This is a genomic window from Streptomyces sp. NPDC012935 (assembly GCF_042900345.1).
In the GTDB taxonomy this organism is placed as follows: Bacteria; Actinomycetota; Actinomycetes; order Streptomycetales; family Streptomycetaceae; genus Streptomyces.
Window position 1 is genome coordinate 1 of record NZ_JBIBBC010000026.1, and the last position, 107,355, is coordinate 107,355.

At 71.7% G+C, this 107,355-nt stretch carries 77 protein-coding genes and 2 pseudogenes; 40 read left to right on the forward strand and 39 right to left on the reverse strand.

The features are described 5' to 3' along the window. Nucleotides 1–687, reverse strand: a 687-nt coding sequence (locus ACFY5C_RS37995; protein WP_389453862.1) for a maltotransferase domain-containing protein, incomplete at its 3' end; no start/stop codon positions are given. Nucleotides 688–737: 50 nt separating this feature from the next. Beyond that, nucleotides 738–1,064 carry a DUF5133 domain-containing protein gene (locus ACFY5C_RS38000; RefSeq protein WP_389453865.1) on the reverse strand — a complete coding sequence of 109 codons (327 nt, stop codon included), beginning with the start codon at nt 1,062–1,064 and terminating at the stop codon, nt 738–740. A 297-nt stretch (nt 1,065–1,361) separates the two neighbouring features. Here ACFY5C_RS38000 and ACFY5C_RS38005 point away from each other — a divergent pair, with 297 nt between their 5' ends. After that, on the forward strand, nt 1,362–1,874 hold the full coding sequence (locus ACFY5C_RS38005) for a pep a2 (RefSeq protein ID WP_389453868.1): 513 nt from the start codon (nt 1,362–1,364) through the stop codon (nt 1,872–1,874). Continuing rightward, on the forward strand, nt 1,871–4,015 hold the full coding sequence (glgX, locus tag ACFY5C_RS38010; protein ID WP_389453871.1) for a glycogen debranching protein GlgX: 2,145 nt from the start codon (nt 1,871–1,873) through the stop codon (nt 4,013–4,015). The genes ACFY5C_RS38005 and glgX overlap by 4 nt, the downstream gene beginning before the upstream one ends. Nucleotides 4,016–4,128: 113 nt before the next feature. Here the strand turns inward: glgX and ACFY5C_RS38015 are convergent, their stop codons facing one another. Then, nucleotides 4,129–4,932 (reverse strand): VOC family protein, encoded by an 804-nt coding sequence (locus ACFY5C_RS38015; RefSeq protein ID WP_389453874.1) that lies wholly within the window; start codon nt 4,930–4,932, stop codon nt 4,129–4,131. A 172-nt stretch (nt 4,933–5,104) separates the two neighbouring features. On the opposite strand from ACFY5C_RS38015, the gene ACFY5C_RS38020 reads away from it, so the two are divergent. Continuing rightward, complete coding sequence (locus ACFY5C_RS38020) at nt 5,105–5,437, forward strand: ANTAR domain-containing protein (RefSeq protein WP_389453877.1); 333 nt, start codon at nt 5,105–5,107, stop codon at nt 5,435–5,437. Between the two features lie 14 nt (nt 5,438–5,451). Here ACFY5C_RS38020 and ACFY5C_RS38025 read toward each other — a convergent pair whose 3' ends face one another. Beyond that, the gene (locus tag ACFY5C_RS38025; RefSeq protein ID WP_389453880.1) at nt 5,452–6,243 is read right to left on the reverse strand and encodes an RNA polymerase sigma factor SigF; all 792 of its coding nucleotides are present in this window, start codon (nt 6,241–6,243) and stop codon (nt 5,452–5,454) included. A gap of 288 nt (nt 6,244–6,531) precedes the next feature. Between ACFY5C_RS38025 and ACFY5C_RS38030 the strand changes: the two genes are divergently transcribed. The 4 genes from ACFY5C_RS38030 (at nt 6,532) to ACFY5C_RS38045 (ending at nt 9,398) form a co-directional block, all read left to right on the forward strand. Beyond that, complete coding sequence (locus ACFY5C_RS38030) at nt 6,532–7,023, forward strand: MarR family winged helix-turn-helix transcriptional regulator (protein ID WP_389453883.1); 492 nt, start codon at nt 6,532–6,534, stop codon at nt 7,021–7,023. Next, nucleotides 7,020–7,871, forward strand: a complete 852-nt coding sequence (locus tag ACFY5C_RS38035; RefSeq protein ID WP_389453886.1) for an ABC transporter ATP-binding protein — start codon at nt 7,020–7,022, stop codon at nt 7,869–7,871. Before ACFY5C_RS38030 ends, ACFY5C_RS38035 begins: the two co-directional genes overlap by 4 nt. Further along, nucleotides 7,831–8,691, forward strand: a complete 861-nt coding sequence (locus ACFY5C_RS38040; RefSeq protein WP_389453889.1) for an ABC transporter permease — start codon at nt 7,831–7,833, stop codon at nt 8,689–8,691. Before ACFY5C_RS38035 ends, ACFY5C_RS38040 begins: the two co-directional genes overlap by 41 nt. A gap of 188 nt (nt 8,692–8,879) precedes the next feature. Beyond that, the gene (locus ACFY5C_RS38045; protein ID WP_389453892.1) at nt 8,880–9,398 is read left to right on the forward strand and encodes a hypothetical protein; all 519 of its coding nucleotides are present in this window, start codon (nt 8,880–8,882) and stop codon (nt 9,396–9,398) included. 56 nt (nt 9,399–9,454) lie between these two features. Here the strand turns inward: ACFY5C_RS38045 and hemC are convergent, their stop codons facing one another. Both hemC and ACFY5C_RS38055 read right to left on the reverse strand, forming a co-directional pair. Beyond that, the gene (gene hemC, locus ACFY5C_RS38050; RefSeq protein WP_389453895.1) at nt 9,455–10,390 is read right to left on the reverse strand and encodes a hydroxymethylbilane synthase; all 936 of its coding nucleotides are present in this window, start codon (nt 10,388–10,390) and stop codon (nt 9,455–9,457) included. Between the two features lie 17 nt (nt 10,391–10,407). Next, nucleotides 10,408–11,673 carry an MFS transporter gene (locus ACFY5C_RS38055; protein ID WP_389453898.1) on the reverse strand — a complete coding sequence of 422 codons (1,266 nt, stop codon included), beginning with the start codon at nt 11,671–11,673 and terminating at the stop codon, nt 10,408–10,410. A gap of 106 nt (nt 11,674–11,779) precedes the next feature. On the opposite strand from ACFY5C_RS38055, the gene ACFY5C_RS38060 reads away from it, so the two are divergent. Continuing rightward, complete coding sequence (locus ACFY5C_RS38060) at nt 11,780–12,787, forward strand: DUF5937 family protein (RefSeq protein WP_389453901.1); 1,008 nt, start codon at nt 11,780–11,782, stop codon at nt 12,785–12,787. Here ACFY5C_RS38060 and ACFY5C_RS38065 read toward each other — a convergent pair. The 5 genes from ACFY5C_RS38065 to ACFY5C_RS38085 form a co-directional block, all read right to left on the reverse strand. Next, nucleotides 12,768–13,784 (reverse strand): questin oxidase family protein, encoded by a 1,017-nt coding sequence (locus ACFY5C_RS38065; protein ID WP_389453904.1) that lies wholly within the window; start codon nt 13,782–13,784, stop codon nt 12,768–12,770. The genes ACFY5C_RS38060 and ACFY5C_RS38065 overlap by 20 nt on opposite strands. A gap of 120 nt (nt 13,785–13,904) precedes the next feature. Next, nucleotides 13,905–14,681, reverse strand: a complete 777-nt coding sequence (locus tag ACFY5C_RS38070; RefSeq protein WP_389453907.1) for an NPP1 family protein — start codon at nt 14,679–14,681, stop codon at nt 13,905–13,907. A 195-nt stretch (nt 14,682–14,876) separates the two neighbouring features. Then, the gene (gene ligD / locus ACFY5C_RS38075) at nt 14,877–15,854 is read right to left on the reverse strand and encodes a non-homologous end-joining DNA ligase (RefSeq protein WP_389453910.1); all 978 of its coding nucleotides are present in this window, start codon (nt 15,852–15,854) and stop codon (nt 14,877–14,879) included. 91 nt (nt 15,855–15,945) lie between these two features. Next, nucleotides 15,946–16,632: a response regulator gene (locus ACFY5C_RS38080; RefSeq protein ID WP_389453913.1), complete on the reverse strand. Its 687-nt coding sequence runs from the start codon at nt 16,630–16,632 to the stop codon at nt 15,946–15,948. 175 nt (nt 16,633–16,807) lie between these two features. After that, entirely contained in the window at nt 16,808–17,962 is a 1,155-nt protein-coding gene (locus ACFY5C_RS38085) for a histidine kinase (protein WP_389453916.1), read from the reverse strand. Nucleotides 17,963–18,164: 202 nt separating this feature from the next. On the opposite strand from ACFY5C_RS38085, the gene ACFY5C_RS38090 reads away from it, so the two are divergent. The 6 genes from ACFY5C_RS38090 to ACFY5C_RS38115 all read left to right on the forward strand — a co-directional run bounded on the left by ACFY5C_RS38090 (nt 18,165) and on the right by ACFY5C_RS38115 (nt 23,424). Further along, nucleotides 18,165–18,815: a TetR/AcrR family transcriptional regulator gene (locus ACFY5C_RS38090; RefSeq protein ID WP_389453919.1), complete on the forward strand. Its 651-nt coding sequence runs from the start codon at nt 18,165–18,167 to the stop codon at nt 18,813–18,815. A 537-nt stretch (nt 18,816–19,352) separates the two neighbouring features. Further along, a complete protein-coding gene (locus ACFY5C_RS38095) occupies nt 19,353–20,024 on the forward strand; it encodes a response regulator transcription factor (RefSeq protein WP_389454067.1) in 672 nt (223 codons plus the stop codon). Nucleotides 20,025–20,178: 154 nt separating this feature from the next. Next, on the forward strand, nt 20,179–21,411 hold the full coding sequence (locus tag ACFY5C_RS38100; RefSeq protein WP_389453922.1) for a cytochrome P450: 1,233 nt from the start codon (nt 20,179–20,181) through the stop codon (nt 21,409–21,411). Nucleotides 21,412–21,478: 67 nt separating this feature from the next. After that, a complete protein-coding gene (locus tag ACFY5C_RS38105) occupies nt 21,479–21,673 on the forward strand; it encodes a ferredoxin (RefSeq protein WP_389453925.1) in 195 nt (64 codons plus the stop codon). Beyond that, nucleotides 21,670–22,869, forward strand: a complete 1,200-nt coding sequence (locus ACFY5C_RS38110; protein WP_389453928.1) for an NAD(P)/FAD-dependent oxidoreductase — start codon at nt 21,670–21,672, stop codon at nt 22,867–22,869. The genes ACFY5C_RS38105 and ACFY5C_RS38110 overlap by 4 nt, the downstream gene beginning before the upstream one ends. 33 nt (nt 22,870–22,902) lie before the next feature. Continuing rightward, entirely contained in the window at nt 22,903–23,424 is a 522-nt protein-coding gene (locus ACFY5C_RS38115) for a MarR family winged helix-turn-helix transcriptional regulator (protein WP_389453931.1), read from the forward strand. Between the two features lie 19 nt (nt 23,425–23,443). Here ACFY5C_RS38115 and ACFY5C_RS38120 read toward each other — a convergent pair whose 3' ends face one another. Continuing rightward, nucleotides 23,444–24,622 (reverse strand): MFS transporter, encoded by a 1,179-nt coding sequence (locus ACFY5C_RS38120; RefSeq protein ID WP_389454070.1) that lies wholly within the window; start codon nt 24,620–24,622, stop codon nt 23,444–23,446. Between the two features lie 87 nt (nt 24,623–24,709). On the opposite strand from ACFY5C_RS38120, the gene ACFY5C_RS38125 reads away from it, so the two are divergent. From ACFY5C_RS38125 to ACFY5C_RS38140, 4 genes are all read left to right on the forward strand, one after another. Continuing rightward, nucleotides 24,710–25,504 (forward strand): AraC family transcriptional regulator, encoded by a 795-nt coding sequence (locus tag ACFY5C_RS38125; RefSeq protein WP_389453934.1) that lies wholly within the window; start codon nt 24,710–24,712, stop codon nt 25,502–25,504. Between the two features lie 77 nt (nt 25,505–25,581). Further along, complete coding sequence (locus tag ACFY5C_RS38130) at nt 25,582–25,962, forward strand: DoxX family protein (RefSeq protein WP_389453937.1); 381 nt, start codon at nt 25,582–25,584, stop codon at nt 25,960–25,962. Further along, the gene (locus ACFY5C_RS38135; RefSeq protein ID WP_389453940.1) at nt 25,959–26,417 is read left to right on the forward strand and encodes a peroxiredoxin; all 459 of its coding nucleotides are present in this window, start codon (nt 25,959–25,961) and stop codon (nt 26,415–26,417) included. The genes ACFY5C_RS38130 and ACFY5C_RS38135 overlap by 4 nt, the downstream gene beginning before the upstream one ends. A 109-nt stretch (nt 26,418–26,526) precedes the next feature. Continuing rightward, a complete protein-coding gene (locus tag ACFY5C_RS38140; protein WP_389453942.1) occupies nt 26,527–28,863 on the forward strand; it encodes a SpoIIE family protein phosphatase in 2,337 nt (778 codons plus the stop codon). A 65-nt stretch (nt 28,864–28,928) separates the two neighbouring features. On the opposite strand, the pseudogene ACFY5C_RS38145 reads toward ACFY5C_RS38140, so the two are convergent. The 3 genes and pseudogenes from ACFY5C_RS38145 to ACFY5C_RS38155 form a co-directional block, all read right to left on the reverse strand. Then, nucleotides 28,929–29,129: pseudogene (locus tag ACFY5C_RS38145) on the reverse strand (ATP-dependent DNA ligase); the annotation flags it as partial. Between the two features lie 18 nt (nt 29,130–29,147). After that, entirely contained in the window at nt 29,148–29,759 is a 612-nt protein-coding gene (locus tag ACFY5C_RS38150) for a DNA polymerase ligase N-terminal domain-containing protein (protein ID WP_389453945.1), read from the reverse strand. A gap of 82 nt (nt 29,760–29,841) precedes the next feature. Then, nucleotides 29,842–30,672, reverse strand: coding sequence for an aldo/keto reductase (locus ACFY5C_RS38155; RefSeq protein ID WP_389453947.1), 831 nt, complete (start codon nt 30,670–30,672; stop codon nt 29,842–29,844). Between the two features lie 96 nt (nt 30,673–30,768). Here ACFY5C_RS38155 and ACFY5C_RS38160 point away from each other — a divergent pair, with 96 nt between their 5' ends. Next, nucleotides 30,769–31,833: a LacI family DNA-binding transcriptional regulator gene (locus ACFY5C_RS38160; protein WP_389453950.1), complete on the forward strand. Its 1,065-nt coding sequence runs from the start codon at nt 30,769–30,771 to the stop codon at nt 31,831–31,833. On the opposite strand, the gene ACFY5C_RS38165 is transcribed toward ACFY5C_RS38160, so the two are convergent. From ACFY5C_RS38165 to ACFY5C_RS38180, 4 genes are read right to left on the reverse strand one after another with little or no spacing between them, the layout of a single operon-like run. After that, nucleotides 31,796–33,196, reverse strand: a complete 1,401-nt coding sequence (locus tag ACFY5C_RS38165) for a glycoside hydrolase family 32 protein (protein WP_389453952.1) — start codon at nt 33,194–33,196, stop codon at nt 31,796–31,798. The genes ACFY5C_RS38160 and ACFY5C_RS38165 overlap by 38 nt on opposite strands. After that, on the reverse strand, nt 33,193–34,047 hold the full coding sequence (locus ACFY5C_RS38170; RefSeq protein ID WP_389453955.1) for a carbohydrate ABC transporter permease: 855 nt from the start codon (nt 34,045–34,047) through the stop codon (nt 33,193–33,195). The genes ACFY5C_RS38165 and ACFY5C_RS38170 overlap by 4 nt, the downstream gene beginning before the upstream one ends. Before the next feature lie 13 nt (nt 34,048–34,060). Continuing rightward, nucleotides 34,061–35,017 (reverse strand): carbohydrate ABC transporter permease, encoded by a 957-nt coding sequence (locus ACFY5C_RS38175; RefSeq protein WP_389453959.1) that lies wholly within the window; start codon nt 35,015–35,017, stop codon nt 34,061–34,063. Further along, on the reverse strand, nt 35,014–36,423 hold the full coding sequence (locus ACFY5C_RS38180; protein ID WP_389453962.1) for an extracellular solute-binding protein: 1,410 nt from the start codon (nt 36,421–36,423) through the stop codon (nt 35,014–35,016). The genes ACFY5C_RS38175 and ACFY5C_RS38180 overlap by 4 nt, the downstream gene beginning before the upstream one ends. 168 nt (nt 36,424–36,591) lie before the next feature. Between ACFY5C_RS38180 and ACFY5C_RS38185 the strand changes: the two genes are divergently transcribed. Beyond that, nucleotides 36,592–38,157, forward strand: a complete 1,566-nt coding sequence (locus ACFY5C_RS38185) for a glycoside hydrolase family 32 protein (RefSeq protein WP_389454073.1) — start codon at nt 36,592–36,594, stop codon at nt 38,155–38,157. A gap of 104 nt (nt 38,158–38,261) precedes the next feature. Then, the gene (locus ACFY5C_RS38190; protein WP_389453965.1) at nt 38,262–39,236 is read left to right on the forward strand and encodes a TauD/TfdA dioxygenase family protein; all 975 of its coding nucleotides are present in this window, start codon (nt 38,262–38,264) and stop codon (nt 39,234–39,236) included. A 26-nt stretch (nt 39,237–39,262) separates the two neighbouring features. Here the strand turns inward: ACFY5C_RS38190 and ACFY5C_RS38195 are convergent, their stop codons facing one another. Then, complete coding sequence (locus ACFY5C_RS38195) at nt 39,263–40,141, reverse strand: alpha/beta fold hydrolase (protein ID WP_389453968.1); 879 nt, start codon at nt 40,139–40,141, stop codon at nt 39,263–39,265. Nucleotides 40,142–40,275: 134 nt separating this feature from the next. On the opposite strand from ACFY5C_RS38195, the gene ACFY5C_RS38200 reads away from it, so the two are divergent. Next, on the forward strand, nt 40,276–42,282 hold the full coding sequence (locus ACFY5C_RS38200) for a BTAD domain-containing putative transcriptional regulator (RefSeq protein ID WP_389453971.1): 2,007 nt from the start codon (nt 40,276–40,278) through the stop codon (nt 42,280–42,282). Nucleotides 42,283–42,396: 114 nt separating this feature from the next. Further along, nucleotides 42,397–54,558 carry an amino acid adenylation domain-containing protein gene (locus ACFY5C_RS38205; RefSeq protein ID WP_389453974.1) on the forward strand — a complete coding sequence of 4,054 codons (12,162 nt, stop codon included), beginning with the start codon at nt 42,397–42,399 and terminating at the stop codon, nt 54,556–54,558. On the opposite strand, the gene ACFY5C_RS38210 is transcribed toward ACFY5C_RS38205, so the two are convergent. The 3 genes from ACFY5C_RS38210 to ACFY5C_RS38220 form a co-directional block, all read right to left on the reverse strand. Further along, nucleotides 54,503–55,540, reverse strand: coding sequence for an LLM class flavin-dependent oxidoreductase (locus ACFY5C_RS38210; protein WP_389453976.1), 1,038 nt, complete (start codon nt 55,538–55,540; stop codon nt 54,503–54,505). The two genes, ACFY5C_RS38205 and ACFY5C_RS38210, sit on opposite strands and share 56 nt — an antisense overlap. A gap of 114 nt (nt 55,541–55,654) precedes the next feature. Further along, nucleotides 55,655–57,148, reverse strand: coding sequence for a metallophosphoesterase family protein (locus tag ACFY5C_RS38215; protein WP_389453979.1), 1,494 nt, complete (start codon nt 57,146–57,148; stop codon nt 55,655–55,657). Further along, a complete protein-coding gene (locus ACFY5C_RS38220) occupies nt 57,141–58,103 on the reverse strand; it encodes an MHYT domain-containing protein (protein ID WP_389453982.1) in 963 nt (320 codons plus the stop codon). Before ACFY5C_RS38220 ends, ACFY5C_RS38215 begins: the two co-directional genes overlap by 8 nt. Nucleotides 58,104–58,404: 301 nt before the next feature. Here ACFY5C_RS38220 and ACFY5C_RS38225 point away from each other — a divergent pair, with 301 nt between their 5' ends. After that, the gene (locus ACFY5C_RS38225; RefSeq protein ID WP_389453984.1) at nt 58,405–59,304 is read left to right on the forward strand and encodes an arginase family protein; all 900 of its coding nucleotides are present in this window, start codon (nt 58,405–58,407) and stop codon (nt 59,302–59,304) included. A gap of 184 nt (nt 59,305–59,488) precedes the next feature. Then, the gene (locus tag ACFY5C_RS38230; protein WP_389453987.1) at nt 59,489–60,487 is read left to right on the forward strand and encodes an alpha/beta fold hydrolase; all 999 of its coding nucleotides are present in this window, start codon (nt 59,489–59,491) and stop codon (nt 60,485–60,487) included. 48 nt (nt 60,488–60,535) lie between these two features. Here ACFY5C_RS38230 and ACFY5C_RS38235 read toward each other — a convergent pair whose 3' ends face one another. Next, entirely contained in the window at nt 60,536–61,726 is a 1,191-nt protein-coding gene (locus ACFY5C_RS38235; RefSeq protein WP_389453990.1) for an MFS transporter, read from the reverse strand. Nucleotides 61,727–61,797: 71 nt separating this feature from the next. Beyond that, nucleotides 61,798–62,598 (reverse strand): DUF899 domain-containing protein, encoded by an 801-nt coding sequence (locus ACFY5C_RS38240; protein ID WP_389453994.1) that lies wholly within the window; start codon nt 62,596–62,598, stop codon nt 61,798–61,800. A gap of 227 nt (nt 62,599–62,825) precedes the next feature. On the opposite strand from ACFY5C_RS38240, the gene ACFY5C_RS38245 reads away from it, so the two are divergent. Both ACFY5C_RS38245 and ACFY5C_RS38250 read left to right on the forward strand, forming a co-directional pair. Beyond that, nucleotides 62,826–63,212, forward strand: a complete 387-nt coding sequence (locus ACFY5C_RS38245) for a metalloregulator ArsR/SmtB family transcription factor (protein WP_389453996.1) — start codon at nt 62,826–62,828, stop codon at nt 63,210–63,212. Further along, nucleotides 63,209–63,700 (forward strand): SRPBCC family protein, encoded by a 492-nt coding sequence (locus tag ACFY5C_RS38250; protein WP_389453999.1) that lies wholly within the window; start codon nt 63,209–63,211, stop codon nt 63,698–63,700. Before ACFY5C_RS38245 ends, ACFY5C_RS38250 begins: the two co-directional genes overlap by 4 nt. Before the next feature lie 698 nt (nt 63,701–64,398). Here ACFY5C_RS38250 and ACFY5C_RS38255 read toward each other — a convergent pair. Continuing rightward, nucleotides 64,399–64,748 (reverse strand): annotated as a pseudogene (locus ACFY5C_RS38255) (aquaporin); the annotation flags it as partial. Next, complete coding sequence (locus ACFY5C_RS38260) at nt 64,745–65,122, reverse strand: ArsR/SmtB family transcription factor (protein ID WP_389454002.1); 378 nt, start codon at nt 65,120–65,122, stop codon at nt 64,745–64,747. The gene ACFY5C_RS38260 and the pseudogene ACFY5C_RS38255, both read right to left, overlap by 4 nt. A gap of 105 nt (nt 65,123–65,227) precedes the next feature. Between ACFY5C_RS38260 and arsM the strand changes: the two genes are divergently transcribed. Next, entirely contained in the window at nt 65,228–65,986 is a 759-nt protein-coding gene (arsM, locus tag ACFY5C_RS38265; protein ID WP_389454005.1) for an arsenite methyltransferase, read from the forward strand. On the opposite strand, the gene ACFY5C_RS38270 is transcribed toward arsM, so the two are convergent. The 3 genes from ACFY5C_RS38270 to ACFY5C_RS38280 form a co-directional block, all read right to left on the reverse strand. Next, nucleotides 65,910–67,247 carry an MFS transporter gene (locus tag ACFY5C_RS38270; protein ID WP_389454076.1) on the reverse strand — a complete coding sequence of 446 codons (1,338 nt, stop codon included), beginning with the start codon at nt 67,245–67,247 and terminating at the stop codon, nt 65,910–65,912. The two genes, arsM and ACFY5C_RS38270, sit on opposite strands and share 77 nt — an antisense overlap. A 344-nt stretch (nt 67,248–67,591) precedes the next feature. Next, nucleotides 67,592–68,347: a dienelactone hydrolase family protein gene (locus ACFY5C_RS38275; protein ID WP_389454008.1), complete on the reverse strand. Its 756-nt coding sequence runs from the start codon at nt 68,345–68,347 to the stop codon at nt 67,592–67,594. A gap of 123 nt (nt 68,348–68,470) precedes the next feature. After that, complete coding sequence (locus ACFY5C_RS38280) at nt 68,471–69,091, reverse strand: L-threonylcarbamoyladenylate synthase (protein ID WP_389454011.1); 621 nt, start codon at nt 69,089–69,091, stop codon at nt 68,471–68,473. Between the two features lie 173 nt (nt 69,092–69,264). Here ACFY5C_RS38280 and ACFY5C_RS38285 point away from each other — a divergent pair, with 173 nt between their 5' ends. Continuing rightward, nucleotides 69,265–70,797 (forward strand): helix-turn-helix domain-containing protein, encoded by a 1,533-nt coding sequence (locus ACFY5C_RS38285; protein ID WP_389454079.1) that lies wholly within the window; start codon nt 69,265–69,267, stop codon nt 70,795–70,797. A gap of 125 nt (nt 70,798–70,922) precedes the next feature. Here ACFY5C_RS38285 and ACFY5C_RS38290 read toward each other — a convergent pair whose 3' ends face one another. Genes ACFY5C_RS38290 through ACFY5C_RS38315 form a run of 6 tightly spaced genes read right to left on the reverse strand, consistent with a single transcriptional unit; the run spans nt 70,923 to nt 76,340 of the window. Continuing rightward, nucleotides 70,923–72,173 carry a cytochrome P450 gene (locus ACFY5C_RS38290; protein WP_389454014.1) on the reverse strand — a complete coding sequence of 417 codons (1,251 nt, stop codon included), beginning with the start codon at nt 72,171–72,173 and terminating at the stop codon, nt 70,923–70,925. Next, the gene (locus ACFY5C_RS38295) at nt 72,170–73,408 is read right to left on the reverse strand and encodes a cytochrome P450 (RefSeq protein WP_389454017.1); all 1,239 of its coding nucleotides are present in this window, start codon (nt 73,406–73,408) and stop codon (nt 72,170–72,172) included. The genes ACFY5C_RS38290 and ACFY5C_RS38295 overlap by 4 nt, the downstream gene beginning before the upstream one ends. Beyond that, entirely contained in the window at nt 73,405–74,049 is a 645-nt protein-coding gene (locus ACFY5C_RS38300; protein WP_389454019.1) for an ATP/GTP-binding protein, read from the reverse strand. The genes ACFY5C_RS38295 and ACFY5C_RS38300 overlap by 4 nt, the downstream gene beginning before the upstream one ends. Next, on the reverse strand, nt 74,018–74,383 hold the full coding sequence (locus tag ACFY5C_RS38305) for a DUF742 domain-containing protein (protein WP_369268978.1): 366 nt from the start codon (nt 74,381–74,383) through the stop codon (nt 74,018–74,020). Before ACFY5C_RS38305 ends, ACFY5C_RS38300 begins: the two co-directional genes overlap by 32 nt. After that, on the reverse strand, nt 74,380–74,802 hold the full coding sequence (locus ACFY5C_RS38310; RefSeq protein ID WP_389454022.1) for a roadblock/LC7 domain-containing protein: 423 nt from the start codon (nt 74,800–74,802) through the stop codon (nt 74,380–74,382). Before ACFY5C_RS38310 ends, ACFY5C_RS38305 begins: the two co-directional genes overlap by 4 nt. Next, entirely contained in the window at nt 74,799–76,340 is a 1,542-nt protein-coding gene (locus tag ACFY5C_RS38315; protein ID WP_389454026.1) for an ATP-binding protein, read from the reverse strand. Before ACFY5C_RS38315 ends, ACFY5C_RS38310 begins: the two co-directional genes overlap by 4 nt. Nucleotides 76,341–76,634: 294 nt before the next feature. Here ACFY5C_RS38315 and ACFY5C_RS38320 point away from each other — a divergent pair, with 294 nt between their 5' ends. From ACFY5C_RS38320 to ACFY5C_RS38360, 9 genes are all read left to right on the forward strand, one after another. Continuing rightward, nucleotides 76,635–76,871 carry a hypothetical protein gene (locus tag ACFY5C_RS38320; protein ID WP_389454029.1) on the forward strand — a complete coding sequence of 79 codons (237 nt, stop codon included), beginning with the start codon at nt 76,635–76,637 and terminating at the stop codon, nt 76,869–76,871. Between the two features lie 396 nt (nt 76,872–77,267). Beyond that, the gene (locus tag ACFY5C_RS38325) at nt 77,268–79,046 is read left to right on the forward strand and encodes a fatty acyl-AMP ligase (RefSeq protein WP_389454032.1); all 1,779 of its coding nucleotides are present in this window, start codon (nt 77,268–77,270) and stop codon (nt 79,044–79,046) included. A gap of 64 nt (nt 79,047–79,110) precedes the next feature. After that, nucleotides 79,111–93,015, forward strand: a complete 13,905-nt coding sequence (locus tag ACFY5C_RS38330) for an SDR family NAD(P)-dependent oxidoreductase (RefSeq protein WP_389454035.1) — start codon at nt 79,111–79,113, stop codon at nt 93,013–93,015. 61 nt (nt 93,016–93,076) lie between these two features. Beyond that, complete coding sequence (locus ACFY5C_RS38335) at nt 93,077–95,692, forward strand: thioester reductase domain-containing protein (protein WP_389454037.1); 2,616 nt, start codon at nt 93,077–93,079, stop codon at nt 95,690–95,692. Further along, the gene (locus ACFY5C_RS38340; protein ID WP_389454040.1) at nt 95,689–96,828 is read left to right on the forward strand and encodes an alpha/beta hydrolase; all 1,140 of its coding nucleotides are present in this window, start codon (nt 95,689–95,691) and stop codon (nt 96,826–96,828) included. Before ACFY5C_RS38335 ends, ACFY5C_RS38340 begins: the two co-directional genes overlap by 4 nt. Before the next feature lie 91 nt (nt 96,829–96,919). After that, on the forward strand, nt 96,920–97,699 hold the full coding sequence (locus tag ACFY5C_RS38345; protein WP_389454043.1) for an alpha/beta fold hydrolase: 780 nt from the start codon (nt 96,920–96,922) through the stop codon (nt 97,697–97,699). Between the two features lie 107 nt (nt 97,700–97,806). Further along, the gene (locus ACFY5C_RS38350; RefSeq protein ID WP_389454045.1) at nt 97,807–98,160 is read left to right on the forward strand and encodes an ArsR/SmtB family transcription factor; all 354 of its coding nucleotides are present in this window, start codon (nt 97,807–97,809) and stop codon (nt 98,158–98,160) included. Further along, entirely contained in the window at nt 98,153–98,791 is a 639-nt protein-coding gene (locus ACFY5C_RS38355; RefSeq protein ID WP_389454048.1) for an SRPBCC family protein, read from the forward strand. The genes ACFY5C_RS38350 and ACFY5C_RS38355 overlap by 8 nt, the downstream gene beginning before the upstream one ends. A 168-nt stretch (nt 98,792–98,959) precedes the next feature. Continuing rightward, nucleotides 98,960–99,202, forward strand: coding sequence for a hypothetical protein (locus tag ACFY5C_RS38360; protein WP_389454050.1), 243 nt, complete (start codon nt 98,960–98,962; stop codon nt 99,200–99,202). On the opposite strand, the gene ACFY5C_RS38365 is transcribed toward ACFY5C_RS38360, so the two are convergent. Beyond that, nucleotides 99,143–100,612: a non-reducing end alpha-L-arabinofuranosidase family hydrolase gene (locus ACFY5C_RS38365; protein WP_389454053.1), complete on the reverse strand. Its 1,470-nt coding sequence runs from the start codon at nt 100,610–100,612 to the stop codon at nt 99,143–99,145. The two genes, ACFY5C_RS38360 and ACFY5C_RS38365, sit on opposite strands and share 60 nt — an antisense overlap. Before the next feature lie 921 nt (nt 100,613–101,533). Between ACFY5C_RS38365 and ACFY5C_RS38370 the strand changes: the two genes are divergently transcribed. Further along, on the forward strand, nt 101,534–102,964 hold the full coding sequence (locus ACFY5C_RS38370; RefSeq protein ID WP_389454055.1) for an endo-1,4-beta-xylanase: 1,431 nt from the start codon (nt 101,534–101,536) through the stop codon (nt 102,962–102,964). Between the two features lie 31 nt (nt 102,965–102,995). Further along, nucleotides 102,996–104,366 (forward strand): RICIN domain-containing protein, encoded by a 1,371-nt coding sequence (locus ACFY5C_RS38375; protein WP_389454058.1) that lies wholly within the window; start codon nt 102,996–102,998, stop codon nt 104,364–104,366. A 288-nt stretch (nt 104,367–104,654) separates the two neighbouring features. Here ACFY5C_RS38375 and ACFY5C_RS38380 read toward each other — a convergent pair whose 3' ends face one another. Then, nucleotides 104,655–105,377 (reverse strand): transposase, encoded by a 723-nt coding sequence (locus tag ACFY5C_RS38380; RefSeq protein WP_389454061.1) that lies wholly within the window; start codon nt 105,375–105,377, stop codon nt 104,655–104,657. 140 nt (nt 105,378–105,517) lie between these two features. Then, on the reverse strand, nt 105,518–106,702 hold the full coding sequence (locus tag ACFY5C_RS38385; RefSeq protein WP_389454064.1) for a serine hydrolase domain-containing protein: 1,185 nt from the start codon (nt 106,700–106,702) through the stop codon (nt 105,518–105,520). Nucleotides 106,703–107,355 lie beyond the last annotated feature (653 nt).

Consider the following 107,355-nt stretch of genomic DNA (forward strand, 5'->3'; position numbering starts at 1 on the left):
GAAGGTGCCGTGGGGCTGCTCGGGGGTGCCCTCGGAGCGGGGGAAGAACTCGTACCAGGAGCCGAACAGGGCCCGCTCCCGCTCCACCAGCAGGGGCAGCGGGTCCGAGGCGGTGACCAGGTCCCGCAGCGGATACCGCCCCAACACCGCGTCGACGTTCGCCGCGAACGCCGCCGCAAGCCGCGACTCGGGCGGCAGCGAGTCGTCCCGCAGTGCGTCCGCGGCGGCCTGCACCGTCGCCTGCTCCGTCTTGTCGGGCACCCCGGCCGCCGCGCGTTCGTACAGCTCGCCGCCCGTCTCCAGAACCAGTCCGACGTCGATCCCGGCGGGGACCTTGATCCGGGCGTGGTGGCGCCAGGTGGCCACCGGATCGCTCCACGCCTCCACGTGGAACGTCCAGCGGCCCATGGTCGACGGAGTCACCTTGGCGCCCCAGCGGTCGCTGCCCGGGGCCAGTTCGTGCATCGGCGTCCACGGGCCGGGCCGGCCGTCCTGGTCGGTGAGTACGACGTTGGCGGCGACGGCGTCATGGCCCTCGCGGAACACGGTGGCGGTGACCTCGAAGGTCTCTCCCACGACGGCCTTGGCCGGGTGCCTGCCGCACTCCACGGCCGGCCGTACGTCCCGTACCGGGATGCGGCCGATGGTCCCGGTACCGGCACCGGTCCTGCTCTTGGTCCTGCCCATGGTTCACCTCCACCGTGCTCGAGGCCGGGCACCAGGCCCGGCCGGGGGATTCAAGCTGCGCCGGAAGGACGTCTGCCTTCCCGCTGGAAACTCCACCGCCGCGTTCCCGGCGGGCCCCGCCGCGCCGAGACGCTCGCCGTGCGCGGCCGTTCGTCCAGCTCGCTGAGATAGGCGGCCGGAGTGCTGCGCAGATACCGTTCGGCCGCGTCGGCGGCCTCGCGCGCGCAGCGCTTTCCCATCAGCACGCAGAGGGTGTAGCCGGTGTCCTCGAAGGTGGCACGGACCGTGAGGTCGGCCGGGGCCGCGAGCATGGCGCGTTCCCAGGCCCGATATCGCCGCAGTTGCCGGGCGACTTCGGCTTTGGCCGGTAGCAGCATGGCGCCGTTCACCTTCCGGACTCGATGACGCGTCTCCCGACCGTCGGGCCGAAACCCGTGCGCGCACACGCACGGGTTCCGTTACGGGTATCGAGGTCTTCACACATGGTGCATGGTCGGCGACTCAGCGTCCTGTTGGAGCTTCAACTACCTCAGTGGCGTGCTCCTGTTGCACGAATGGCCTACCGCCCCCACCCTGGAGTCACTCAGAAGCGATCAGCGCTCACGCTCCGTACTCGGGGCCCGTCCCGCAGGGGCGAGGAGAGCGGGAGCTTTCGCGGTGAGGAGGTAACGACGGTGAAAACCGCAGTGCCCTGCTACTACCACCTCGACGTGGAAGTCAGCCCCGAACGGGTGGGTCAGGTCAGCCGAATTCTGGCCGCTCACCTCCGGTACTGGGACCTGGAGACGCTTGCCGAGCCCGTCCGTCACAGCACGGAGATGCTGCTGCGGGCCATCGACGAGCACGCGAGGGACAAGAACACCTCGATCGAGATGTGGTGGAACGGTCAGCACCTCATCACCGCCATCGGCGACAACGACCGTGCCCTGCGCCCGGACCACGAGCTGCGCGCCTGCCTGCAGCACCTCGCCGCGATGAGCGACGGCTGGGGGTGCTGCGCCACCGAGACCGGAGCCAAGGTCATCTGGTTCTCGCAGCGCGCCCGCGCCGGCGAACGAGCCCCGCTCGTGCCCGCCGCGCCCGCACCCGACCTGCGGGAGGCGCTTCAGGTGCCACGAGAGGTGCCGGTCACGGCCATCGCCGACGCCGCCGGCATCCGGGACGGCATCCTGGAGGAGGCCCGGTGACCGGGCGAAAGCGCAGCAAAGGGGTGCCCGCCTGGAGCGGGCACCCCTATCCGCTGGGAGCCGCCTTCGACGGACAGGGCACCAACTTCGCCCTGTTCAGCGAGGTCGCCGACCGCGTCGAGCTCGTGCTCGTCGACGACAAGGAACGGCACACCCCGATTCCGCTCACCGAGGTCGACGGCTTCGTCTGGCACGGCTATCTGCCCGGCGTCGGCCCGGGACAGCGCTACGGCTACCGGGTGCACGGCCCCTGGGACCCCGGCCTCGGCCACCGGTGCAATCCGGCGAAGCTGCTGCTCGACCCGTACAGCCGGGCCGTCGACGGCCAGGTGGACAACCACGCCTCGCTGTTCGAGCGCACCCCCGGCGCCCCGTCCCCGGGCGACAGCGCCGAGCACACCATGCTCGGTGTCGTGACCGAGCCGTACTTCGACTGGGGCGACGACCGCCCGCCCAGACGGCCGTACGCCGACACCGTCATCTACGAGACCCACGTACGGGGCATGACCGCCACCCACCCCGACGTCCCGCCGGAACTGCGCGGCACCTATGCCGGGCTCGCACACCCCGCGGCCGTCGAGCATCTGACGTCCCTCGGAGTGACCGCCGTCGAGCTGATGCCGGTGCACCAGTTCGTCCAGGACGGCGTGCTGCTGGACCGGGGGCTGTCCAACTACTGGGGCTACAACACGATCGGCTTCTTCGCGCCGCACAACGCCTACGCCGCCCACGGCACCCGCGGGGAGCAGGTCAACGAGTTCAAGTCGATGGTGAAGGCCCTGCACGAGGCCGGCCTCGAAGTGATCCTCGACGTCGTCTACAACCACACCGCCGAGGGCAACGAGCGGGGCCCCACCCTCTCCTTCCGCGGCATCGACAACGCCTCCTACTACCGCCTGGTGGACGGCGACTGGGCGCACTACTACGACACCACCGGCACCGGCAACAGTCTGCTGATGCGTCACCCGTACGTGCTCCAGCTGATCATGGACTCGCTGCGCTACTGGGTCACGGAGATGCACGTCGACGGCTTCCGTTTCGACCTCGCGGCCACGCTGGCGCGGCAGTTCCACGAGGTGGACCGGCTCTCGGCGTTCTTCGACCTGATCCAGCAGGACCCGGTGATCAGCAGGGTGAAGCTGATCGCCGAGCCGTGGGACGTGGGCGAGGGCGGCTACCAGGTGGGCAACTTCCCGCCGCTGTGGTCGGAGTGGAACGGAAAGTACCGCGACGCCGTACGGGACTTCTGGCGCGGCGAGCCCGACTCGCTCGGCGAGTTCGCCTCCCGGCTGACCGGCTCCTCCGACCTGTACGCGCACAGCAGGCGCCGCCCGCGCGCCAGCGTCAACTTCGTGACCGCGCACGACGGGTTCACCCTGCGCGACCTCGTCTCGTACAACGACAAGCACAACGAGGCCAACGGCGAGGGCAACCGGGACGGCGAGAGCCACAACCGGTCCTGGAACTGCGGAGCGGAAGGCGACACCGACGACCCGGCCGTGCGCCGGCTGCGCGCCCGCCAGCAGCGCAACTTCATCGCCACGCTGATGCTCTCGCAGGGCATCCCCATGCTCGGCCACGGCGACGAACTCGGCCGCACCCAGCGCGGCAACAACAACGCCTACTGCCAGGACAACGACGTCTCCTGGATCGACTGGGGACTCACCGACGAGCAGCGCGCACTCGCCGACTTCACCCGTTACGTCATCGGGTTGCGCGCTGCTCACCCCGTCCTGCGCCGCCGCCGCTTCTTCAAGGGCGAGACGGCCACCCACCCCGAACAGCCGCTCCCCGACCTCGTGTGGCTGCTGCCGGACGGGCGCGAGATGACGGACGAGGACTGGCAGGACCCCGACGCCCACTCGGTGGCCGTCTTCCTCAACGGCGACGCCATCGCCGAACCCGACTGGTGCGGCCGCCCGGTGGTGGACGACTCCTTCCTGCTCCTGCTCAACAGCTACTGGGAGCCGGTGGAGTTCCAGCTCCCGGACGCGACGTTCGGCGACCGATGGACCCCACTGATCGACACCGCCGAACCGCAGGGCGCCCCTGACGAGTCGGAGTACAAGGCCGACATGGCCGTCCTGGTGGAGCGCCGCAGCCTGCTGCTCCTCTCGACACCCTCACGGCAACGCCCCTGAGGGGGCGGGGCTGTGTCAATCTGCGGCTCTGCCGCGTGGGCGCGACCGGTCACAACGAGCCCGTAGACGACCACCAACCCAGCGCGGCACCCCAGTAGCCGCACTCCAGAGCGCTACCGAGAACGCCGCGACGTCACCGTGAACTGCGCCCCGTCAGGATCCCGCAGCACGGCTTCGTCACTGCCCTTCGACAACACACTGCCCCCGTGCCGCTCAGCATCCCGCGCACACGCCCCCACGTCCGCGACAGCGAAGTGCACCTGCCAGTGCGGCCGGATCGTCGGATCAGGCGCGGCCTCCAGGGCCCCCGACTCGATCCGCGCCACGACGTCGCCCCGGCTGCGCAGCACGACCTCGCCGCCCTCGTAACGGACCTCGCAGCAACCGGCCCGCTCCGACGCCCAGTCGAGGACCTCGCCGTAGAACATGGCGGCGTCGAACGCGTCGCGGGTGTGCAGACGGATGAAGGTGGGCGCGGCGCGCCGCCAGGTCTCCCAGTTGGAGGGCAACTTGCCCTCCCAGACCCCGAAGGTCGCACCGTCGCGGTCGGCCAGCAGCGCCGCGCGCCCCGGCGGCAGGGAGAGCGGGCCGACGGCCGAGGTGCCGCCGCGCTCCTGCACCCGCGCCACGGCCTCGTCGGCGCTGGGCACGGCGAAGTAGGGGGTCCAGGCCACCGCCATCTGCCACATCGTGGCGACCGCCGCGACCCCGGCCACCGGGACGCTGTCCGCCAGCGCGACCCAGAAACGGTCGCCCAGCTTGGCGGGCCGCCAGCGCCACCCCAGCACGGCGCTGTAGAACCCGTGGGTGACCTCGAGATCACGGCTGGTCAGGCTCACCCAGCAGGGTGCACCGAACACGGAGTGTGTGGACACGACCTCGGCCGTGCTGTTGCAGCTTCTCGCATCGTGGTTCATGGCAGTCGCGTCCTGGTTCTCGCCCGGACCGGCGGCCACCGGTCTTCCATCAGTGTCCAGCCGGATCCGCTCCGGGGCCTGCCGAGTACCCCCGGCGTGGCGCCGAAACAGCCCGGGAGAGCGACCCTCCGCTTCGCTGGCACGCGGCAGGCAAAGCGGCGACCATGGTGGCGTGGCAGCGACACCGCACGAGCCCGCCGACGGGACCGACCGGATCATCGAGCTGGAAGAGGAAGTCGAACAGCTCAAGGAGGCGCTGGTCTCGCACGCCGTCGTGGACCAGGCGATCGGCATGGTCGTGGCCCTCGGACGCGTGGCACCGGACGAGGGGTGGGCGGTTCTGAAGGACGTCTCCCAGCACACGAACATCAAGCTCCGCCATGTCGCGGAGCTGATTCTCGTCTGGGGCCGCGACGGGGAGATGCCGCCGGAGATCCGCGTCGAACTCGAAGAGGCCCTGGAGCGTTACGGCCCGACGCAGATTCCGGGATCGGCACAGGACTGATTCACCCTGCGGCGTCAGTGGGCTTCGGCGAGGATCTCCTCGCGCAGCTGGGCGAAGCATCCGCTCAGCAGCCTGGAGACGTGCATCTGCGAGATGCCGAGCTGCTGTGCGATGCGGCTCTGGGTCATCCCCCCGAAGAAGCGGAGGTAGAGGATGGTCCGCTCACGCTCGGGAAGCCGCTGCAGACACGGCTTGACGGTCACGCGGTCGATGACCACGTCGTACGCCGGATCGGGGCCGCCGATGGCGTCCCCCAGCGCGTAGCCGTCCGTGCCGGGCATCTCCGCCTCCAGCGACAGGGCGGAGAAGCACTCCAGGGCTTCCATCCCGGCGCGCACCTCGCTCTCGCTCAGCTGCGCGTGCTCGGCGATCTCGGCGACGGTGGGCGCGCGCCCCGAGGTGCTCTGCGACAGCTCCTTCATCGAGCTACGCACCCGGTTGCGCAGGTCCTGAACCCGGCGCGGCACGTGCAGGGTCCACATGTGGTCGCGGAAGTGCCGCTTGATCTCGCCGGTGATGGTGGGAACCGCGTACGCCTCGAAGGCGTGGCCGCGTGCCGGGTCGTAGTGCTCGACGGCCTTCACCAACCCCAGGGCCGCCACCTGGTAGAGATCCTCGAGGGACTCGCCGCGGCCCTTGAAGCGTACGGCGATCCGCTCGGCCATGGGCAGCCAGGCCTGGACCAGTTCGTCCCTGAGCACCTTGCGCTCGGGCCCTTCGGGCAGTCCGAGAAGGTGGTCGAAGGCCGCCGCGGTGTCGGGGGCGTCGTCGTGGGGATGCTGCTTCGTTCTGGTGGTGGCACTCATCGGGTGCGCACCTCCCTCGGGCGGTGCCGACTGGACAAGACACCGTAGGAGAGGCACGCACTCGGACCTCAGGAGATCACCCAGGGTCCCGGCGGGCCGGCTCCCACGGACGTGCCTCCTGTCCGAAGCACATATGCCACTATTCCACATGATGGGGCATCTGAAACAAAATTCGTGAATACGAGTACTGTTCTTACGTCTGTTCCTTACGTCTGTTCGTGCGTCGTTCGTGCGTCCCTGACCGTCCCGACAGGCCGTTACCTCTGTTACAGAGGTAACCTCGAAGGCGTGCATGATGATCTGGCTGACGACGTGAAAGAGGCCGCGGAGCAGTCGGCCTTCCCCGGGGAACTCGCCGACGCGCTCGTCGGAGTCCAGCGACTGATCCGGCGCCGGCTGCGGCGCGACATGACCGCCCCCCAGCTGCGCGGAGCCGAGGTGGAGCTGTTGCGGTTGGTCGTGGAGCGGCCCGGCATCCGGATCTCGGACGCCGCCAACGAGCTGTACCTGGCCGCCAATTCGGTGTCCACGCTGGTCAACCAGCTGGCCCGGCAGGGCTATCTGCGCCGCGAGACCGACCCCACCGACCGGCGGGCCGCCCGCCTGCTGCCCACCCCCGCGGCCGAGGCCCGGCTGAGTGAGTGGCGCAGACGGCGCGCCGATCTCGTACGCCGTGAGGTGTCCCGCCTCGACGAGCCGGACCAGGAGACGCTGCTCGCGGCGCTCCCTGCGCTGCGCAGACTGGCTGACGCACTGCGTGAGGGGACCGAGCGACCATGACACACGACGCTGTCGCCGAGGCCTTGGCCTGTACCGGGCTCGCCTACGCCTTCGGTGAGACCAACGCCGTGGACGGACTCGACCTGACCGTCGCGCAGGGCGAGGTCTTCGGCCTGCTCGGCCCCAACGGCGCCGGAAAGACCACGGCGATCCGCTGCATCACCACCCTCCTGCCGGTGCCCAAAGGGATGGTCAGCGTCTTCGGGCACGACGCGGCAGGTGCCCGTATGGCCGTACGGCGCCTGCTCGGCTACGTCCCGCAGCAGCTGTCCGCCGACTCGGGCCTGACCGGCCGCGAGAACGTCCTCCTCTTCGCCCGCGTCTTCGACGTGCCCCGTCGGGAACGCGCCGAACGGGTCGGCCAGGCCCTGGCCGCGGTCGGCCTCACCGACGCCGCCGACCGCCTCGCGGGCACCTACTCGGGCGGCATGGTCCGCCGCCTCGAACTCGCCCAGGCCCTGGTCAGCGCACCCCGGCTGCTGATCCTCGACGAGCCCACCATCGGCCTCGACCCGATCGCCCGTACCGGAGTGTGGGAGCACATCAACGCCGTCCGCTCCGCCACCGGCATGACGGTCCTGGTCACCACCCACTACATGGACGAGGCCGACCAGTACTGCGACCGGGTCGGCCTGATGCACCACGGCCGCATCCGGGCCCTCGGCACGCCGGACGAGCTCAGGCAGGGGCTGGGCGCGCGCCGGCGTGCCGCGGGGGCCGCCGGCACCGAACCGCTGCCCACGCTGGAGGACGTCTTCCGGGACATCGCCGGCAGCGGGCTCGACGACAGTTCAGGAGACTTCCGCGATGTCCGAAGCACCCGCCGCACCGCACGCCGTGTCGGCTGACCGGGACCGAGCCGACGGTATCGACCTGCTCCTACGGCCGCCCGAGCCCCGCGCCGGCTGGCGGGTGCTGCCCGCCCGGGTCCTGGCCATGTGCGCCGTCGAGCTGCAGAAGCTGCGTCACGACCGCACCGAGCTCTACACCCGCGCGGTCCAGCCCGCCCTCTGGCTGCTGATCTTCGGCCAGACCTTCACCCGGATCAAGGCGATCCCCACCGACGGCATCCCCTACGTCGACTATCTGGCCCCCGGCATCATCGCCCAGTCCGCGATGTTCATCGCCATCTTCTACGGCATCCAGATCATCTGGGAGCGCGACGCCGGCATCCTCAACAAGCTGCTCGTCACCCCGACCCCGCGCTCGGCCCTGATCACCGGCAAGGCGTTCGCGGCCGGGGTGAAGTCCCTGGTGCAGGCGGTCGTCGTGATCGTCATCGCGGCGGTGCTCGGTGTGGCGCTGACCTGGAATCCGCTGAAGCTGCTCGGCGTCGCAGCGATCGTCGTCCTCGGCTCGGCCTTCTTCTCCTGTCTGTCGATGACCATCGCCGGCATCGTCCTCAGCCGCGACCGGCTGATGGGCTTCGGGCAGGCCATCACCATGCCGCTGTTCTTCGCCTCCAACGCCCTCTACCCGCTGTCCGTGATGCCGGGCTGGCTCCAGGCGATCAGCAAGGCGAACCCGCTCAGCTACCAGGTCGACGCCCTGCGCGGCCTCCTCCTCGGCACCCCCTCCCACCTCGCGCTCGACTTCGCCGTCCTGCTCGTGGCCGCAGCGCTCGGCATCGCCGCCGCCTCCTCGCTGCTGGGCAGGCTGGCCCGCTGATCTTGGTGCGGAACGTGATGTGCGGCACGTGGGTGAACAGGCCCGCCGGGCCGGCGAGCGGATTCTTCCTGTCCACGGCTTGATCGGTGATCAAGGGGGCGAATGGGCTGGCCACAGCGCATTCTGCTCATTTGACAGTGCACTGAGCGCAAAGATAGGAAGCAGCTCTCTGGGTCGAGAGGTGGATTGTGTACGAGCCGAACGTGGTCGGGGACTGGCACGAGTACGACGAGCATGCCGGTCTGCGTGTCCGCGTCCACCAACTGGAAGCCGCCGAGCCGCCGCGCGGACGCGACGAGGCCGCCGAGGGGCTCGCCTACTTCAGGGTCCGCGTCACCATCGAGAACCGCGGCGAGCGGCACCTCGGCATCCACCTCGAGGACGGCCAGATCGACGTGCGGATCGGCCGCGACGGTGAGGCGGCGTTCATCGACTGGCGCAACTCGCAGTTCATCGAGGGCTTCGACGTCTACCCGCTGCGCCGCGCCACCGCCGTGCTGTATGCCGCCGGCCCGGAAGTGAGCCTGAGCCAGGTTGACGTCCAGATCCAGCTGCGCGTCGAGGAGGAGTGGGCCGACCGCCGGCTGTGGACCGGTGGCCTCGGCCTCCAGGAGGGCTCCGCCGCCCACGCCGCCACCCTGCGGGACGGCCTCGCGCTGCAGGTGAGCAACTTCCTGCGGGAGCAGGCCGAAGAGGGCACCGCCTGACGGGCACCCCGGTGAGGGGCGCCCCTGTTACGGGCCCGGACGGGCCGCTCGACGACCTAGTGCGGGATGCCGTCGATGATCTCGCGGGCCCCCTGACGCAGCAGCGCGACGGCGACCGACGTGCCGAGGGTGGCGGGGTCCAGCCGGCCGGCCCATTCGTGCGCGTTCAGCCGCGTCTTGCCGTCCGGGGTGAACACGCACGCCCGCAGGGACAGTTCGCCGCCCCGGTCCACGCGCGCGTACCCGGCGATCGGGCTGTTGCAGTGCCCCTGCAGGACATGCAGGAACATCCGCTCGGCGGTCGCCTCCCGGTACGTGTCCGGGTCACCGAGGCCGCTGACCGCGTCGATGAGCTCGCTGTCGCCCTCCCGGCACTGCAGCGCGAGGATGCCCGCTCCGATCGGCGGCATCATCACCTCGGGGGAGAGGGCCTCGCTGATCACATCGGTGCGGTCGATGCGCTCCAGGCCGGCCACCGCGAGGAGCAGCGCGTCCGCCTCGCCGGCCGCCAGCTTCTCCAGCCGCCGGTTGGCGTTGCCGCGGAACGGCACGCACTCGAGGTGCGGGTGAGTCGCGGCCAGCTGGGCGACCCGGCGCACCGAGGAGGTGCCGATCCGGGTTCCGGGCGGGAGCTCGTCCAGGGTGAGACCGCCGGGGTGGATGAGGGCGTCCCGGATGTCGTCCCGCTTCAGGAACGCCGCGAAGGTCGTCCCCGCGGGCAGCGGCCGGTCGGCGGGGATGTCCTTGACGCAGTGCACCGCGAGATCGGCCTCACCCGCCAGCAGCGCCGCGTCCACCTCCTTGGTGAACGCCCCCTTGCCCTCGACCTGGGACAGATCCCCCATCCACTTGTCACCGGTCGTCTTCACCGGCACGACCTCGGTGCGCACGCCGGGGTGCAGGACCGCCAACTCGGCGCGGACACGCTCCACTTGGGCGAGGGCCATCGGCGAGTCGCGGGAGACGATACGGATCAGTTCAGGCACGGACATGCGGACACGATAGACCGTCACAACCCTGAGTCCGCACCGTACTGCCCCATTCGCGCCCGGCCTTTGCCCTCTCCCGCAAGGCCTTTGCCGCTCGTCCGCCCCTCGCCGTCGGCCCGGTCCTGGACGTCCCCGCGCACCGGCCACGTCAGCACCGCCAGCGCCCCCAGCGTGAGCAGCCCGCCGACCAGGACCGTCCCGCGCAATCCGACCGCCGGCAGCAGCACGCCCCCGAACAGCGCACCGGCGGCGATACCCGCGTTGTAGGCGGCCGAGTTGGCGGCGAGGGCGGTCTCGGTGCGGCCCGGGGCCACCTGGAGCACCTGGCTCTGCGTCGCCATGAAGACGGTCGCGACCGAGGCACCCAGCAGCATGACCAGTACGACGGCGGCCGCCCGGACATGGCCCGTCACGTGGAGGCAGAGCAGCGCCGCCGCCTGGGCCGCCACCGGTACGGTCAGCGTGGCACGTGGGAACCGGTCGAGGAGCGGTCCGGCGATCGTGACCCCGGCCAGCGCCGCCCCGCCGAACGCCAGCAGCACGGCACTCACCGCGTCCTCGCGGAACCCGCTGACCTCGTCGAGGAAGGCGACGATGTAGGTGAACCCGGCGAAGGCACCGGTCACCGACAGGACGGTGACGGTCAGCACGACGAGGAACCTGCGCCGGTCGGGGGCGCCGCCGTACGCCGAGTGGCCGTCCTGTGGCCGGGACAACGGCAGCAGGGCGCCGATGACCACGAGCGAGACGAGAGCGAGCACGCCGAGCAGAGCGAAGGGCGTCCGCCAGCCGGTGTGCCCACCGAGCCAGGTCCCCGCCGGCACCCCGGCAACCGTGGCGAGGGAACCACCGACGGACAGCAGCCCGATGATCCGCCCCCGGCGCTCGGGCGGGAAGAGGCCGACCGCGACCGGCCCCATGACCGACCAGAACACCGCTTGCGCCAACGCCGTCGCCACCCGCGCCGCCAGCAGCACCCCGTACGACACGCCGCCCAGCGCCGACACCCAACTGCCCACGGCGAGCAGCCCCAGCAGCCCGGCGAGCAGATACCGGCGCGGCACGGACCGGGTGACATGAGCGAGAGGCAGGGACACGGCGGCCACGGTCAGGCCGTACCCGGTGACGAGGGCGCCCACGGCCGTGAGTGACACGCGCAAGTCGTCCGCCATGAGCGAGAGCAGGCCGACCGGCAGGTTCTCGGTGGTGTTGAAGGTGAACGCCGCCAGCATCAGCGCCGCGACGACGGCGGCACGCCGCCAGGGTGCCGGACGTTCGTTGCCCATCGATCCGCCTTTCCGGCCGGGGAGTCGGGCCAAGCGTGCGGGGCCCGCGGCGCGCCCCTCTACTCTTTCGGTCCAGGACGAATCGCTGCTCACGACGGGGGTCGCCATGCCGCTCGCCCTGCACCTCGGCACCGCCGACCTCACGCGCTGCCGGTTCGCGATCTCGCCGCTGTGCCAGACCCACGAGGCGCTGCGCATGCTTCGTCGGCCTGCCCGGCACGGCTATCACCGCGGCTGGCTGCGCCGTATGCGCCGATTTGTCGCCGGTCTCGACCTGGCGGATCTGTGGCTGTTCATCCCGCCCGTCGGCGGGTACACCCCGGACTTCCTCGGCCCGCCGCCGCAGGAGCCCTACCCCAGCGTCGAGGAGGAGCTGGCGAGAATGCGCGCCACCGATCCCGCCCTGGCCCACGCGGAGATGGCCCGCTCGCTGGCCTGCACTCCCGGACTCGCCGAGTCGCCCCGAGGGCGCGCCGCGCTCGACGACCCCGCCGCCACCGTCCGGCGCCTGGCCGACCTCACCGAGCAGGCCTGGCACGCCCTGCTCGCCCCGGACTGGCCGCGCCACCGTGCCGTTCTGGAGGCGGACATCGCGCACCGCTCGCGCCGGGCCGCGGACGGCGGCCTCGACGCGCTGCTCACCGGCCTGCACCCGGCCGTGGACTGGGCCGGCCACACGCTCACGCTGCGCAGGTACGTCGACGTGGCGGAGGCCCAACGGCCCGACGGCAGGGGCGTGTTGCTCATGCCGAGCGTGTTCGTGTGGCCGGACGTGGTGAGCGGTTTCGCCCGCCCCTGGCAGCCGACGGTCATCTACCCCGCCCGGGGCATGGGCCGCCTGCACACCACCCCGGCGCCACGTCCGCCGGAGGCACTCGCCCGCCTCCTCGGCCACCAGCGTGCGGCCGTCCTCACCGGCCTCACGGCGCCCGCCTCGACGACGGACCTCGCGCGCCGCCATGGCCTGGCCGCGTCGACCGTGTCGGCCCATCTGACGGTGCTGCGGGAGTCGGGCCTGCTGGAGTCGCGGCGTCAGGGCCACTACGTGCTGTACGGGCGAACGGCACTGGGAGACGCGCTGTCGGACGGGCGGTTCACACCAGGGGCGGGCTGATCTCGACGGCACGCTGGGCCGCCGCGAGGGCGGCTTCGTCGCCGATGTCCAGCGCGGTGTCGGTGAGCTTGATGACGTGCTCGTCGCCGTGGGCGAGGGCCCGCTCCATCACCTCCTCGCGCGTCAGCCGGGCAGCGGGGGTGTAGGCGACGGCCTCGGCGGGGGCGTACATCGCGGTGACCGCCGCGGACGCCGTCCATGCCGCCCGCAGGCTCGGCACCCACTGGTCGCGGGGCAGCGAATCCAGTGTGCGCAGGACGGCGTTGGGCGCCGTGGCCGCGTGTACGAGCATGGTCGGCTCGCCGTGGCCGTGGGTGGCGTAGCGGTGGGTCGCGGCGTGCACGAGTTCGGTGAGCCGCTCGCGTGCCGTCTCCGGGTCGGTCACGTCGTCCGCCCAGGCGGGCAGCCGGCGTACGGCGGACAGCCGGTCGCGGAATCCCAAGTGCCCCGCCTCGATGGCGGGTACGGCGTCCAGCGCGGCCGTGGCCGTCGGCGCGCCGGGCAGCGGGACGACGCCGGTCACCGGCTGATGCCGTGCCGCCCAGTAGCCCAGCGCGTGCCCGAGTTCGGTGAGCCGGGGAGCGTTCTCGCCCGATTCGAGGGCGCGCACGGCATGACCGACACGGATGACCGTGTGGGTGGCGCCGCCGTACAGGCCGGGCAGCAGGCGCGGCCACCACTCGGCGAGGACGCTGCGCCACCCACGCTCGGCGAGCACGCGGGAGTAGTGGTCGGTCCAGTCCGTGATCCGCCGCGGATCCCCCAGCGCCGCACGCCAGTTGTCGTCCGTGACGGGGGCGACGCGGTCGGGGAAGTCCTCCAGCTTGTCCCGGTAGAGGTCCACCCAGCGGTGGACGGCGCCCGCGTGTCCGTGGGCGGCGAGGGCTTCGACGACCATGGGAGCGTGGTTGGACAGCCAGCCCTCTCGTTCCGGACCGGATGCGTGGAGGCGTTCAAGGGCTTCTTCGAAGTGTCCGCTCGTGGCGATCGTGTCCATGAACCGGACGCTATGCCGCACACGGGTGGCAAGGGATCGGGCGCGGGACGGAAGCCCGGGTGCCGGGGGGCTTAGGTCCCGCGCCCGATGTGACTCGGGCTCAGGTGGCGGTCGAAGCGATCAGGCGTTGGGGTCGAACGCGATCCCCGACGGCTTCGCCGAGGCCAGGTGACTGGCGAAGCTGCCGTCCTTCAGACCGAAGTTGGCGCTGCCGAAGTTGTACGCGACCAGCTTGTCGCGCACGCCCGCCGGGTAGCCGTTCCAGCCGACCAGCGGCGGGTACTGCCAAGTGCCCTTGTGGTTCTCCGGCGGCTCGTCGCCCGAGTTCGCGAGCCGGAAGCAGTGCGTGCTGATGCCGTCCTTGTGGTACACGATCTTCGCGTGCGTGCCGTCGAAGCGCACCGACGACGCGGGGCTGATCGTGAACGAGCCGTGGTTGGACGTCGAGACGTACTGCACCGCGTTGTTCTGCACCCACACCACGACGTGCTCCCAGTCGTGCCGGTGCCCGCCGATGCTGCTGCCCGCCACCGCCTGGTCCTTCTCGAAGTACAGGCCGTACATGTAGGCGCACCAGCCGTTGTTGCACTTGTAGCGGGAGTAGCCGTTGGTGTTGTCGAGGTCCGAGGCGTCCCGGCAGTTGCCGTTGAGCGCACCGGTCGGGTTGAGGCCGCCGTTGACGGTTCCGTCGGGGCCGATGGCCGGGGTGGAGTAGCAGCCGTCGGTGTCGTAGTCGAACGCCGGCTGGTACGTCTTCTCGGCCGATTCGGCGTTGGCGGGCAGTGCCCCCGGAGGGGCGGCGAAGGCGACGCTGGGGAAGGCGACGACCAGCGCGGCGGCACCGACCAGACCGGTGAGCCATCTCTTGCCATGCGTACGGAACGTCTGTGACGACACTGCGTCTCCTCGGGGTCCAGGCGCAGCCCAACGGCTGTGGGGGGAAAGGCAGTTCAGGATCCCGGGTTTTCACTTACGCGCCAAGGGCCACGGGCGTACCGGCGAGTGAAGGGCAGCGCAATAGTTGCCACCCAACCTGTGGGCCGGAGGTCCGTGTCAGCCGTCCGTGTCAGGCGCGGGTGCGAGGCGTGCGCGTCAGATGTCGTCGGGGAGGTCGGCCGACGCGTCCTGCGGCGTGAGGTCCGGCCGCAGTCGCAGCCAGGACGGCTGGCGCAGCATCCCGGACCGGGTGCGGACGCTGTAGCGGACCTCGCCGACCAGCCGGGGCAGCACCCAGTGCGCGCCAGGCACGCGCGGGGCGGGGTCGAAGGGGCAGGTGTCCGTCTCGGACGCCCGCAACAGCTCGGCCAGGTGCGCCCGTTCGGCCTCGCTCCAGCCGGTGCCCACCCCGCCCACGTAGCGCAGCCGGCGGGCCGCGTACTGGCCGACCAGCAGTGCGCCCGGCAGCCCGGTGAGCCGTCCCTTGCCGGGCAGCCAGCCGCCGACGATCACGTCCTCGCTGCGCATGTTGCGGATCTTGATCCAGGCGCGGGAGCGCACCCCGGGCTCGTACACCGAGTCCAGCCGCTTGCACACCAGCCCTTCCAGCCCGTGCTCGCGGGTGGCCGCCAGCGCCTGCGCGCCGTGTCCCACCAGCGCGCCCGGCGTCGACCAGAACGGCCCGTCCAGGCCGAGCCCCTCCAGCCGCCCGCGCCGCCGGGAGTAGGGGACCTTGAGCAGGGAGCCGCCCGCCAGATGCAGTACGTCGAAGAGCACCAGGTGGACCGGGGTCCGCGCGGCCATGCGGGCGGCACGCGCGGGGGCGTGTGCCAGGCCCATGCGGGACTGCAGCAACTGGAAGTCGGCGCGGCCCTCTTCGTCCAGCGCCAGGATCTCCCCGTCGAGTACGGCGGGTGTGGTGCCGAGAGCGCTGCCCAGCGGCCGCAGTTCGGGATAGGCGGCCGTGATGTCCTCGCCGGAGCGGGCGCGCAGCAGGAGGCTGCCGTCCCCTTCCAGATAGATCACCGCCCGCTGGCCGTCCTGCTTGGTCTCGTACGCCCAGCGTGCGTCCTGCGCCGTGGGCGGCAGGGTGCCGGGCGTGGCGAGCATCGGATGGATCAGCGGCAGGCTCACGGGTCAGTTGTCGACGGCCTGGCCCGCCGCCACGCACCCTGGCGGCCGTTTTCGCCTGAACGGCGGCTTTACCTGAACGGCGGCCGGGACCTCAGTGGTCGCCGCCCGGCGGTACGGCCCGCACCAGGCCCGACTGATAGGCCATCACGACGAGTTGGGCCCGGTCGCGGGCGCCCAGCTTCGTCATGGCGCGGTGGACGTGGGTGCGCACGGTCAGCGGGCTGACGAAGAGCTTCTCGGCGATCTCCTCGTTCGAGTGGCCCTCGGCCGCCCACGCCATGACCTCCCGCTCGCGGGCGGTGAGAGCGGCGAGGTGCTCGGGCGCGGCCGACTGCGAGCTCTCGGCGGGGGAGGCAAGGAACCGCGTGATCAGCGTGCGGGTCGCGGTGGGGGAGAGCAGGGACTCGCCGGCGGCCACCGTCCGGATGCCTTCGAGCAGCACGTCCGCGGTGACGTCCTTGCCGAGGAAGCCGCTCGCCCCGGCGCGCAACGCCTGCGCGACGTACTCGTCGATCTCGAACGTCGTGAGGATCAGCACCCGCACCGCCGTGAGGTCCGGGTCGGCGCAGATCGCGGACGTGGCGGCAAGGCCGTCCGTGCCGGGCATGCGGATGTCCATGACGACCAGGTCGGGACGGTGCGTTCGGGCGAGGTCGACGGCCTCTGCGCCGTCGGTGGCCTCCCCGACCACCTCCATGTCGGCGCAGGAGTCGATGAGGATCCGGAACGTGGCCCGCAGCAGGGCCTGGTCGTCGGCGAGCAGGACGCGGATGGTCATGGGCGGGGAGTCTTCCGGTTCCGGATCGTTGGACAGGCCTCAGTCTTCCCGGATCGGTGCGCGATGTCGTCGTGCGGCTGCCGACATTCCCGCCTACTCGGAACGCAGTACCTGCCGTGCGTCAGGTCATCCCCGAGCAGGACAGCCCGGGCCGGGCCCCCGCGCTGTCGCGGGCTCACCACACGCACGGCAGCTCCACCTCGATCACCGTCGGCCCACCGGCGGGGCTCGACATCAGCACCGACCCGTCGAGGGCCGCCACCCGGCGCCGCATCCCCAGCAGTCCCGAACCGCTCGCCTCACGGGCCCCGCCGTGACCCTGGTCGGCCACCTCGACCCGGAGCCCGCGCCGCATACGGGCGATCCGCACCGACGCCGTGGGCGAGCCACTGTGCCTGGCGGCGTTCGTCAGGGCCTCGGCGACCACGAAGTAGGCGGCCGCCTCCACGGCCGCCGGGGCCCTCGGGCCGTCCTCCTCAAGCCCCGCTACATCCACGGTCACCCGCAGCCCGGCGCCGGCGGCCAGCGCGCGCACCGCACCGACCAGGCCGCGGTCGGTCAGGATCGGCGGATGGATGCCGCGGACCACGTGCCGCAGCTCGGTCAGCGCCTGCTCGGCCTGCTCCTGGGCATCGTCCAGGAACCTGCGTGCGGCGCCCGGATCATGGTCGTAGGCACGCTTGGCGAGGCCGATCCGCATGGACAGCGCCACCAGCCGGGCCTGCGTGCCGTCGTGCAGGTCCCGCTCGATGCGGCGCAGCTCGGCGCCGTGCGCGGCGATCGCGTCGGCCCGGGTCGCGGTCAGCCGCTCGACCCGGGCGGCGAGCAGCGCCTTGGGCGACGGCCGGAGCAGCGACGTCGACCAGTCGGCCTCCCGGTCCGCAAGACGCGAGATCCACGGCAGGACGACGGCCCGTCTGCCCAGCAGCCCGCAGCCCACGCCGTCCACGACCAGCCCGACGGGCCACAGCGGGAGGGCGAGGAGGAGCAGCGCGCCGTAGACGTAGTAGGCGGCCATCCAACGCAGGTCGGTGAGCGTGCCGGGATCGCGTACGGCCGTCCGCAGCCGTTCGGTCAGCGGGCCGTCGATGATCTGGTAGGCCTCGGGGATCTCCCGCCCCGTCCAGGCGGTCGTCAGGCGCCGCTTCGCCCCGGCGATCCGCCGCACGAGCAGAACCGTCTCGGGCAGCAGCCAGGCACCGATCACCGCGACCGTCCCTATGGCGGTGATCAGCAGCACGGTGATGAAGAGGTACGTCCCGAAGGCCACCGCGGCGGCCACCGTCAGATGGACCGTCGCACGTCCGGCCTGCCGCAGCGTCGCCCGCATGCCTGTGACGCCAGGTGACCCGGTCCCTGCACGCCGGGGCGCGGGCACCCGAGGTGCTGGTGCGGCCCGCTCCACCATGTCCATCGCCCATGCCAACCGTCGTCGTTCAATCAAGTGACTTAGATTGTAGGTCTGTGAAACCGCGAGCGGCTCGAGGGACTGGCGTCGCGGTGCTCTGCGAAGTCCCGGTGCGGTGGTGAACATGGCAGGCAGGACGCTGCGGGAGGAACAGGTCAACGCAACCAGGGAGCTGCTTCTGACCGCGGCCGAGCGGCTCTTCGCCGAGCACGGTGTGTACGCGGTGTCCAACCGTCAGGTCAGCGAGGCCGCGGGGCAGGGCAACAACACCGCGGTCGGCTACCACTTCGGGACCAAGGCCGACCTGGTCCGCGCCATCGTCCGTAAGCACGCCGCGCGCATCGAGGAGATCCGCGCCCGGCTGCTCGCCGACCTGGCGGACCCCGACGACGTGCGCGGCTGGGTGGACTGCCTGGTACGCCCGGCGCTCGAACACCTCGCCGCACTCGGCAGCCCCACCTGGTACGCGCGGTTCTGCGCCCAGGTCGTCTCCGACCCCGCGCTGCATCGGATCATGGTCGAGGAGGCCCTCACCTCCCCGTCCCTCCAGACGATCATCGAGGGCCTCGAGCGGTGCCTGCCCGAACTCCCGGCCGAGGTGAGCGCCGAGCGCGGTGAAATGGTCCGCCACCTGATCGTCCACGTGGCCGCCGACCGCGAACGCGCGCTCGCCGAGCACACCCCCACCCCACGCTCCAGCTGGGACGACGCCGCCACGGGCCTCGCCGACGCGGTCGTCGGCATGTGGCTGGCACCCGTCACACCGGCCCGCTGACACCATCGCGCACCGAGCACCACGAAGGAGTACGACGGTGAAACCGACTCCCGTCCAAACCCGTCACCGCGTCGCCGGGCAAGGCGGGTTATGAACCCGACGCAGACGACCCCGCCCGAGGACGGCCCCCCTCAGGGACCACCCGCCTGTGCGGGGTGCGCGGGTGATGAGCCATTCGCCTCTGCGCGCGGCGCGGCCCTGGGGGCGCCCGTCGCTGCGCGGGGTGTCGCCGACGGGGCAGTGGGCCCGGTGCGGGGCGCTGTTCAGGAGGGTCCCGCTGTCGTGCGCGAGGCCGACTGGGAGGGGTGGGCGATGGTGCCTGGCGCCCGCCCGGAGACAGGCGCGATTGCGCGGGGCGCCGGTGATGAGGTACCAGTCCTCGCGAGCGAGCCCGCTCCGCAGTCGCCCGCAGTCGGCCGCGCGGCCCCCGATGAGCCCACAGCCCTACCGTCGCGCAGGCCCGCCCCGGAGCTGCCACCCCCCGCCGCCGCAGCCCTTGACAGCCGACTTGCCCTGGCCCGCGGTGCAGGTCAGCGCATCCTGGTCGTGGCCGGGGAAGCCGATCTCGCCGAACTGCTCTCGACCACCCTCGAGTTGGCCGGTTACCGGATCAGTCTGGCCGGCACCGGCGTCGACGCGCTGGCGTGGATGGCGAAGCGGCGGTTCCAGCTGGTCGTCTTCGACACCGATGTGCCGGACATGGGGCGGTTCAGTCGGGAGCGCCGGCCGCGGCTTCCGTATCGCCCGCCCGTCCTGCTGCTCAGCGGGACCGACTCCCTGCACCGGCTCGTACCCGAACTCGGGCCGGGGGAGCGGGACTACGTCACCAAGCCCTTCCGGGTGGCCGAGGTCCTCGCCAGGATCCAGGTGTTGTTGCGGGGCGCCCGGCCCGGCCCGTCAAGGGGGCATCCGCTGCAGTACGAGGACCTCGTGATGGACGACTCGCTGTGCGGGGCGAGGCGCGGGACCCGGGACCTCGAACTCACGCCCGCGGAGTACCGGTTGCTGCGCCATCTCCTGGTCAACGCGCACCGGGTGCTGTCCAAGGAGCAGATCTGCCGCCACGTCTGGGGAGACCACCGCGGCGACAACGCGATCGAGCAGCTCGTCTCCCGGCTGCGCCGCAAGGTGGACCGGGATGCCTCCGCGCTGATCCATACGCGCCGGGGCTTCGGCTACTGGCTGGGCCGGGCCGAGAACCGACCCTGAGCCCGGCGCCCCTGTGATCTGGGCCACGTCAGCCTCCTGTCAGGAAACTGACCGGGTCGCGTCAGACCCCTCTGTTTGCATGTGCTCATCGAGGCCTCGACCCCTTCGCCCCGGCGCTCCACCCCACCCGGAGCCCCCACATCCGAGGAGAACCATGGCCGACATCCTGACCGACCCCGTGCCCGAAGCGCTGGACGCCGTCCCCGAGTTCCCGATGCCCAGGGACTCCCGCTGCCCCTTCGACCCGCCGCCCGCGCTCAAGGACCTGCAGGCACAGGGCCCGCTGACCAAGGTGCGGCTGTGGGACGGCAGTGAGCCCTGGCTCGTCACCCGGTACGCCGAGCAGCGGGCCCTGCTGGGCGACGCGCGCGTCAGCGCCGACACCGACAGTGCCGGCTATCCCACCAAGGCCAGCCCCGAGGCCGGCGAGGGCAAGCTCAGCTTCATCATGATGGACGACCCCGAACACGCCCGGCTGCGCAGGATGGTGACGGCGCCGTTCGCGGTCAAGAAGGTCGAGGCGCTGCGGCCCGCCGTACAGCGCATCGTGGACGGCCTGATCGACGACATGCTGGCCGGCCCGTCCCCGGTGGACCTGGTGGACGTGTTCGCGCTGCCGATCCCGTCGCTGGTCATCTGCGAGCTGCTGGGCGTGCCCTACGAGGAGCACGACTTCTTCCAGGAGCACACCAGGACCATGGTCCGCACGACTGCCACGCCCGAGGAGCGCGGCACGGCGAGCCGTGATGTCGCGGGCTACCTCGCCGGACTCCTGGGCATGCGGCTCGCCGAGCCGAAGGACGACCTGCTGTCGAGCATCGCCGGTCGCATCACCGCCGGTGAACTCACCCACCAGCAGGCGACCGAGATGGCCCTGCTCCTGCTGATCGCGGGCCACGAGACCACCGCGAACATGATCGCGCTCGGCACCCTGGCACTGCTCCAGAACCCCGGCCAGCTGGCCCTGCTGCGCGAGACCGACGACCCCGGGTTCGTCGCCGGGGCCGTCGAGGAGCTCCTGCGCTACCTGCACATCACCCACCTGGGCCGGCGCCGTGCCGTGACCGAGGACATCGAGATCGGCGGCCAGGTGATCAAGGCCGGCGAGGGCGTCATCATGGTCAACGAGATCGGCAACCGCGACCCCGAGGTCTTCGCCGACCCCGACCGCCTCGACCTCACCCGCGACGCCCGCCGCCACGTCGCCTTCGGTTTCGGCGTCCACCAGTGCCTGGGCCAGCCGCTGGCCCGGATGGAACTCCAGGTCGTCTACAGCACGCTCTACAAGCGCATCCCGACGCTGAAACTGGCGGCCCCGATCGAGGACGTCCGCTTCAAGACCGACGCGTTCATCTACGGCGTCCACGAGCTGCCCGTCTCCTGGTGACGGCTCCCCTCACCCGCACACGAACAGAACCCCGAACAGAACCCCGATCGAAGAAGGGAATCCGGTCATGAAGGTGGAGCTGGAAGCGGACAAGTGCGTCGCGTCCGGACAGTGCGTGCTCGCCGCGACGGACGTGTTCGACCAGGACGACGACGGCATCGCGATCCTGCTCGACGCGCAGCCCGCCGCCGAGCACCTCGACGGCGTACGCGAGGCCGTCGCGATCTGCCCGGCCGCCGCGATACGGCTGGTGGACCAGTGAGGCGCATCGTCGTCGTGGGTGCCTCGGCCGCCGGACTCGCGGCCGTCGAGACGCTCCGCCGCGAGGGCTACGTCGGCACGCTCACCCTCGTGGGCGACGAACCGCTCGCCCCGTACGACCGCCCCCCGCTGTCCAAGCAGGTGCTGGCCGGCGAGTGGGAGCCCGAGCGGCTGGCGCTGCGCGCTCCTGACGACCTGGCCGGCCTCGGCCTCGACCTGCGCCTCGGCGTGGCCGCCACGGGCCTGCGACTCGCCGACGGCGCAGTGGAGTTGGCCGACGGGTCCCTGGTGCCGTACGACGGACTGATCCTGGCCACCGGCGTACGCCCGCGTCGGCTGGCGGGGCAGGGTGGGCATGTGCTGCGCACCCTCGACGACGCCCTGCGGCTGCGGGACCGGCTGACCCCGGGAAGGCGACTGGTCGTGGTCGGTGCCGGGTTCCTCGGGGCCGAGGCCGCCGCGGTCGCCTGGCGGCTGGGCTGCGACGTCACGCTCCTCGAACCCGCCCCGGTGCCGCTGGCGCACGCCGTCGGCACGCAGGTCGGCGAGATGCTGACGCGAGCCCACCTGGAACGGGGCGTGGACCTCCGTTGCGGCGTCACCGTCACCGAGGTCACCGAGGGCGGCGTAAGGCTCGCCGACGGTGAACTGGTCCACGCCGACGAGGTGTTGATCGCGGTCGGGTCGCTGCCCAACACCGACTGGCTGGACGGCAGCGGGCTCACCGTCGGCGACGGCGTGATGTGCGACGAGTACTGCGAGGCCGCGCGCAACGTCTACGCCGCCGGCGACGTCGCCCGCTGGCACAACCCGCTGTTCGGGCAGTCGATGCGGATCGAGCACCGCACCAACGCCGCCGAGCAGGCGATGGCAGCCGCCCGGAACCTGATCAACCCTGACGCGCGCAAGCCGTTCGCGCCGGTGCCGTACTTCTGGTCCGACCAGTACGACCTGAAGATCCAGGCGTACGGCTGCCTGCGCGGCCACGACGAAGTCGCGATCGTCGACGGAGATCTGACGGAACGCCGGTTCGTCGCCGCCTACCGCACCGGCGACCGCGTCACCGGCGCGCTCGCTGTGGGCATGCCGCCCCGAGCGATCAGACAGTGGCGACAGGCGATCGCGTCCGGCTCGAACTGGCTGGAGGCGGTGCATGCCAGGGCAGCAGATCTCCGTGTCGGCGGCGCCGTAAATTAATTGAGTTACGCAATGAGATGGTAAAGTGGCCCCATGTCCACACCACCGCTCCCCGAACTACCCGACACGCCCGCGTCCCCGGAAGTGATCGAGATCGAGCGCGCGCTCACCCGCATCACCTATCTCAGCACGCGGGCCCGGCAGCACGACCGGCTCATGGCCCTGGCCGGCGTGCCGCTGGACCGGGCCGCCGTGGCGCTGCTGCGCCAGATCGCCGACTCGGAGTCGCTGCGTCCCGGGGAGCTGGCCAACCGGCTCGGTGTGGAGGCCTCGCACGTGACGCGCACGGTGCAGCAGCTGCAGAAGAGCGGCTACGTCATCCGGGTTCCGGACCCGCAGGACCGCCGCGCCCAGCGCATCGAGCTCACCGAGCCCGGTCGGCAGGCCATCGCCCGGGTCCGCGAGGCGGGCGCCCGAGGCATGCAGCTCGCCCTGTCCGACTGGACCCCCGAAGAGCTGCGGCAGCTGGCCACCCTCTTCCACCGCATGGTCGACGACTTCCTCGCCCACGCCGTCGACGAGGACACCGAACAGCAGCCCGCCGGCACCGTCTGACCGGCCCGCCGCTGCCCTCTCACGCCGACGCGGTGCGAGGGCGGTGGCCGGGGGCGTCGGACGCCGGCGCGGCGTCGGGCTGCGCCTGTCCGGGCGAGGCAGGCTCCCGCAGCCCGCGCAGCAGCAGCCGTCCCAGCACGGGAAGAGCGATCAGCGGGACGAGCGCCGTGCGCAGCGAGGTGGCGTCGGCCAGCGCGCCGATCACCGGGGCGGCGAGACCGCCCACGCTCACGGCGAGCCCCAGCGTGACACCGCTCGCAGTGCCCACCCGGCGGGGCAGGTAGTCCTGGCCGAGCGTGACGTGCAGCGAGAACGGGACATACAGGCCGGCCGACGTGAGGGCGACGAACAGATACACCGCCGGTCCGGGAACGAGCACCACCCCGGCCACCGCGAGCACGGACAGCGCATACGCGCGCCGTACGACCGTGATGCGCCCGTACCGCTCGGCGAGCCGGCCCCCGGCCACGGTGCCCACCGCTCCGCCCGCGTAGAGCACGCACAGTGCGGCCGTGCCGGCCACGTCCCCGCCGCCGGTGCGCTGACGGACGTACAACGAGACGAACGCGCTCAGGCCGACGAACACGATCGACCGGCACACGATGGCGCCGGACAGCCGCAGGAACGACGGCCAGTCGTCGGTGCCGGCCCCTTCGGCCCTGGGCCCGGTCGCGCCACGGTCCGCCGCCCTGCGCACCGCCGCGGCGCACAGCGCCGCCCCCGCGACGGCCGGTACGACCAGCAGGGGAGAAGCGCGCAGTCCGCCGGTGGCGATCACCGCCGCCACCAGCAGCGGTGCGAGCGCGAATCCGACGTTGCCGCCGAGAGAGAACCAGCCCATCGCCGTATGACTGCCTCGCGAGGCGGCGCGGGCCGCGCGTGCCGCCTCCGGGTGGTACGCGGCGACCCCGATCCCCGACACGGCCACCACCGCCAACGTGAGCGCGTAGGAACCCATGACCCCGCTCAGCGCGACCCCCGCGCCGCCCAACAGCGCGCTCAGCGGCAGCAGCCAGGGCACCGCCCACCGGTCGGTGAGCGCCCCGAACAGCGGCTGCACCACCGACGACAGCAGCGACGCCGCCAGCACGACGCCCGAGGCGGCGGCGTAGCTGTAGGCGCGCTCGGCGACGAAGAAGGGGACGAGGGCCGCGACGGCGCCCTGGTACACGTCGACACAGGCATGGCCCAGGGACATCAGGGTGATCGCTCGATCGCGTTTCTCGGTCACCCCGCGATCGTCGCCGCGCCCGGTCGTGGCCCGCTTCCGAAAATCTGCCGAAGTATGCCGGACATCCGCCACATGCCGACCGCGCCGACCCGCACCAAGGTCCTGGCCGCCGGGGAACGCATCGACGCGCACCGGCACGACGATCACCAGATCGTCTACGCGGGCTCCGGCGTCCTCGCCGTCACCACCGACTCCGGCACCTGGTTCGCCCCCGGCAACCGCGCCATCTGGGTCCCCGCCGGCACCGTGCACGCGCATCGCGCCCACGGCCACCTCGACCTGTACCTGGTCGGCCTGCCCGCCGAAGACAACCCTCCCCCGGACTCCGTCCGGGGGTACCCCCATCTCGCTTCGCTCGGCCTCGACGCCCCCACCGTGCTCGCCGTCAGCCCGCTCCTGCGCGAGCTGATCCTCGCCTACACCCGCGACCCGGCAGACGACAGCCCCGAGCGCCGCCGCCTGCTCGCCGTCCTGCGCGACCAGCTGCGCGCCTCGCCCCAGCAGCCCCTGCGCCTGCCCACACCCGCGGATCCACGCCTGGCCGCGGTCTGCGCCCTGGTCCACGCCGACCCGGCCGACTCGCGCACCCTCGCCGCGCTCGGCGCCGCGACCGGGGCCGGCGAACGCACCCTCAGCCGGCTCTTCAGGGCCGAGTTCGGCATGACCTTCCCGCAGTGGCGCACCCAGTCGCGCCTGTACCACGCGCTGCGGCTGCTGGCCGAGGGCATCCCCGTCACCGTCGTCGCCCACCGCTGCGGCTGGTCCTCCGCCAGCGCCTTCATCGACGTCTTCCGCCGCTCCTTCGGACACACGCCGGGAACCCACAACCGCCGCACGGAGCAGGGCTGATGCCCGGCCAGGGGCGGGTGGCGGACCGTGACCTACCCTCCGGTAGCATCCGGCGGCAGGCCATCCAAGGAGGATCCGTGCCCCGGTCCGAACGCTCACCCCTGCTGCTCGCCGGCCTGCTGGCCACCGCGGGGGTCGCCCACTTCGCCGTCCCGCGCCAGTTCGACGCGGTCGTGCCGCGCGCCCTGCCGGGAAAGCCCCGGACCTGGACGTACGCCAGTGGCGTCGCCGAGCTCGCGCTCGCGGCCGGGGTGGCACTGCCGCGCACGCGCAAGGTCGCCGCGCTGGCAGCCGCCGGTTTCTTCGTCGGCGTGTTCCCCGCGAACGTGAAGATGGCCGTCGACTGGCGGCACCGCCCCACCCAGCAGAAGGCCGTGGCCATCGGCCGGCTGCCGTTGCAGATCCCCCTCGTGCTGTGGGCCCGGGGCGTCGCGAAGAACTCGGAGGGCCGGGCATGAGCGCACAGCTGAAGGTCGGCGACAAGGTCGAGGACTTCACACTGCCGGACGAGACCGGCACCACCCGCAGCCTCACCGAACTGCTCACCGAGGGACCGGTGGTGCTCTTCTTCTACCCCGCCGCCCTCACCCCCGGCTGCACCGCCGAGGCCTGCCACTTCCGCGATCTCGCAGCCGAGTTCGCCGCCGCCGGGGCACGTCCCGTGGGCATCAGCGGCGACGGGGTCGAACGCCAGCAGGAGTTCGCCGACCGGCACACGCTCGGCATGACCCTGCTGTCCGACGCCGACGGGAAGGTCCGGGACCGGTTCGGTGTGACCCGCGGTTTCTCGCTGGCCCCCACCAAACGGGTCACCTTCGTCATCGGGCAGGACCACACGGTCCTGGAGGTCGTCCGCAGCGAACTGCGGATGAACACCCACGCCGACCGGGCCCTCGCCGCGCTGCGCAAGTGACCGGTCGGCCGCCCGGGGCCGCGGCGGCAGCGGGCGCCATGGCGTGACGGGCGGCAACGGCTGGGCGTCGCGGTTGATGCGGCGCCGCCGAGGACTCATGCTTGACGGCATGGAGCGCGTCTCCGCTGCGGTGATCCTCGATGCCCAGGGTGTGGTCAAGGGGTGGAGCGAAGGTGCACTGCGGCTGACCGGCCGCACGGCCGGGGAAGTCGTCGGACGGCCCGCCCGGGAACTGCTCGCCGAGGAACCCTCGCCCACGGCCGTCGCAGCGCTGGCCGGCACCGTAGTGCTGCGCCACCGGGACGGCTCGCACGTACATCTGGCGCTGCGGGCGCACAGCGTGCTGGGGGAGGACGGCGCACCCGACGGCTACATGGTCGTCGGTGAACCCTCCGCAGGGCAGGAGCCCACCCTCGCCGAGCGGGCCTTCCAGCAGGCCTCGATGTCGATGTCGGTCTTCGACACCCGGCAGCGCTACCTGCGGCTCAACGGTGTCGCCTGCCAGGTGATGGGCGTACCGGAAGAGGTTCTGATCGGCCGGCCCTTCCCCGAGACCGTGGAGGAAGCGGAGCACAGCCGCGGCTTCCACTGGCATCTGCGCCAAGTCGCCGAGACGGGCAGGCCCGTGCGCTACGAGAGCTTCACGGGAGCCCCGGCCCTGAACCGGGAGCACGCCTGGAGCATCGAGATGTGGCCGGTACGGGACGCCTCCGGCGACGTCGTGGGCACGGCCCTGGCAGCGCTCGACAGCTCCGAGCAGTACTGGGCGCGGGAGCGGCTGGCCCTGCTGAACGAGGCCGCGGCCGCCATCGGAACGACGCTCGACGTGGTGCGCACCGCCGAGGAACTGATCGGGATCATGGTGCCCCGGTTCGCCGACTTCGCCAGCGTCGACCTGTTCGACTGGGTCCTGGGATCGGAGGAGCCCCCGGCCCTGGCCGGCACCGACATCGCCCTGCGCCGCGTCGCCCACGGCTCCGGCACCGAAGGCACCCCGGAGGCGGCCGTGCGCCTGGGCGAGGTGGACCACTACCCGCCCTTCTCGCCACCGGCGCGGGCCATCCTCGACGGCAACGTGATCCAGAGTCAGGCGGGCGAGCCGGCGTTCATGCGGTGGATCGCGGAACGAGACGCCCGCGCTCCGTCCGGCCGGCGCCACCGCGTGGGAGCCCACTCGATGATGGCCGTTCCGCTGCGGGCGCGCGGCACCACACTCGGCGTCGCGGTCGCCGTGCGCATCCGGCAGTCGGACGACTACGGAGCGGACGACGCCGTGTTCGCCGAGGAACTCGCCAGCCGCGCCGCCGTCTGCGTCGACAACGCCCGCCGCTTCGCCCGGGAGCGCACCACGGCGCTCGCCCTGCAGCACAACCTGCTGCCCCGGGGACTGCCCGGACAGGCGGCCGTCGAAGTGGCGCACCGCTACCGGCCGTCCGGATCGCAGGCCGGCATCGGCGGCGACTGGTTCGACGTGATCCCGCTGTCCGGCGGCCGCGTCGCCCTCGTCGTCGGTGACGTCGTCGGACACGGCATCCCCTCGTCGGCCACCATGGGCCGTCTGTGCACGGCCGTACGCACCCTCGCCGACGTGGACCTGCCGCCCGACGAACTCCTCACCCACCTCGACGACCTGGTCACCCACCTCGCAGGCGACGACACCGACGAGGTCGCCGAACTGGGCGCCACCTGCCTCTACTCCGTCTACGACCCCGTCAGCCGCTGCCTCAGCCTCGCCGCCGCGGGCCACCCGCCACCGGCGCTCGTGCTGCCCGACGGCACCACGCAGATCGTCGAGATGAACGCGGGACCCCCGCTCGGAGTCGGCGGGCTGCCCTTCGAGGCCGCGGAGGTGGAACTGCCCGAGGGATGCCTGGTCGCCCTGTACACGGACGGTCTCATCGAGGACCGCGACCGCGACATCGACCACGCCACCTCCGAGCTGTGCCGCGCGCTCACCGCGCCCGCCGAGACTCTGGACGCCCTGTGCGACACGGTCCTCAAGGCCGTCCTGCCAGAGGACCCCAGCGATGACGTGGCCCTGCTGCTGGCCCGCACCCGAGCCCTGGGCGCGGACCGCATCGCCACCTGGGACGTGCCGGCGGACCCCGAGCACGTGGCGAGGACCCGGCAGGCCGCCACCGACCAGCTGACCGCGTGGGGCCTCGACGAGGCGGCCTTCGTCACCGAACTCGTCGTCAGCGAACTCGTCACCAACGCCATCCGCTACGGCGCACCGCCCATCCAGCTGCGCCTGATCCGCGACCGCACCCTCATCTGCGAGGTCTCCGACGGCAGTTCCACCTCCCCGCACCTGCGCCGGGCCCACGCCTACGACGAGGGCGGACGTGGCCTGCTCCTCGTCGCTCAGCTCACCCAGCGCTGGGGAAGCCGCCAGACCGGCAGCGGCAAGACGATCTGGGCGGAACAGCCCCTGCCGCCGGTGTGAAGCCTCGAACCGATGTGATCACTCGAAGGGCAGGCGGTCAGGGCTCACCGGCACATCCGCCGGACTCAGCCTGCGGCCCGCCCCGCCGGCCGCTCCCGAACGACCTCCTCGGCCGCCTTGTCGTCCCGCAGCCCCAAGTACCGTGGATGGCGCAGCATGCCGTCGCGGGTCCACTCGGTGAAGTCGATCTGCGCGACCAGTTCAGGCCTCGCCCACCGCGCCCCCGCCTCCCGCACCCGGCCGTCGAACGGCGAGGCGGCGACACGGAGATCGGTCGCCACCGCTCACCCCTCGTCGCCCTCGGCGGCGACCTGGCCGAGCGTGCGGCCGGTCCGCACCGAACGCGCCCGGTACGGGTCGGGCGTGCCGTGTCCGCGCGTCCCTCCCTTACCGGCCTTCACCAGCAGCCACGCCTCCCGGTCACCGTCCTCCCCGTCGCGGAACCGGGTGAGGGCGTACTCGCCGTGCAGCTTCGAGCCGCTCAGCCTGAACGTGGCATGGCCGCGCTCGAGAGACTCGCCGAAGTCGACCGGCCGCCCTTTGCGGTCATGGCTGAGAGGTTCGTACGTCCCGTTGTCCCAGACGATCACCGTTCCGCCGCCGTACTCGCCCTTCGCGATCACGCCCTCGAATTCCTCGTACTCCAGCGGATGATCCTCGGTGGGCATGGCGAGCCGCTTGTCGTGGGGATCGTCGGAGGGCCCCTTGGGCACCGACCAGGACTTCAGCACGTCATCCACCTGAAGCCGGAAGTCGAAGTGCAGGGTGCTGGCGTCATGGATCTGCACCACGAACCGCGGCTGGTCACCGGAGGCAGCCGAGCGGCCCTCCGGCTCACGGGTCCGCCCGAAGTCACGCTTGCCGCGGTAGTCCCGCAGCCGGTCCTTCTCACCCACGGTCGCCTCCTTCCCGAGCGCGCCCCGAGTACCCCGCGCCGCGTTAGCGACGCCCGTCGGGAACCCGGTCGGCCACGCCCGCTCAGAACTCCTCGTGCACCTCGGGGTCGCCGCCGAGGCGCCGCTGGGCGCGGTCGGTGAGGGCGGCCATTTGGGTGTCGTCCAGGGTGAAGCCGAAGATGTCGAGGTTCTCGCGCTGCCGCTGCGGGCTCGCTGACTTCGGGATGGGCAGGGCGCCGAGCTGGGTGTGCCAGCGCAGTACGACCTGGCCGGCGGTCACCCCCAGGCCGTCTGCGATGCCCTGCACGGCCGGGTCCTCCAGGAGGCTGGTGCCGCGGCCCAGGGGGCTCCAGCTCTCGGTGAGGATGCCCTTGGCGGAGTGGAAGGCACGCAGGCCGTCCTGCGAGAACAGCGGGTGCAGCTCGATCTGATTGACGGAGGGCAGGACCCCGGTCTCCTTCTCCAGGCGGTCGATGTGCGCGGGCGTGAAGTTGGAGACGCCGATCGACCGGACGAGGCCGTCCTCGCGCAGCTTGATCATGGCCTTCCAGGAGTCGACGTACTTGTCGACGCGGGGGAGCGGCCAGTGGATGAGGTAGAGGTCCACGTAGTCCAGGCCGAGACGGGCGCGGGACTCCTCGAAGGAGGCGAGGGTCTCCTCGTAGCCGTGGTGCCGGCCGGGAAGCTTGGTCGTCACGACGATCTCCTCGCGGGGCACGCCGCTGTCCGCGACGCCACGGCCGACGCCGGTCTCGTTGCGGTAGTTCGTCGCCGTGTCCACCAGGCGGTACCCCAGTTCCAGGGCGCCGCGAACCGCCTGGGCGGCCTGTGCGTCGTCCATCGGCCAGGTGCCGAGGCCGAGGGCGGGGAGAGTCGTACCGTCGTTGAGCGTGTGGGTCGGGATGCTGATCACTGCCGGACCTTCCCTTGACTGTGTCGTGCGTCCAGCGTCACGGATAGGGTGAGCGGTGATCAACCGGAACGGCGGGGGACGAGGGCAGCGGACGGCATGGGCGGCACCGAGGAGAAGCAGCCGACGGGATCGGCGCGACCGACGTCACGGGACGTCGCCCGGCTTGCCGGGGTGTCGCACACGGCGGTCTCCTTCGTCTTCAACGGCCGCGCCGAAGGCAACCTCTCGCCCGCCACGCAGGAGCGCATCCGCCGCGCCGCCACCGAGCTCGGCTACCGCCCCGACCCCGTCGCCCGAGGCCTGCGCCGCCGCCGTACGGCCGTGATCGGCCTGGTCACCGACGAGATCGCCTCCTCGCCCTTCGCCGGCCGGCTGCTGCGCGGTGCCATGGAGACGGCCTGGGGCAGCGAGCACCTCGTGCTGACCATCGACTCCGGCGGCGACCCCGCCAAGGAGGACGCCGCCGTCGCCGAACTCCTCGACCGACGCGTCGACGGCATCATCTACGCGGCCATGTCCCTGCGTCGCGTGCGCGTCCCCGAAGGCCTGCACCGCACCCACTCCGTCCTCGCCAACTGCCTGCCCGAGGACGACTCCCTGCCCGCCGTCATCCCCGCCGAGCGCGCAGGCGGCCGTACGGCGGCGCGGCTGCTGCTGGACGAGGGGCACCGCAGGGTCGCCATGGTGGGCGGCCAGGACGACATCGCCTCCGTCGACCGGCTGCGCGGCTTCCGGGACGCGTTGCGCGCCGAGGGGGTCACCGTCCCCAAGGAGTGGGTCGTGCGCACCGGCGGCGAGATCGCCGGCGGGTACGAGGGCGCGCTGCGCGTCCTCGACGGCGCACCCGCCGACCTGCGTCCCACCGGAATCTTCTGCTACAACGACCGGGTCGCGGCGGGCGCCCTGCACGCCGCGACCCGGCTCGGCATCGCCGTCCCGGGCGAGTTGTCGGTGGTCGGCTACGACGACCAGGAACACATGGCCGAGTTCCTCACCCCGCCCCTCACCACGGTCGCGCTGCCCCACCGGGCGATGGGCGACGCGGCCGCACGGCTGGTTCTCGACGCCATCGACACCGGCAGGACGCCGCCCGCGACGGTGCGGCGCCTGGCCTGCCCGGTGATCAGCCGCGCGTCGGTGGGACCAGCTCCCAGCCGGTGACCGTGGCCGCCGATCCCGTGACGACGAGCTCGGGGATGTCGTCCGGCCGCCGGTAGACCCGCTCGGTGACCATCGCCCGATCGCCGACGAACAGCTCCAGCAGCGAGCCGTCGACGAGGACCCGCACCTCGCCGGCCTGGGCCCGCACCACGATCGGTCCCGATTGCTCGGGTCCTGTCCGGGGCCAGTCGGCGCGGTCGAGCGTCACGGTGCCGGCGTCCGGGTCCAGAACCACCGTCAGCTCGGCGCCGGAGACGGACCGGAGCAGGCTGACGGTCGTGCGGGCGGACGCGGTGACGGTCAGGTCGTACGCCTCCGGCAGCGCGGCAGGACCGCCCGCCGACGTGACGAACGGCGCGCCCGCACGCAGGAGTTCGAGTTCTGGTGCCGGTACGACCCCCAGGGTCCCGTCCGGATGCGTGTCCACGACCCGCGGCGCGGTCAGGACCCCGGCCCAGCCCGCGCGATCGACCTCGGCCTGCTCACGGGCCTCCCACGACCAGCCCCACATCAGCGCCCGGTCCGGCTCCTGCAGCACGGCGGGGGCATAGAAGTCCCGCCCATGGTCGAGCCGTCCGCCCCTGCGGGCCTCGAAGCGCAGATCGGCCCCGTCGTACGGCTGGAGACGGCCCGTCAGGTAGCCGGTGGTGCAGGGGCTTCCGTCCCACAGGGACAGCACCAGCACCCAGTCGCCGCCCCCCGTCGAGAACAGCTGCGGGCACTCCCAGCCCACCGCCCCGTCCCCGAAGGCATCAGCCGCGACCGGGTCGTTGCCGTCCAGGAAGACCCCCGCGAACCGCCAGTCGGTCAGGTCGTCACAGTCGTACAGCAGCACCGACGGCGTCCCGTCCGCGTGCCCCGCGCCGACCAGTGCCCAGCGGCGTCCGTCGCTCCTGAACACGAACGGGTCGCGGAACATGACCACGTCCAGGTCGGCGGGCGGACCGCTCACGACCGGTGTCGGCAGCGGCTTCCAGTCGGTGAGCGTCTCGTCCTCCGGGACCACCGCCCGCGCCAGGCAGATCGAGCCGAGGCCGGTGTGGTGGCGGTCGACGCCCGTGTACACCGCGGTCGGTGTGCCGTCGTCGTCGACCACGCACCCGGACCAGCAGCCCGCCTCGTCCGGGCCGCCGGGCGTCGGCGTGAGCGCAATCGGATGGTGCTCCCACCGGACGAGGTCGGCACTGGAGACATGCCCCCAGTGGACGTTCGTGTGCACGGGCGCGGCGGGATTGTGCTGGTAGAAGAGGTGATGGCGGCCCCGCCAACGGAAGGGCCCGTTGGGGTCGTTGATCCAGTTGGCGGGGGGACGGACCCGGAAACGCGGGGCGCCGGGATCCGGGGACTGAGCGGTGAGGCTCAACGGTTGACTCCTGCGGACGTGATGCCCTCACGCAGAGGGCGCTGACCGACGACGAACACGGCGACGGCGGGGATCATGGAGAGGACGACACCGGCGAGGACCACGGAGATGGAGCCGGTGCCGAGGTTGCCCTGGAGGGAGACAAGGCCGAGCGGCAGCGTGTAGTTCTGGCCGGAGGTCTCCAGGATCAGCGGGCGGAAGAATTCGTTCCAGTGGTAGTTGAAGGCCAGCACGCCGACGATCGCGAGCCCCGGCGCGGCCAGCGGCGCGTACACGGACCGGAAGATCCGCCACGGCCCGCAGCCGTCCAGCATCGCCGCCTCGCCCAGGTCCTTGGGCATGCCCAGGAAGTACTGGCGCATCAGGAAGGTTCCGAACGCGGTCGGGAACGCCGGGATGATCAGACCGAGCAGGGTGTCGGTCAGGCCCATCGACTTCAGCACCAGGAACACCGGCACGATGGTGACCTGCAACGGCACCATCATGGTCGCGAGGACGAGCCCGAACAGCGGTTTCTTGAACCGGAATTCGAGGCGCGCGAAGGCGTATCCGGCCAGTCCCGCCGTGATCATCTGACCCACCGCGATCAGCGCCGTCACCAGCGTCGAGTTGAGGGCGAGCAGCCATACGTCGATCTGGTCGAAGACCCCGCGGTAGGCCTCGGCGGACGGGTCCGTCGGGATGATCCTCGGCGGCAGGTCGAACGCCTCGGCGGGAGTGCGCAGTGAGGTGGAGACGGTCCACAGGACCGGCCCCAGGGTCAGCAGCGCGCACACGGCCAGGGCGACGATCCGCGCCCAGGGTGCGAGCGAGTGCCGGGTGCGGCTCAGGGAGAGGGTTGCTTGGCTCATGGAAGTCACCGGCTCACTGGTAATGGACGAAACGCCGGCTGAGCCGGAACTGGAGGGCGGTGACCGCCATGATCAGCACGAACAGCAGCACGCCCACCGCCGAGGCCTCGCCGAACCGCAGCTGCTCGAAGGCGCTCTCGTAGATCACCATCACCGCGGTGCGGGTGGCGTCACCGGGCCCGCCGTTCGTGAGGACGTACGGCTGCTCGAAGACCTGGAGCGCGTTGATGATGCCCACCACCGACGCGACCAGCAGCGTGGGCGAGAGCAAGGGGAGCGTGATGCCGAGGTGCTTGCGCAGACCGGTCGCACCGTCGAGGGAGGCCGCCTCGTGGATCTCCTTGGGGATGTTGTTCAGGCCTCCGACGAACAGCAGGAACGAGAAGCCGAACTGCTGCCAGACGTAGACCAGGATCACCGTGGCCATGGCCGCGTTCTCGGACGTCAGCCAGGGCACCGGAGCCACTCCGACCAGCCCGAGCAGCCAGTTCACCACCCCGAAGTCCTGGTTGAACAGGTACTTCATCACCACCGAGATCGACGCGGCGGACAGCACCAGCGGGAAGAAGAACGCCGACCGGAACACCGACCGCAGCCACACCGGCATCCGCCCGTTCACCGCCAGGGCCAGCACCAGCGCGATCAGCAGTTGCAGCGCCACGGCGAACACCATGAAGACGAGCGTGTTGCGGAAGGAGACCAGCACGGTCGAGTCGGTGAAGACCTCACGGTAGTTGGCGGCCCCGGCGAAGCTCGGGGAGTCGATGACGTTCCAGTGGAAGAGGCTCAGCACCACCGATCCGACGATCGGCACGACCGTGAAGACGACGATACCGACGATCGTGGGTGCCAGGAACAGGGTGGCCAGGCGCCGTGCGCCACGGTCGCGGGCGGAGGGCCGGGCCGTCGGAGCCGGTGGAGCGGCCGGTGGCTTCGGCCGTACGGCGGCCGGTGTCCGGGTGTTCGTCATACGTCACGCTCCATGGCCTTCTCCAGGTCGCCCTGCATCCGGCGCAGGGCGGGGGCCACCGCGCGCCGGGAGGACAGGGCCGTACCGGTGTGCTTGAGCAGCACCTGCTCGACCTCGGCGACCTGCGGCGGTGCCGGGATCGGCCCGGTGTCGGGGAACTTGTCGAGGGTGTCGTAGAAGACCTGCCAGCGGTTCGGGCCGGTCTCGCGATAGCGGTCGGCGGTCAGCATCGAGCGGCGCGCCGGGGTGGTCTGGTTGGTCGTGAACAGCCGCGTCAGGGTGTCGTGACGGGCGGCGTACTTGATGAACTCCCAGGCCTCCTCCTGCCGCTTCGACGTGCGCAGCAGCGCGTAGCCGGCGGCGCCGTACTGCATGCGCTGGGTGCGCCAGCGCGGGAAGTACTGCACGTCGAAGCCGTCGGCCGGCATGCCCGCCAGATGCAGGCCGCCGGCCCAGAAGCCGCCTGCGGGCGTGACCCCGACCCGGCCGGTGGAGAACACACCGATCAGGTTCTGGCCGTTGCCGCCCTCGGGGCGCGTGCACAGCCCCTCCTGGATGAGGGAGGCGAGATAGTCGTACGCCTCCTCCACGCGCGCGTCGGTGGCCTGCGGCGTCGTCCACCGGAAGCCGCCCCCGCGTCCCTGCCGCTGGGCGGCCGGGTAGAAGGAGTCCCACAGCCAGGCCCCACCGGGTGCCTTGGACTCGGCGAGGAGGTTGGTGTCGTTGGCGAACAGCCACGGCACCACTCCGCCCCACAGACGGTTGGTCCAGAAGTACGGCGTGAACTGGGAGCCGCTGGAGCTCTTCATGTCCCGCAGCAGGGCGGTGAAGTCGTCGCGGGTCCAGTCGGCCGCCGGGAAGTCCGCTCCCGCCCGCTTCAGCACCTGGTGGTTGAGGTACATGTCGGCGGCGTTGAACTCGACGGGCAGCTGGTAGAGGCTGCCCTCGTACATCATCGACTCCACGAGCGAGGGATGGACGTCGGCGAAGTACTCACGCAGTTCCCCGGCGTCCCGCCGCACCCAGTCGTCGAGCGGGACCCCGAGACGCTGCGCGAAGAGCTGTACGCCCTCGGTGGCGACGTAGACGAGATCGGGCGCGGTGCCCGCCGCGATCTGGGTGAGGATCTTCGCGAAGAAGTCCGACCAGTCGACGGCCTGTACGGCGTTGATCCGCAGCTTGATGTCGGGGTGGACCTTGCCGAAGCCCTCGGTGAGCGTGCGGACGGCTTCCGGTCCGTAGGCGGGGCCGAGCGTGGCGACGACGAGGGAACCGTCGTCGCGGCCGGGGATGTCGGCTCCGGTGAGCCGGTCCCAGCTCGCGGCGGTGCCCGCCAGCGCGGCGGCTCCCGCGCCGTAGGCGCCGTACCGCAGCAGGCTGCGGCGGGTGAGGTGCGAGTCGGTCATCTAACGGGCCTAACTCGTGTTAGTCGAGTAGTGATGCCCCAGATGATGGGAAGCGGGCCACGGCCCTGTCAATAGATGTGAACCACTTGACCTTTAACGAGTTAGGTCCCAAAGTCCTGATCCCACGAGCCACCGTTCTGACACCTCTGACGAGAGGAACGATGCGTGATGCGAGGGATGTCCAGGAGAGCACTGCTCGCCGGTTCGGCGGCGGGAGCCTCGGCCGCACTGCTGGCGACCGCACCGACGGCCGCCGCGAAGCCCAGGGCCGCGGAGCTCAAGAAGGCGGCAGCCACCTGCGCCAGTTACCGCGCCCAGTACCACTTCACGGTCCCCGACCAGTGGAAGAACGACCCTCAGCGCCCGATCTGGATCGACGGCGAGTATCACTACTACTACCTGTACAACCCGGACTATCTCGCCGGGGGAACCACCACCGGCACCGCCTGGCGCCTGGCCACCAGCACCGACCTTGTCTCCTTCACCGACCGCGGGATCGCCGTGCCGAAGGACACCACCCCCAACGGCGACGTGTGGTCCGGCTCGGCGGTGATCGACACCGACAACACCGCGGGCTTCGGCGCGGGCGCGGTGATCGTCCTCGCCACCATGGCGCCGGACGAGGTCACGCAGGCGCAGTACCTGTACTACTCGACCGACCGCGGCCGCACGTTCACGCCCCACGGCACCGCCCCGGTCCTGCCCAACCCCGGCGTCCGGGACTTCCGTGACCCCAAGGTGATCCGCGACGAGGAGCGCGGGCGCTGGGTGATGACGCTTGCCGAGAACGACAAGGTGGGCTTCTACCACTCCACCGACCTGAAGTCGTGGACGTACGTCAGCGGCTTCGTCAGAGGCGGGATCGGCGTCCTGGAGTGCCCGGACCTGTTCCGCATCACCGCCGCCGACGGCACCGCGAAGTGGGTGCTCGGCGTGAGCGCCAACGGCAAGGGCTCGGGGCGGCCGAACACGTACGCCTACTGGACGGGCTCCTTCGACGGCACCGCCTTCACCGCCGACGGCGCCGACCCGCAGTGGCTCGACCACGGCTGGGACTGGTACGGGGCCGTCACCTTCGACAAGCACCGGAGCGACGGCTCGGTGGACCCGTCCGTGCGCTACGCGATCGGCTGGCTCAACAACTGGGACTACGCCAACATCACGCCCACCATCGACTGCGACGGCTTCAACGGCACCGACTCGATCGTCCGCGAGACCACCCTGAAGCGGGGATCCGACGGCACGTACCACCTCGCCTCACAACCGGTCGCCGCCCTGCACGACCACGTCTCCCGCACGGTGAACCTCGGCGACCTGGAGGTCACCGGCACCCGCGTGCTCGACTACAGGGGCACGGCCTACGAGGTGACCTGCGAGATCACCTGGGATCAACTCACGGGCGCCGGACTCCAGTTGCGCCGTTCACCCGACGGTTCCCGCCATGTCGATGCCGGGATCTACGGTGACTACGCCTTCCTCAACCGCCGCCCCACCGTGAACCCCGACGCCACCGGCAGATGGCAGGAGAGCCACAGCCCCTTCGACCCGTCCGCCCGCACCGTGCAGCTGCGGATCCTGGTCGACCGTACGTCCGTCGAGATGTTCGTCGGCGACGGACGGTATGTGCACTCGTCGGAGGTCTTCCCGTATCTGATCGACACAGGGCTCGCGCTCTTCGCGATCGACGGCACGGCGGTCTTCCGGAACACGGTGATCCGGGAGTTCGCGGTCTGACGCTCTGTCTCGGCCCTGTCGCCAGGCCCGCCGAACACTGTCACGATCTTCCTGGGGCCGGCTCGGACCGGGGCCGGTGCGGACGGACGACCGACGGAGCAGGCATGACGACGGACAGGGCTACAGCGGACGGGACGGAGCAGCTCACGGGGATCGAGGTGAAACCGGTCGCCGGGCACATCGGGGCGGAGATCACGGGCGTCGACCTGGCCGCGGAGCCGGCCGACGCCGTGGTCGCCGCGATCCGGGCGGCCGTACTGCGCTGGAAGGTGGTGTTCTTCCGCGGGCAGCGGCTGGACCACGCCGGGCATGTGGCGTTCGCGCGCCGGTTCGGCGAACCGGTCGTCCTGCGCAAGCGGGGGAGCGCCTCCCCGGCGGACTTCCCCGAGATCGAGACGACCGCGGACCGGCTGGAGCTGGGCGGGAAGTTCGGCATGGAGCACGACGAGTGGCTGCGGCGCCGCCGGCACACCCTGCTGCGCGGCTGGCACTGCGACCACGGCGCCCGTGTCGACCCGCCCGCGGCGACGATCCTGCGCGCCGAGACGGTGCCCCCGTACGGTGGCGACACGACCTGGTCGAACCTTGCCGCCGCGTATGCCGGCCTGTCCGGCCCGGTGCGGGAGTTCGTGGACGGGCTGCGGGCCGAGCACCGCCTCGGCGTCGGCTACCAGCCCCGGCCCGGCGACGACGCCTACGTCCGTCACCTGCTCGACCATCAGGTCGCGACCCTGCATCCGCTGGTCAGGGTCCACCCCGAGACGGGGGAGCGGATCCTGTACGTCAACGGCTACTACGTCGAGCAGATCGCCGACCTCTCCCGGGCGGAGAGCGCCGCCGTCCTGGAGATGCTGCTGGCCCAGGCGACCCGCCCCGAGTACACGGTCCGCTTCCGCTGGGAGCCCGGCAGCGTGGCCTTCTGGGACAACCGGGCCACGATCCACCTCGCCCCCGGCGACAACGCCCACCTCGACTTCCCCCGGACCATGCACCGGGTGATGCTCGCGGGTGACGTGCCGGTGGGGGTGGACGGCAAACCGTCGGAGCCGATCACCGGGACCGAGCGGGGGCGCTGGTAGCCACCGCTCCCGCTCGGCCACCGCGCTCAGCGGGCGACCAGCTCGCGCAGCGCCTTCACGACCTCGTCCGGCGCCTCCTCAGCCATGAAGTGACCGCACGTGACCGTGGTGTGCCGCAGATCGGGCGCCCAGGCACGCCACAGCGCGGCGGCGTCGAAGCCCAGGGCGGCGCCCCAGTCCTGCTGGAGCACGCCGACCGGCATCCGGAGCGTGGTTCCGGCCGCCCGGTCGGCCCGGTCGTGCTCGATGTCGACGCCGGCCGAGGCCCGGAAGTCCGCGACGATGGAGGGCACGGCCTCGCGGCAGGCCGCCAGGTAGGCGGCGCGGACCTCGTCCGGCACGGCCCGCCGGTCGGACGTCCAGATGTCGAGGAAGTGGCCGAAGAACTCGTCCGGCGCCGCGCCGATCATGCGCTCGGGCAGGCCGGGCGGCTGGGCCATCAGATAGAGGTGGAAGCCGACGGCGGCCGTGACGCCGTGCATCACCTCCCACATGTCGAGTGTCGGCAGCACGTCGAGGCAGGCCAGGTGGGTGACCGTGGCGGGGTGGTCGAGCGCGGCACGGAAGGCCACCAGGGCGCCGCGGTCGTGCCCGGCCAGCGCGAAGCGCTCGTGCCCGAGTTCACGGGCCAGGGCCACGATGTCCGCGGCCATGGTCCGCTTGGCGTAGACGGTGCCGTCGGTCTCGGCCGGCTTGTCGCTGGCGCCGTAACCGCGCAGGTCCGGGCAGATCACGGTGTGGTCGGCGGCGAGGTCGGCGGCCACGTCGCGCCACATCAGGTGGGTCTGCGGGAAGCCGTGGAGCAGGACGACGGGCGGGCCGGAGCCGCCGACGGCCGTGTGCAGGGACACGCCGTCGGCGACGGGAACGCGGTGGTGATCGAAGCCGGCGATGACGTTTGGCATGGCTCCGCTCCTTTCGATGCGATGGGGGAGGATTTCCTTGGGGAAGATCGGGTCCCTCGATCCTCGCGGCGGCCGATGAGCGGGTGATGAGCAGAGCAGCGGCGTGGCGGCGGCGCCCGGGGAGGAGGACGGCGGTGGACGACGTAGGGACTTCCTTCGGTGTGCTCGGACCGGTGACGGCCTGGGGCGCGGACGGGAACGCGATCGACCTGAAGGGCCCGAGACACCGCTCGGTCCTCGCCCGGCTGCTCGTCGCCAAAGGACATGTCGTGCCTGTCTCCCGCCTCGTCGACGACCTCTGGAGGGACGACCCGCCCGCCCAGGCCGTGGGCGCCGTACGCACCTTCGTCGCGGCACTGCGCCGCGCCCTCGAACCCGGCCGACCGCCCCGCACCCCGGCTCGGCTGCTGGTCACCGACGGCCCGGGCTACGCCCTGCGCGCCGAGAAGGACGCGGTGGACGCATGGCGGTTCGAGGACTCGGTCACCGCTGCTGGTGCGCTGCCGGCCAAGGAGGCGGCCGTACGGCTGGACGAAGCGCTCGGCTCTTGGCGCGGCCCCGCCTACGCGGAGTTCGCGGAGCAGGAGTGGGCCCGGACCGAGAGCCGTCGCCTGACCGAGCTGCGCCTGCACGCCGTGGAGCTGCGTGCCGAGGCGCTGCTGGCCCTCGGCCTGGCCGACCGGGCCGCCGCGGACCTGCGGGCGCACACGGCCGAGCACCCCTGGCGGGAGAACGCCTGGCGCCTGCTGGCCCTGGCGCTGTACCGCACGGGCCGGCAGGCCGACGCGCTGGACGTGCTGCGTCGGGCGCGTGCCCTGCTGGCCGAGGAACTGGGCATCGACCCGGGGCCCGGTCTGCGTTCCCTGGAGGCGGACATCCTCCACCAGGCCGACCACCTCGGCGAGGCGCGCGACAACCCCGCCGGCCGGGTCTGGGAGCAGGTGGCTGCCGCCTACGACCGTGCCGTCGCCCCTGACGCCCGCGCCCGCCTTGAATCCACGACCGGCCTGCTCCGCAGCCTCGCCGTGACCGGAGGCAGCGGACTGCCGGCCGCCCGTGAGCACCGGGTCGCGGCCATCGTGGCCGCCGAGGAACTGGGTGACGCCGAGCTGACCGCCCGGGTCATCGGTGCCTACGACGTCCCGGCGATCTGGACCCGCCTCGACGACCCGGAACAGGCCGCTCACGTGGTAGCGGCAGCCGAACGCACCCTCATCGCCCTGCCCGCCGAAGGCCACGAGGCGTCCAAGGCCCGGTTGCTCGCCACGATCGCCCTGGAGTCGCGCGGCACCCCGCATGCCCGTGGCGCGCAAGCGGCCCGCCAGGCCGAGGAGATGGCCCGTCGGCTGGACGATCCGGCGCTGCTGGCGTTCGCCCTCAACGCGGCGTTCATGCAGTGCTTCGACAGCAGCGGGCTGGCGCCGCGCCGCGACGGGATCGGTGCGGAACTGATCGCGCTCGCCACCCGCCACGGCCTCACCACGTTCGAGATCCTCGGCCATTTGATCCGGCTCCAGGCCCGCAGCGCCCTCGGCGACTTCACCGCGGCAGACCGGCACGCGGCCGCCGCCGACGCACTGGCCGAACGCCACGAGGCACCGCTGGTGCGTGTGTTCACCGGCTGGTACGCCGCACTGCGGCTGGATGCCACCGGCCGGGCACCGGTGACGCGGGTGGAGGCGGGCTACCGGGAGGCGGCCACCCTGCTGCAGGGAGCGGGCATGCCGGGCCTCGCCCACGGCCTGTTGCCGCTCGCGCTGCTGTGCCTGCGCGTGCGGCACGACCTGCCCCTGCGCTTCGACGACCACACGGACTGGGGCCCCTACGCCCCCTGGGCGCGCCCCCTGCTTCTCCTCGACCGAGGCCACCGCTCCGAGGCCGCCGAAGCTCTCCACGCGACACCCGAACCACCCCGCGACCTCCTCCAGGAGGCTCTGTGGTGCCTGACCGCCCGTGCGGCCCTGACCCTCGGCGACCGGCCGGCCCTCGCACGCGCCCACGCCGCCCTCACCCCGGCGGCGAACGAACTGGCCGGAGCCGGCAGCGGGTTGTTCACCCTGGGCCCGGTCGCGGCATTCCTGCAGGACATCACCGCTGTCCTTGGCAGGACTGCGTCACCAATTGATCATTTCGACCGGTGAACCGTTCGACGAAACTCGTCGTCGTACAGGTGAATGATCGACAACGCTCTGCGCGGGTACCGGTCCCGGCGGGCACGTCCGCGGGCCAGCCCCGTGCGATGAGGAAGGAAGCGCATGCCGACCCCCGGGCGCCGTACCGCCGACACGCTCCTCGACGTATTGCTGAACGCCGCCGAGGAGGCCCCAGGGCAGGTCGTCGTCCACGTCCGCGGAGACGGCAGCGAACGCACAGTCACGTTCGCCGAACTCCGCGACGACGCGCTGCGCGTGGCAGGTGGTCTGCGTGCGGCGGGACTGGGGCCCGGCACGCCCGTGCCGCTCCTCGCGGGTCACGGCGAGGACTTCCAGCCGAGCTTCTGGGGAGCGCTGGCGGCGGGGCTCGTGCCGGTGCCGCTGGCTCCCGAGGCGCGTCGGGTGGGGCCGGTGTGGGAGTTCCTCGGCAGGCCCGCCGTCGTCGTGGACGAGACCACCGAAGCGCTGCTCGCCGAGATTCCTGGACCGGTGCGCGCACTGCGGCTGGGTGAGCTGCGCGAGGCCGACCCGTTGCGCTCACTGCCCCGGCGCGACCCACGGGACCTCGCATTCCTCCAGTTCTCCTCCGGCAGCACCGGCGACCCGAAGGGTGTCGAACTCACCCACGAGGCCGTGCTCGCGAACCTCCGGCAGATCCGTACCGCGATGGCGATCGCGCCGGACGACGTGGTGGCGAGCTGGATGCCGTACTTCCACGACATGGGCCTGATCGGCACCCACCTCGTCCCCATGGCGGCGCGCCTGAAGCAGGTACGACTGGAACCGCTGACCTTCGCCAAGCGCCCGGCACTCTGGCTGGAGGCGGCGGTCAGGCACCGGGCGACCCTGCTGTCGGCGGCGAACTTCGCGCTGGGGCTGGCGGTACGGCGGGTGCCGGACAGCACCTGGGCGGGACTGGACCTGAGCTCCGTACGCCTGATGCTCGTGGGGGCGGAGCCGATCGCCCCGCGTGTGTGGCGGGAGTTCACCGCGAAGGCGGGGACGGCAGGACTGGACGCCGAGGCCATGCTCCCGGTGTACGGGCTGGCCGAGGCCACGCTCGCGGTGACCGTGCCCCCGCTCGGCGAGACCGCCGTGCCCCTGCGACTGGACCGGGCGGCACTCAGCCGTGGCCGGGCCGTTCCCGCGCAACCCGGCCCGGACGCCGTCGAACTGATGGACGTGGGCCGTCCCGTCCCGGACTGCGAGGTGCGTGTCACCGACGAGTCCGGCGAGCCGCTCGGCGACCGGCATATCGGTCACATCGAGGTGCGAGGGCCCCAGCTGGCTCGCGGCTATCACCGGGCGCCCGAGGCGAGCGCGGGCGCGTTCGACGGCGACTGGCTGCGGACGGGCGACCTCGGCTTCCTGAACGAGGGCCGGCTGTGTGTCACCGGCCGGCACAAGGACGTCGTCTTCGTCGGCGGCCGTACTTTCCATGCCCCGGACCTGGAGGAGACGGCCGCCGCCACCCCGGGACTGCCCGGCGGGACGGCGGCGGCGATCGGGTCCACCGATCCGGACACCGGCGCCGACCGGGTCGTGGTGTTCGTGCAGTGGGCACGGCCCGCCCTGGCCGCGGCCCTTGGCGTGCTCGACGCGGCGGCGGTCCGGGTCCGGGAGGCGCTGGGCCACGACGACGTACGGGTGTTGCCGCTGCCGCCGGGGGCGTTTCCCCGGACCACGAGCGGCAAGCTGCGGCGGGCGGTGATGCGCGAGCGGTTCGAGGCGGGGGCCTACGCGCCGGTCGAGGCGCGGCTGTCGGCGGCGCGAGGCGTCGCCGGTCGGGTCGGCCGGGTCCCGGTGGGCGACGCCGGGCAGGCCCCGATGGCCGAGCGCCGGGACCAGGAGCGCGGTCCGCACGATGGTGCTGCGCCGCGCTCGCGACGCGACGTCGAGGAAGTGATCCGGGGGATCTGGGCACGGACACTGGACCTCTCGCCGGCGGAGATCGGCCGGGACGACCGCTTCTTCGCTCTCGGAGGCTCCTCCCTCAAGGCGATGGCCGTGCTCGCCGGGATCGAGGACGCCTTCTGCGTCACGGTGGAGCCTCGCGTGCTGCGCGACCACGACACCGTGGCCGCACTGGCTGGGCATGTGCTGACGCTGCCGACAGGGCATGACGGATCATCAGATCCCGGGGCGGGGGCGAGCACAGACGGCGGGCGGGCGTTGCGGCCGGCCGCCGAGAGGCCGAGCAGTCGGCCGGAGGGGCCCCGCGCAGGAAACCGGCCGGTGGCGGTGCTCGGCATGGCCTGCCGGTTCCCCGGCGCGCACACGCCCGAGGCCTTCTGGGAGCTGCTCACGTCCGGTCGTGACACGGTTACAGCCGTGCCCGAGGACCGCTGGGAGGGCGAGGGCCGAGGACACGACGAGGACCGCGCGCGTGGCAGGAACGGCGAGGGGGCGGAGAAGCCCCCTGGCGCTCCCCGCTTCTCCGGCTCGTTCCTCCCCGACCCCGCCGCCTTCGACGCCGCCTGCTTCGGCATGGACGACGAGGAGGCCCGTGCCACCGATCCACAAGCACGGGTCTTCCTGGAACTGGCCCACGAAGCCCTGGAGCGCGCGGGCTGTGCCGGGCCGCGGCGGACCGGTCGCAAGGTGGGCGTGTTCGCCGCGGTCGGTGACAGCGGCTACCGCGAGATCCTGGCCGCCGCCACGGACGGGGACCTGGCCGGTCACCCCGGTGCACTCACCGGCAACCTGCCCAACCTGATCGCCGCCCGCCTCTCGCAGGCGCTCGACCTCGACGGCCCTGCTCTGGCGGTGGACACCGCCTGCTCCTCGGCGCTCGTGGCACTCCACCTGGCCCGGCGCAGCCTCCAGAGCGGCGAGTGCGACATCGCCGTCGTCGGGGGCGTCCAACTCGCCCTCACCCCGACCGGCCACCGACTGCTCGAACGCGCCGGTGCGCTCTCCCCTACGGGCCGTAGCCGCCCCTTCGGCGCCACCGCAGACGGAATCGTGCCCGGAGAAGGCGGAGCGGCCCTCGTCCTCGCCCGCCTGGACGACGCGCAGCGGGCGGGAGATCCGGTCCTCGCCCTCGTGCGTGGCACGGCGGTCAACAACGACGGCCGGTCGCTGAGCCTGCTCGCCCCCAACCCGCGCACCCAGCGCGAGGTCATCACGCAGGCATACGACGAGTGCGGCATCGACCCCGAAGCGGTGTCGTACGTCGAGGCGCACGGAACCGGCACTCCGGTCGGCGATCCCGTCGAGGCGCAGTCGCTCGGGCACGCGTTCCCGCCCCGCGCGGACGGGCTGCCCCGCCTGCTCGGCTCGGTCAAGGCGAACATCGGGCACCTGCTGAACGCCGCCGGCATGCCGGGCCTGGTCAAGACGGTCCTGGCGCTCCAGCACCGTGAGGTCCCGCCCTCGCCGAACACCACTCCGCACGCGCCGTACCTGCAACGCGCCGCACCCGGCTTTGAACTCGCCACCGAGCAGCGGGAATTGCGCGCTCCAGGGCCCCTGATCGCGGGCGTCAACGCCTTCGGCTTCGGCGGCACCAACGCGCACGCCGTTCTGGAGGAGGCCCCCGGGCGGACCAACGCCACGGGTACCTGCGCCGACGGCCCGAACCTGCTCACGCTGTCGGCCCGCGGCGCCGACGCCCTGCGCGCGGCCGCCACCGATCTGGCCGCCTACGTGCGCGCGAATCCGGACCGGCACGAGGCGGACATCTGCGCCGCCGTGAACACCGCGCGCGACGACGGTCCCCACCGTCTCGCCGTGGTCGCGGACGGCGACCTCGCGGAACGCCTCGACGCGGCACGCACAGCGGACTTCACGCTCGCCCGGTCCCGCCCTCGGACGGTGTTCCTCCTGCCGGGCCAGGGGGCACAGCGACCCGGCCAAGGACGGGCCCTGTACCGAACGTCTGCGGTGTTCCGGGACGTCTTGGACGAGGCCTCCTCGCTGACGGGGCCCGTGCTTGGGCGCTCGCTCGCCGAATGGTGCCTCGACCCCGGAATGAATCCCGAGGAGTTGGCCAGGACGGAGGTGGCCCAGCCACTGCTCGTCGCGTTCGGGGTCGGCCTGGCCCGGCAGTTGGCGCAGTGGGGCCTGTCGCCCGACGCGGTGGCCGGGCACAGTGTCGGCGAGATCGCGGCGGCTTGCGTCGCCGGTTCGCTGACCCTGGACGAGGCAGTGGGGTTCGCCGCGGAGCGCGGGCGGCTGCTGGGTGAACGGTCCCTCCCCGGGGCCATGGCCGCGGTCCGGGGCGGCGAGGACACCGTCGCCGAGCTCATCGCCGCATCCGGCGGCTCGCTGTGCGTCGGCGCCGTCAACGGGCCCGATCAGGTGGTGATCTCGGGCGCCGAGGAAGCCGTCGACCGTGCCCTCGCGGAACTGCACCGCCGGGGCGTGGCCGCACGCCGGCTCCGTGTCTCCCACGCCTTCCACTCACCGCTGCTGGGGCCGGTCCTCGATCCACTGGGGGACACCGCGAAGACACTGACGGTCAAGCCGGCGGCCGTACCGATGCTGAGCACGGTCACCGGCGACTGGCGGCCCGACCTCACGCCCGCCTACTGGCAGGCGCACGCCGTCCGGCCGGTGCGCTTCGGTGCGGCCGTGGCGAGGCTTCTGGAGGAGGGGTACGACACCTTCGTGGAGCTCGGCCCGGGGAACACCCTGGTCGGGGCCGTCCGCGCCGTCGCGAGGGCGCAGGGTGCCTCGGACGTCTCGGCGTCGGCCACAGGCCTTCCCTCCGTCGCGGACCGCGACGTCCCGGACCGCGACGCGGACCCCTCCGGTGCGCGGGCGCTGCTGGAGACGGCGGGCCGGCTGTGGACGCGCGGGGCTGCCCTGGATCGTGCGGCTCTGGACCGGACGACCCGGACCGGCAACCGTCCTCGGGTACCGGTGCCGACGTACCCCTTCCAACGCACCCGCCACTGGCCGCGCAAGCCCGAGGAATCTGCTGTGGTGCAGCGCCTCGACTGGCAGGACGCACCGCTCACGCCTGCGGCGGGCCCTCGCGTTGTGCGGCTGATCGGCGGCGACCAGGTGCTCGGCCGGGCCCTCGCCGACCGGCTCATCGAGCGTGGAGTGACGGCACTGGGGGCGCACGAGGAGACCGAGACCTCGGCGGACACCCTGGTGTTGCTGGGAGAAGGGTCGGGCACCGGCGACGGACGCCCGCCGACCCCGGGCCCCGCCATCTCCTCCTTGCGCCACGCACTCGACATGCTTTCCCCCGACTGCTCCCGCCTCCTGGTGGCCACCGAGGACGCGTACGTCACCGGCATGCCGCACGAGTCGGCGCGCCCGACGCAGTCACTCCTGCATGGCTTCGCCCTCGCACTCCCGGACGAACACCCGGGGCTCGCCGCCCGCAGCGTCGACCTGTCCTCCGGCGACCCGCTCGACGTGCGGGTCGACGCCCTGGAACGTGAGCTGTACTCGGCCCACGGGCCCGGCGCCGAGGGTGCCGTCGCCTGGCGTCGCGGGCGCAGGCTCAGCCGCAGGCCGACCCACGTGGCGAACGCCTCCACGGCGCGTGAGGACCTGCCGCCGGACGGTACGTACCTGATCACGGGAGGAGCCGGAGGGCTCGGTTCCGCCTTCGCGCGCGACCTCGCAGGGCGCGGCGCATGCGAACTGATCCTGACCGGCCGCTCCCGGACCGTTCCCGAGGAACTGCTCGCCGATCTCCGTGCCCAGGGTGCCCGTGCCCGGTACCACGCGGCGGACGTCGCCCACGCAGCCGACGTCGACGCGCTGTTCGCCACGCTGCCCCCACTGGACGGGGTGTTCCACGCCGCCGGAACGGTTCGCCCCGGCACCCTCCGCTCCAAGACCGATGCGGAGATCGAGCAGATGCTCGCCGCGAAGGTGACCGGCACGTCGCTGCTCGCCGAGGCGCTGCGCCGGCACGGCCAGGAACCGGCCGTGTGCGTCGCCTTCTCCTCCGTCTCCTCGGTGCTGCCCGGCCTGGCAGGGGCGCTCGGCGACTACGCGGCGGCCAACGCCTTCCTCGACGCCTTCGCCGCCGCCGAGCGCGCGACAGGCAGGCCCTGGCTGGCGGTTGGGTTCGGGCCGGTGGCGGACGCGGGACTGGCGGCCGGGTCCCCGGCCGAGTCGCGGCTGCGAGCCCGCGGACTGAGTCCCATGACCACGCGAGCCGCGATCGCGGGCCTGCGGACGGCCCTCACGACCGGTGCCGCGCACTTGCTGGTGAGCCTCACGCAGACGCCCGTGACCGCGGCTCCGGACCGCTCGGCGACCACCACGCGTCCGTCACCGGCCGGCAGCTCGCCTGCCGCCGCCCGCGCGTCGAAGGCCGGCCACCCCGCCCTGCCCGACCCGGCCCGCACCACCGACCTGATACGCAACCTGCTGGCCGAGGCCTTGCACCGCGCACCGCAGGACATCGGCGACGCCGAGCCGTTCCTGAGCCTCGGACTGGACTCGCTGACCGCTGTCGACCTCGCCCGCCGCCTGGAGACGGAACTCGGGCTCCCGCTGCCCGCAACCCTGCTCTTCGAGTACCGCACGGTCGGCGAACTGACCGCCTACCTCAGCGCACAGAGCCCGCAGGCCTCAAACGCGCCCGTGACTGCGAACAGCGGCCGCGACGACACCCCGTACCCCCTCACCCCCCTCCAGCGCGCCTTCCTAACCACCGAGGAGTTGTACGAAGGCATCACCTCCTACGGCTACATACGCCAGACCGTCCGTGGCCCTCTCGACCCCGCTCTCCTCGGCCGAGCCCTCGGCCGACTCGCCGCCCGCCACCCCATGCTGCGTCTGCGGATCACGGGAGACGGGACACCGCCGCGTCAGTACACCGCACCCGCCGGGCCCACCGACCGGGCACCCCGCTGGTACGAGGTGCACGAGCCGGGCGAGACCGAGCCGTCCCTGTCCGGCATCGAACAGCGGCTGTACAACCGCCCGTTCGACCTGACCGCCGAGGATCCGGCGCGTGCCGTCCTGGTCCGGGACCGCCGGGACGAGCACCTCGCCCACCTTCTGCTGGTCGTGCACCACAGCGCCGCGGACGGCTTCAGCCTCAAGGTCCTGTGCGAGGAACTGTGGTCGCTCTACACCGCCCTCGCCCACGGCCGTTCCCCTGAACTCACCGCACCGCGTGCCGAGTTCGCTGACTATGCAGCCCTGGTCACCGCCGACCGTCAGTCCCCGGCCTTCACCCGGGACCAGGAGTACTGGCGTGACCGCATCGCCGAGCACGGCGCGATGGCCGCGTCCGTCGCGCTGCCGTACGAAGGCGACCCGGAAGCACTCCCGGCGCCGCCGCTCACCCACCACCAGACGACCGTCGGCGCCTCCCTCACAGCGGCCCTGCGCGAGGTGGCCGCCCGCAACGAAGTCACCCTCTTCCATCTGCTCCTCGCCGTGTACGGCCGCTGCCTCGCCCGCTGGAGCGGACAGCGGGCCGTCGCCGTGAACGTGGCGCGTGCCCGCCGCGAGGCGGCCCTGCCCGGGATCGACCGGCTCGTGGGCCCGCTCGCCGACACCCTGCCGGTGTTCGCCGCCGTCGATCCCGCCGAACCCGTGAGCGCACTTGCCCGGCGGTTGCAGCGGATCTGGCGCGAGGCGGAGTCCCACGCGACGCTCGCCAGCCCCGACATCGCCGCCCTGCTGCCCACCACGGGCCCCGCCCCGCGCACGGTCGCCCCGGCCGGGTTCAGCTTCGCCCGCTTCCCGGTGAGCCACGGCCAGGACTGGCCGGTCACGGTGACCCCGACCGCGGCGGCCACCGCCTCCGCCGCGACCAGGCTCGGTCTGCTGTGCTGGGAATCGGACGCGACCCTGCGCCTCTCCTGGAACCACCCCGCGCAGCTCTTCCGGCGGGAGACCGTCGAACGCCTCGCGGGGGAGTATCTGGAGGAACTGCGCTCCGCGGCGGTTGAGTTGATCCCCGCGCCGAGGTCCGCCGCCGACGCCGGGATCGTCGGCCGACTGCGCGCACAGTTCCGGGCGACACCGGGGGCCATCGCGGTGGACACCGGCCGTACCACGCTCACGTACGCCGAACTCGACGCCGCCACCGCCGCCCTCGCGGACCGGCTGCGAGCCAGTGGCGTGCGGCCCGGCGACCTGGTCGGCCTGCTCACCGAGCCGGGTCCGGACACGGTCGTCGGCGTCGTCGGCATCCTGCTGGCGGGCGCCGGTTGGGTACCCATGGACGCCACCCATCCCGTGGCCCGACTGCGGGACCAGGTGAAACGCACCGGGGTCGGCGCAGTGGTCTGCCACAGCTCGACGCGGGAAGCCGTCGCCGCTCTGGACGGCATCACACCGGTGGCCGCGGACGCAACGCCCCCGGCCGCGCCGGCGCCGAACGAGCTGCCGCCCGCCGACCCGGACGCCATCGCCTACGTGATCTTCACGTCGGGTTCCACGGGCCGCCCCAAGGCCGTTCCGATCACGCACCGGTCCATGCTCAACTACCTCGACTGGTCACTGGCCACCTTCGGCTATCGACCCGGAGACCGCCTCGTGCAGACGGCGTCCGTCTGCTTCGACGCCTCCGTACGCCAGTTGCTGGCCCCGTTGCTGGTCGGCGCCACCGTCCACACCCTCACCCGCGACCTTCTGCGCGACCCCGAGGCGCTCCTGGACCGGATCGTCAACGACCGGACCACGGTGTGGAGTTCGGTGCCGACACTGTGGGAGCGGCTGCTGACCGCCGCCGAGACCCGGGCGAGGCAGAACGGGACGCCCCCGGACCTGTCGGCACTGCGCTGGGTCCATGTCGGCGGCGAGGCACTGCCCGCGGCACACGTACGCCGCTGGTTCGACCTGCTCGACGGCTTCGGGGGTTCGGAGCACAGGATCTCCAACCTGTACGGGCCCACGGAGTCGACCATCAACGCCACCTGCCACGTCATCGACGCCCGGCCGGCCGACGACGTACGGCAGCTGCCCATCGGCCGGCCGGTCGCCGGGACCGAACTGGCCGTCGTCACGCAGGACGGGCGGCCGTGCGCCGCCGGCGAGGCCGGTGAACTGCTCATCGCCGGAACGGGTCTGACAGCCGGATACCTCGGCGAGCCGCAGCTCACCGCGCGGGCCTTCGTCGAGCGCGAGGGTCGCCGCTGGTACCGCAGCGGCGACCGGGTCCGCCGGACCGCGGACGGGGTGCTGGAGTTCCTCGGCCGCCTCGACGACCAGGTCAAGGTCCGCGGCCACCGTGTGGAACTCGGCGAGGTCGAGGCCGCGCTGCTCGCCCACCCGGACATCGCCCGCGCCGCCGTGCTGCTGCTCGACGGACGCCTGGTGGCGTACCTCGAACCCCGGTCCGGCACGGCCGAGCCGGACGCGCGCGAGGTGCGTGCCTTCCTGTCCCGCGTCCTGCCGCCGTACATGCTGCCCGGACGCATCCGCACGCTTCCCGTGATGCCTCTGACCGGCACCGGCAAGGTCGACCGCAACCGGCTGCCACGCGAGGGCGGCGAGGGGACGACGAGCGCGGATGCTTCTCGCCCGGCCGACGATCACAGTGCGGAGCCCGGAACCCCGCCCGCCACTCCTACCGAGCACACCGTCGCGCGCATCTGGTCGGCTCTGCTGGACGTACCGGACGTGACCCGCGAGGACGACTTCTTCCAGCTCGGCGGTGACTCCATCATGGTGCTGGAACTCTTCGCCCGCCTGCGCGAGCAACTCCCCGCGGTCCCGAGGCCGACGACGGTCTACACCCACCGCACGCTGAGCGCACTGGCGGCGGCCCTCGATACCGCAGCCAACACTCCCGTCCCCGATCCCTCGCCCGATTCGACGCCGCACTCAGCGCCCCCGCAGCTCGCCGGTCCCTATCCCCTCACGCCCTCCCAGCGCGGATTCCTGCTCGCCGAGACCATCGACCCGGGGGCGGGCTCCGGCTGGCTCGCCCGGTTCCGGGTGCGCGGGCCGCTGCGGCATGACGTCCTGCAGCAGGCCGTCGACGTCCTGGTCGCACGGCATCCGATGCTGCGGACCGTCTTCCCCGCGGGCGCCCGTCCGCCGGTGCAGCAGGAGCTGCCGGACTCGTTGCGCCTGCCGGTGGAGACGACGACCCTCGCGCACCCCGACCTGCTGGAGCAGCGGATCGCCGAGGAGGCCGGGCGCCGACTGGAGCCCTGGGCCTGGCCGTTGCTGCGGCTGCGGCTGTTCACTGTGGCACCCGCCGAGCACGTGCTCGTCGTCCACGCACACCACCTCATCGGCGACGGCTTCAGCGCCGCGCTCCTCGCAAGGGAACTGCGCACCGTCTACGACCGCCTCGACCGCGGTCTGCCGCACGGCCTGCCGCCGCTCGAGAGCACCTTCCGCGACCACGTCGCCCTGTCCGCCGCCCGCCCGCGACCGGACGGCCCCGACGCCGAGGAGTACCGCACCCGCCTTGGCGCGCCCTACACGCCGCCCGTGCTGCGGCGACCGACCACCCAGGAGGCCCCCGACACCCAACCGGCCTTCCACACCACGGGTTTCACCTTGGACGCCGCCACGACCGGGGAGCTGCGCCGAGTTGCCCGGACAGCACGCCGCACCCTGTACGCACCGCTGCTCACCGCGTACTACCGCGCCCTCGCCGGACTCACCGGACAGCGCGACCTGATGCTCGGCTTGGCCGTCACCGGACGCGAGGAGTCCACGCCGGACGCGCACCGGCTGTTCGGCCCGTTCGCGGAAGCCGTGGCACTGCGTCCGGTCCTGCGCGAAGGCACCGGAGTCGACCAGCCGGCCTTCGCCGAAGACCTGCGGCGACTCGCCGCGGAGGCGGACCTGGCCAGGGCCAACGGTCCGAGCGACGTGCGCACGGCGACCGGACTGCCGTGTCACGCCCAGTTCTTCTTCACCTTCCTCGACTTCACGTCTCTCGGCTCCGAGGAGGCCCGCGCAGGACTGACCCTGCACGCCGACGAGTCCGACACCTCCCTCGCCCCACCGCCGGTGGGCACCGATCTGTTCCTCGCCGTGCGGCCGTTGGCGGAAGGTGAAGGCCTGCGCATCACTGTGCGAGCCCCGGCGGCGGCCCTCACGCCCGGCGAAGTCAGCCGATTCGCACAGGAGATGCGGAAGCAGATAGGGGAGGCGCTGAGCGACACCGGTCCCGCCCCCGCCCGCGAGGGCCGCCGTCGGCGCCCCCGCCTCGACGCCGCGCTCGTCGGTTATCTGCCCGCGCCCCACCACCTCGCCGCCCTCGCGGGCCTGCCGTACGACAGCCCCGGCCTCGGACGCGAGGAGATCCGGGCCCTTCTCTTCCCGGACGGCCGCGCCCGCCTGCTGGAGGAGACCGGCACCCCGCTGGGGAACTCCGGCTTCGTCGCCCTCCCTCTCTTCGCCGACGAACTGGCCCCGGCCGGCGACCTGGCGGCCCGCACCGCCCGCGCCGTCGAGCACGCCGCCTCACTCGGCGCCCGCTGCGTCTCGCTCGCGGGCATGATCCCGTCGTGCACCGGCTACGGCTACGACGTGCTGCGGGAGGCCACGACCGGCGCGGAGATCACGACCGGACACGCGTCGACGGCCGTCGCCGTGGTCAAGACCGTCCACCGCGCGCTCGAGGCGACGGACCGTCGCCTCGACGATCTCTCGCTCGCCGTCGTCGGATGCGGTTCGATCGGCACGTCCTCCCTACGGCTGCTGCTCGCGACGTCATCCCGGCCACCGGCCCGGCTGCTGCTGTGCGACCTGCCCGGCAGCACCCCGCGGCTCGAACGGCTGGCAGCGGACCTGGCGTCCGAGTATCCGCCTGCCTCGATGCCGGTGGAGGTCGTGGAGTCGGGACTGACGCTGCCTGCGAAGGTCTACGAGGCCGACGTGATCGTCACCGCCGTCAGCGGGGCGTCGACCCTGCTGGACGTCGACCGGCTCCGGCCCGGCACGATCGTGGTCGACGACTCCTTCCCGCACTGCTTCGACACCGGAAGGGCACTGGACCGGATGAGCCGTGAGCAGGATGTGCTGGTCGTCGGTGGCGGCCTGCTGGCCCTCGACTCCACTCGGACCCGGCTCAGCCAGGACCTGCCGGCCGTGGCGAGCGCGGGCTTCGCCCTGCGGCCCGGGATTGCGGCAACCATGGCCTCGTGCCGACTGGAGTCACTGCTCCACTCCCAGCTCAGTGCTTCCGGCCGGGCCCGTGGCGATCTGCCGTTGACCCACGGTCTTGTCGACCTGCCCCGCGCACTCGCCCACTGGGACGCGGCCGAGGCCGCCGGGATCCGGCCCGCTCCGCTGCACCTGCTCGACCGGGTCATCGTCCCGGGCGCCACCCGAGCGCCGGCCCGAGCCGGTCGGCGAGGTCGGTGAGGATCTGCACATAGTCCTCGTGCTCGAAGGTGAAGGGCAGTGCGAACGCCACCTCGTCCACCTCGCGGAATGCGGCGTGGGCGTGGAGGCGTTCCGCGATCTCCTCCGAACTGCCGACCAGGTCCGGCGCGAACAACAGCCGGGCCGGACCCTGCGGTGACGTGGTCCGCGGGGTGCGCTCGGCGACGTACTCCTCGTACTTCGCTCGCTGCTTCGGCGTGGCGGAGTCGGTGGGGATGACGACGAGCCCCTGGGAGACGCGGGCGTTCGCGCCGTCGGGATGGCGGGAACGGAAGGCGCGGATGTGGGAGAGCTGGATCTGCGCGAAGTCCGGAGCGCCCGCCGTGTCCTCGGGTCCCTCCGCCTTGACGACGCTGCTGGTCAGGAAGTTCATCCCGTGCTCCCCGGCCCACCGGGCGGAACTCAGGCTGCCGCCGCCGTACCACATACGGCCGCCGAGGCCGGGGGAGTGCGGCTGGACGCGGTCCGAGAACAATTCAAACCCCTCGGCCCCGCTGAAGTCCGTGGCCGGCTCGCCGCGCACGAGGTCCAGCAGCCGTCGCACCCGCTCGTACCCGAAGTCCTCGGCGTCGGCCGTGTCCGGGTAGAGGGCCTCCTTGACCCGGTCGTAGTGCATCGGCGGGCCCACGCTCACACCGGGGTTGAGGCGGCCGCCGGACAGGAGGTCGACCGTGGCCAGGTCCTCCGCCAGCCGCAGGGGGTTCTCCCAGCCGAGCGGGATGACCGCGGTGCCGAGTTCGATGCGGCTGGTGCGCTGCGAGGCCGCCGCCAGGACGGCGACGGGGGAGGAGATGCCGTACTGGAGATGACGGTGGCGGAGCCACGCGCTGTCGAAGCCGAGTTGTTCGCCCAGTTCGATGATCTCCAACGTGGACTCGTGGCCCCGGCGCGGATCCGCCTCGTCGAAGAGCCCGATGGTGAGGAAGCCCAGCTTGCGCAGCGGGCGTGAGGTCGACGGCATGAGCCCCTCCATCATTGAACCTTCAATGGCGTATGGCACTGCCAACTCGATCAACGCCCGCGGTGTTCCCGCCGCCCGCGATCAGTGCATCTTCGATCAGTGCATCTTCCGCGATCAGTGCAAGGGGATCGTCACCTCGTCCTCGACCGGCGGGTCGACCTCCTGCGCGCGGTTGCCGGTCGCGGCGTAGCAGCGCAGGCGGACCGTCTCCGGCGTGACGTCCAGGCGCAGGAAGCACTTGAAGAACGGCGGGCTGTAGGTCGCCGAGCTCGGTGAGAACAGCTGCGTGTAGATCTTGCGCACGGGGAGGCGGAAGCGGCCGGGGCGGCGTCCGGCGCCGAGCAGACTGGCGACCAGGCGGGTGCGCCAGGTGATGCGGGTCGTCGTCTGCTGGGCTCGGGTCAGCGGGATGCCCAGGCGCTCGGCGACGACGGCCGCCGCCTCCGCCTCGGTGAGGGTGAAGAAGCGACGCAGGTGCAGCCTGCGGCCGTAGAGCTTGCTGTAGAAGGCCAGCGAGTCGCCGCGCAGCGGGTAGCAGCGGAACTCCTTCTCGGTGACGTCGGCGATGTCGACACGCTTGATGGTGTGGGTGGCGTGCATGAACGCACCGCCGCCGCCCGCGACCACGTACTGGATCGTGCGGCCGTCCACCCGGACCGGGTAGCGCTGGTAGTTGTGGATGTCCCCGCCGATCGCCGCGACATAGCGGTGGGCCGGGTCACGGACGATCTCGTCGACGGTCCCGCCGCCCTCGATCGTGCAGGGGTGGTGTTCGCCGTCCACGTACAGCGGCGAGCCGGTGATGAGGATCTTCGGGCGGGGATCCTTCGACACCTCGCGCAGCCACGCGCCCTGTTCGGCGTCGATGGTCCCGAGGAGCCCGGTGTCGATGCCGATGATCCGCACCGGCCCGGCATCGATCGCCCAGTACGGCCCCGGCTGCACGGCCTGTTGCGCCTGTCCCGACCTCAACTTACGTGCTTCCGCGAGACGTCGGCCGTCGTTCCTGCGCGGGCGGTGCCACAGCAGCGACCTCAGCCGGGCCCGGCTCAGCGGACGCGGTGCGGGCTCCGGCGCGAGGGGCGGGGCGTCGTCGCAGAAGACGCGCATGAACGCGCCGAGGTCCTCGTACCAGTCGTGGTTGCCCGGTATCGCGTATATCGGTGCCTGGTAGTCCTGGTACGGCCGGAAGAACTTGGTGCCGTAGTCGTCGGCACTGCCGACCGGATAGATCACGTCGCTGGCGAGGACCGCGAAGCTGGTGTCCTGACCCGCCTTCAGAAAGCCGGGAACGACGGCGTACTGGGGATCGTCGCCCTCGCCGGTGTCGCCGATGACCAGGAACGAGAAGCGGTCCGGGTCGTCGCGCCGGATCACCTTGTCGGCGGACGCGCCCGCGGCCGTCCGCTGCGCCACCCAGCGGCTGCGGGTACGGCCCGTGGGGTCCCCGAACCAGGACGCCAGCACGCCGTTGCGGGCGGCCCACAGCATCTTGGGATTGAGCCAGGAGATCTTCTCGACCTTGGACGGCATCAGCCGCTTGTACGTGCCGAGTTCGGGGGCGCCCCAGCCGGCGCCTTCGACGGAATCGCGTGAGGAGTCAGACACCGGTGCACCGTAACAATGACCTGGAGAAGGCCGAGAGGGGGAGCGCGAGCCCGGCGCGTCGCCGCGCTCCTGGGTCACCGTTTGCGGGCGTACGGTTCCCGCTTGGGCTGCGGGGTGCGGCAGGAGCCCTGAACCCGGGTTCGCGGTCGGGCTGTTGCCGGGTGCCGGTCCGCTGGGCCGTGCGGGACTGGCGTGCTGTGCCGGGGCGGCTGCACTCGCCCTCGCCGAGGACCAGCAGCGGGTCGAACATCACCACCACGCCGGCCAGGATGAGGAAGACGATCGGTCCCAGGAGCATGGGAAGCAGCAGAGAGGAGGACGAGTCGCCCGCCCATGACGCGCCGGTCGTGCCGTGCAGATGGACGCTGACGGCCGCCATGCCGGTGTAGTGCATCCCGGACACGGCCACGCCCATGACCAGGCTGGCGCCGAGACTGGTCAGGAAGCCGCGGATGGTGACGGCCGCCCACAGAGCGGCGGTGGCGGCGACCACCGCGATCAGGACGGAGAGTCCCACCGTGAACGTGTCGTACCGGATGCTGCCGTCGAGGCGCAGTGCCGCCATGCCCAGATAGTGCATGGCCGCCACGCCGAGTCCGGTGACGACGCCCGCGCCTGCCAGTGTGCCGCTGCTTGCGCCCAGGTAGCCCACGATGAACACGCCGATGCCGACCACCACGATCGCCACGGCGAGGCTGAGGACGGTGAGAGGGGCGTCGTAGCGGATCCGGGTCTCCTCGACCTCGAAGCCGATCATGGCGATGAAGTGCATGGTCCAGATGCCGCAGCCGATCGACGCGGCGCCGAGTGCCAGCCAACCGGGCTTCCAGGACTGTTCGTTGAGCAGGGACCGGACGATGCACCGCAGTCCTAACGCCCCGCCCAGGCAGGCCATCAGATAGGCCGCCACCGGGGTGACGGCACCATAGCGGAACCCGTCAACCGTGCCTTCCATAAGCCAACTCCCCCCGAGAGTTCTGGCTAGTTGTGGAGCAAGGTGTACGTGTGAAGGATGTGTAAAGCAAGCCTTTACCGCCGGTAGCCGTTGAATTCCGTATCACCACGGCCAACTCCGGTCGCACTGGGGCGAGTTTCGGCCAGGCGGCAGCCGCGCTCTGCAATGCCTGCTATGAACCCGACGCGCACGAGCTCGGGCCCTGCCCGCACCGGCGGGCCACCAGTGGTGGCCGTCCACCGGATGTGGCACAGATGGAGTGGGGGAGGGCGACGGAAGGCAGTGACGGGAAGGGTCGGTCATGCAGGAGCTCGCGATCATCGAGGCACCGTCCGTCCTCGGCCTGCGGCCGTCCGGAGTTCAGGAACTGCCGACCGCCCTGCTCGACGCCGGCCTGCCGGACGGTCTCGTTGCGGTACGGTCCGGCCGCGTCGAACCCCCGGCCTACGACCCGGCTCGGGACCCCGGCACCGGAGTCCTCAACCCCCAGGCCATTGCGGAGTACTCCGCCCGGCTCGCCGACGCCGTCGCAGCCGCCCTCGACAGCGGCCGTTTCCCCGTCGTCCTCGGCGGAGACTGCAGCATCCTGCTCGGGAACCTCCTCGCCCTGCGCCGCCGCGGACGCCACGGTCTGCTGTTCCTCGACGGCCACACCGACTTCTACCAGCCCTCGGCCGAGCCGTACGGTGAAGCGGCCTCGATGGACCTCGCCCTGGCCACCGGCCGCGGCCCCCGGCTGCTCACCGACCTCGAAGGCCGCGGCCCTCTGGTCCGCGACGAGGACGTCGTGGCCCTCGGTTTCCGCGACGCCGACGAATCGGCCCAGGCCGGCATGCAGCCGCTTCCACCCGAGCTGCACGCTATCGACCTCGACGCCGTGCGCGCGGCCGGTGCCGCCGCGGCAGCGCGCGGCGCCGTCGACCGGCTCACGGCCGGCCCGAGCGCCGGGTTCTGGGTCCACCTCGACGTCGACGTCCTGGACGACGCGATCATGCCGGCCGTCGACTACCGGCTTCCCGACGGGCTGACCTGGCTAGAGCTGGAGAGCGTGCTGCGTACGGCACTGGGTGACCCGCGAGCCGTAGGACTCGACGTCACGATCTTCAACCCTCGCCTCGACCCCGGCGGCACCATCGCCACCCGGCTGGCCGAGTGTCTGCGCCGGGGTCTGTCGGCACGGACGGACCGGGGACGCGACTGAGCGGGCCGCCGGCAACGCCACACACCCTGCACCGGATGCCGGAGCACCGATGTTGCCGAACCGGCAACGAGGTTCGCCACGCCGCGGCGTGCGCACCCACGATGACGGGACGACGCGCGGAACCTCGCGCCCGCCCCCGAAGCCGGGATGCCCGGCGCCCACCGATCGGAGTTCCGGAGGACTCATGTCGCACCCCGCCCGGACAACGGACGTCACCCACCGCCTGGTACCCGCTCCCGCCGGAAGACTCCACCTCGCGGAAGCGGGGACGGGCCCGCTGGTCCTCCTCGTGCACGGCTTCCCGGAGTCCTGGTACTCGTGGCGCCACCAGTTGCCGGCGCTGGCCGCGGCCGGATACCGCGCGGTCGCCATGGACGTGCGTGGCTACGGCCGCTCCTCCAGGCCGGAGGCGGTGGACTCGTACCGGATGCTGGAGCTGGTGGAGGACAACGCCGCTGTCGTGGAGGCCCTCGGTGAGCGGTCCGCGGTGATCGTGGGGCACGACTGGGGTGCGACCATCGCCGCGACCTCCACGCTGCTGCGGCCCGACGTGTTCCGCGCGGTCGGGCTGCTGAGCGTGCCCTACACCCCGCCCGGCGGTCCGAAGCCGAGCGAGGTCTTCGCGCAGATGGGCGGCCCGGACGAGTTCTACGTCTCCTACTTCCAGCAGCCCGGCCGGGCCGAGGCCGAGATCGAGCCGGACGTCCGGGGCTGGCTCGCGGGCTACTACGCCGCCCTGTCCGCCGACACGCTGCCGGGCGCCGACGCCCCGGACCCGCACTTCGTCGGCCCTGGCGGCACGCTGCGGGACAGGTTCCCCGCCGGCCGACTGCCCGCCTGGCTCGACGAGTCGGACCTGGACGTCTACGCGGGAGAGTTCGAACGCACCGGCATGACCGGCGCCCTGAACCGCTACCGGAACATGGATCGCGACTGGGCCGATCTGGCCGACCGCACCGGCGCCGCCATCACCCAGCCCGCGCTGTTCCTCGGCGGTGCGCTGGACGCGTCGACCACATGGCTGGCCGACGCGATCAAAGCCTTCCCCGCGACTCTGCCGGGCCTGCGCTCCTCACAGATCCTCGACGGCTGCGGCCACTGGATCCAGCAGGAACGCCCCAAGGAGACCAACGCACTGCTGACCGACTGGCTCGCTTCCCTGCCGTCCGAAGAAGGCGTGTAGCTGCCGCAGACGGGCGCGGACCTGCGCGGGGCCCGTGCCCGCACGGGCTCAGGCCCCGACGGGTACCGGCCGCCGCAGCAGATAGGCGGCCGCGCTCGAGACCAGGACGGTCATGCAGGCGATGAACACCAGGCCCGCGCCCTCCAACCCCATCGGTTCCGCCAGGACTCCCACACCGATCACCGGAACGGAGATGCCCGTATAGGCCACCACGAACAGCGTCGAGATCACCGCCGCGCGCTGCTCCGCCGGAGACGCCGCGGCGATCGCGGACAGTGCCCCGCGGAACGACAGCCCCTGCCCGATTCCGCCGACGATCGCGCTCAGCACGACCAGCCACAGCAGGTCCCACCACAGAGCGCCCGCGAGCAGCGCCAGCCCGCCCAGAAGCACGGCGCAGCCCAGCGGCAGCGATCGCCCCACCCCGACCGGGCCGACGGCCAGTTGCCCGGCGGTCGAGGCGAAGAAGGCCAGCGCCACGACCAGCCCGCTCACCGCGTGATTGCGTTCGTCGAGGGACTCGGCCAGGAACGCCGGACTGACCGACGTGAACACGCCGAACAGCGCGAAACCCACGAACGAGGCGATCGCCGCCGGCCCGAACACCGCCCGCACCTGCGCGGGCAGGCCGGGCCGTTGCGGCCGCACGGTACGCAGTGACCGCCGCTCCCGGACCGTCTCCGGGAGCCACGCCAGCACGGCGAGCGCGCATGCCACGAGCGCGAGGTGCACGACGAACGGCAGGTAGAGCGGCCACGGAGCGTACTGCGCCAGCACTCCCGCGAGCAGCGGACCGCAGCCCAGCCCGCCCATGTTGGCGGCGGTCGCGACCAACGTGGCCCGGGAGGCGCCGCCTTGCGGTGCAAGCTCCATCACGTATGCCGTCGCGGCTCCGGTGAGCAGACCGGCGGACAGCCCCGAGAGCAGCCGCCCCGCGTAGAGCCAGCCCAGCCCCGTGGCGCACAGGAAGCACACGGCACTCGCGGCAGCGAACCCGAGTCCCCACAAGATCACCGGACGCCTGCCCACGGCGTCCGAGACATTGCCCGCAAGCAGCAGCACACCGATGACTCCGAAGGCGTACACGGCGTAGACGACGGTGACCGTCAGCTCGGAGAACCCGAACTTCTCCTGGTAGTGGCCGTACAGCGGAGTCGGCAGCGTCGTGCCGGCCATGCACACGGCGAACACCGCCCCGCTCAGCACACACGCGAGCCACCCTCGACGATCACCGTCCATGCCGCAGACGGTAACCCCGCACACACCTGACGGCAGGACCGTCGGGCGGCGGTCGGCATGTCGCGTCGTCGTCAGGTGTCGTATTCGTCGGGCAGCCGCAAACCGGGCCCGCCGACCTGCATTCCGAGAGGTTCCGCGCGGCCCTTCGGCTCCTCCCACACCTCCTGGCGGCCGAGGGCGGTGAGGTCCAGGTGCGGGTAGCCGTTGTGGAACTCCTCGATGCCGCGGCCGAACGTGGAGTAGGTGTGGAAGACGTCGTCCCCGGCGCGCAGAAACGCGCTGATGCCCGGGTAGTCGCCGCGCATGTCCTTTGACCACGGCGTTCCGGCCTCGGCCAGCTCGGCCTCGGTGCGCTGGTCGACCTCCACCGGTGCGACCCGCTCGTCGACGGTGGAGTGGAAGTCGTAGTTGAAGTCGCTGCCGGCCGAGGAATACCAGGGGAACGTCCACCCCATCCGCGCCCGGTACGCGGCGAGCTTCGCGTACGGCGCCCGGCTCACCGCGGCCAGCGTCGTGTTGCGGACGTGCAGCTGCCGCAACCTGGCGGGGATCTGGTCGGCCGCGGAGGAACAGCTCGAGCAGCCCGTGTCGCGGGGGTGCTCGGTGCCGTCCGCGTCGATGTCGTACGTCCACATGAAGTGGTGCATGACGAGCTGGGGCCGCCCCTCGAACAGGTCGAGCAGACCGACCTGCCCGTCCGGCCCCTCGAAGGTGTACGGCTTGTCGACGCGCACCATCGGCAGCCGCCGCCGCTCGGCGTTGACCCGGTCGCGGGCCCGCGTGAGCTCCTTCTCCTTGGCCAACAGCTCCCTGCGGGCGGCGACCCACTCCTCGCGCGAGACCACCGCCGGCAGGTTCGCCATCGAAGTCATCCGAGTTCTCCCCACACCTGGCGCTGACGGACGAAGCGGGCACACGTCCAGCTTGCGCCTGCCCCACCGTTGACGCATATCCGAGGTTGGGCCCCCTGCGCACCTCGCAGGTCCGCGTTTCGTCCAAGGGCCGTCGACCGGTCGCGCCGGCATCCCCGGCATGATCACCCGTGCCCCCGGCCCTGCCGCCCCCTGTTGATGCGTAACCGATGGGTTACGCTTTATCCGTGGACGAACTGACGGACGTGGCCGACGCGATCGCCGATCCCGTGCGACGGGAGATCCTGGTCATGTTGCGACACGCTCCACTGACAGCGGGCGACATCGCCGCCGGGTTCTCCATCAGCCGGCCGGCGGTGAGCCGCCATCTGCGTGTGCTGCGCGAGAGCGGCCTCGTCCGGGACGAGCAGGCCGGGCGTCATCGGCGCTATTCGCTCAACCCCTCCCGGCTGGGGCCTCTCGCCGCCTGGCTCGCCCAGTTCGACACCCGGCGCCCCGACTGGTCGCAGCGTCTCGCGGCGCTGGAGACCGAGGTCCACCGGACGCGCAGGGACCGCACCCGTTCGACCCCCGCCGGCACCCCGCGAACCGCGCACCAGGAGGACACGGCATGAACCCCGAACCCACCGGGCAGCTCGTACCCACCCCGACGGGGTACGACCTGATCATCACCCGCACCTACCGCGCCCCGGTCGACGACGTCTGGGCGAGTGTCACCGAACCGGACCGCACCGCCCGCTGGTTCGGCCCCTGGCGCGGCGAGGCGGGACCGGGCCGGACAGTCGAGGTGCAGTTGGTGTTCGAGGAGTCGGCACCCTGGTATCCGATGCGGATCGAAGCCTGCGAACCACCGCACCGACTCGCCGTCGTGACGGATGACGCCGTCGGCTCCTGGTCCCTGGAGCTTGTCCTGGCAGAGGCCGACGAAACCACCGAGCTCCGTCTGATCCACCACCTCAGCTCCACCGAGCAGCTCGGTGAGACCGGCCCGGGCTGGGAGTACTACCTGGACATGCTCACCGCCGCCCGCACGGGCGGGCCCCAGCCGGAATTCGAGCAGTACTACCCGGCGCAGAAGGCGTACTTCGAGTCCCTGATGTAGCCGGCAGTCGAGTGCCGCGCCGGTGGGGTGATGGGTCGTGGGGGCGCGGCGCAAATCTGGTCGCGGCCCGGGAACGGCGGAACTACCCTCGCCTGGGCCGGTCTTGCCTGCTGATCGGACGGCAGGACAGGCGGGCGGCCGGTTACGAGGCGGGGGGACAGCGAGACTTGGACGGTACGGAGCTCGTCGCGGGGGTGCGACGCGGGGACGCAGAGGCCGTAAGGGCCCTGCTGGAGTCGAAAGCCGCCCCGGACACGGTCGCGGATGACGGGCTGCCGGTGCTGTGCCTTGCGCTCACCGCCTTCGACGCCGGCGTCGCGCAGGCACTGGTCGAAGGCGGCGCGGATCCCGACCGGGTGCTGCCGGACGGCACGACTCCGCTGTTCCGGGCGGTCGACGACGGCTCACCGGCGATGGTGCAGGCCGTCCTGGGCCGAGAGCCGCGACTTCGCCTGCCCGAGGCGCAACGGGAGCGGCTGCTTGCCCTGGCCCGGCGCCTGCACGAGTCGGGCGCGGAGGACGAACTCCGGCACAGGACGGGCGCGTCCGGCCCCGCCCACCGGGTCCGGGTGCTGGACGACGAGTACGACCACGTGGACCAGCTGACCCTCGGCGGCCGCACGGTCCGCGCCGGGCACGGCGCGATCCTCACGGATCTGGAGTGGGCCTTCCGCACCGCTCGTGCGCGGAGAACCGCCCAGGGGCCTCGCGAACATGGCGTCGGCGAGGATCGCCCCGCCGACGGCACCGGCCACCTGGGCGGGGACGTATGCGGCGACCTCCCGCAGGGACGGTCCGGTGCCGGTGCGCCGGCCCGTGAACCAGGCCGCCAAGGTGACGGCCGGGTTGAAATGGGCGCCGGAGACGGGTCCGAGCAGCGTGATCAGCACGGCCAGGCCGAACACGGTGGCCAGGGAGTTGGCGAGGAGTTGCACGCCGATGCGGGCGACAGCGCGGTGGCCTGGATCCCGGAGCCGACGACGACGGTGACCAGCAGCCCGGTCCCGAGTGCCTCCGCGGCGGTGCGTCGGCCGAGCGAGGCGGTCATGCGGGCACCCGACCGGCCTGCGGGCTGGCGAGGAATCCGGCCAGACTGTCCAGGGCGCCCGGCAGCACCCAGTAGTACACCCACGTGCCACGGCGTTCGCAGTCGATCAGGCCGGCCTGGCGCAGCAGCTTGAGGTGGTGGGAGATCGTCGGCTGGGACAGGTCGAACGCGGGGGTCATCTCGCAGACGCAGACCTCGCCGCCCTCCCGTGAGGCGATCATCGACAGCAGACGCAGCCGGACCGGGTCCCCGAGCGCCTTGAACACCTTGGCCAGCTCCGTCGCCCCCTCGTCGTCCAGCGGTGCGGACGCCAGCCGGCCGCAGCAGGCGCCGTCCGTGTCCTGGCCGATCACCTCGAGCTCTTGTTTCGACATGCCTCTATGTTGACGTTCTTCGATCCAAGGCGCAAGCTTGCATCAAAGAACATCAATACAAGCCCGTCCGGGGCGTGACTGCGCCCCGTCACCCAGGAGTCAGACATGACTGAGCAGTCCACTGACCTGCGTGAGACCGTCCGCCTGCGATACGCCGCGGCAGCCGTGCAGGTCACCGAGGGCGGCACCGCCTGCTGCGGGCCGCAGCCCGTCGAGGTCGACGAGAACTTCGGCTCCACCCTCTACGCGGCCGACGAACGCGACGCGCTGCCCGCCGAAGCGGTGGCCGCCTCCCTCGGCTGCGGCAACCCCACGGCCGTCGCCGAGCTCCGTGAGGGCGACCGCGTCCTCGACCTCGGCTCGGGCGGCGGCATCGACGTCCTGCTCTCCGCCCGCCGCGTCGGCCCCACCGGCAAGGTGTACGGGCTGGACATGACCGACGAGATGCTCCGACTCGCGCTCGCCAACGCCGAGAAGGCGCGTGCGGCCAACGTCGAGTTCCTCAAGGGCGCCATCGAATCGATCCCGCTGCCCGCGGACAGCATCGACGTGGTGATCTCCAACTGCGTGATCAACTTGTCCGTCGACAAGTCCGCCGTCTTCGCCGAGACCTTCCGTGTCCTCAGGCCCGGCGGCCGCATCGGCGTCTCCGACGTCGTCGCCGACGACGCCCTCACCCCGCAGCAGCGGGCCGAGCGCGGCGACTACGCCGGTTGCATCGCCGGCGCCCTGTCCTTCGCCGAATACCGGCAGGGTCTGGAGACCGCGGGCTTCACCGACGTGGAGATCACCCCGACCCACGCGGTCGCCGACGGCATGCACTCCGCCATCGTCCGCGCCACCAAGCCCGCACCGGCACGGTAGGTGCCCGCGGCGCGTCGTGCGCGGCCGGGAGTTCCCGTCCCAGGAGTGCGAGTGGGGACAGCGCCATGATCACCGGGGACAGCAGCATGCCGGCCGCCGTCACCAGGAGACTTGTGCGCAGCCCCCACTCCTGGGCGAGGAATCCGCCGAGCAGGGAACCGAGCGGGGTCGACCCCATGCCGACGAACGTGATCGTCGCGGCCACGCGGCCCTGCATCCCGTCGGGAGTGACGGCCTGGCGCACGGCAATGACCGTGACATTCACCAACTGGCCGCCGAACCCGAACACGAAGCCGACCGCAAGGAGCGCGGGAACGGTCGTGGCGGAGGAGTGGTGCAGAGCAGGCACACACAGGAACACACCATCTCCTAGTGCCGCCGCACACACGAGCACGACACCATGGCCGAACCGGCGCGGCAGGTGCGCGGCCAGCAGAGCACCCAGCAGCGCACCCGGCCCCGTCGCAGCAAGCGCCAGCCCTACGACGGTGCCCGACAGATGCAGTTCCCGCGGCAGGAAAAGCAGATAGACGGTCATCATGGCCGCGAAGGAGAACTGGAAAGCGGCCGAGGCCAGGCACACGGTACGAAGCGCGGTACTGCCGGCGACGAAACGCAGGCCCTCATGAATCCGCCGCCGGACCTCAGGAGGCTGTTCCGGGCGTTCCGGGCGTTCCGGGCGTTCCGGAAGCGATTCGGATCGGCGGATTCGCCGGATCGACAGGAACGACAGCACGAAGAACAGCGCGCTGGAGGCGGCGGCAACCGGCGCCGACAGCAGCGATACCAACGCACCGCCGAGAGCGGGACCGCCGATCTGCGCCGCGGACCGGCTGCCCTCGAGCGCGCTGTTGCCCCGCACCAGTTGGTCGCGCTCCACCAGTCGTACGAGAGACGCCTGGTAAGCCACGTCGAAGAACACGGACAGCGACCCGACGGCGAAGGCGAGCGCGAGCAGGCCGGGCAGGCCGAGCAGACCGAACAGGCCGGTCAAGGCGGCGGCGCCCAGTGCCAGTGCCCGACCGACGTCCGCGAGCACCATGGTCGTACGGGTCCGCCACCTGTCCACCCACGCGCCGACGAAGAGCGAGAGCAACAGGATCGGCATCTGCCCGACCGCGCGAAGGGCGCCCAACTGGCCGGCACTGGCGTGGAGCGTCAGGACGGCGAAGAGCGGCAGAACCACCAGACTTGCGTGTTCGCCCAGTTGGGAGGCGGTCTGGCCCAGCCAAAGTCTGCGGAAGTCGGAGTTCCGCCACAGACTTGACGGGACAGGTCGACCCGAATCGGATACGGGGAGGGAAGGGGACGGCACAGGAATCCCTTGGGTTGCCGACAACGAGGCCCTCACCCGGCGCACCCGAGGGCGCACAACGGTTCGGGCAGGGGAGGGCTCGCTGTGCCACACCATCAAGGGCAGCACGCGATGACAGGCCCGACGGGGCCTACGACGTCAACGCGCGCCGGGAAGACCGACCATGTCTCAGCTCCTCGTGGCTGACTCGCTGCACCAGGACCCTAGCCCTCGGCGGCCCGACACGAAAGCCGCCCGCCCTCGACCCGGCGATGTCCGCGCGGACTGCGCCAAGCCCCGAGCACAGTGACTCAGAACGTCCGCCTCAGTAGATCGAGCAGCGCCGCCCAGTGCCGCTCGTCCGCGCTCTTGTCGTACGCGGCGGTGTCGGCCTGCGTGTATCCGTGGTGGGCGCCTTCGTAGACCTCGTACCGGTGGCGGACCCCGGCCTCGTCGAGCGCGGCGGCGAGGCGCTCCATCTGCTCGGGCGGCATCGAGTGGTCCGCGTCGGCGTGGCCGAAGTACAGCTCCGCGGTGACATGCTCGGCGGCCAGATGCGGGCTGTCCGGCGCGTCGGTCGCCAGCTGCCCGCCGTGGAAACCGGCCGCGGCTGCCACGCGCTCCGGGTAGGCACCGGCGGTGCGCAGGGCGAGCCGGGCGCCCATGCAGTAGCCGGTGAGGGCGACGGGGCCCTCGGTGAACTCGGGCCGCTCGGCCATCCAGCGCAGATACGCGCCGGCGTCCCGCATGGCGAGCTCGGGCGTCAGGGACTGCATCACCGGGCCGATGCTGTCGAACAGCCCGGGCCGCGTGGCGGGGTCGATGAACTCGGGCAGATCGAACACCGGGCTGCGCCCGTGCCGGTAGAAGACGTTCGGCACGAGGACCGCGTACCCGGCGCCGGCGAGCCGGTCGGCCATCGACCGCAGCTGCGGACGCAGCCCGAAGGCGTCCTGGTAGAGGAGGACACCCGGCCGGGGAAGGCCGTCGCCCGGGTGGGCCAGGTAGGCGTCCGCTGCACCGTCCTCGGTGGCGACATCCACGTCTGTTCCCTGTACGGAGGTCATGGGGCTGCCTCTCTGCGTGGTCCACGGCGAACGCGTCGCCGACCCGGCGGAACCCGGGTCGCGCACATGGTTTCAGGCACCACGCAATCGGGCTGCGGCAGCCCCTCCCCCTTGGGAACGGCTTTACTCGAACCGGGACGTGTCCCCGGCTCCCTTCCGCACGATCTCGGCCTCGCCGCCCGAGAAGTCGATCACCGTCGTCGGCTCGGTGCCGCAGTCCCCGGAGTCGACGACCGCGTCCAGCACGTGGTCGAGCCGGTCCTTGATCTCCCAGCCCTGGGTCATCGGCTCGTCCTCGTCCGGCAGCAGCAAGGTGCTGGACAGCAGCGGTTCCCCGAGCTCGGTGAGCAGCGCGTGAGTGACGACGTGGTCCGGGATGCGTACGCCGACCGTCTTCTTCTTCGGGTGCTGGAGCATGCGCGGCACCTCCCTCGTCGCGGGCAGGATGAACGTGTAGCTGCCGGGCGTGGACGCCTTGATCGCACGGAACACGTCGTTGTCCACCCGCACGAACTGGCCCAGCTGTGCGAAGTCCTGGCAGACGAGGGTGAAGTGGTGCCGGTCGTCCAGGCGGCGAATGGTCCGGATCCGGTCGATGCCGTCACGGCTGCCCAGCCGGCAGCCCAGCGCATAGCAGGAGTCCGTCGGATACGCGATGAGCGCACCCCCGCGGACGCTGTCGGCGACCTGGGAGATGGTGCGCGGCTGAGGATTGTCTGGGTGCACGTCGAAGTACTTCGCCATTCACCGAGCCTATGCCCTGGACGCAAGGCGGCTGCGCAGCCACGTAAGTCGCTGGTGCGTCCATGTATCGGTTCGGCTGGTCGGGCCGTCCGGCACGGCGTTGATGAGGGCGTGTGAGGTAACGTCCCGGGCGGTATGCCGTGAGTGACGTGCAGGACGAGGTGAAGGCCGACATGGCTGGCAGGGAGGACGGGGTCCGTCGGACGGGGCTGCGCAGCGACGATGACTCGGCGTGGGCGGAGGAGTTGCTGGTCCACCTGCGGCCGAACGGGCGGGACGTGGGCAGGGTCGTCGCCTGGCTCGCGGACGCCGTGCAGGGCACCGCTTCGCTGCAGGACGACACGGGCGCGCTGCTCGCGGGCACGCGACCGGATGTGGACCACGACCTCGCCGCGGCCGTCGCCGCCGGTCGCATCGCGTCGGCGGCCTGGGAGGGCCAGGGCCGACACCTGCGTATGGTCCGGGTGTCGTACCCGAACCCGGCGTCGGCGGGCGTGCTCTGCGTGTCCCGCGAGACCCCCTTCGACCGGCGCAGCTCGGACATCGTCACGCACACCGTCCAGGTCATCGAACTGCTGCTGAAGGCGGGCGAGACGACCGCCGCCGGACGCCGGCTCGAACGGGCGACGTCCGATCTGCGGCTGGCGATCCTGCAGTTGCTGATGGTGGAGGACACCGTCTCGGCGCGGCGCGTCGCCGCGGGCCTGTGGCCCGGACTGCTGGACACGGACTCCGCCTGCGTCTACGTCGTGGAGTGCACCGTGCAGGAGCGCGACCGGCTCGCCGAGGAGTGCATCGACGTGACCGGCGAGCAGGCGCTGGTCGTCCTGTGCCCGGCGGTGGACGAGCACGTCATAGTCGTCACGCCCGGCGAGGCCGCGGCCCGGGAACTGCGGACGCTGATCGCTCCCCGCCCGCGCACCTTCCTCGGCGGCAGCGCCCGGCAGAGCCTGGCCCGCACGGCCACCGCCTACGGGCAGGCAGTGAGCGCCCTCGCCGTGGCGCACTTTCGCCCCGGGAAGGCCGCGGTCTACGCCGAACGCACCCACCCCGAGCGCCTGATCGATCCGGCGCCGCTGCGCGAATGGGCGGCCCGGGTGCTGCACCCGCTCGACACCCTCGCGCACCACACCCGCGCCGAACTGCTCGCCACCACCCGGCTCGGCCTGGAGTTCACGGCCGTGAGCGCGGCCAAGGTCCTGGGCGTCAGCCGCAACACCGTCCGCGCCCGGATGGAACGCGTGGAAGCCCTGCTGGGTACGGACTTCTCCGACCTGACCGCCCGTGCCGTGGTCCATCTGGCACTCAACGCCCAGGTGAGCCTGGCGGACGTACCCGCCGCCGGGGGTTGCGGGCAAGCTGCTCAGGCATCGCTGGGTGACCTGCTGTCCGGGCCCGCCCTGCGCACCTGGGCGCACGACGTGCTCGCGCGCCTGGACAACGACACGCGTGACCTGCGCCGGACCCTGCGCACCTGGATCGCGGAGGGAGGTAACGCCGAACGTGCGGCGCAGACCCTCGGCGTGCACGCCCAGACCGTCCGAGAGCACGTCCGCAGCGCGGAACCCGTTCTGGAACGCCAGCTCCTCGCCGGCGGCAGCGACCTGTACGAGGTCGTCCTGGCCCATCTCGCCGTGGGTGATCTGGACCAGCCCGCCCTGCCCGCCCCGGAATCGGGCCTTCCGGACTCACTTGTGCACAGGTGAGTCCCGGGGGCGGCACATCGGGCACGAATGAGATACCCAACGCCTCCGCCGTCGACGTAGGTTCGTCTTCCCGCGGGGGCACGACCGGAACGGGGGACCGGTCGCGTCCCCGCGCGCGAGGCCGTTCAGGCCCGAAGCCGCACCAAGATCTCCTGCCATCCGAACGCGATGAACGACGGCACCTGACGCAGCTCGTCCGCACCGACGGCCTGCTGCAGGTCAGGGAAGCGGTCGAAGAGGGCGGGCAACGCCGTCAGGGCCTCGACGCGGGCGAGCGGAGCGCCGATGCACCGGTGCACCCCGATCCCGAACGCCAGATGGTCGTCGGCCCCGCGCGACGCGTCGAAGCTGTCCGCGTCCGGCCCGTAGTGCACAGGATCCAGCCCGGCGGCGGCATACGTGGTGATGATGGCGTCCCCAGCGGCCATGGTCACGTCGCCGACCTCGATGTCGGTGACGGCGAACCGCAGGGGCAGGGACGCGATCGACGGATGCACTCGAAGCGTCTCGTCGATGACCGCGTCCCAGCCGATTTCCCCCGAGCGTACGGCCGCCAGCTGCTCGGGGTGGGTCAGCAGGGCGACGACCGCGTTGCCGATGAGGTTGACGGTCGTCTCGAACCCGGCGCCGATCACGAGGAGCAGCGTGTACACCAGCTCCTCGTCGCTGAGCCGGTCGCCGTCCTCGTCGCGCACCCGGATCAGCTCGGTCGTCAGATCGTCCCCGGGATGCTCGGTGCGGTGGGCGATCAGCGCCCCCAGCACGGCGCCGATCTGCTGCTGCACGAACGCGGCGTGCTCCGGGCTCGGGTCGGAGGTGTCCATGATGGCCGCGATGAGCTCGGCGGTGTCCTCCCGCAACTCCTCGGGTACCCCGAACAGTTCGCAGATCATCCGCATGGGCAGCGGGTGGGCGAACCCGGCCTTCAGGTCGACGACCGCGCCGCTCGCGTCGTCCGCGCCGGCCTTGTCGAGTGCGTTGAGCAGCTCCGCGGTGATCGCCTCCACCCGCGGTCGCATCTTCTCCGTGCGCCGCTGGGTGAAGCTCGGTGCGACCAGCCTCCGCAGCCGTGTGTGGTCGGCGCCGTACGTCGACAGCATGTTGATCACGCCGACCCAGCCCAGGATCCAGCCCCAGGAGGGGTGTTCGCCGATCTCGGGCCATAGCCGCCAGTGCTGTCGGGGGTCCTTGCTGACCCGCGGGTCGAGGATGAGGTTCTTCAGGGTGTCGTAGCCCGTGGGCGCCCACGCGGGGATGCCGCCGGGCAGCTCCACCGGCACGACCGGGCCGAGGGCGCGCAGCCGGGCGCTCTCAGCGGCGATGTCGGCGCCGAACGGGTCGATGGCGACGCGGTCGGTGCGGTCGGTCACGGTCACGACGGAACTCCTGGCTGGTCGGGGGAGCGGGGGCTGAACCGGACGGGCAGTGAGGTCAGCGAGCGGTGGAAGGGGCCGGGCCGCCAGGCCAGGCGCTCCCGGGGCAGGACCGGCTCCAGGTCCGGCAGCCACTGGGTGAGCCGCTCGATCGCCTCGGTGGCGATGAGCAGCGTGTGCTGCCGGACCGGGCAGGCGTGCGGGCCCGCCGACCAGGACAGGTGCGAGGCGTCCTTGGGGTGGCGTCCACTGGTGACCTCCTGCGCGGCGAAGTGCGCGAGCGCCCCGTAGGAGACGACCACCGGCACCGCGGCCCTGATCCACGTGCCGTGGAAGGACACCGGGTTGCGGGCGTAGTGGATGCCGTAGTTGGCGAGCGGCGTCTCGTGATGGAGGACCTCTACGACCGCGTCCATCACGGGACGGGCGCCGCTGGTGAGCGTGGAGTAGTACTGCGGGTTGCCGAGGATGCGGGAGAGCGCGTTCGACACCAGGTTGGCCGTCGGCTCGTGCCCGGCGCCGAGGGTGAGGAACACCTGCCAGGTGACCTCCTCGGGGGTGAGCCCGGCGGGGTGGTCGAGCAGCCGGCTCGGCAGGTCGTCGCCCCGCCGCTGCGCCTTGGCCGCGATCAGCTCCAGTACGTAGCCGCCGAACTCCGCCTCGCCCTCGGCCGCTTCGGCGCCGCCCTCCATCAGCTTGCCCAGCGCGGCGTTGAGCCGGTCGCTCTGGCTGTCGGGCATCCCGAAGAGACTGTTGAACACCAGCGCCATCAGCGGCCGGGTGAACTCGGCCACCAGATCGGCCTCGCCCTTCGGACCGAACCGGCCCACCAGCACCCGTACCGCCCTGTGCACGCGCGCCCGCAGGTCGTGCGGTTCGATCAGGTCGAAGGTGTCGATCAGTGCGGCGCGGTAGCGGACGTGAGCCGCGCCGTCGGCGAACAGCGTGTTGGGCCGCCAGCGCATCATGCCCAGGATCGGCGAATCGTCGGCGACCGTGGCCTCCCACGGCCGTGGGTCGTGCGAGAACGTTTCCGTGTCGTGCAGCAGATCCAGCGCCGCCCGCCGGTCGGTGACGACGTACGCCGGTACGCCCGGCGCCAACTCCGCCCAGCCGACCGGACCCTGGGCGCGCAGGGAGTCGTAGTAGCGGTACGGGTCCAGCGCGAAGCCGTCCTCCCACAGCCGCACGGGGGCGGAGCGGGTGAAGGCCTGCCGGTCGGGGGAGTGGGTGGTCACCGGTCCTCCGGAGCGTGACGGTCGATCAGGTGCTGGACCAGCGCGAGCAGCGCGTCGACGGACGAGTCGGCCTCCCGCGCGTCACAGGTCACCATGGGTGTGCCCGCCTCCAGGTCCAGGGCGGCGCGCAGCTGTTCCTCGGTGTGGTGCCGGGGCGCGTCCGGAAAGGCGTTGAAGGCGACCGCGTACGGCAGCCCCGTCTCCTCCACCAGCCCCAGCACGTCGAACGACGCGTCGATCCGCCGGCTGTCGACCAGGACCAGGGCGCCCAGCGCGCCGTAGGCGATGTCGTCCCACAGCGCCCGGAACCTCTCCTGCCCGGGCGTGCCGAACAGATACAGCACGACCCCGCCGGGCAGGCTGATCCGGCCGAAGTCGACGGCGACGGTGGTCGTCGTCTTGTCCCGCACCCCGGCGAGGTCGTCCACCTGTGCGGACGCCTCACTGAGCGGCTCCTCGGTGTGCAGGGGCCGGATCTCGGAGACGGAGTCGATCAGGGTCGTCTTGCCCACGCCGAACGGGCCGGCGACCAGGATCTTGACCAGGTCGCGGGCGGTGTCGGGCAGGTGGATGTCCGCGGCCGGGCCTGCCGTGTCGCGGACATCGGGGTCACGGGTGGTGCTTGAGGGCGCGAAGGCCATCGGCCACTCTCTTCAGCAGGTCGGGGTCGAAGCGTCCGGCGGGCGGGATCGGCGCACGGGCCAGCGCCAGGTCCCGGTCGACGAGTTCGGCCGCCAGGACACGCACCGCGGACACCGGCAGCCGCAGCAGCGCCGCGGCCTCCACGACCGTCAGCGACCCGGCGTCCAGGGCGTCCAGCAGGGCGAGTTGGGCGGCCGGCAGACCGGTCGGCGCGGGGGTGCCGGTGCCCGTGAGCACCGACAGCCGCTCCAGCTGGGGCCGGCTCGGCCGGGCCACACCGCCGGTGGACAGATACGCGGGAACCAGGGGACGGCCGCCGCGGCGGCCCGTCATGCCCGTGCGTCGCCGTCGCCGCCTCGGGCCGCGGCGGCCATCGCCTTCTCGCCCAGCCGCGCCACCTGCGAGTGCACCCGGTGCGCGAGCAGGTCCAGACGCACCTCCTCGTCCCCGTAGGCGGCCACGCAGGTGCCGTGGTCCGTCGGCACGATGAGCACATACCCGTGGTCCGACTCGATCACCACCTGCCGTACCTCGGCGCCCTCCCGGTCGGCGAACGCGGCAGCCGCCGTACGGCACGCCGCCTGCACGGTGCTGGTGATCGCGGCCACCCGCTCGGCCGAGGGCCGGGTGAGCGCGTCGGTGTACCCGGTCACCAGTCCGTCCCGCGTGAGCAGCACGGCGGCGACCACGTGCGGCACCTGCAGGATCGGTTCGAGCACCCACGCCGTTTCTCCTGTATCGCGGCTGGTCATCGAGCCGTTCCCCCTTCATGGTCGGTCTGTTCGGTGTCGTTCGCCGCGGCTTGGGCCGGCCGCTGCGCCGCACCCTCGCTCCGCGGCTCGGTCTTCGGTACGGCGGAGGTGTCGTCGGCGTCCTCGTCGGCCGCGGAACGGGCGGCCGCGGTACCCGCCTGCAGCGCACCCAGTGCGGCGGCGGCCCGCTCCGGTCGGCGTACCGCGGGCCGAGACGCGGGCATGTCGCGCGCCGCCGCGGCTACCTGCGCACGACGCCGGCGCCGGGGCAGACCACCCGTGTCGCTCGGCGCGTGATGCCCGGACACGGGGCCGGCGGCATCGGCGTCCTGCTCGGCGCCGTATCCGTGCGCGGCGCCGGACGCCTCGGTTCCCGGGGCCGCGTCGGCGGATGCCTCGGTCCCGGGGCCTTCGCTGACGGATGCCTGGGTTGCGGTGTCGGCGGTGGCTTCGTCCCGGGAGGCTGTGCGTGTGGAGCGCGGCGCACTTGCCGCGGGCGGTCGTTCGGCGGGGTCGATATGGCTGAGCAGATGGCTGTCGACGCGCAGCACCGCCCGGACCCCGCCGTAGGGAGACGGCGAGGACACGTCCACGCTCAGATCGAACTGCCTGGTCAGCTGCCCGATCGCGGCGAGACCCATGCGCGGCGGATCGCCGAGGTCGGTGAGGAGAATGGGCTGCGAATCCGCCACCAGCCGCTGCGCGCGGGTGCGTTCCTCCGGGGTCATGCCCAGGCCCGCGTCGTCGACCGTGACGCAGACGCCGTGATGGACGTGCTCGAGGTTGACCACGACGTCCGTGTCCGGTGCGGAGTGCCGCAGAGCGTTGTCGAGGAGTTCGGCGACGATGATGGCGACGGGCTCCACGGCGTGGGACACGAGCGCGGTGCCGGCGGTCAGGTGGTTGTGGACCCGGACCCGGTGGTATCCCGAGAGCCGGGCCTGGCCGCCGGTCACCGCCTCCACCAGGTGCGACTCCTCCCGGGCGAGCCCGACCCACGCCCCGCACACCACGGCCGCGACCTGCGCCCGCCGCAGCGACTGCTCGTTCTCGTGGTCCAGTTGGAACAGGGTCTGCGCCAACTCCGGCTCGTCGTATTTCTGTTGAAGCTGACGCAGGGCGTCCTGGAGCCGGTACAGGGCCGCCTGGATCTCGCGCGTGGCCCCGCGCATACCGGCCTGCGCCGCCGCGTCGATGCGCGTGCGCTGGGCGGTCAGCTCCGTGCGCAGCCCGTTCAGCACGTTCTCCAGCGCGGGTCCCAGCGGCGACTTCGCGGTCTGCGGATGCAGCGGGCCCGGTACGGCGACATGGGGGTGAGCCAGCTGACGTGCGGCGGCCGGGACGCGCTGCGTCGCCAGATGCTCCACTTCCGATGTGAACGCGCGCAGCACGCCTTCGAGTTGGCGGCGCAGTTCGGCGATCTCGGCCCGCTGCCTGGCCTGTTGGCGCTGTGCGTGCAGCAACCCGCCGCCCAGGGCGAGCGCGGACAGCATGCCGACGGCGAGACCGCCGGTCGCCAGGTCCGGTAGTTCGATCATCGAGTCGGTTTCCCAGGAAGTCGGTTCGGGGCAGTCGGGCAGCGCTCGGTCCGCGGCCGTGGGACGAGGCGTTCGCAGCACAGTACACACCGTCATCGACCGATCTCGCACGGTCGATCGATACTTGATTTCGCAACTGCCGGAACTCTGCTCGCTTCTGCCTGAGACTGTCTGTATTGCCTACGGCGTACGGGAGTTGGTGTCTTTGTCCGCCCCCTGGGGGTGTCGTGTGTGCCGGGCCGGACGACGGGTACTCGGCGAGGCCAGAAACGAGAACGCCGGAGGAGGCCAGGCATGACCAGTGGCACCGAGGCCGGTGGCGTGACCGGTACGCAGGACAAGGACTACAACCTGATCTGGTACGTCGAAGCGTGCCTGAACAACGCGCTGCGGTTGGAGACCTACATCGAGGACGCGGAGCGCAGCAAGGACACCGAGGTGGCCGACCTGTTCCGCAAGGCCCAGGCGGACAGCCGCAAGGGCGCCGAACTGGGCAAGGATCTCCTGCGCAGGCGGCTGAGCGGCGGCTGACCGAGAGATCGACCGTAACGGCCCGGACAACTGCGGGACCCGGACACCCGGGTAGCCGTGGCGTCCGGGCTCTCGTCTGTCCGGGACTGGTTCCCTCCGGATGCGGCCGATCGGGTGTGCGACATACTTCACTGCGCGAGCTGTGCTCGGACACGTAGGGTTTACACCCGTTCGGCCCGTCGGACCGAACGGAGTTGCTATCGTGCAGCTCGCCGGTAGCAAGCCACACGGGGGATGTGAGGAGTCGGCGGATCAGCGTCGTCGCTCCTCGGCGAGTCGTCGGGACGAACGGTCGGGCAAGGGGGCCCGGGTCGATCAGGCTGCTGCGTCCATCCAGCAGCTGAGCCTCGAACTCCAGTTCCTCGCCCACCGATCCAGACAGGTGAGACTCGCAACATGGTTCGATCCCTGGTCGATCTGCTGACCAAGCACGCCGCCCACCACCCCGACCGAACCGCCTACCGCTACCTCGTCACCGGCGACGGTGACGGTGAGATCCAGGAGATCTCGTACGGCCGTCTCGCCGACCGGTCCCACGCCGTCGCCGCCTGGCTTCAGGAGCGCGGCCTGGCCGGCTCCCGCGCCATGCTGCTGTACCCGCCCGGCCCCGAGTTCATCTGCGGCTACCTCGGCTGTCTCTCGGCCGGTGTGGTGGCCGTCCCCGGCGTCCCGCCCCAGGGCCGTTCGCAGAACCACCGCGCCCTCACCCGGATGAAGCGGCTCATCGCCGACGCCGACGCCAAGGTGATCCTGGGCGGCCGCGAGGTGATCACGGCCCTGGCCGGCATGGTGGAGCACCTGCCGGAGCTCGCCGACATCACCTGCGTCGCCACCGAGGACATCCCCGACGAGGCTGCCGCCGCCTGGCGCGAGCCCGACCTCACCGCCGACTCGGTCGCCTTCCTCCAGTACACCTCCGGCTCCACCTCCGCCCCGCGCGGCGTCATGGTCACCCACGGAAACCTGCTGGACAACGAGCGGGTCATCACCGAGCGCATGGGCCACACACCGGACGCCCTCGCCGAGTACGACCACGAGATGTTCGTCAGCTGGCTGCCCGTGTACCACGACATGGGCCTCATAGGCCCCGTCCTCAACACGGTCTACCTCGGCGCGACCGCCACCCTCTTCTCTCCGCTGCACTTCCTGCAGCAGCCCCAGCGCTGGCTGACCGCGATCAGCCGCTACCGCCCGCATACGAGCGGCGGCCCCAACTTCGCGTACGAACTCTCACTCAAGCACGCCGGCCCCGGACTCCTCGACGGCCTCGACCTCAGCAGCTGGCGCGTGGCGTTCAACGGCGCCGAGCCCGTACGCGCCGCCACCCTGCGCCGCTTCACCGAGACCTTCGCCCCGGCCGGCTTCCGCCGCGAGGCCCTCTACCCCTGCTACGGCCTGGCCGAGGCCACCCTCATGGTCACCGGCGGCACGGTCCACACCCCGCCCACCCTGCTCCAGGCGCCCGAGACCGGCCCGCACGCCGGCCGGACCGACGCCGCGGCCGTCAGCTCGGGCCGCCCCGGACCGGACCTCACCGTCGCCATCGCCGACCCCGAACGGCACGAGGAACTGCCCGAGGGTGAGGTCGGCGAGATCTGGGTGCGCGGCGCGAGCGTCACCAAGGGCTACTGGCGCAACGCGCTGGCCACCCGCGAGACCTTCCGCGCGACGCTGGCCGGGCACGAGGGCCGCTTCCTGCGCACCGGCGACCTCGGATTCCTGCGGGACGGCGAACTGTTCGTCACCGGGCGCCTGAAGGACCTCATCGTCATCGACGGACGCAACCACTATCCGCAGGACCTGGAACTGACCGCCGAGATGGCCCATCCGGCACTGCGTCCCGGTTGCACCGCCGCGTTCTCCGTGGAAGCCGTGGAAGCCGTGGAATCCGTGGAAGCCGCGGGTTCCCTGGCACGGGACGACGGGGGAGCGGGCGGCGAGCAGCCCGTCATCGTCGCCGAGATCGCCCCGGACGCGGCGGCCGAGGCGGAGAAGATCATCGACGTCATCCGCAGCGGGATCGGCGAGGCCCACGGCCTGTCGGTGCGGGACGTCGTCCTCGTCCAGCCGGGCACCATCCCCAAGACCTCCAGCGGCAAGATCCAGCGCCGGGCCTCCCGCGCGGCCTACCTGGGCGGCACCCTCGCCGTGCTCGAGGCGCCCGTCCTGAGCTGACCCCGCCCGGTCCACCGTCGTACGGCAACAGCACTTGCCCGAATCCACGAGGACACCTGTCTCCATGCCTGCGCACGAGTCGCCGAAGCATTCCTTCGAGCCGTCCCTGACCACACCGGAGAAAGTGCGGGCCTGGCTGGAGTCGGCCGTCGCCGAGGCGGCCGGGCTGACCCCGCCGGCCGTCGACCCGGACCGTCCGATCGCCGAATTCGGACTGGGGTCAAGGCAGTTGGTGACACTGGCCGCCGAGCTGTCCGCACTGACGGGACGGACCCTGGACCCGGCGCTGGTGTTCAACCACCCGACCATCACGGCGCTCGCCCGGGCGGTGTTCGACGACGGGCCCACGCCGGCGGTGACCGCGGCTCCCGCCCGGGCGGGAGCCCCGGGGCGGCAGGACGACGACATCGCCATCATCTCCATGGCCTGCCGCTTCCCGGGCGGCGCCGACGACCCGGAGGCCCTTTGGCGGCTGCTGGGCACGGGCGAGGACGCGATCACCGAGGTGCCTGCGGGCCGCTGGGACACCCAGGGGCTGCACGACCCCGACCCGGAGGCCACCGGCAAGGCGTACTCCCTGCGCGGCGGTTACCTCGCCGCAATCGACCGCTTCGACGCGCCCTTCTTCGGGATCTCGCCCCGCGAGGCCGCGGCCATGGACCCACAGCAGCGGCTGCTCCTGCAGACCAGCTGGGAGGCGATCGAACGCGCCGGGATCGTCCCGGACACGCTGAACGGCAGCTCAACGGGCGTCTACATCGGCCTGTACGACAGCGGCTACCTCGCCTCGGCCGCCCTGGACCAGCTCGACGGACATGTCGGCACCGGCTCGGCGTCCAGCGTGGCGTCCGGCCGGATCGCCTACACCCTCGGCCTCCAGGGCCCGGCGGTCACGGTCGACACCGCCTGCTCGTCCTCCCTGGTGGCCCTGCATCTGGCGGCCAGGGCCCTGGCCGGCGGCGAGTGCGACCTCGCGCTGGCGGGCGGGGCGTCACTGCTGGTGACGCCGCGCGGGCACGTCGAGTTCAGCAGGCTGCGCGGACTGTCGCCGTCCGGGCGGTGCAGCCCGTTCTCGGCCGACGCGGACGGCGTGGTGTGGGCCGAGGGCTGTGGCGTCGTGCTGCTGAAACGGCTGACGGACGCACGCCGCGACGGCGACCGGATCCTCGCCGTCGTCAAGGGCTCGGCCATCAACCAGGACGGCCGCAGCCAGGGGCTCAGCGCCCCCAACGGACCAGCCCAGGAACGGGTGTTGAGGGCCGCACTCGACTCGGCAGGCCTCCAGCCGCACGACCTGGACCACATCGAGGCACACGGCACCGGCACCCCGTTGGGCGACCCGATCGAGGGCCGCGCCCTGGCCGCCGTCTTCGGCCCCGACCGTCCCGCCGAACGCCCCCTCGGCGTCGGCTCCCTGAAGTCGAACATCGGCCACACCCAGGCCGCCGCGGGCATCGCCGGTGTCATCAAGACCGTGCTGTCCTTCCACCACGAGCGGATACCGGCGTCCCTGCACGCCGAGACCCCGACCGAGCACATCGACTGGGCACACGGCGGTCTGCGCATCCTCGGCGAGACCCAGGCCTGGCCACGGGACCCCGAGCGGGTGCGACGCGCGGGCGTGAGCGCCTTCGGTATCAGCGGCACGAACGCCCATGTCGTACTGGAGGAGGCGCCCGAGGATCAGCCGCAGCCGCAGCCGCAGCCCCAGCAGCCCGGCGACCTCCCCGGCACGACTCTCTTCCCGCTCTCCGCCCGCGCCGTCCCCGCACTCCGGGGGCAGGCCGGACGCTTGCTCGAAACCCTCGCTCAGCAACCCGAGTTGCCGCTCTCCGCCGTCGCCGCGACCCTGGCCCACCACCGCACCCACTTCGAGCACCGAGCCGTCCTCCGGGCGAGCGACCGCGACGAACTGCTCACCGGGCTACGAGCCCTGGCCGACGACGGGCCCGGCACCGAGCGCGCCGTCGGCCCGCAACAGACCAGCCCCGCGGGCAAGTTGGCGTTCGTGTTCCCTGGGCAGGGATCCCAGTGGGCCGGCATGGCGCGTGATCTCCTCGACCGTGACCCGGTGTTCGCCGAAGAACTGGACCGCTGCGACGCCGCCCTGCGCGCGTTCACCGACTGGTCGGTGACGTCCGTTCTGCGCGGCGACGCGGGCGCCCCCGCCCTGGACCGCGTGGACGTCGTCCAACCGGTCCTGTTCGCCGTGATGGTGTCCCTGTCTGCCGTGTGGCGCGCCCGTGGCATACGGCCGGACGCGGTCGTCGGTCACAGCCAGGGCGAGGTCGCCGCGGCCTGCGTCGCCGGAGCCCTCAGCCTCAACGACGCCGCGGCCGTGGTCGCCCTGCGCAGCCGGGCCCTGACCGAGCTGTCCGGGACCGGCACGATGGCAGTCGTCGCGCTGCCGCACACCGAAGTCCAGGCCCGACTCGCCGACCACGACGGCGAGATCAGTGTCGCCGCCGTCAACAGCGGCCGCTCGACCGTCCTCGCCGGAGCAGTGGACGCCTTGGAGGCCCTGCTCGCCGACCTCGACCGGCAGCAGGTGTTCGTCCGTCGCCTCGACGTCGACTACGCCTCCCACAGCGCCCAGGTCGAGCCGGTCCGCGCGACGATCCTCGACGAACTCGACGGCGTCACCACCTACCCCACGTCGGTCACCTGGTACTCCACGGTCACGGCCGAGCCGGTCACCGAGGAACTCGAAGCCGACTACTGGTACACCAACCTGCGCGAGCCCGTCCGCTTCGCGCCCACCGTCGAGCGCATGGCCGCCGACGGCTACCGGTACTTCGTCGAACTGAGCCCGCACCCCTCATTGCTCACCGCACTGAGCACGATCGACGAGGGCCTGGTCGCGGTCGGATCGCTGCGCCGCGACGAGGACGGCCCCGCCTGCCTGGACCTCGCCGCCGCCGAACTCCATGTGCACGGACGGCGACTCGACTGGCGCCGCCTCGTCCCGCACACCACTCGGGCGGACCTGCCGACGTACGCCTGGGACGCGCAGCGCCACTGGATCGAAGCCGCCGCCTCCGCGGCCGCCCCCGGCCTCTTCGACCGCGCCGCGCACCCGTTGCTCGGCATCCAGCTCCAGTCGGCGGACGAGACCCGCTGGACCTTCCGCAACGAGTGGTCCCCGGCCACCGCGGACTGGCTCGCCGACCACCAGGTCTTCGACCGGACCGTCGTCTCGGGCACCACCCTGCTGGAGCTCTGCCGCGCCGCCCTCGCCGTGGCCCGCCCCGACACCCTTGCCGACGTGACCGACCTGCTCCTCCTCGCACCGCTCACCCTGCCCGGCACCGGCACCGGCACCGGCACCGGCACCGGCACGGTAGAGGTGTCCGTCGAGGTGGTCACCGCCGGGACCGTGCCGGAGATCACGGTCCACAGCCGACCACGCGGCCCGGAAGCCACGGACTGGACCCTGCACGCCACCGCGTCCGCCGCCGAGCCTGCTGCCACGCCGACCGACGATCCTCCGACCTGGCCCGAGACCGCCGAACCGGCCTGGGGCGAGGACACCTACGAACGGCTGAACCGGCTCGGCCTCGGCTACGGCCCGGCCTTCCAGGGCGTAAGACGAGCCGCCGCGACCGGCGACGGGACCCTGATCGCCCACCTCTCGCTGCCGCCCGTGGCCCGTGACGCGGCCGACCCCTACCCGGTGCACCCGGCGCTCCTGGACGCCGCCCTCCACGTCGCCGCCGCCCTCGACATCTCCGACCAGCGGGTCCTGCTGCCGGTCGCGATGGCCCGCTGCGTCCTGCCTCCCGTCGGTGCGACGGACCTGACCGCGTCCGTCCGCCGCACAGGCGGCTCCGGCACGGACCTCACACTGGACGTCACCCTGTGGGACGCCGACGGCTTCCCGGCAGGCCGACTGGAGGGCGTACGCCTCCGGGCCGTGAACCCGGCAGACCTGGCCGGCGCCTCGGAGAACGCCCGGCACCTGTACGAGGTGGCGTGGACGGCCGTACCGGAGCAGACGGCGGCCGTACCGGAGCGGCCGGCCGAGGCACCCGGCGCGGCATGGACGGTCCACGGCGACGAGTCGGACCCGGCCGTCGCGGCGGCCCTGCACGATCTGCGCGCGGCCGGCATCCAGGTCTGCGACGAGGGCACCGACACCGTCGTACGGTTCTGGCCCCGACCGACGGCCGACATCGAACCGGACACCGCAGCCCACGAGTTGGCGGCCACGGCCCTCACCGAACTCCAGACGCTGATCGCGTCGTCGGCCGACGAGGCGCCCGCGCGCACCGTCTGGGTGACCCGCGGCGCGATCGCAGCCGCTGACGGGGACACGGTCCCCGTGCCCGCCCAGTCCGTGCTGTGGGGCCTGGTCCGCAGCGCCCGTAGCGAACACCCCGACCTGGGGCTGACCCTGCTCGACGTGGACGGTGACGACGCACCGCCGCTCACTGCGGTCGTGCACATCGACGAGCCTGAACTCGCCCTGCGCGGTGGTGAGGTGTTCGCGCCACGTCTGGTCCGTGCCCGTCCCGCGCCGTCCGGGCGTCCCGCCGCCCCGATCCCCACCGACGGCACGGTGCTGATCACCGGAGGCCTCGGCGCGGTGGGCCGCAACATAGCTCGCGTACTGGCGGAGAACGGCGTCCCACGCCTGCTGCTGACGTCCCGTCAAGGCGGCGGCGATCCCCGCGCGGCCGAAGTCGCCGCCGAGTTGACCGCGTCGGGCGCCGAGGTCGAGATCGCCGCGTGCGACGTCACGGACGAGACGGCCGTGGCAGGCGTGCTGGCGCGCTTCGGCGACGAGCGTCCGCTGCGCGGCGTGGTCCACTGCGCGGGAGTCCTCGCCGACGGCGTGATCGCCGAACTGACCCCCGACCGGCTCGCCCACGTGCTGCGCCCCAAGGTCGACGGTGCCGCTCACCTGCACCGGCTCACCGCCGGCCACCCGCTCGGCCTCTTCCTCCTGATCTCCTCGGCCGCGGGCGTCGTCGGCAACGCGGGCCAGGCCAACTACGCCGCCGCCAACGTCTTCCTCGACCAACTCGCCCACCACCGGCGCGCCCTGGGCCTGCCCGCCACCTCGGTCTCCTTCGGCGCCTGGGCCGGTGAGGGCCTCGCCGCCGAGCACGCCGACCTGGAGCGGATGGCCCGACTCGGCCACCGCGCCATCACCCCCGACCAGGGCCGCGAGCTGACCGAGCTGTCCCTGCGGCGCGGCACGTCGCACCTGGTGGCCTGGGCACTGGATCTGCCCCGTCTCAGGGCCGCCGCCCCGACGGGGGCACTGTGGCGCTCCCTGCTCCCCGCACCCCCCTCCGCCCGGACCGGCAGCCACAGCCTGGCCGACCGCCTGGCCCGGCTCCCGGAGCCCGAACGCGCCACACGTGTCCTTGCCCTGGTCCGCGAGGAGGCCGCCCACGCGCTCGGCCTGCGCTCGGCGGAGTCCGTGCGTCCCGACCAGCCGCTCCGCGACCTCGGCATGGACTCGGTGACGGCGGTCGACCTGCGCAACCGCATCAGCACCCGCATCGGCAGCAAGCTCCCCGCCACCCTCCTCTTCGACCACCCCACGCCCACCCGGCTCGCCGAGTACCTGCTGGCGGGCGCTCTTGCGACGACAGGCCGTACCAGTCAGGCGCCCGTGCCCGGGACCACGGCGTCGCCGGGGCCGTCCTCGAACGAGCCGGTGGCGCTCGTCGCCATGGCCTGCCGGGTGCCCGGCGGGGTGAGTGACCCGGAGGGCCTGTGGCGTCTCGTCGCCGAGGGCCGCGACGCGGTCGGGCCGTTCCCGGCGGGACGGTGGGACGTCGAGTCGCTGTACGACCCCGACCCGGACGCGCTGGGCAAGTCGTACGCCCGCGAGGGCGGGTTCATCGACGACATCGACTCCTTCGACGCCGGCTTCTTCGGCATCACCCCGAAGGAGGCGGCGGCCATGGACCCGCAGCAGCGGTTGCTGCTGGAGACCTCCTGGGAGTCACTGGAGCGTGCCGGAATCGTGCCCGCCGACCTCGCGGGCAGCACGACCGGCGTGTACGTCGGCATGTTCGGCAGCGACTACCTGTCCGGCAGCCGACTGGACCAGCTGGACGGCTACGTCGGTACGGGCTCCGCGCTGAGCGTGGCCTCGGGCCGGCTGGCCTACACGCTCGGGCTGAACGGCCCCGCGCTGACGGTGGACACCGCGTGCTCGTCGTCTCTGGTGGCTGTCCATCTGGCGGCCCAGGCGCTGCGGGCGGGCGAGTGCGATCTGGCGCTCGCCGGCGGCGTCACGCTGATGGTCACGCCGCAGACCTTCGTCGAGTTCAGCAGGCTGCGCGGACTGTCCCCGACGGGCCGCTGCCGCTCGTTCTCCGATGCCGCCGACGGCGCCATCTGGGCCGAGGGCGCAGGCATGGTCGTACTGAAACGACTGAGCGACGCCCGACGCGACGGCGACCGGATCCTGGCCGTGCTGCGCGGCACCGCCGTCAACCAGGACGGCCGCAGCCAGGGCCTGTCCGCGCCGAACGGGCCCGCGCAGGAGCAGGTGATCTGGCGCGCCCTCGAGCAGTCCGGCCTTCGGCCCGCCGACATCGACTACGTAGAGGCCCACGGCACGGGCACGACCCTGGGCGACCCGATCGAGGCCAACGCTCTCGCTGAGGTCTTCGGCGCCACGCGTACCGACGAGCGCCCGCTGTACCTGGGCTCGCTGAAGTCCAACATCGGGCACGCACAGGCGGCTTCGGGCGTGATCGGCCTGATCAAGGTCGTGCAGTCGCTGCACCACGAAACCCTCCCGCGCACTCTGCACGCGGACACGCCCAGCCGCCACGTCGACTGGACGGACAGTGGCTTGCACCTGCTACGGGAGGAGATGGCCTGGCCCGCGTCGGCGGAGCGGGTACGGCGTGCCGGTGTGAGCGCTTTCGGGATCAGCGGCACGAACGCGCACGTGATCGTCGAGGAGGCCGCGCAGGCGGCGGTGTCGGCGACTGCGGACGAACTGCCCGCCGAACAGCGTTTGTTCGTCCTGTCCGGCCGCAGCGAGGAGGGCCTGCGCGGGCAGGCCGCCGCCCTTGCCCGTCACCTCGCCGAGGACACCGACGCCGCCGCGCTGCCCGACCTCGCCCACACCCTGGCCCGCCACCGCACCCACTTCGAGCGGCGCACCGCGGTCCTGGCCGAGAGCCGTGACGAACTGCGGTCGGTCCTGGGGGAGTTGGCCGCAGGACAGATCGCGCCGCCGCCGTTGCGGGAGGAGCAGACGGGCAAGGTCGCCTTCGTCTATGCCGGACACGGCGGTCAATGGCCCGGCATGGGCCTGGACCTGATGACCCAGTCGGAGGCCTTCCGCGAGGAACTGACCCGGATCGACGAAGCCGTCCAGCGGCACGTCGGCTGGTCGGTACTGAACGCGCTGCGTGCACCGGAGGAGTTCACTCCTCTGGAACGGACCGAGTACCTTCAGCCCACCCTGTTCGCGGTGAACGCCGCACTGACGGCCGCATGGCGCTCGCTCGGCGTCACCGCGGACGCCGTGATCGGGCACAGCCTGGGCGAGGTGGCCGCCGCCTACGGCGCGGGCGCCCTCACCCTGGACGACGCCGTGGCCGTGGTGACCGGGCGCGCCCAGGCCGTCGCACCGGTCGCGGGCAAGGGCGGCATGCTCTCCCTGGACCTGCCGCGCCCCCGCGTCGAGGAACTCCTCGCGCCGTACGCCGGCCGGCTGTTCGTGGCCGCCGTCAACAGCCCGCACTCCACGGCCGTCTCCGGCGACAGCGAAGCGCTGGCCGAGCTGCGCCGGAGCCTGGACGAGCAGGGGATCGACGCACGATCGCTGTCCACCCCGTTCGCCTCGCACACCCCGCTGATGTCCCAGCTCCGCGAGGACGTGCTCGACCGCTGGTCCGGCATCCGGGGCACCGGGACCACGATCCCGCTGTACTCGACGGTGCTGGCGGAACCCGTGCCCGGAGACCGGCTGGACCCCGCCTACTGGTACGCCAACCTCAGCGAGCCCGTCCGCTTCGCGGACACGATCCGCCGCATGCTGGACGACGGCTACCGCTACTTCGTCGAGCTGAGCCCGCACCCCTCGCTCGGCTCCTCCATCGAGGCGGTGGCCGCGGACGCCGGAATCAACGCGGTGAGCGTCGGCTCGCTGCGCCGCCAACGGGGCGGACGGGACGTACTGCTGCGCAGGCTGGGGGAGTTGTACACGGGCGGTCACACGCCCGACTGGTCGGCACTGTTCCCCGAGGGCCGGCGCGTCGACCTGCCCACCTACGCCTTCGCCCGCGAACGCCACTGGCTCGCACCCGCCCCGGCCACCGCGACCGGCGCCTCGCCGCTCCTGGGCACGCACGTCGAGGCCAGCGACGAAGCCGACCGGCACCTCTTCCAGAGCGAGCTGGACCTGCGCGACAGCCGCTTCGCCTATCTGACCGACCACCGGGTCACCGGCGAGGTCTGGCTGCCCGGCGCCGCCTTCCTCGACATGGCGCTGGAGGCCGCGTCCGTCGTGCAGGACGGCGGCGACGTACGGCTCGCCGACGTCAGGTTCCTCCAGGCGCTACGCCTCGACGAGTCCCGGCCGACCCGGCTGCAACTGGTCCTGCGGCCCGCGGGTGACGGTTTCCGGGACTTCACCATCGCCTCGGCGCCCACCGGCGGCGGACAGCGCGCTCCGTGGGAACGCCACGTCGCCGGACGTATCGCCGTCACGCCCGTCACGCCTGTCACGCCGGCAGAGCCCATCGCCGAGCCCGTAGTCGAGGCAGGCGAGTCACTCGCCGCGCTGCGCGAGCAATGCACCGAGCAGGTCGATCTGCCCGCCGTCTACAGCGCCCTCGCCGCCCTCGGCATCGACTACGGCCCCGCCTTCCAGGGCCTGGAGTCGGGCCACCGAGCCCCATCCGCCGCCCTCGCCCGACTGGCGGACAAGGCCGCCGCCGGTCACCTCCTGCACCCGGCCGTCCTCGACGCCGCGTTCCACGCGGCCGCGCTGCCCGGCGACGCGCCCCAGGGGCGGGCATTCATCCCTGCCGGAGTCGGCCGACTCCGCCACACCGGCCTGCGTGCCACCCCCGCATGGGTGACCTGCGAGCTGCGATCCGTGTCCGGCGACACCGCGACGCTCGACCTCCGGCTGTACGACGAGAAGGACCAACTCCTCCTCGAGGCCGAAGAGTTCGAGCTGACCGCGCTCTCGCCCCTGGACGGCGCCCTGTTCGAGACTCGCTGGCAGCCCCGGCCGATGGCCAACGAGCCCCCTGCGCAAGGCAGTTGGCTGATCCTGGCCGACGAGTCGGGCGTGGCGGCCCAACTCGTCGAGCGGCTGGGCACCTCGGTGCCGCATGTGATCGCCCGCGGAGGCGAGGAGTTCGCCGCCGAGGGACCCGGCCGCTACGTGCTCGACCCGGCCGACCCGCAGCATCTGCGCCGCCTCCTCGATGAGGCCTTCGCCGGCGAACCTCCCGAGCGTGTCATCCACTTGACCGCACTCGACGCTCCCGCCGTCGAGGATGCCGACACGGCCGAGGCGGCGGCGCGGCAGTGCTGCCTGAGCACCCTCCATGTCGTGCGCACGGTCGCCGAGCGAGCTCAGGGACCGGCGCCCCGGCTCTTCGTCGTCGTGCGAGGCAGCCAAGCCGCCGGTGACAGCACTCAGGTGACGCACCCTCAGCAGGCGCTCGCCTGGGGCTTCGCCCTCGCCGCGGCCCAGGAACATCCGGAGCTGAGGACCACCCTCGTCGACCTCCCTGCGACGGACGGCGTCGACGCCCTGTGGACCCAGTTGCGGCACGCCGACGACGAACGGCTCGTCGCGCTGCGCGAGACCGGGCGACTGGTGCCCCGCCTGGCCCGCACCCGCCCGGACGACGCCGGGCACGGCGCCACCACTCCGGACGGCGTGTATCTGATCACCGGCGGCCTGGGCGGACTGGGGCGGGTCGTCGCCGAGCGTCTGGTCCGTCGCGGCGCCCGTCGGCTGGCCCTGATGAGCCGGAGCGTGCCCGCCACGGAGGCCATGGGCTGGATCCAGGGGCTCGAAGAGCGGGGCGTGACCGTGCACTTGGCACGCGCGGACGTCGCCGACCGCGACGGACTGACCGCCGCCCTGGACGGCGTACGACAGGCACTCGGCCCGATCACCGGGGTCGTGCACGCGGCCGGCGTCCTGGACGACGCCACCATCGCCAACCTGACCGACGAGCGTGTCCTGCGCGTCCTCGGCCCCAAGGTCCTGGGCACCGCCCTGCTCACCGAACTGACCCCGGAAGCGGCGGACTTCGTACTGTTCGCGTCGGCGGCCGGTCTGCTCGGCTCGGCCGGGCAGAGCCCGTACTCGGCCGCGAACGCCTTCCTCGACGCCTGGGCGCACCACCTCTCCCGTACGGACCGTCGTGCGCTGAGCCTGGACTGGGGCGCCTGGTCCGGCGTGGGCATGGTGTCCGAGTCCGGCGTCCGCGAGGCGGAAACCGGCCGCTCGGGTCTGGTCGCCTTCTCGGCACAGGACGGCGGCGAGCTCTTCGAGCGCGTGCTGAGCACCGGCCGCCGCCAGCTCGCCCCCATGGCCCTGGACTGGGAGTTGCTGTCCCTCGACCCGGACGCGACCCGCACCCGTCCCGTCCTGGCCGACCTGGTCACCGTCCCCACCGGTACACCCGGCACGGACGACCTGGTCAAGAAGGTGTTCGCGGCGACGACCGACACCGAGCGGACCATACGCCTGGAGGCATACGTCCGCGCCAGGGTCGGCGAGGTCGCCGGCGGCGCCGTCCAGGTCTCGGCCACCACAGCCCTCAAGGAACTCGGCCTCGACTCCCTCATGCTCGTGCGGCTGCGCAACGCCTTCGCCCGTGAACTCGGCGTCGAACTCCCCGCAGCCACCGTCTTCTCGGCCGCCGACATGCGCGGCCTCGCCCAGGCCCTGAGCACGGCGCTGCCCGAACGGCAGACCACGGCACAGGACGACGGGCCGCAGCACACCGCCGAGGTGCCGGCGACGGAACGGCACCCCGCGACCCGCGACGTCGTACGTCTGCTGCGCAGCGCCCAGCCCGGCATGCCGGACGCGGCCCATGCCGTCGGCCTCGCCGTACGCCTCACCGCGCCCACCGCCCGCGAGACACTGACCGCCATCCTCGGCCGCCTCAGCGCACGGCACGCGGCCCTGCGGACCGCCATCGTCACCGCGGCCGAGGGCGGGCGTGAGCTGCAAGTGCACCGCCAACTGCCGGAACTGCTGCTGCGGTGGACGGCCGTACCGGACGAGGGCTCTTTCGACGCCGCCGACCGGCTGCGCGAGCTCCTTGAACCGCCGTTCGACCTGGCTGTCGCGCCGCTGTGGCGCTTCGAGCTGCTGGACGGCGGCGAGCGCGGCCAGATGCTGGTGTACGGCGCTCACCACGCGGTCAGTGATCTGCAGTCGCTGCTGCTGGTGGCGAGCGAGATCGACGCCGAGCTGTCCGGGGACATGCTCGGTGACGCGGTCACCAACCGGGACATCGCGCTGCTGATCGAGGCCCAGCAGACCGGTGAGCGGGCCGGCGAGCAGGCCGGCGAGCGGGCCGACGGGCGGGCCGACGGGGGAAGCGACGGCAAGGCCGAGAGCCGAACCAGTGACCGGGCCGAAGCCGGCGAATGGCGCGAGGCCTTCCAGGGCAGCGCGCGCCTCGACCTCACCCTCAGCCGGTCGCGGCCTGAGACCCGCTCGTACCGCGCCGGCAGCGTCACCGTGCCCATCCCCGACGGCCTCATGGACCGCATCTCGGCCGCCGCGAGCCGTCTGGCCGTGACCCCGGCCGCCTTCTGCCTCGGCACCCTGACGGTCCTGCTGGCCAGGAAACGCGAGCTCGAACGCTTCGTCCTCGCCGTGCCCGTCGACACACGCATCCATGCCGACGCGTACGACGCCTTGGGCTTCTTCGGTGTTCCGGTGCCCTTCCCGGCCGAGGCGAACGCGGGCGAGCCCATCGAGGAGGTCCTGCGCCGCACCGACGGGCGTCTGCAGCGGGTCCTGACGAAGGGCGCGATGTTCTCCGACGTACTGCCGGTGCTCGCCCAGCAGGGTTTGTACCGGGCCAACGCACCACTGGTGGAGGTGTACTTCAACTACGTGCGCGCCGCCGGCGGGTTGACCGGCCTGGAAGTGCTGCCCGCGGGCACGGGCTACTCCGACCTCGACCTCATGATCACCATGACGCCGGACGCGGGCCGGATCCGCCTCGATCACAACCTCGACATCCTGGACGCGGCGACGGTCGCCGAGTTGGGGAGGGCGCTGGTGCGTCTGCTCGCGGAGACGGCGCAGGACGCGACGGGGGCGGTTCGTACGAAGCCGACGCCGCCGACGACGTTCGAGATGCATGAGGGCATCGCTCCCGTCGAAGAGCCACCCACGGCGCCGGCGCACACGCTCGCCCTCGCCGCCACCTTCGCCCTCGGCAACCTGCCCCTGATGTGTGAAACGGCGGTCGACGAGTCGGTACGGGACGGCAGCACGACGACCGTCGCCGAGGCCCCGTACCACCACGTGCTGGCGAGCCTGCGCGACCCGTCCGGCGTGTTCGCCGCACCCGGCACGACGGCAGGCGCCGTACTGCTGCGGGCCACGGACCTCCAACGTTTCGGGACCGTCGACGACTCCCTGCTGGCCGAACTGCGCACCGCCTACCCGGCCGCCCTGCGTGCGGTGGCCGAGCGCACCCGCAAGCCGTTGATCGTCGGCTTCCTGCCCGCCGCTCAGAGTGAGGACCGCTTCCGGCGGTGGGAGGAGGAGATCGCCGCCGAGTTGGCGCAGGTGCCCGGCATCGCGGTGCTCGGCCCTGATGAGTGGACCCGCCACCACCCCGTCGAGGAACGCTTCGACGAGCGCACCGAACGCCTGGCCCACCTCCCGTTCACCCCGCACTTCCAGGCCGCCGTGGCACTCCGCCTCGCCGAGGTCGTACGGGCACTCCGGCGTCCGGCGCCGAAGGTGATCGCGGTCGACGGCGACGAGACCCTGTGGGGCGGCGTGGCCGGGGAGATCGGCCCCGACGCCGTGGACCTGACGGGGTCGCGAGACCTGCTGGCGCGCCGGTTGCTGCAGTGGCGCGCGGCGGGCGCGCTGCTCGTCCTGGTCAGCAACAACGACGAGGACACGGTCCGCGCCGTACTGGCCCGCCCGGACAGCCCTTTGAAGGCCGAGCACTTCAGCGTGCTCTCCGCGGCCTGGGGGCCCAAGCCGACTCGCCTGGCGGACGTGGCGCAGACGCTCAACCTGGGCCTGGACAGCTTCCTGTTCCTCGACGACAACCCGGCCGAGATCGCCAAGATGCGCTCGGCGCTGCCCCAGGTGCTGTCAGTGACCTGCCCCTCGGCCGCCGAACTGCCCGCGTTCTTGCGACGGTTGTGGCCGCTGGTCCCCGCTGCCGCAACGGCCGAGGACGTGCTGCGGGCGCGGTTCTACGAGCAGGAGCGGGAGCGGGACGCCGCCCGCGAACAGGCGAGCTTCGAGGAGTTCCTGGACCAGCTGGAACTGGAGGTCGACATCAGGGCCCTGGCCGACGCCGACGTCCAGCGGGCGGAGCAACTCGTCGCCCGGACCAATCAGTTCACCCTCCGCGCCCGCTCCGCCGACGGCGGCGACGTCGCTCGGTGGCGCGAACGCGGTGAGGTCTGGACGGCCGCGGCCCGTGACAGGTTCGGCGACTACGGCCAGATCGGCCTGCTCGCGGTGCACTGCCAGGGCGACCAACTCGATGTGTCGGCCTGGCTGATGAGCTGCCGTGCACTCGGCCGGGGCGTCGAGGAGCGGCTGCTGCAATGGCTGGCCGACCGCGCCGAGGAACTGGACTGCGTCAAGGTTCGCCTCACCGCGGAGCGCACGCCGCGCAACACACCGGCCCGCCGTCTGCTGTCGGCACTGGGCGGCGGCGACCAGGACGACGACCGACTGGAGACCGTGGTCACGCCGGAGCAGCTGCGGGCGTTCCGCTCGTGGCGGCGGCAGTGACGGCCGGCAACGGGCCGGGTCATACCGATCAAGGGGCAGGGCAACACCATGAAGGACTCTCATGCGTGAGGTGAACGAGAACGTGTCGGCAGCCGCCGAACAGCGGGCGACCGCGGAGGAGATAGAGCGGGGTGGCCTCGGTCTGTCCGTGACCGACCTGCTGGCCAGGGTGGTGGGATCGGTTGCGCCGCCCACGCAGCCGGAGGCGGAGGGGCCTTCAACTCCGCGGGAGAGGGTCTCGAGCAGCGCGAGTGCGCCGTCCGCCCCCGCCCCCGCCCCCGCCTCCGCCCCCGACACCGGCAGCGCCACGCCGCATGACGCCGACACCCTTGCGGCGGCCGTCGCCGCTGTGGCCGGCCGATACGTCCCCGCGGGCCGGCTGTCGCCCGACGCCGACTTCTTCGACGCCGGGGGCACCTCCGTGAACGCCGTGGAGCTCGTAGCCGCGCTGGAGGACGAGCTGGGCATGGAGATCGACCTGGACGAGGTGTTCGCCGACGCCCGGCCGATCAACCTGGCCAGGCGGGGGTTCGGCAGCAGCGCCGGGGCCACGGTTGCCGGTCCGGGTACGGCCGGTCCGGGTACGGCCGGTCCGGGTACGGCCGGTCCGGGTACGGCCGGTCCGGGTACGGCCGGTCCGGGAACTGCCGGTCCGGGAACTGCCGGCCCGGGAACGACCGGCCCGGAGACGGCCGTAGCGAACACGGCCGTACCGGAAGCCGCCGTACCGGAACGGGCCGCACCTGCGCCCGTCCCTGCGGTTCAGCCCCCGGCAGCCGCCGCCCCACCCCCGGCCATCACCGCCCCACCCTCGGCGTCTGCCCGCCCCACCCCCTCGGACGCCACGGCCCGTCCCGAGGACCTCACCCAGATCCTCGCCGACCTGGCCCTCGCCGACCGACTCCCTTTCACCGCCTCGCCCGACCCGCTGCCGCCCCGCCGCATCCTGCTGACCGGCGCCACCGGTTTCCTCGGCAGTCACATGCTCCTGGATCTGCTGCGCCACAGCGACGCCCACGTCTACTGCCTGGTCCGGGCCGCCGACGAGGAGGCGGCCACCTCCCGGCTCGGCGACGCTCTCAAGAGCTACTCGCTGCCCTGGTCGTCGGAAGTCCGCCGCCGCATCACCGTGCTCCCCGGCGACATGCGCGACCCCCACCTGGGCCTGTCCGACGACCTCTGGCACAGCCTCGCCCAGGAGCTGGACAGCGTCGTCGGCGTCGCGGCTGCCGTCGACTTCCTGCGCGGGTACCAGTCCCTGCGCAGCAGCAACGTCCTAGGTGCCCTCACCCTGGCCGAACTCGCCGCGACCGGGCGCCCCAAGCCCCTGCACCACATCTCCTCGATCGCCGTCTTCAACGAAGTCGGCATCCCCTCCATGGGCGAGGACGACCCCTTCGCGCACATCGACCGGCTGATCGCCGGCTACGACCAGACCAAATGGGCCGCGGAGGTCGCCCTGCGCCGGGCCCGCGACCACGGCCTGGTCGTCACCGCCCTGCGCCCCGGCGGAATCGGCGGCCACAGCAAGACCGGCGCCTACAACCCCCAGGACCTCAGCAGCGGCCTCATCTCGGCCTTCGGCCGGTTCCGCACCGTCCCCGCATTCCGCTACCTCAATGCAGCCCCCGTCGACTGGGTCAGCCGCGTCGCGGTCGCCGCCATCTGCGAACCCGACGCCTGGGGCTTCGACTACAACCTCACCGGAGTCCCCAACACCCTCGACGACGTCGTACAGGACATGGCGCTCGGCGGCATGCACGTCCGCGTACAGGACTGGGACGAGTGGCGCACCGACGCCCTGGCCCGCCTGCAGGCGGACCCGGTCCCCGAACTGGCCTTCCTCACCCGTGTGTTGCAGAGCCCCACCGCCCTGAAGCTGTGCGAGGCGACCCTGAAGGGCCCGGCCGCCGTCGCCGACCGGACCACGGCACTGGTCGAGGCGCTCGGCCTCCCGCCTGCCGGCCGCTACGACGCCCGCGCCCAGCTGAAGACGTTCGAACGCCTCGCCGGCGACGGTCTGGCCCGCCTCCCGCACAAGGACGACCAGCCCTACCTGTGGTTCGACGAGACCACCGAGGGCAGCGTCGGCCCTGTCGGGGCCGTGCCCGACACCCCTTGCTCGATGGCCCTCACCCTCTCCATCGCGAGCATGCACCAACTGGTCACGGACCGCCGCGTAGACGTACGTGGCCAGGTCACCTGCCCGGCCGTGCACCCCGAGCCGCTGACCGTGGCACGCGGAGACATCTGGGTCCGCCCGGAGGAAGGAATCCCCCACCGCCACGGCCTGCGCCACCAACTCCTGCGCTATCGGATGGAGTTGACGGACGCCGACGGTGGCCGCTGGTGGCTGGAGGGCCACAAGTACGCCCGCGCCCGCCGCGACGTCTGGCGCCAGACCCGGGCCCTCACCGTGGAGCTCGGCCGCGACGGCGAACCGGCCGGCCTGGCCGGCGAGGTAGTCGTCCCCGCGGACTCCTACGTGCGCGACCAGATCGACGGCATCAAGGTCGACCCGCGCCTCAGCAGCCAGGAGAAACGTGCCGCCAAGCTGACCTGGCTCGCCTGGTTCGGCCTGGAGATGGGCCGCGGCCTGCTCGGCCCCTTCGCCCGCGCCGCCGCGGACCTGCTCGACCTGCGCCGTACCCAGACCCCCACGGAGCACCACCGATGATCTTCCGGACGACGAACCCCAGGACCACCAGGCCGGCCCTGCGCAAGGTCAGGACCACCACGACGTTGCGCCCCCTTCAGCACCGCCTCGACCCGGCCAGGGTCGAGGAGATCCCGTTCCACACGAGCGACGGCCTACGCCTCGGCCTGACCCGCATCGACACCGGCGACCGGGGCCGCCCCGCCGTCCTGCTCCTGCACGGACACACCGCCTCGGCCGACATGTTCCTGCTGCCCGAGACCCGCAATCTGGTCGACGTCCTGCTGGACGCGGGCTACGAGCCCTGGCTGCTCGACTGGCGAGGCAGCTGCCGCCTTCCGTACAACGAGACGGGCCGCCGTTACACCTACGACGATGTAGCCCTCTACGACATCCCCGAGGCGGTCCGCCACATCCGCACACGCATCGGCGAGCGCCCCCTGTTCGCCGTCGCCCACTGCATCGGCTCCCTCACCCTCTCCCTGAGCATGACGGCGGGCCTGGTCCCCGGACTGGCCGGCGTGGTCTCCCAGGGCGTGTTCCTCACACCGAAGCTCGCGGGCCGCACCTCCCTGCGCATGACGCTGGCAGGGGAGCTGCTGAAGTCCCGCATCGACCACATACCCGTCGACTTCCGCAAGGTCGGCCTGCGGTCGAAGTACACCCCGCTGTTCGCCCTCGCCTCCCGCAAGGCGACCTGCCCGGACCCCACCTGCCAGATCCTGCACAACTCGGCGTGGGGAACCGGGGCCTCCCTGTTCGTCCACGAGCACCTGACCGACACGACCCACAACCGCCTCGCCGACCTCCTCGGCCCCGCCCCGCTGTGGATCCTGCCGCACCTGCGCCGCATCGAACTGGCCCGCACCGTGGTCCGCTGGCACGACACCGACCAGCGCTACCGGGCCCTCCCGCAGAACGCCCTGGACGCGGCGGCCCGCATCGACACCCCCGTCCTGCTCCTGGCGGGCAGCGAGAACGGCCTGTGGCTCGACTCCCAGGAGCTGTGCCGCGACGTCCTCGCCCACCGTCAGCCGCAACTGGACGTGACGTACACCGAGATCCCCGGCTACGGCCACCTGGACACCTTCCTCGGCAGGGGAGCGGCCCTCGACGTGTTCGGGCACATCCTCGATTTCCTGGACGAACGGCGGTGACGGCAGGCCACGACGCCGGTTACCGTACCGATCAGTAACCAGTCCCTTTATCGGTACCAGACCGTTCCCGCCGTATCCCAGGAGGCCACCCATGCCGCAGCTCGAAGTCGACGGCGCGACGCTGACGTACGACGACGAGGGCCCCCGCGAGGGCTCGGGTGTGCCCCTGGTGTTCGTTCACGGCTGGACGGCCAACCGGCATCGCTGGGACCACCAGGTGGCCCACTTCGCCGAGAAGCGGCGCGTCGTCCGGCTCGACCTGCGCGGGCACGGCGAGAGCAGCGGGGCTGGAGTGCGCACGATCGACGACCTGGCCGAGGACGTACTGGCCCTTCTCGGTCACCTCGAGATCGAGCGGTTCGCGATCGTCGGCCACTCCATGGGCGGGATGGTCGCCCAGACCATCGCCCTCGCCCACCCGGAACGGGTCGAGCGCATGGTGCTGGTGAACTCCATCGGCAGGATGGCCTACAGCCGGGGCCGCGCCCTGCTGATGGCCGCCTCGACGCTCGCCCCCTTCAAACTGTTCGTCGCCGCGAACATCCAGCGCGCCTTCGCGCCCGGCTACCCGCGCGAGGAGATCCGCGAGTACATCCGCGCCTCCGCCGGCACCCCCCGCGAAGTCGTGATGACGCTCTACGGCGCGATGCGTGCCTTCGACGTGCTGGACCGGGTCGGCGAGATACGCACGCCCACCCTGATGGTGCACGGCTACCACGACATACAGCTGCCCCTGGCCCAGATGCTGCGGATGGCCAAGGCCTACCCCGACGCGGTGATCCGTGTCCTGGACGCCGGCCACGAACTGCCGGTGGAGAAGCCGGCCGAACTGACCGCGGCACTCGACGGGTTCCTCGCCGACCGGGGATAGGCGGGAGGGGGGGCACGCGGCCGCGGACATCCCGCTCGGGCCGCGGCCCGGCCAGGCGCATTATTTAAGCCTTGCCTTATATAAGCAGTCGCTGTCATAGTGAAGCCGTGCACGCATTCGATGTGCTGGGTGATCCGGTCAGGCGCCGGATATTGGAGCTGCTCGCGACCGGCGAGCAGGCATCGGGCGACATCAGCGCCGTGATCCAGGTCGAGTTCGGAATCTCTCAACCAGCCGTGTCGCAGCACCTGCGGGTGCTGCGCGAGAGCGGCTTCGCGTCCGTCCGGGCGGAGGGCACGCGTCGGCTGTACGCCGTGGACGCCGCGCCGCTGCGCGAGGTGGACGCATGGCTGGAGAGGTTCCGCGGCTTCTGGGAACAGCGGCTCGACGCCCTCGGAACGGAACTCGCGCGCGGCAAGCGCGAGCGCAGGCTCAGAAAGGAAGCGAGCGGGGATGAGTGAGATCGTCGACGAGTTGAACCGCCTGCACCGGCAGGTCGGTGCACGGCACGTCGAGACGGGCGAGGCCCGCACGGTGCTGCTGCGGCGCACGTACGACGCGGAGCCGGCCGACGTGTGGGACGCGGTGACGTCGCCCGAGCGGATCAGCCGCTGGTTCCTGCCCGTCAGCGGGGAGTTCCAGGTCGGCGGGCGCTACCAGCTGGAGGGCAACGCCGGTGGCGAGATCCTCGAATGCGAGGAGCCCTCGCGGCTGCGGGTGAGCTGGCTGTACGGGCCCGACCCGGGGTTCAGCGAGGTCGAGGTGCGGATCGCGCCGGAGGGCGAGGAGCGCACGGTGCTGGAGCTGGAGCACGTGGCCGTCGTGCCGGACGAGTTCTGGGACCAGTTCGGACCGGGAGCCGTGGGCGTCGGCTGGGACCTCGGGCTGCTGGGCCTCGCCATGCACCTCGCCGGCGGCGGGATGGGCAAGGAGGAGTCCGAGGCCTGGCAGCTCTCGGACGAGGGCAAGGCGTACGCGACCCGCTCCGGCGAGCTGTGGGGAGAGGCCTACGCCGCCTCGGGCGCCGACGGACAGGTCGTGGCGGCCACGACAGCGGCCACGATCGCGTTCTACACCGGCGCGGCGTCGTAGCGCGACTCGAAACTTTCGAGCCGTTGGTGGATGGCGTAGAGGGGCCTTCCTGAGCCAAGTGAGGCCGGTGGGTGTGCAGTCCGTTGACGGCAATGGGTGTCGCTCCTAGGGTCTGCCGCGAAATTCGGAAATCAGTCCGAAACTTTCGAACCCTTGGAAGGAGACGCGATGGTGACCCGCACATCCATCGACCCGCCTCCCGAGCGTCGCCCCCGCCGCTCGCGCACCCGCACCGCACTGTCCCTCGGCATGGCGGGCCTGCTCGCCGCCGGCGGCGTCACCGCCCTCGCGGGCACCGCCGAGGCAGCCAGTACGCTCGGCGCCGCCCGGAGCCGGACCCGTGTCATACCGTCAGCGCTGCCGTGTCAGCAGACCCGGACGATAGGGCAGGAGGCCGTAGTCGCCGCCTGAGTTGGGGTTGCGCCCCTGGTAGAGCAACTGCAGATTGCAGGGATCGACGGTCATGGTCTGATCAGGGCTGGTGCGGATCAGTTCGCCATGACTGATGTCGTTGGTCCAGGTGGCGCCACTGTTGGCCTTGCCGGCGAAAGGATTGCTCTCGGTCGCGGCTTGGGGCGTCCACGAGCCGTTCAGACTGGTGGCCGTGAACGAGCGGAAGTAGCGGTGGCCCTGCGCGCCGATCGCCTCGACGATCATGAGGTAGCGGTTCTGGCCCTGCAGCTTGTAGACCTGCGGGGCTTCGAACAGGTTGTTCCGGGTATCGCTCATGACCACTGTCGAGGTCGAGCCGAAGCTGCCCGGGAAGTTCCCGATCGGCATACTGGCCCGGTAGATCTTGCCGTTGTCACCGGCGAAGAACAGGTACATGTTCGTCCCGTCACCGATGAGCGTCTGGTCGATGGGCCCTGTTCCGGAGTCGGAGATGCTTCCGGAGAAGAGCACCTGCTCGGATGACCAGCCATTCGGGTTGGTGGGGTCGCTCGACGTCCGGTAGGAGAAGGCGGTCCCACCCCACTGGTAGGCGAGCACCCATATGTTCTTCGGCGCGAAGTAGAAGAGCGTGGGCGCGACGGTGGAATTCGACATCGTGTTCTGGCTGGCCGAGGCCATCTCCGACCAGTTGGTGAACAGGCCGAAGTTCATCGAACCCCAGCGCGTCCCCGTGTCGTGCGTCGTCGCATAGACGAGTTGCCTGCCGTTGTAGGGGACGACGGTGAAGTCCTTGAGCGAGACCCACCCCGGCTTGGGCTGCGCCAGCGCGCCCGTTGATGTCCAGCGGTATGACGACGGAAGATCGCATGTGCCGGGGTTGCCGGCGCCGACCTTGACGAACTGCCACTGCTGGTTGCTGCCGCCCCAGTCGTCGTACTGGACGATGTTCGCGTTGTCGGCGGTGGAGGCGCCTTGTACTTCGAGGGCCTTGTTGCTGTGGCGCGAGATGAGCCTCACGTAGCCGTCCGAGCTGTCGGCCAGCCGCCACTGCTGGTTGGTGCTGTTCAGATCGGCCCATTGGACGATCGAGCCGCCGTTCGCGGTGGACCAGTTGTGGACGTCCAGCACCTTGCCCGAGTGCTGGGACTTGATGCGGTAGTAGCCGCCCCCGGAATCGACGAACTGCCACTGCTGCTGGTTCTGATCGTTCCTGGTCCACTGGGTGATGCGGGCGCCGTCGCTGGTCGCCAAGTTGTAGACATCAAGGGCTTTGCCGCTGTTGCGGTTGACCAGCACATACGAGGCGTTGGGGTCTACGGTCGCCGCGCTGGCCGGCTGGGCGCCGAGGAAGGTGGCCACGAGTAACAAGGGCGCAAGGACGGCGAGTAAGCGTCTCAGGCGAACCGGGGGTGGGTGGCGAAACCACATCAGAGGCCTCCTTGGGGGCGGGGTGAGGTGACGCCGGTGAACCGAGGAGCGGCCGAACCGAGGGTAGGGACGGTTCGAAACATTCGAAAAGCTCCCCGAACCTTTGACGCCACAAACTAGGAATGTGGGGCCCTCCGGTCAAGGTCTGTCGCCGATCTGTCCACAAACAGCTCCTCCCCCCGGGGAGCTTGGCGAGCTGCCGCGCCGGCCGGAAGCACTCCGGGAGTTCGCGATACGGCTCGTCAGTCCAAGCGTCCGCGCAGGGAGGAAAGGTGAGCAAGTAGCGTCCGTACACTCGTCCTGGTCCCCGCTCAGGCCCTACGGGATCTGCCGAAGGCGGTGCCGGAGGGGTTGGCCGTCCGGCTCGACGGGCTCGAAAGTTGCGAACGAAGAACGGAAACTTTCTCCGCGCCGAGTATTGACGAGTCACTGTCAATCGCTCAACATCCCTCTCTGAGTGACCGGCCGCAGTTCGCGATTTCGAACTACGCCGGGCCCTGGGCAAACTGTGCTGCACGGCAGATCACGCGCAGCTGTACCGCAGATCCCCGCCCCGAAGCACCTGCGCCACCCCGTTTCGTTCCGGTGAGGTTCGCACCAGCGCATCCTGGCTCTTCGTGCAGTCGGAGAGGTACGCGACGCCGCGTGACGGCCCCCGGCTGAGCCGCGATGGAGTGCCCCCGTGCCTGTGTCGACACACCGCTGCCGCGCGCCGTACGTCGCCCGGCGGCCGACCGCTTGCCGTCCGTGCCGGTTGAGACCGTCCTGGTCCCATGACCTCGGTGTCCGGTGACTCCGTGCTGCCCGGGTTCCGCCCCGCCCCGTCCGTCTGCCGAGTGGGATCCGTTTGCCGAGTGGGAGCGGACGCCCCTGTCCCCTGCGCTCCAGTCATTCCGTGATGTCTACCTTGGAGGCACAGCCATGGGCCTGTACGCCCTTCCCAGACCCGCTATCCGCCGGAAGATCCGCGGCCTGCTGTTGGCGCTGGTCGTCGGCGTCCTCGGTGCGGTCACCGCACTGGTCGCGCCGCCGACCGCACACGCCGCAGAGAGCACCCTCGGCGCCGCGGCGGCGCAGAGTGGCCGCTACTTCGGTACCGCCATCGCCTCGGGCAGGCTGGGCGACTCGGGGTACACGGCGATCGCGGGCCGTGAGTTCAACTCGGTGACGGCCGAGAACGAGATGAAGATAGATGCCACCGAACCGCAGCGGGGCCAGTTCAACTTCACCGCCGGTGACCGCGTCTACAACTGGGCGGTGCAGAACGGCAAGCAGGTGCGCGGTCACACCCTGGCCTGGCACTCCCAGCAGCCCGGCTGGATGCAGGCCCTCAGCGGCAGCACGCTGCGCCAGGCGATGATCGGCCACATCAACGGCGTGATGGCCCACTACAAGGGCAAGATCGCCCAGTGGGACGTCGTGAACGAGGCGTTCGCCGACGGCAGTTCGGGAGCCCGGCGCGACTCCAACCTGCAACGCACCGGCAACGACTGGATCGAGGTGGCCTTCCGCACCGCGCGCGCCGCCGACCCGGCCGCCAAGCTCTGCTACAACGACTACAACGTCGAGAACTGGACGTGGGCCAAGACCCAGGCCATGTACGCCATGGTCCGGGACTTCAAGCAGCGCGGCGTACCGATCGACTGCGTCGGCTTCCAGGCGCACTTCAACAACGACAGCCCCTACAACAGCAACTTCCGCACCACCCTGCAGAACTTCGCCGCCCTCGGCGTCGACGTGGCCATCACCGAACTCGACATCCAGGGCGCCTCGGCCACGACCTACGCCAACGTGACCAACGACTGCCTGGCCGTACCGCGCTGCCTCGGCATCACCGTCTGGGGGGTGCGCGACACCGACTCCTGGCGACCGCAGCACACGCCGCTGCTGTTCAACGGCGACGGCAGCAAGAAGCCCGCCTACACCGCCGTCCTCAACGCACTCAACGGCGGCTCCTCCACGCCCCCTTCGGGTTCCGGACAGATCAAGGGCGTCGGGTCGGGCCGCTGCCTGGACGTGCCCGGCACCAGTACCACTGACGGCACCCAGCTCCACCTGTGGGACTGCCACAACGGCACCAACCAGCAGTGGACGCACACCGCCGCCGGCGAGCTCAGGGTCTACGGCAACAAGTGCCTGGACGCCGCCGGCACCGGCAACGGCACCAAAGTCCAGATCTACAGCTGCTGGGGCGGCGACAACCAGAAATGGCGCCTCAACTCCGACGGATCCATCGTCGGCGTCCAGTCCGGCCTCTGCCTCGACGCCGCCGCGGGCGGCACCGCCAACGGCACCCTGATCCAGCTCTACTCCTGCTCGAACGGCAGCAACCAACGCTGGACCCGCACCTGATGGGACCCGCCACAGACGAAAGGGTGAGTCGATGAAGACCTACGGTGCGGCTTCCCCCGCCCCTCCACGACGACATCGCTGGTGGTCCCGGGTCGCCGCGGTGGTGGCGGGGACCCTCGCGATCGGCATGCTCTCCGCGGTGAATCCGGCGCCCGCCGAGGCGGCGACGGTGGACACCAATGCCTGGTACGTCCTGGTCAATCGCAACAGCGGCAAGGCGCTGGACGTCTCCGGCGCGTCCACCGCCGACGGCGCGCGGGTCAGCCAGTGGACGCGGAGCGACGGAGCCAACCAGCAGTGGCAGTTCGTGGACTCCGGCGGCGGCTTCTACCGCCTCAAGGCCCGGCATTCGGGCAAGGTTCTCGACGTGGCTGGTCCCTCGACCGCAGACGGTGCCGCGATCCAGCAGTGGGCCGACCACAACGGGGCCAACCAGCAGTTCCGCCTGGCCGACTCCGATGCGGGCCACGTCCGGCTGATCAACCGCACCAGCAACAAGGCGGTGGAGATCCAGGGCGCCTCCACCGCCGACGGAGGCAACGTCGTCCAGTACACCGACTGGGGCGGCGCCAATCAGCAATGGCAGATGGTCAAGCTGTCGTCCGGTGGCGGCGGAGGATGCGGCAGCGCACCGACTCTGGCGAGCGGTACGCACACGATTCAGAGCGGCGGCAAGAGCCGTAGCTTCATCCTCAGGGTCCCCGCCAACTACGACAACAGCCACCGCTACCGGCTGATCTTCGCGTTCCACTGGCGGGGCGGAACCGCCGGTGACGTCGCCTCGGGCGGCACGAGCGGGAACGCCTGGTCCTACTACGGCCAACAGGAACAGTCGAACAACAGCGCGATCCTCGTCGCCCCCCAGGGCCTCGGCAACGGCTGGGCCAATGCGGGCGGTGAGGACATCACCTTCGTCGACGACATGATCCGGCGCATCGAGGGCGGCCTCTGTGTCAACCCGGCACAGCGTTTCGCCACGGGATTCAGCTGGGGCGGCGGTATGAGCTACGCACTCGCATGCAGCCGGGCGAACGTCTTCAGGGCCGTCGCGGTCATATCCGGCGCTCAGATCAGCGGATGCAGCGGCGGCACCCAGCCCATCGCCTACTTCGGAATCCACGGCATCAGCGACTCCGTTCTCAACATCGCGCAAGGACGGTCCCTGCGCGACAAATTCGCCGGCAACAACGGCTGCACCCCCCAGAGCCCGCGCGAGCCCGCGCCGGGCAGTCGAACGCACATCACCACCACCTACTCGGGCTGCCGTGCCGGATACCCGGTTCAGTGGGCCGCGTTCGACGGAGGCCACGCACCCGGTCCGGTCGACGGCTCCAGCGGCGACAGCGGCGTCGCCACCTGGACCAAAGCAGAGATCTGGAGATTCTTCGCACAGTTCCAGTGACACCCCGCATCACGGGGTGGAGCCAGGACGAGGATGATCCTGGCTCCACCCCGTCGACGGCTGCCCCAAAGCGAAGGACGAGGAGGCCTGTTCAGGGGAGAGCTCCCATGCCTTCGGACTGGTCACGGCCGAACAGACCGTGGGAGACGTGGCGTTCGTACATACTTGCGCTGTGCCGCAACGAATCGCCGGGGCCGATGACCCTCAGTAAGGAGGGCACGGTCCATGAGATTCAGTTCGCGGAGCAGCAGTGGATCGAGAACAGGAGCTTTGCACTGCTGCATGACATCACCGACTGTCTGCGTATCGGCGACGTGACCGTGTTCCGTGATCGGGGCGACGACGAGCAGGACATCCTTCTGTACGAGCTGAAGACGAATCCGAGGCGGCGGGAGAGCACCCAACTGAGAAGAACCGTTCCGCGATCCACCGCTTGGGCAGCACCACGAAGCCGCGCATGTCGTCGCTGCGCTTGACGATCGCCAGCACCAGGGTGAGTGCGGCCAGGCAGCACTCGACGAGGCTGCCGTCGTAGCCGCGGCTGTCGGCGCCGACGACAGCGTCCGCCTTGATGGACTGTGAGTCGATCACTCCCGCCGTCGGCTCCGCGTCCCGCCCCGTCCTGATGCGGGCCTGCGCGCGCAATCGGTCGTGGAACTCTGCGATCAGGGCGTGGTCGCGCCAGCGGCGGAAGAATGCGTAGACCCGGTCCCAGGGCGGGAAGTCGGCCGGCATCGCCCGCCACTTGATGCCGTTGTCCACGAGGTAGCGGAGTGCGTCGAGCATCGTGCGGTGGCAGTACGCCTCCGGCTGCCCGCCGCGGCCGCGCAGCCAGCCCGGCACCGGTAGCAGCGGACGGACGACGGCCCACTCCGCCTCCGTCATGTCCGTCGGATACTGGCGCTCGCGCATCGCACGGTCGGCGGCGTTTCCGAGCCGGTGAGCCAGACAGTCACACTCCACGGCGACCGAGCTGGACTGCCCGGCCATCGACACGGAAGACTGCGGCACCGGGGCCTCCTGCTGCTCGGTGATTCGACACCAACGAGCTGTTCAGGAGACCCCACCCGTATGCGCCACGCGCCCCGCGACCACCCAAACGGGACTCCCGTTCGACGCACATCTCTCAAGACCGGAAAGACACCAGCTACTCAGCCAGAGGTGCGCTCTTGGCACAGGGCGTTTTCCACCAGCGTGTGCGCGAGCTTCTCCTGCCCGAGCGTGCTGTCCATCTGGTTGAACTGGGTGGACATGGCGACCACCACGCTGTGCCGACCGTCATCCGTGACGCCGTTTCGTGTCCGGTAGCCGAGTTGGTCTCCGCCGTGGGTCCAATAGGTGCCGCCGCAAGACAGCGGGCGGGAGAAGAGGCCGAGTCCGTAGCGGGCGCCCGGCAAAATCTGGTTGGTCTCCTCGTCCACAGGGACCGTGCGCTGCATCTGCTTCAGCAGCTCCGGGCGCAGCAGCTTGCCGCCGAGGAGGGCGCGGAAGAACCGGTCGAGGTCGGCGGTGGTGGAGATGAGACCGCCTGACGCGTCCGCGTCGATCAGGTCGGTGACGTCCACCAGCGGGCCGCCGGACTCGAAGCGCTGGTAGCCACGCAGGTGCGGGTGGGGCAAGGAGGGAGAAGTGCCGGGCCAGATGGTGTGGTTGAGGTGGAGCGGGCGGATGATCCGGTTGTTGACCTCCTCATACCACGGCCGGTCGGTGACCTTCTGGATGACCAATCCCAGGATCGCGTAACCGGTGTTGGAGTAGCTCCACCCCTGGCCCGGCTCGAACATCGGCTTGTGCTGCATGGCCAGGGCCACGACCTCCTCGGGGGTGCGGATGTCGTAGCGGTGCGCGTAGTACTCCTCGGGGGAGTCAAACCCCGGGTAGCCCTCGTCGGAGATGCCGCTGGTGTGCTGGAGGAGCTGCCGGATGGTGATCTTGTCGCCGCGGTTGCCGTTACCCTGCACCACGCGGGGGAGCCAGCGCTCCACCGTGTCGTCCAGCCTGAGTTTGCCCTCCCCCACCAGTTGCAGGACGACCGTGGCGACGAACGTCTTGTTGTTACTGCCCATCCGGAAGTAGGCCGAGGGCGGGACCGGGCGGTTGGTCTCGATATCGGACACCCCGCTGGACGCGACCACGCTCCTGCCTCCGGGGCCGGTCGTCCGAGCCTGGACACCCGCGACCCCGAACGCCGCGATCGCGTCGGCGTCGTGTTGCAGCGCGGTCTTGCCGTACCCCTGCTCCTGCCCCGACGGCGCAGCCCCGGCCGGAACCGCGGCCAGGCTTGCCGCCGCAGCCAGCACCACGGCACCTGTCACGAACTTTGACCTTATACGCATGCTGTGAAGTCTCAACGGCACGGAAAGCGGTGGCCATCCGGCTGTCTACCGGACCTCAGGTGGGGCTAGCCCGACCCATCGGCCTGCCAGATGAAATGGCGAATCTTCCCGAAAGCTGATTGGGCTGGCGCACTGTGCGCCCGCCAGCCGAGTTGGATGGAGCCCGCCGAGGCCCCCGACCGAGCGCAGGGGCTCGGCGGCCGTTGTTCCGGTGGCCCCATCCGGCACTCGGCTCCGTGTCTCGCCCCAAGGCGCCACCCGTATGCGTCACGCGCCCCGTGACCACCCAAACGGGATTCCCGTTCGACGCACATCTCTCAAGACCGGAAAGACAACAGCTACTAAGTGGTTGGTTGGCGCGAGCTGAGGCGTACCGTGCCCTCGTGCTGCTGTGACCACTTCACTGACGCCACGCACTGGCCGGGGAGCCAGGCGATCGGCAAGAGCCAGGCAACGTAACCGCGTGAAGTGAAGCGAACGTGTGGGAGCCGTGAAGAGGGCGGGGGTACGGCGCTCTCGCTTGCCGGTACGTTGGGCCGCACACACCCGGTACGTGCGGGCGGCCGGACATATCAGGACGAAGGCAACGGGGGGTTCCATGATTCGGTCGGTCCTACGACGTCGCCGGGCGGCCTCGGGCCTCCCGGTCCCGG

Excerpts from the sequence above, each read along its gene's own strand:
- ACFY5C_RS38220 (WP_389453982.1), bottom strand. The coding sequence starts at position 58,103 with ATGGAAGGCACGGTTGACGGGTTCCGCTATGGTGCCGTCACCCCGGTG.
- ACFY5C_RS38305 (WP_369268978.1), bottom strand. The coding sequence starts at position 74,383 with ATGACGGGCCGCCGCGGCGGCCGTCCCCTGGTTCCCGCGTATCTGTCC.
- ACFY5C_RS38225 (WP_389453984.1), top strand. The coding sequence starts at position 58,405 with ATGCAGGAGCTCGCGATCATCGAGGCACCGTCCGTCCTCGGCCTGCGG.
- ACFY5C_RS38140 (WP_389453942.1), top strand. The coding sequence starts at position 26,527 with ATGGAGCGCGTCTCCGCTGCGGTGATCCTCGATGCCCAGGGTGTGGTC.
- ACFY5C_RS38320 (WP_389454029.1), top strand. The coding sequence starts at position 76,635 with ATGACCAGTGGCACCGAGGCCGGTGGCGTGACCGGTACGCAGGACAAG.
- ACFY5C_RS38185 (WP_389454073.1), top strand. The coding sequence starts at position 36,592 with ATGCGAGGGATGTCCAGGAGAGCACTGCTCGCCGGTTCGGCGGCGGGA.
- ACFY5C_RS38205 (WP_389453974.1), top strand. The coding sequence starts at position 42,397 with ATGCCGACCCCCGGGCGCCGTACCGCCGACACGCTCCTCGACGTATTG.
- ACFY5C_RS38275 (WP_389454008.1), bottom strand. The coding sequence starts at position 68,347 with ATGACCTCCGTACAGGGAACAGACGTGGATGTCGCCACCGAGGACGGT.
- ACFY5C_RS38000 (WP_389453865.1), bottom strand. The coding sequence starts at position 1,064 with ATGCTGCTACCGGCCAAAGCCGAAGTCGCCCGGCAACTGCGGCGATAT.
- ACFY5C_RS38300 (WP_389454019.1), bottom strand. The coding sequence starts at position 74,049 with ATGGCCTTCGCGCCCTCAAGCACCACCCGTGACCCCGATGTCCGCGAC.
- ACFY5C_RS38060 (WP_389453901.1), top strand. The coding sequence starts at position 11,780 with ATGCCGCTCGCCCTGCACCTCGGCACCGCCGACCTCACGCGCTGCCGG.
- ACFY5C_RS38090 (WP_389453919.1), top strand. The coding sequence starts at position 18,165 with ATGGCAGGCAGGACGCTGCGGGAGGAACAGGTCAACGCAACCAGGGAG.
- ACFY5C_RS38315 (WP_389454026.1), bottom strand. The coding sequence starts at position 76,340 with ATGATCGAACTACCGGACCTGGCGACCGGCGGTCTCGCCGTCGGCATG.
- ACFY5C_RS38105 (WP_389453925.1), top strand. The coding sequence starts at position 21,479 with ATGAAGGTGGAGCTGGAAGCGGACAAGTGCGTCGCGTCCGGACAGTGC.
- ACFY5C_RS38240 (WP_389453994.1), bottom strand. The coding sequence starts at position 62,598 with ATGACTTCGATGGCGAACCTGCCGGCGGTGGTCTCGCGCGAGGAGTGG.
- ACFY5C_RS38025 (WP_389453880.1), bottom strand. The coding sequence starts at position 6,243 with ATGAGTGCCACCACCAGAACGAAGCAGCATCCCCACGACGACGCCCCC.
- ACFY5C_RS38015 (WP_389453874.1), bottom strand. The coding sequence starts at position 4,932 with ATGAACCACGATGCGAGAAGCTGCAACAGCACGGCCGAGGTCGTGTCC.
- ACFY5C_RS38080 (WP_389453913.1), bottom strand. The coding sequence starts at position 16,632 with ATGACCATCCGCGTCCTGCTCGCCGACGACCAGGCCCTGCTGCGGGCC.
- ACFY5C_RS38370 (WP_389454055.1), top strand. The coding sequence starts at position 101,534 with ATGGGCCTGTACGCCCTTCCCAGACCCGCTATCCGCCGGAAGATCCGC.
- ACFY5C_RS38120 (WP_389454070.1), bottom strand. The coding sequence starts at position 24,622 with ATGTCCCTGGGCCATGCCTGTGTCGACGTGTACCAGGGCGCCGTCGCG.
- ACFY5C_RS38330 (WP_389454035.1), top strand. The coding sequence starts at position 79,111 with ATGCCTGCGCACGAGTCGCCGAAGCATTCCTTCGAGCCGTCCCTGACC.
- ACFY5C_RS38375 (WP_389454058.1), top strand. The coding sequence starts at position 102,996 with ATGAAGACCTACGGTGCGGCTTCCCCCGCCCCTCCACGACGACATCGC.
- ACFY5C_RS38385 (WP_389454064.1), bottom strand. The coding sequence starts at position 106,702 with ATGCGTATAAGGTCAAAGTTCGTGACAGGTGCCGTGGTGCTGGCTGCG.
- ACFY5C_RS38335 (WP_389454037.1), top strand. The coding sequence starts at position 93,077 with ATGCGTGAGGTGAACGAGAACGTGTCGGCAGCCGCCGAACAGCGGGCG.
- ACFY5C_RS38210 (WP_389453976.1), bottom strand. The coding sequence starts at position 55,540 with ATGCCGTCGACCTCACGCCCGCTGCGCAAGCTGGGCTTCCTCACCATC.
- hemC (WP_389453895.1), bottom strand. The coding sequence starts at position 10,390 with ATGTCCGTGCCTGAACTGATCCGTATCGTCTCCCGCGACTCGCCGATG.
- ACFY5C_RS38125 (WP_389453934.1), top strand. The coding sequence starts at position 24,710 with ATGCCGGACATCCGCCACATGCCGACCGCGCCGACCCGCACCAAGGTC.
- ACFY5C_RS38035 (WP_389453886.1), top strand. The coding sequence starts at position 7,020 with ATGACACACGACGCTGTCGCCGAGGCCTTGGCCTGTACCGGGCTCGCC.
- ACFY5C_RS38355 (WP_389454048.1), top strand. The coding sequence starts at position 98,153 with ATGAGTGAGATCGTCGACGAGTTGAACCGCCTGCACCGGCAGGTCGGT.
- ACFY5C_RS38285 (WP_389454079.1), top strand. The coding sequence starts at position 69,265 with ATGGCTGGCAGGGAGGACGGGGTCCGTCGGACGGGGCTGCGCAGCGAC.
- ACFY5C_RS38250 (WP_389453999.1), top strand. The coding sequence starts at position 63,209 with ATGAACCCCGAACCCACCGGGCAGCTCGTACCCACCCCGACGGGGTAC.
- ACFY5C_RS38040 (WP_389453889.1), top strand. The coding sequence starts at position 7,831 with ATGTCCGAAGCACCCGCCGCACCGCACGCCGTGTCGGCTGACCGGGAC.
- ACFY5C_RS38065 (WP_389453904.1), bottom strand. The coding sequence starts at position 13,784 with ATGGACACGATCGCCACGAGCGGACACTTCGAAGAAGCCCTTGAACGC.
- ACFY5C_RS38190 (WP_389453965.1), top strand. The coding sequence starts at position 38,262 with ATGACGACGGACAGGGCTACAGCGGACGGGACGGAGCAGCTCACGGGG.
- ACFY5C_RS38280 (WP_389454011.1), bottom strand. The coding sequence starts at position 69,091 with ATGGCGAAGTACTTCGACGTGCACCCAGACAATCCTCAGCCGCGCACC.
- ACFY5C_RS38195 (WP_389453968.1), bottom strand. The coding sequence starts at position 40,141 with ATGCCAAACGTCATCGCCGGCTTCGATCACCACCGCGTTCCCGTCGCC.
- ACFY5C_RS38360 (WP_389454050.1), top strand. The coding sequence starts at position 98,960 with ATGGTGACCCGCACATCCATCGACCCGCCTCCCGAGCGTCGCCCCCGC.
- ACFY5C_RS38365 (WP_389454053.1), bottom strand. The coding sequence starts at position 100,612 with ATGTGGTTTCGCCACCCACCCCCGGTTCGCCTGAGACGCTTACTCGCC.
- ACFY5C_RS38115 (WP_389453931.1), top strand. The coding sequence starts at position 22,903 with ATGTCCACACCACCGCTCCCCGAACTACCCGACACGCCCGCGTCCCCG.
- ACFY5C_RS38100 (WP_389453922.1), top strand. The coding sequence starts at position 20,179 with ATGGCCGACATCCTGACCGACCCCGTGCCCGAAGCGCTGGACGCCGTC.
- ACFY5C_RS38230 (WP_389453987.1), top strand. The coding sequence starts at position 59,489 with ATGTCGCACCCCGCCCGGACAACGGACGTCACCCACCGCCTGGTACCC.
- ACFY5C_RS38170 (WP_389453955.1), bottom strand. The coding sequence starts at position 34,047 with ATGAGCCAAGCAACCCTCTCCCTGAGCCGCACCCGGCACTCGCTCGCA.
- ACFY5C_RS38235 (WP_389453990.1), bottom strand. The coding sequence starts at position 61,726 with ATGGACGGTGATCGTCGAGGGTGGCTCGCGTGTGTGCTGAGCGGGGCG.
- ACFY5C_RS38085 (WP_389453916.1), bottom strand. The coding sequence starts at position 17,962 with ATGCGGGCGACGCTGCGGCAGGCCGGACGTGCGACGGTCCATCTGACG.
- ACFY5C_RS38135 (WP_389453940.1), top strand. The coding sequence starts at position 25,959 with ATGAGCGCACAGCTGAAGGTCGGCGACAAGGTCGAGGACTTCACACTG.
- ACFY5C_RS38180 (WP_389453962.1), bottom strand. The coding sequence starts at position 36,423 with ATGACCGACTCGCACCTCACCCGCCGCAGCCTGCTGCGGTACGGCGCC.
- ACFY5C_RS38310 (WP_389454022.1), bottom strand. The coding sequence starts at position 74,802 with ATGACCAGCCGCGATACAGGAGAAACGGCGTGGGTGCTCGAACCGATC.
- ACFY5C_RS38345 (WP_389454043.1), top strand. The coding sequence starts at position 96,920 with ATGCCGCAGCTCGAAGTCGACGGCGCGACGCTGACGTACGACGACGAG.
- ACFY5C_RS38160 (WP_389453950.1), top strand. The coding sequence starts at position 30,769 with ATGGGCGGCACCGAGGAGAAGCAGCCGACGGGATCGGCGCGACCGACG.
- ACFY5C_RS38055 (WP_389453898.1), bottom strand. The coding sequence starts at position 11,673 with ATGGGCAACGAACGTCCGGCACCCTGGCGGCGTGCCGCCGTCGTCGCG.
- ACFY5C_RS38340 (WP_389454040.1), top strand. The coding sequence starts at position 95,689 with ATGATCTTCCGGACGACGAACCCCAGGACCACCAGGCCGGCCCTGCGC.
- ACFY5C_RS38325 (WP_389454032.1), top strand. The coding sequence starts at position 77,268 with ATGGTTCGATCCCTGGTCGATCTGCTGACCAAGCACGCCGCCCACCAC.
- arsM (WP_389454005.1), top strand. The coding sequence starts at position 65,228 with ATGACTGAGCAGTCCACTGACCTGCGTGAGACCGTCCGCCTGCGATAC.
- ACFY5C_RS38175 (WP_389453959.1), bottom strand. The coding sequence starts at position 35,017 with ATGACGAACACCCGGACACCGGCCGCCGTACGGCCGAAGCCACCGGCC.
- ACFY5C_RS38260 (WP_389454002.1), bottom strand. The coding sequence starts at position 65,122 with ATGTCGAAACAAGAGCTCGAGGTGATCGGCCAGGACACGGACGGCGCC.